Annotated in this window: 104 protein-coding genes and 1 riboswitch (2 of these 105 running past the window's edge); of the genes, 48 read left to right on the top strand and 56 right to left on the bottom strand. The window is 33.7% G+C overall.

Annotated elements, in window-relative coordinates; genetic code table 11:
• The 4 genes from AC3WRL_RS10485 to AC3WRL_RS10470 form a co-directional block, all read right to left on the bottom strand.
• Positions 1-661 carry the 5' portion of a metallophosphoesterase gene (locus AC3WRL_RS10485; protein WP_492330237.1) on the bottom strand. Its footprint begins 179 nt before the window's first position, so only the first 661 of its 840 coding nucleotides appear in the window; its start codon is at positions 659-661; the stop codon falls past the left edge of the window.
• 71 nt (positions 662-732) lie between these two features.
• Entirely contained in the window at positions 733-1,023 is a 291-nt protein-coding gene (locus tag AC3WRL_RS10480) for a winged helix-turn-helix domain-containing protein (protein ID WP_492330236.1), read from the bottom strand.
• A gap of 56 nt (positions 1,024-1,079) precedes the next feature.
• A complete protein-coding gene (locus tag AC3WRL_RS10475) occupies positions 1,080-1,697 on the bottom strand; it encodes a hypothetical protein (protein WP_214831270.1) in 618 nt (205 codons plus the stop codon).
• A 121-nt stretch (positions 1,698-1,818) separates the two neighbouring features.
• Positions 1,819-2,583, bottom strand: a complete 765-nt coding sequence (locus AC3WRL_RS10470) for an enoyl-CoA hydratase/isomerase family protein (protein WP_492330235.1) — start codon at positions 2,581-2,583, stop codon at positions 1,819-1,821.
• Positions 2,584-2,897: 314 nt separating this feature from the next.
• Between AC3WRL_RS10470 and AC3WRL_RS10465 the strand changes: the two genes are divergently transcribed.
• Positions 2,898-3,440 (top strand): phage tail protein, encoded by a 543-nt coding sequence (locus tag AC3WRL_RS10465; protein ID WP_214831268.1) that lies wholly within the window; start codon positions 2,898-2,900, stop codon positions 3,438-3,440.
• 35 nt (positions 3,441-3,475) lie between these two features.
• A complete protein-coding gene (locus tag AC3WRL_RS10460; RefSeq protein ID WP_214831267.1) occupies positions 3,476-4,297 on the top strand; it encodes a T9SS type A sorting domain-containing protein in 822 nt (273 codons plus the stop codon).
• 96 nt (positions 4,298-4,393) lie between these two features.
• Here AC3WRL_RS10460 and AC3WRL_RS10455 read toward each other — a convergent pair whose 3' ends face one another.
• From AC3WRL_RS10455 to AC3WRL_RS10365, 19 genes are all read right to left on the bottom strand, one after another.
• Positions 4,394-5,095, bottom strand: a complete 702-nt coding sequence (locus AC3WRL_RS10455; protein WP_261511005.1) for an SMUG2 DNA glycosylase family protein — start codon at positions 5,093-5,095, stop codon at positions 4,394-4,396.
• Positions 5,095-5,832: a DUF4241 domain-containing protein gene (locus tag AC3WRL_RS10450; protein ID WP_492330234.1), complete on the bottom strand. Its 738-nt coding sequence runs from the start codon at positions 5,830-5,832 to the stop codon at positions 5,095-5,097. The genes AC3WRL_RS10455 and AC3WRL_RS10450 overlap by 1 nt, the downstream gene beginning before the upstream one ends.
• Positions 5,833-5,874: 42 nt before the next feature.
• The gene (locus AC3WRL_RS10445; RefSeq protein WP_492330233.1) at positions 5,875-6,411 is read right to left on the bottom strand and encodes an SMI1/KNR4 family protein; all 537 of its coding nucleotides are present in this window, start codon (positions 6,409-6,411) and stop codon (positions 5,875-5,877) included.
• A gap of 64 nt (positions 6,412-6,475) precedes the next feature.
• Positions 6,476-8,971, bottom strand: coding sequence for a phenylacetic acid degradation bifunctional protein PaaZ (paaZ, locus tag AC3WRL_RS10440; protein ID WP_492330232.1), 2,496 nt, complete (start codon positions 8,969-8,971; stop codon positions 6,476-6,478).
• Positions 8,972-9,013: 42 nt separating this feature from the next.
• Positions 9,014-9,859 carry an aspartyl protease family protein gene (locus AC3WRL_RS10435; protein ID WP_492330231.1) on the bottom strand — a complete coding sequence of 282 codons (846 nt, stop codon included), beginning with the start codon at positions 9,857-9,859 and terminating at the stop codon, positions 9,014-9,016.
• Positions 9,860-9,923: 64 nt separating this feature from the next.
• Positions 9,924-10,751: an alpha/beta hydrolase gene (locus tag AC3WRL_RS10430; RefSeq protein WP_492330230.1), complete on the bottom strand. Its 828-nt coding sequence runs from the start codon at positions 10,749-10,751 to the stop codon at positions 9,924-9,926.
• Positions 10,752-10,753: 2 nt separating this feature from the next.
• Positions 10,754-11,347, bottom strand: a complete 594-nt coding sequence (locus tag AC3WRL_RS10425) for an acyltransferase (protein ID WP_492330229.1) — start codon at positions 11,345-11,347, stop codon at positions 10,754-10,756.
• Between the two features lie 118 nt (positions 11,348-11,465).
• Positions 11,466-12,671 carry a 3-oxoadipyl-CoA thiolase gene (gene pcaF, locus AC3WRL_RS10420; RefSeq protein WP_492330228.1) on the bottom strand — a complete coding sequence of 402 codons (1,206 nt, stop codon included), beginning with the start codon at positions 12,669-12,671 and terminating at the stop codon, positions 11,466-11,468.
• 68 nt (positions 12,672-12,739) lie between these two features.
• Positions 12,740-13,153, bottom strand: a complete 414-nt coding sequence (locus tag AC3WRL_RS10415; RefSeq protein ID WP_214831258.1) for a PaaI family thioesterase — start codon at positions 13,151-13,153, stop codon at positions 12,740-12,742.
• Positions 13,154-13,155: 2 nt separating this feature from the next.
• Positions 13,156-13,473 carry a hypothetical protein gene (locus tag AC3WRL_RS10410; protein WP_214831257.1) on the bottom strand — a complete coding sequence of 106 codons (318 nt, stop codon included), beginning with the start codon at positions 13,471-13,473 and terminating at the stop codon, positions 13,156-13,158.
• Position 13,474: 1 nt separating this feature from the next.
• Positions 13,475-14,608, bottom strand: coding sequence for a 3-hydroxyacyl-CoA dehydrogenase NAD-binding domain-containing protein (locus tag AC3WRL_RS10405; protein WP_492330251.1), 1,134 nt, complete (start codon positions 14,606-14,608; stop codon positions 13,475-13,477).
• Between the two features lie 126 nt (positions 14,609-14,734).
• The gene (locus AC3WRL_RS10400) at positions 14,735-15,535 is read right to left on the bottom strand and encodes an enoyl-CoA hydratase/isomerase family protein (RefSeq protein ID WP_214831256.1); all 801 of its coding nucleotides are present in this window, start codon (positions 15,533-15,535) and stop codon (positions 14,735-14,737) included.
• Between the two features lie 113 nt (positions 15,536-15,648).
• Positions 15,649-16,113, bottom strand: a complete 465-nt coding sequence (gene paaD / locus AC3WRL_RS10395; RefSeq protein WP_261510998.1) for a 1,2-phenylacetyl-CoA epoxidase subunit PaaD — start codon at positions 16,111-16,113, stop codon at positions 15,649-15,651.
• Positions 16,114-16,132: 19 nt separating this feature from the next.
• Complete coding sequence (gene paaC, locus AC3WRL_RS10390; protein WP_492330227.1) at positions 16,133-16,882, bottom strand: 1,2-phenylacetyl-CoA epoxidase subunit PaaC; 750 nt, start codon at positions 16,880-16,882, stop codon at positions 16,133-16,135.
• A gap of 1 nt (position 16,883) precedes the next feature.
• Positions 16,884-17,165: a 1,2-phenylacetyl-CoA epoxidase subunit PaaB gene (gene paaB, locus AC3WRL_RS10385; RefSeq protein WP_214831253.1), complete on the bottom strand. Its 282-nt coding sequence runs from the start codon at positions 17,163-17,165 to the stop codon at positions 16,884-16,886.
• Between the two features lie 118 nt (positions 17,166-17,283).
• Entirely contained in the window at positions 17,284-18,222 is a 939-nt protein-coding gene (gene paaA, locus AC3WRL_RS10380) for a 1,2-phenylacetyl-CoA epoxidase subunit PaaA (protein ID WP_214831252.1), read from the bottom strand.
• 76 nt (positions 18,223-18,298) lie between these two features.
• A complete protein-coding gene (locus tag AC3WRL_RS10375; RefSeq protein ID WP_492330226.1) occupies positions 18,299-19,384 on the bottom strand; it encodes a 2Fe-2S iron-sulfur cluster-binding protein in 1,086 nt (361 codons plus the stop codon).
• A complete protein-coding gene (locus AC3WRL_RS10370) occupies positions 19,381-20,700 on the bottom strand; it encodes a phenylacetate--CoA ligase family protein (protein WP_492330225.1) in 1,320 nt (439 codons plus the stop codon). The genes AC3WRL_RS10375 and AC3WRL_RS10370 overlap by 4 nt, the downstream gene beginning before the upstream one ends.
• A 278-nt stretch (positions 20,701-20,978) precedes the next feature.
• Positions 20,979-21,557, bottom strand: a complete 579-nt coding sequence (locus tag AC3WRL_RS10365) for a TetR/AcrR family transcriptional regulator (RefSeq protein ID WP_492330224.1) — start codon at positions 21,555-21,557, stop codon at positions 20,979-20,981.
• Positions 21,558-21,931: 374 nt separating this feature from the next.
• Here AC3WRL_RS10365 and clpB point away from each other — a divergent pair, with 374 nt between their 5' ends.
• On the top strand, positions 21,932-24,526 hold the full coding sequence (gene clpB / locus AC3WRL_RS10360) for an ATP-dependent chaperone ClpB (RefSeq protein ID WP_492330223.1): 2,595 nt from the start codon (positions 21,932-21,934) through the stop codon (positions 24,524-24,526).
• A 152-nt stretch (positions 24,527-24,678) separates the two neighbouring features.
• On the top strand, positions 24,679-24,828 hold the full coding sequence (locus tag AC3WRL_RS10355; RefSeq protein WP_214831247.1) for a hypothetical protein: 150 nt from the start codon (positions 24,679-24,681) through the stop codon (positions 24,826-24,828).
• 67 nt (positions 24,829-24,895) lie between these two features.
• Here the strand turns inward: AC3WRL_RS10355 and AC3WRL_RS10350 are convergent, their stop codons facing one another.
• A complete protein-coding gene (locus AC3WRL_RS10350; RefSeq protein ID WP_214831246.1) occupies positions 24,896-25,777 on the bottom strand; it encodes a hypothetical protein in 882 nt (293 codons plus the stop codon).
• A gap of 271 nt (positions 25,778-26,048) precedes the next feature.
• Between AC3WRL_RS10350 and AC3WRL_RS10345 the strand changes: the two genes are divergently transcribed.
• From AC3WRL_RS10345 to AC3WRL_RS10320, 6 genes are all read left to right on the top strand, one after another.
• Positions 26,049-26,594: a hypothetical protein gene (locus AC3WRL_RS10345; RefSeq protein WP_492330222.1), complete on the top strand. Its 546-nt coding sequence runs from the start codon at positions 26,049-26,051 to the stop codon at positions 26,592-26,594.
• Between the two features lie 39 nt (positions 26,595-26,633).
• The gene (locus tag AC3WRL_RS10340; RefSeq protein ID WP_251040590.1) at positions 26,634-27,281 is read left to right on the top strand and encodes a hypothetical protein; all 648 of its coding nucleotides are present in this window, start codon (positions 26,634-26,636) and stop codon (positions 27,279-27,281) included.
• The gene (locus AC3WRL_RS10335; protein ID WP_214831244.1) at positions 27,260-28,045 is read left to right on the top strand and encodes a sensor histidine kinase; all 786 of its coding nucleotides are present in this window, start codon (positions 27,260-27,262) and stop codon (positions 28,043-28,045) included. The genes AC3WRL_RS10340 and AC3WRL_RS10335 overlap by 22 nt, the downstream gene beginning before the upstream one ends.
• Positions 28,042-28,680 carry a response regulator transcription factor gene (locus AC3WRL_RS10330; RefSeq protein WP_214831243.1) on the top strand — a complete coding sequence of 213 codons (639 nt, stop codon included), beginning with the start codon at positions 28,042-28,044 and terminating at the stop codon, positions 28,678-28,680. Before AC3WRL_RS10335 ends, AC3WRL_RS10330 begins: the two co-directional genes overlap by 4 nt.
• Positions 28,681-29,287: 607 nt before the next feature.
• Positions 29,288-30,292 (top strand): zinc metalloprotease, encoded by a 1,005-nt coding sequence (locus tag AC3WRL_RS10325; protein WP_214831242.1) that lies wholly within the window; start codon positions 29,288-29,290, stop codon positions 30,290-30,292.
• A gap of 107 nt (positions 30,293-30,399) precedes the next feature.
• Positions 30,400-31,779: a phosphatase PAP2 family protein gene (locus AC3WRL_RS10320; protein WP_492330221.1), complete on the top strand. Its 1,380-nt coding sequence runs from the start codon at positions 30,400-30,402 to the stop codon at positions 31,777-31,779.
• A gap of 37 nt (positions 31,780-31,816) precedes the next feature.
• Here the strand turns inward: AC3WRL_RS10320 and AC3WRL_RS10315 are convergent, their stop codons facing one another.
• Together AC3WRL_RS10315 and AC3WRL_RS10310 are read right to left on the bottom strand one after the other, a co-directional pair.
• A complete protein-coding gene (locus tag AC3WRL_RS10315) occupies positions 31,817-33,682 on the bottom strand; it encodes a M1 family metallopeptidase (RefSeq protein WP_492330220.1) in 1,866 nt (621 codons plus the stop codon).
• A gap of 104 nt (positions 33,683-33,786) precedes the next feature.
• On the bottom strand, positions 33,787-36,159 hold the full coding sequence (locus tag AC3WRL_RS10310; protein WP_492330219.1) for an outer membrane beta-barrel protein: 2,373 nt from the start codon (positions 36,157-36,159) through the stop codon (positions 33,787-33,789).
• A gap of 131 nt (positions 36,160-36,290) precedes the next feature.
• Here AC3WRL_RS10310 and AC3WRL_RS10305 point away from each other — a divergent pair, with 131 nt between their 5' ends.
• Together AC3WRL_RS10305 and AC3WRL_RS10300 are read left to right on the top strand one after the other, a co-directional pair.
• Positions 36,291-37,610: a sensor histidine kinase gene (locus AC3WRL_RS10305; protein ID WP_261510995.1), complete on the top strand. Its 1,320-nt coding sequence runs from the start codon at positions 36,291-36,293 to the stop codon at positions 37,608-37,610.
• Complete coding sequence (locus tag AC3WRL_RS10300; protein WP_214831238.1) at positions 37,600-38,286, top strand: response regulator transcription factor; 687 nt, start codon at positions 37,600-37,602, stop codon at positions 38,284-38,286. The genes AC3WRL_RS10305 and AC3WRL_RS10300 overlap by 11 nt, the downstream gene beginning before the upstream one ends.
• A gap of 4 nt (positions 38,287-38,290) precedes the next feature.
• Here AC3WRL_RS10300 and AC3WRL_RS10295 read toward each other — a convergent pair whose 3' ends face one another.
• From AC3WRL_RS10295 to AC3WRL_RS10280, 4 genes are all read right to left on the bottom strand, one after another.
• Positions 38,291-39,118 carry an endonuclease/exonuclease/phosphatase family protein gene (locus AC3WRL_RS10295; protein ID WP_492330218.1) on the bottom strand — a complete coding sequence of 276 codons (828 nt, stop codon included), beginning with the start codon at positions 39,116-39,118 and terminating at the stop codon, positions 38,291-38,293.
• Between the two features lie 116 nt (positions 39,119-39,234).
• The gene (locus AC3WRL_RS10290; RefSeq protein WP_492330217.1) at positions 39,235-41,433 is read right to left on the bottom strand and encodes a M1 family metallopeptidase; all 2,199 of its coding nucleotides are present in this window, start codon (positions 41,431-41,433) and stop codon (positions 39,235-39,237) included.
• 73 nt (positions 41,434-41,506) lie between these two features.
• Positions 41,507-42,388, bottom strand: coding sequence for an SDR family oxidoreductase (locus AC3WRL_RS10285; RefSeq protein ID WP_214831235.1), 882 nt, complete (start codon positions 42,386-42,388; stop codon positions 41,507-41,509).
• Between the two features lie 206 nt (positions 42,389-42,594).
• Positions 42,595-43,005 (bottom strand): DUF1573 domain-containing protein, encoded by a 411-nt coding sequence (locus AC3WRL_RS10280; protein WP_492330216.1) that lies wholly within the window; start codon positions 43,003-43,005, stop codon positions 42,595-42,597.
• A gap of 170 nt (positions 43,006-43,175) precedes the next feature.
• Between AC3WRL_RS10280 and AC3WRL_RS10275 the strand changes: the two genes are divergently transcribed.
• From AC3WRL_RS10275 to AC3WRL_RS10265, 3 genes are all read left to right on the top strand, one after another.
• On the top strand, positions 43,176-44,423 hold the full coding sequence (locus AC3WRL_RS10275) for a sensor histidine kinase (protein ID WP_492330215.1): 1,248 nt from the start codon (positions 43,176-43,178) through the stop codon (positions 44,421-44,423).
• Positions 44,424-44,441: 18 nt separating this feature from the next.
• A complete protein-coding gene (locus AC3WRL_RS10270) occupies positions 44,442-45,125 on the top strand; it encodes a response regulator transcription factor (protein WP_492330214.1) in 684 nt (227 codons plus the stop codon).
• A gap of 89 nt (positions 45,126-45,214) precedes the next feature.
• A complete protein-coding gene (locus AC3WRL_RS10265; protein ID WP_492330213.1) occupies positions 45,215-47,512 on the top strand; it encodes a GH92 family glycosyl hydrolase in 2,298 nt (765 codons plus the stop codon).
• 61 nt (positions 47,513-47,573) lie between these two features.
• Here AC3WRL_RS10265 and AC3WRL_RS10260 read toward each other — a convergent pair whose 3' ends face one another.
• Positions 47,574-48,911 carry a dihydroorotase gene (locus tag AC3WRL_RS10260; RefSeq protein WP_492330212.1) on the bottom strand — a complete coding sequence of 446 codons (1,338 nt, stop codon included), beginning with the start codon at positions 48,909-48,911 and terminating at the stop codon, positions 47,574-47,576.
• 114 nt (positions 48,912-49,025) lie between these two features.
• Here AC3WRL_RS10260 and AC3WRL_RS10255 point away from each other — a divergent pair, with 114 nt between their 5' ends.
• The 8 genes from AC3WRL_RS10255 to ribA all read left to right on the top strand — a co-directional run bounded on the left by AC3WRL_RS10255 (position 49,026) and on the right by ribA (position 56,055).
• Positions 49,026-50,447, top strand: coding sequence for a lipopolysaccharide biosynthesis protein (locus tag AC3WRL_RS10255; protein ID WP_492330211.1), 1,422 nt, complete (start codon positions 49,026-49,028; stop codon positions 50,445-50,447).
• Between the two features lie 145 nt (positions 50,448-50,592).
• Positions 50,593-51,609 carry a sugar phosphate nucleotidyltransferase gene (locus AC3WRL_RS10250; RefSeq protein WP_214831228.1) on the top strand — a complete coding sequence of 339 codons (1,017 nt, stop codon included), beginning with the start codon at positions 50,593-50,595 and terminating at the stop codon, positions 51,607-51,609.
• A gap of 107 nt (positions 51,610-51,716) precedes the next feature.
• The gene (gene lolB1 / locus AC3WRL_RS10245; protein ID WP_214831227.1) at positions 51,717-52,559 is read left to right on the top strand and encodes a lipoprotein insertase outer membrane protein LolB1; all 843 of its coding nucleotides are present in this window, start codon (positions 51,717-51,719) and stop codon (positions 52,557-52,559) included.
• Positions 52,556-54,115, top strand: a complete 1,560-nt coding sequence (locus tag AC3WRL_RS10240; protein WP_214831226.1) for a peptidoglycan DD-metalloendopeptidase family protein — start codon at positions 52,556-52,558, stop codon at positions 54,113-54,115. The genes lolB1 and AC3WRL_RS10240 overlap by 4 nt, the downstream gene beginning before the upstream one ends.
• A gap of 30 nt (positions 54,116-54,145) precedes the next feature.
• The gene (locus tag AC3WRL_RS10235) at positions 54,146-54,355 is read left to right on the top strand and encodes a twin-arginine translocase TatA/TatE family subunit (protein ID WP_172284324.1); all 210 of its coding nucleotides are present in this window, start codon (positions 54,146-54,148) and stop codon (positions 54,353-54,355) included.
• 15 nt (positions 54,356-54,370) lie between these two features.
• The gene (locus AC3WRL_RS10230; RefSeq protein ID WP_214831225.1) at positions 54,371-54,985 is read left to right on the top strand and encodes a DUF4254 domain-containing protein; all 615 of its coding nucleotides are present in this window, start codon (positions 54,371-54,373) and stop codon (positions 54,983-54,985) included.
• The gene (locus AC3WRL_RS10225; protein WP_214831224.1) at positions 54,982-55,440 is read left to right on the top strand and encodes a hypothetical protein; all 459 of its coding nucleotides are present in this window, start codon (positions 54,982-54,984) and stop codon (positions 55,438-55,440) included. Before AC3WRL_RS10230 ends, AC3WRL_RS10225 begins: the two co-directional genes overlap by 4 nt.
• An 18-nt stretch (positions 55,441-55,458) precedes the next feature.
• Positions 55,459-56,055, top strand: coding sequence for a GTP cyclohydrolase II (gene ribA / locus AC3WRL_RS10220; RefSeq protein WP_214831223.1), 597 nt, complete (start codon positions 55,459-55,461; stop codon positions 56,053-56,055).
• 70 nt (positions 56,056-56,125) lie between these two features.
• On the opposite strand, the gene AC3WRL_RS10215 is transcribed toward ribA, so the two are convergent.
• Positions 56,126-56,668: a hypothetical protein gene (locus AC3WRL_RS10215; RefSeq protein ID WP_261510987.1), complete on the bottom strand. Its 543-nt coding sequence runs from the start codon at positions 56,666-56,668 to the stop codon at positions 56,126-56,128.
• A 116-nt stretch (positions 56,669-56,784) separates the two neighbouring features.
• Between AC3WRL_RS10215 and AC3WRL_RS10210 the strand changes: the two genes are divergently transcribed.
• The 5 genes from AC3WRL_RS10210 to AC3WRL_RS10190 all read left to right on the top strand — a co-directional run bounded on the left by AC3WRL_RS10210 (position 56,785) and on the right by AC3WRL_RS10190 (position 62,030).
• Positions 56,785-58,521: a glycoside hydrolase family 3 protein gene (locus AC3WRL_RS10210; protein WP_261510986.1), complete on the top strand. Its 1,737-nt coding sequence runs from the start codon at positions 56,785-56,787 to the stop codon at positions 58,519-58,521.
• 7 nt (positions 58,522-58,528) lie between these two features.
• Positions 58,529-59,677, top strand: a complete 1,149-nt coding sequence (bshA, locus tag AC3WRL_RS10205) for an N-acetyl-alpha-D-glucosaminyl L-malate synthase BshA (RefSeq protein ID WP_214831220.1) — start codon at positions 58,529-58,531, stop codon at positions 59,675-59,677.
• A gap of 349 nt (positions 59,678-60,026) precedes the next feature.
• Positions 60,027-61,301: a DUF2851 family protein gene (locus AC3WRL_RS10200; RefSeq protein WP_492330210.1), complete on the top strand. Its 1,275-nt coding sequence runs from the start codon at positions 60,027-60,029 to the stop codon at positions 61,299-61,301.
• Positions 61,294-61,515, top strand: coding sequence for a PspC family transcriptional regulator (locus tag AC3WRL_RS10195; RefSeq protein ID WP_007839346.1), 222 nt, complete (start codon positions 61,294-61,296; stop codon positions 61,513-61,515). Before AC3WRL_RS10200 ends, AC3WRL_RS10195 begins: the two co-directional genes overlap by 8 nt.
• Before the next feature lie 2 nt (positions 61,516-61,517).
• Positions 61,518-62,030: a GNAT family protein gene (locus AC3WRL_RS10190; RefSeq protein ID WP_214831218.1), complete on the top strand. Its 513-nt coding sequence runs from the start codon at positions 61,518-61,520 to the stop codon at positions 62,028-62,030.
• A gap of 72 nt (positions 62,031-62,102) precedes the next feature.
• Here AC3WRL_RS10190 and AC3WRL_RS10185 read toward each other — a convergent pair whose 3' ends face one another.
• From AC3WRL_RS10185 to AC3WRL_RS10175, 3 genes are all read right to left on the bottom strand, one after another.
• Complete coding sequence (locus AC3WRL_RS10185; protein WP_214831217.1) at positions 62,103-62,837, bottom strand: SIMPL domain-containing protein; 735 nt, start codon at positions 62,835-62,837, stop codon at positions 62,103-62,105.
• Between the two features lie 101 nt (positions 62,838-62,938).
• The gene (locus AC3WRL_RS10180; protein ID WP_214831216.1) at positions 62,939-63,712 is read right to left on the bottom strand and encodes a carboxypeptidase regulatory-like domain-containing protein; all 774 of its coding nucleotides are present in this window, start codon (positions 63,710-63,712) and stop codon (positions 62,939-62,941) included.
• A gap of 64 nt (positions 63,713-63,776) precedes the next feature.
• Entirely contained in the window at positions 63,777-64,523 is a 747-nt protein-coding gene (locus AC3WRL_RS10175) for a peptidase associated/transthyretin-like domain-containing protein (RefSeq protein ID WP_261510983.1), read from the bottom strand.
• 183 nt (positions 64,524-64,706) lie between these two features.
• Here AC3WRL_RS10175 and AC3WRL_RS10170 point away from each other — a divergent pair, with 183 nt between their 5' ends.
• From AC3WRL_RS10170 to AC3WRL_RS10100, 15 genes are all read left to right on the top strand, one after another.
• Positions 64,707-67,847 (top strand): UvrD-helicase domain-containing protein, encoded by a 3,141-nt coding sequence (locus tag AC3WRL_RS10170; protein ID WP_492330209.1) that lies wholly within the window; start codon positions 64,707-64,709, stop codon positions 67,845-67,847.
• Positions 67,848-68,064: 217 nt separating this feature from the next.
• Positions 68,065-68,469 (top strand): type VI secretion system tube protein TssD, encoded by a 405-nt coding sequence (tssD, locus tag AC3WRL_RS10165; protein ID WP_089028847.1) that lies wholly within the window; start codon positions 68,065-68,067, stop codon positions 68,467-68,469.
• Between the two features lie 243 nt (positions 68,470-68,712).
• On the top strand, positions 68,713-70,638 hold the full coding sequence (locus AC3WRL_RS10160) for a type VI secretion system Vgr family protein (protein WP_214831213.1): 1,926 nt from the start codon (positions 68,713-68,715) through the stop codon (positions 70,636-70,638).
• Positions 70,639-70,648: 10 nt separating this feature from the next.
• Positions 70,649-71,854: a hypothetical protein gene (locus tag AC3WRL_RS10155; protein ID WP_492330208.1), complete on the top strand. Its 1,206-nt coding sequence runs from the start codon at positions 70,649-70,651 to the stop codon at positions 71,852-71,854.
• Complete coding sequence (locus AC3WRL_RS10150; protein WP_214831211.1) at positions 71,851-72,216, top strand: peptidase associated/transthyretin-like domain-containing protein; 366 nt, start codon at positions 71,851-71,853, stop codon at positions 72,214-72,216. Before AC3WRL_RS10155 ends, AC3WRL_RS10150 begins: the two co-directional genes overlap by 4 nt.
• A 45-nt stretch (positions 72,217-72,261) precedes the next feature.
• A complete protein-coding gene (locus tag AC3WRL_RS10145; protein ID WP_214831210.1) occupies positions 72,262-73,542 on the top strand; it encodes a PGAP1-like alpha/beta domain-containing protein in 1,281 nt (426 codons plus the stop codon).
• Positions 73,539-73,940, top strand: coding sequence for a hypothetical protein (locus AC3WRL_RS10140; RefSeq protein ID WP_214831209.1), 402 nt, complete (start codon positions 73,539-73,541; stop codon positions 73,938-73,940). The genes AC3WRL_RS10145 and AC3WRL_RS10140 overlap by 4 nt, the downstream gene beginning before the upstream one ends.
• Positions 73,941-74,022: 82 nt before the next feature.
• The gene (locus AC3WRL_RS10135; RefSeq protein WP_492330207.1) at positions 74,023-74,826 is read left to right on the top strand and encodes a hypothetical protein; all 804 of its coding nucleotides are present in this window, start codon (positions 74,023-74,025) and stop codon (positions 74,824-74,826) included.
• Positions 74,827-74,830: 4 nt separating this feature from the next.
• Positions 74,831-78,934: a PAAR-like protein gene (locus AC3WRL_RS10130; protein ID WP_492330206.1), complete on the top strand. Its 4,104-nt coding sequence runs from the start codon at positions 74,831-74,833 to the stop codon at positions 78,932-78,934.
• 1 nt (position 78,935) lies between these two features.
• Positions 78,936-79,346 carry a hypothetical protein gene (locus AC3WRL_RS10125; RefSeq protein WP_214831207.1) on the top strand — a complete coding sequence of 137 codons (411 nt, stop codon included), beginning with the start codon at positions 78,936-78,938 and terminating at the stop codon, positions 79,344-79,346.
• A gap of 42 nt (positions 79,347-79,388) precedes the next feature.
• Positions 79,389-80,273, top strand: coding sequence for a tetratricopeptide repeat protein (locus AC3WRL_RS10120; RefSeq protein WP_214831206.1), 885 nt, complete (start codon positions 79,389-79,391; stop codon positions 80,271-80,273).
• A 298-nt stretch (positions 80,274-80,571) separates the two neighbouring features.
• On the top strand, positions 80,572-81,108 hold the full coding sequence (locus AC3WRL_RS10115) for a hypothetical protein (protein WP_492330205.1): 537 nt from the start codon (positions 80,572-80,574) through the stop codon (positions 81,106-81,108).
• Positions 81,109-81,193: 85 nt separating this feature from the next.
• Entirely contained in the window at positions 81,194-81,709 is a 516-nt protein-coding gene (locus tag AC3WRL_RS10110) for a hypothetical protein (RefSeq protein WP_492330204.1), read from the top strand.
• A 145-nt stretch (positions 81,710-81,854) separates the two neighbouring features.
• Entirely contained in the window at positions 81,855-82,481 is a 627-nt protein-coding gene (locus AC3WRL_RS10105; RefSeq protein WP_492330203.1) for an XAC2610-related protein, read from the top strand.
• 111 nt (positions 82,482-82,592) lie between these two features.
• Positions 82,593-83,063, top strand: coding sequence for a hypothetical protein (locus AC3WRL_RS10100; RefSeq protein ID WP_261510973.1), 471 nt, complete (start codon positions 82,593-82,595; stop codon positions 83,061-83,063).
• A gap of 67 nt (positions 83,064-83,130) precedes the next feature.
• Here the strand turns inward: AC3WRL_RS10100 and AC3WRL_RS10095 are convergent, their stop codons facing one another.
• From AC3WRL_RS10095 to folE, 7 genes are all read right to left on the bottom strand, one after another.
• The gene (locus AC3WRL_RS10095; protein ID WP_214831201.1) at positions 83,131-83,640 is read right to left on the bottom strand and encodes a ferritin; all 510 of its coding nucleotides are present in this window, start codon (positions 83,638-83,640) and stop codon (positions 83,131-83,133) included.
• 126 nt (positions 83,641-83,766) lie between these two features.
• A complete protein-coding gene (locus tag AC3WRL_RS10090) occupies positions 83,767-84,210 on the bottom strand; it encodes a DUF4890 domain-containing protein (RefSeq protein WP_214831200.1) in 444 nt (147 codons plus the stop codon).
• Positions 84,211-84,395: 185 nt separating this feature from the next.
• Positions 84,396-85,349: a hypothetical protein gene (locus tag AC3WRL_RS10085; protein ID WP_214831199.1), complete on the bottom strand. Its 954-nt coding sequence runs from the start codon at positions 85,347-85,349 to the stop codon at positions 84,396-84,398.
• A 140-nt stretch (positions 85,350-85,489) separates the two neighbouring features.
• Complete coding sequence (locus AC3WRL_RS10080; protein WP_492330202.1) at positions 85,490-88,141, bottom strand: 4-alpha-glucanotransferase; 2,652 nt, start codon at positions 88,139-88,141, stop codon at positions 85,490-85,492.
• A 125-nt stretch (positions 88,142-88,266) separates the two neighbouring features.
• Positions 88,267-89,433 (bottom strand): T9SS type A sorting domain-containing protein, encoded by a 1,167-nt coding sequence (locus AC3WRL_RS10075; RefSeq protein ID WP_214831197.1) that lies wholly within the window; start codon positions 89,431-89,433, stop codon positions 88,267-88,269.
• A gap of 274 nt (positions 89,434-89,707) precedes the next feature.
• Positions 89,708-91,174 (bottom strand): cysteine--tRNA ligase, encoded by a 1,467-nt coding sequence (gene cysS / locus AC3WRL_RS10070; protein ID WP_492330201.1) that lies wholly within the window; start codon positions 91,172-91,174, stop codon positions 89,708-89,710.
• A gap of 211 nt (positions 91,175-91,385) precedes the next feature.
• On the bottom strand, positions 91,386-92,051 hold the full coding sequence (gene folE, locus AC3WRL_RS10065; RefSeq protein ID WP_214831195.1) for a GTP cyclohydrolase I FolE: 666 nt from the start codon (positions 92,049-92,051) through the stop codon (positions 91,386-91,388).
• 99 nt (positions 92,052-92,150) lie between these two features.
• On the opposite strand from folE, the gene AC3WRL_RS10060 reads away from it, so the two are divergent.
• The gene (locus AC3WRL_RS10060; protein WP_214831194.1) at positions 92,151-93,305 is read left to right on the top strand and encodes a hypothetical protein; all 1,155 of its coding nucleotides are present in this window, start codon (positions 92,151-92,153) and stop codon (positions 93,303-93,305) included.
• Positions 93,306-93,361: 56 nt separating this feature from the next.
• Here AC3WRL_RS10060 and metF read toward each other — a convergent pair whose 3' ends face one another.
• The 6 genes from metF to AC3WRL_RS10030 form a co-directional block, all read right to left on the bottom strand.
• The gene (metF, locus tag AC3WRL_RS10055; protein ID WP_214831193.1) at positions 93,362-94,321 is read right to left on the bottom strand and encodes a methylenetetrahydrofolate reductase [NAD(P)H]; all 960 of its coding nucleotides are present in this window, start codon (positions 94,319-94,321) and stop codon (positions 93,362-93,364) included.
• A 6-nt stretch (positions 94,322-94,327) separates the two neighbouring features.
• Positions 94,328-96,988, bottom strand: coding sequence for a methionine synthase (gene metH / locus AC3WRL_RS10050; protein WP_214831192.1), 2,661 nt, complete (start codon positions 96,986-96,988; stop codon positions 94,328-94,330).
• 61 nt (positions 96,989-97,049) lie between these two features.
• Complete coding sequence (locus AC3WRL_RS10045) at positions 97,050-98,072, bottom strand: homocysteine S-methyltransferase family protein (RefSeq protein WP_261510967.1); 1,023 nt, start codon at positions 98,070-98,072, stop codon at positions 97,050-97,052.
• Positions 98,073-98,108: 36 nt separating this feature from the next.
• Entirely contained in the window at positions 98,109-99,269 is a 1,161-nt protein-coding gene (locus tag AC3WRL_RS10040) for an O-succinylhomoserine sulfhydrylase (RefSeq protein ID WP_261510966.1), read from the bottom strand.
• 117 nt (positions 99,270-99,386) lie between these two features.
• Complete coding sequence (locus AC3WRL_RS10035; RefSeq protein ID WP_214831189.1) at positions 99,387-100,925, bottom strand: ACT domain-containing protein; 1,539 nt, start codon at positions 100,923-100,925, stop codon at positions 99,387-99,389.
• 27 nt (positions 100,926-100,952) lie between these two features.
• Entirely contained in the window at positions 100,953-101,927 is a 975-nt protein-coding gene (locus AC3WRL_RS10030) for an alpha/beta fold hydrolase (protein ID WP_492330200.1), read from the bottom strand.
• A gap of 64 nt (positions 101,928-101,991) precedes the next feature.
• Positions 101,992-102,101: riboswitch (SAM riboswitch) on the bottom strand.
• Positions 102,102-102,286: 185 nt separating this feature from the next.
• On the opposite strand from AC3WRL_RS10030, the gene AC3WRL_RS10025 reads away from it, so the two are divergent.
• Both AC3WRL_RS10025 and AC3WRL_RS10020 read left to right on the top strand, forming a co-directional pair.
• Positions 102,287-104,893 carry an MGH1-like glycoside hydrolase domain-containing protein gene (locus AC3WRL_RS10025; RefSeq protein ID WP_214831187.1) on the top strand — a complete coding sequence of 869 codons (2,607 nt, stop codon included), beginning with the start codon at positions 102,287-102,289 and terminating at the stop codon, positions 104,891-104,893.
• 236 nt (positions 104,894-105,129) lie between these two features.
• Positions 105,130-106,806 carry a T9SS type A sorting domain-containing protein gene (locus AC3WRL_RS10020; protein ID WP_492330199.1) on the top strand — a complete coding sequence of 559 codons (1,677 nt, stop codon included), beginning with the start codon at positions 105,130-105,132 and terminating at the stop codon, positions 106,804-106,806.
• A gap of 71 nt (positions 106,807-106,877) precedes the next feature.
• Here AC3WRL_RS10020 and AC3WRL_RS10015 read toward each other — a convergent pair whose 3' ends face one another.
• The 7 genes from AC3WRL_RS10015 to AC3WRL_RS09985 form a co-directional block, all read right to left on the bottom strand.
• A complete protein-coding gene (locus AC3WRL_RS10015) occupies positions 106,878-107,297 on the bottom strand; it encodes an OsmC family protein (protein ID WP_261510963.1) in 420 nt (139 codons plus the stop codon).
• An 82-nt stretch (positions 107,298-107,379) separates the two neighbouring features.
• Entirely contained in the window at positions 107,380-108,702 is a 1,323-nt protein-coding gene (locus AC3WRL_RS10010; RefSeq protein WP_214831184.1) for a DUF58 domain-containing protein, read from the bottom strand.
• A 74-nt stretch (positions 108,703-108,776) separates the two neighbouring features.
• The gene (locus AC3WRL_RS10005) at positions 108,777-109,808 is read right to left on the bottom strand and encodes an AAA family ATPase (protein WP_214831183.1); all 1,032 of its coding nucleotides are present in this window, start codon (positions 109,806-109,808) and stop codon (positions 108,777-108,779) included.
• 71 nt (positions 109,809-109,879) lie between these two features.
• A complete protein-coding gene (locus AC3WRL_RS10000; protein WP_492330198.1) occupies positions 109,880-111,043 on the bottom strand; it encodes a DUF4350 family protein in 1,164 nt (387 codons plus the stop codon).
• 14 nt (positions 111,044-111,057) lie between these two features.
• Positions 111,058-111,852, bottom strand: coding sequence for a DUF4129 domain-containing protein (locus AC3WRL_RS09995; protein ID WP_492330197.1), 795 nt, complete (start codon positions 111,850-111,852; stop codon positions 111,058-111,060).
• Entirely contained in the window at positions 111,845-112,804 is a 960-nt protein-coding gene (locus AC3WRL_RS09990) for a DUF4013 domain-containing protein (protein ID WP_251040586.1), read from the bottom strand. Before AC3WRL_RS09990 ends, AC3WRL_RS09995 begins: the two co-directional genes overlap by 8 nt.
• The gene (locus AC3WRL_RS09985; protein WP_492330196.1) at positions 112,791-113,774 is read right to left on the bottom strand and encodes a stage II sporulation protein M; all 984 of its coding nucleotides are present in this window, start codon (positions 113,772-113,774) and stop codon (positions 112,791-112,793) included. The genes AC3WRL_RS09990 and AC3WRL_RS09985 overlap by 14 nt, the downstream gene beginning before the upstream one ends.
• Positions 113,775-113,799: 25 nt before the next feature.
• On the opposite strand from AC3WRL_RS09985, the gene AC3WRL_RS09980 reads away from it, so the two are divergent.
• Positions 113,800-114,549, top strand: a complete 750-nt coding sequence (locus tag AC3WRL_RS09980) for an RDD family protein (protein WP_214831178.1) — start codon at positions 113,800-113,802, stop codon at positions 114,547-114,549.
• 107 nt (positions 114,550-114,656) lie between these two features.
• Positions 114,657-114,947, top strand: coding sequence for a GNAT family N-acetyltransferase (locus tag AC3WRL_RS09975; protein ID WP_214831177.1), 291 nt, complete (start codon positions 114,657-114,659; stop codon positions 114,945-114,947).
• On the opposite strand, the gene AC3WRL_RS09970 is transcribed toward AC3WRL_RS09975, so the two are convergent.
• On the bottom strand, positions 114,936-115,343 hold the final stretch of the coding sequence (locus tag AC3WRL_RS09970) for a glycosyltransferase family protein (protein ID WP_214831176.1). It continues 564 nt past the right edge of the window; 408 of the gene's 972 nt are visible here — the last part of the coding sequence; the start codon falls outside the window, past its right edge; it ends in the stop codon at positions 114,936-114,938. The genes AC3WRL_RS09975 and AC3WRL_RS09970 overlap by 12 nt on opposite strands.

Below are 115,343 nucleotides of genomic sequence, written 5' to 3'. Positions count from 1 at the left end.
ATTGACCTCCATGGGTATGTCCACTTAAAATCCAGCCTTTGTAATTATTCCAGATATCTTTGTCGCATACATCAGGATTATGGCAGAGAACAAGGTTAGCTTTTAAAGGGTCATGATCTTTCATTACCTGCATTGGATCGAAATTGGGAGAAGTAAGATCTTCAAATCCGATAAAATTAAGACCGTTCTTTTCTCGTTGTTCATTATTAAGCATCTCAATTCCAAAATCATTTAAAACCCCACAGATACTTCGTGAAAGCCCTATATCATTCCAGGTCGGTCCATAATCATGGTTTCCTAAAATCCCAAAAGTTCCTAAACTGCCATAAACAGCGTTCTCCATTACCACTCTTAAATCATTTTGTTCCTGTAAAGTTCCGTGGTTCACAAAATCCCCGGTATAGACTACAAAGTCAGGTTTGAACGGTCGTGCTTTTTCAAAAGATTCAATAAGAAATTTCCAGTCAAAGCGATTTCCCACATGTAAATCTGAAATCTGCATTAATATTTTGCCTTCCAGTGCTTCGGGTAAGTTTTTAATCGGAAGTTTTCTTTCAACAAATTCTACCCAAAAAGGTTCTACCTGCCACGAATACAATGCTGGGAATGCCCCGATTACTGAAGCCTGCATAAGTCTTTTTAAAAATGTTTTTCTTGTCATTGATATTTTTTAAATTTATTTTAACAAAGAACTTTGAAATACAAAGTAAATTTGTAAAAAAATATATGTGTCTAACGTCCTATTAATTTTTCCAGTGCATTCAAATGTTCTGTGAAAGCCAGTCTTCCATTTTGGGTCACCCTGTATGATGTTTTTGGTTTTTTTCCTACAAATTCTTTCTTCACCTCTATATATCCAGCTTTTTCTAACGCATTACTATGACTCGCTAAATTACCATCTGTAATTTCCAATAAACTTTTCATTTCTGAGAAATCAACCCAGTCGTTGACCATAAGGACAGACATAATGCCTAGTCTTACGCGACTTTCGAATTCTTTATTGAGCTGATTTATTTTAATCATAATTTCAGTTATCAGGTTGCAGGGTTTAGTTTTTTTCGAACCGCAAATTTATATTTTTATTTATATTTCTTATGCATAATTAATCCATATACTATATGCAGAATACCAAAACCCACGGTCCAGAAAAGCAGTCCCCATCCCAGAAAAAATAATGAGATCAATCCTAAAATGATTTGACAATATCCCAAGTATTTTACATCAGTCAAAGTATATCTTTCAGCGCTCACCAAAGCCAGCCCATAAAAAATCAAAGTAGCTGGTGCAATCCATACAAAAAGATGATGAAAGAGAAGAGCAAGACAGAAGACACCACCCGTTATTAAAGGGACGCAAAAAGTTATTAATAGACGTTTGGTAGTGCCATCCCATATTTTAAGACCCTTCTTTTTACTTTTATTAGCAGTAAAAATATATCCGCTTAATATGGCAGCAAATAAAATCAAAGTTCCGATAATCACCAATTCTTTAACCAAAGCCATACTGTATATGTTTCGATCCCCTTCGAAATAGTCAATTCCATTTCTTTTAAGAACAAAATAAACATAGCCTGCACCAATTAGTGCCGCTAAACCAGCAACAACTCCAGACAATCCACTCAATGAAATAAATCTTGAAGATCTCTCCATCATGGAACGGATATGAGATAGATCTTCGTGATAGTTTTTTGAATCCATATAAAGAACTTTGAAATACAAAGTTATGATTTATTTTTAATCTCCAAAATATTATTTAATAAATTTCAAATAAAAAACCGTCGACCACAATCAACGGTTTTTTATTTATGATAACAAATACTTATTTTGCTCTTAATCTTTCTTTGATAGATTCAATATTTTTCTTTGCAGAATCTTCTAAAATCAAACTTGCACTCATATGAATTCTCGCAGGCATAAGTTCATTAAAATGATCTGTTCCCTCCCAAGATACTTTTTTAATTAAAGCTAAAGCATCACTACTTCTTGATGCGAGAGTTTGTAGAAATTTATTCAGTTTTAAATCCATCTCATCAATATTGTCTGAAACTGAATGGTATACATTATGCTGTTCAGCCCATTCTGCAGTTCTGAAATCAGCATCAATAGCCATTGCAGAGAATTGGGATTTTCCGATTTTCCTTTCTACATATGGACCAATAACAAAGGGGCCAATTCCTAAATTAATCTCAGTTAAAGCCAGTGCGGAATCTTTCGTTGCGAAACAATAATCAGCTCCACAAGCGATACCTACTCCACCACCTGTTGTTTTCCCCTGTACCCTTACCACAACTATTTTACCACAATTTCTCATCGCATTTAAAACTTTAGCAAAACCTCCAAAGAATTTTGTAGAAGCGTCAAGTTCTTCAATTGCCAAAAGTTCATCAAAGCTTGCCCCTGCACAGAAAGCTTTTTCACCTTCACTTTTTACAAGAATAGCTTTCACCTCACCCTTTGCTCCTTCATCTAAAATGGTCTGGGCCAACTTTTCCAAAATAGCTCCGGGAAGTGCATTACTTTTAGGTGTTCCGAAAGTGATTTCGGCGATATTATTTTTAAGCTCTGATATTACGAATTCGTTCATTTTTAAATTTATATTGGATAAATACAAAAATAGTAATTACAGGCTTTTAACGAAAATTAAACCTATACAAATTAAGTATTTCGTCTTTTTTATTTGTTGTAAATTTACTATAAATACAATGTCAGTTTTTATCATTTATTTTTTATAGAAATAGTAATACGTAAAAATACGGAGTCCTTAATTTGGTACTTTCTACTCTACCCGCAAACTCATATATATTGTTCCTTTGGGATATTAAAATACAAACTATTCAGAACTGCTTTTAAAAGCCAAAAAAGAATAGAAAAAATTAAAAACCTAAAAAACTTATTATTATGGAAGAATACATGGGCATAGTAAAACTATTTGCAGGAAATTTTGCACCAAGAAATTGGATGCTCTGCGATGGAAGACTGCTAAGCATCTCAAATAACAGCGCTTTATTTTCTTTGTTAGGAACAACATATGGCGGAGATGGAGTAACTACCTTTGCTTTACCAAACTTAATTGGACGTATGGCATTAGGAGCAGGTAGCGCAAGTGGTAAATCTTATCCAATAGGTATTATAGCGGGGAGTGATACCACAACCCTGCAACAACAAAACATGCCAAGCATGATAGGGTTCCAGTTGAAAGTGGCCAACAAAAACGCCAATTCATCAACTCCAACATCATCATCGGCTATTGCAATAACAGGAACACAGGTCGGAAGAGATTTCAACGCAGTACCTAGTTATGTAAATGACAGTCCAGACACTGTAATCAATCCTCAATCAATCTCTTATATGGGACAAAACCTTCCTGTTAATAATATGCCGCCTTTTCTTGGGCTGAATTATATTATCTGTGTTGCAGGAATATACCCTCCAAGAGATTAAAATTCAACAATTACACTAATCTAAATACTAAAATTATGAAAAGCACTACTTTTTTATTGATCTGTAGCCTGCTCATTTCTATTTTTTCTTTTGGGCAGACAAGTACAGAAGCATTCGAAACCGAATCTAACGGCAGCAGTAGCTTTACTGACAACGGAGTTATATTTAATATCATATCCCATGTCTCAACATTTGATATACAAGCCAATTATCCGGGAACCGGTTGGAACGGAACAACTGTTGATAACAGATACATTGACAATTCCGGTTCTGTAGCTCCAGGAGCTTCTTTCAGCATCAAAACAACTTCAAATTTGTTTAAGGTAAACAGATTCTGGGTTTTCCTTTCAAACAACGCTTTAAATCAAACCGTTATTGGAGATCTTACTGTAACTGGTAAATTGAGTGGAGTAACAAAGTTTACTCAAACCAAAACTTCCGGTTTTGCAACGTCTCTAGGGGCTACTAATGGACATACTTTAATAGATTTAACAAATCTGAACGGACAGAATTATTCAAACATTATTATTGATGAACTTCAGATCACCTTGGGTGGTTTATATACCTATGCCGATCTTGACGCCTTTACCTGGGTAAAAGACACAGGAATTGTATTAGCTACTAATGAAGTAAAAACCACAGCGGAGAAAGTAAGTATTTATCCGAACCCAACAACTGGAGCTTTTTCTATAAAAACTGACGAAAATTCCACAGCTGAAATATACAGTCAGGAAGGTAAGTTGGTAAAAAACATAGATATTAAAAAAGGAGTAACCGATGCAGATATTTCTGAGCTCCCATCAGGAGCATATCTAATCAAAACTTCTTTTGGATCATATAAGATCATAAAAAAATAGCTTACAGAAATAGAAACTAATAACCATGAAAACTTTTCATAAGCTATCATTGTACCGTAAAGAAGATTCTAATTCACAAATGATAAATCCCTTGAACTATTCAAGGGATTTATTTTTTAATGCTAAGATATATTTATCAATATATATTTGTTTTTCTTTCAGTCTATACTGCTGTATATATCTGGGATGTTCCAGAACCGTCATTTTATCAAAGAGTTGAGCTTCTTTATTAAGTTTTGAAATAAAATCTGCATTCTTTTTCCCAAGGATAAAAACTTCTGAAGTATCAATATTTAAACTGATATGTTTTTTCAAAGTATTGATCATAAAGTCTTTTACATCTTCAAAAAGTTCTTTATCATCATAGTAATTGGCATTTAGCCATCCACTTTTTGATCTTCTTACGATTGCCAAAGGAAAAGGAGAATTGATATAATAATCTTTATAAAACTTCCCGGCACCACCATACTGCTCAATCATATCATACATAAATACTGAAGATACTTCATGAGTATGAGCTGATTTCATTGATATTCCACAAATACTTTCCAATCGTTTTGTATCTGTAAATGGAACTCCGGTTACTCCCGCTCCATGACGGCTAGGATTAATTCCTATCATAAATTTCCTTTGAATGGAATCATCATAATATTTATGATAAAACTGCTGCATAACATCCATTGTTTCAGGATTATCAAAATATGGGTTCAATACCTGAAAACGATCAGGTAGCGCTCCATTATAATGAAGATTCTTGTTGAACTCAACTACTTTATCTGCAAAAGTATGATCTTCCATTATAATTCTTCATCTTCTTCCTCACCATCATCAGAAAGAGCTAATTCAATATCAATAAACTGAATATACAATCCACAGATCTGATCATTAGCATCATAGGCAAAATAAACAGGATAAGCTCCATCACCAAATCCACTTGCAAACATTGGTATTTGATAGCTGGTATTAGGAATCGTCCAGTTTATCCAATCTCCCAGATCTCTTTGATTTTTGGGATTATCCTTGAAACTTTGTGCAAAAATTCCTGCAAAGTAATCGTCGTAGATATTCTCCACATTAATTTCTGTAAGGAACTTATCAAAGTATGGAATCACTTCTGCATCCGTAATACAGGCAAGTCCCGCATCTACAGAAAACCCGAAATACTCTCCTTCCCCTACTCCTTCTAATTCTTCATGTCCAATTAAAGCTTCCCGGTAAATTACCGGATTATTATCTGTAAAACCTACTTTCGCAACTGCATATCGATCGCCCCATTCTTCAGATTTCACTACCGCTATCTGCACTGGAAAATTTCCTTTCGGAACTTCAATAAAATAAGGTTTTTCCCCAGCGTTAAGATAAACTAAAGGATCTCTTACAATAACTTTTCCAGAAGGAAGAGAAACATCCCCAATATTCATCACTTCCATTTCCTGGCCTAAAATATCACCAGAAGTAAAATAGGTTTCCAAATCTGTGGGACAAACAAGACTGTCTTTTACCTCATCCCACTTTTGCATCCAGCTTTCATTCATTATTTTTATATTTTGAATTAAGTCTTAAAATTACAGCCTTATTTAATTGTAATCAAATTCTTCTTCATCTTTTAGGCCTTTAATGAAAGTTTCAAAATCTTTTGCAAGAAATGTTTTTTTGTAATCATTTTCCTGATCTACATGCACCACTTCCGGCTCGCCCTTTTTACCACATTTTGAATAATCCAGTAGAATCATATCATGTCCAGCGGAAGGACAATCACAAATATAAACCCCATCATCAGGATACTCCCATTCGGCAATCATAAATTGGCTTCCCAACGCTCCACAAATAGAATACTGTTTATTTCTTCCGATTCCCATAATTCCAGTAATTGCAACGTGATCCTCAGCCCAGGAAGTGCTTTCGGAAGTCGGAAAGCAGTTCTTTTTTGGCATTCCTCCATTTTGAAATTTCATGAGCTCGATGTAAGAGTCTGGTAATCTATATCCTAAGTCTAGCTCAATAGATGTAATTAATTCATCATTAGGAAAAATTTCTATATATTCTTTTATGGAATAGTCATCATTATCCCAAAAATCGGTAAAATCGAAATCCTTAAAAAATTTTAATTCCATAGTATTTTGTTGATTAAAAAAGGGAGCCAATAAAGCTCCCTCAAATATCATTATTTATTTTGAATTAAATTAATCCAAACTGTTCAAAGTGATGTGTAAAATGTTTTTTATGCATCAGTTCCCACATTTCTTTATTAAGCTTCCCAAACACAAAATTAGCATGTTCTGCCTGTGGATTTTCTTTGTAGTAAATTGAGAATCTTTTCAAGTTATCCATGAAAGACTGCTTAGCAATTTCAAGATTTTTATGACGTAAATCTAACAAAGTCTCATCTTCAGCCAGGAAAGGTGCTGGAAAATCTTTCGGCATTTTTCTGTGATTGTATAAAGAATCCTGCCATTTTTCCAATTGCTCCTCTGGTGTGAAACATTTTTCAGCTTCTGGTTCGCCTAAACTTACCAAAACTGCATGTTCAAGATGTTCAATCATCTGTTGTGGAGACATTTTCCCCCAATTTGATTGGGTATTTTCAGTTAAACCATTTAAGATTTTTTGAATATTCTTCAGGTTTAAATCGATAAAAGGAGATTTTTTTGCAACCAATGTTAAAATTGTAGCCACACAAACCACCTCATCCCTTTGATTGATTACCTCGACCAACCATTTTACAACCCCTGAAGGGATGTTTCTTCCTTTTACCCCTCTATTGATTTTTTCTTTCGCTGTTAAATAAACCGTAATAGTATCTCCAGCATAAACAGGCTTAAAGAAAGAACAGTTTTCCAATCCATAATTTGCGATTACCGGTCCTTTCTTACCTGAAACAAATAATCCTGCTGCTGCAGAAAGAATGAAATATCCATGGGCTACGGTTTTATCAAAGATCGTTCCTGTAAGACTTGTTGCATCGGTATGTGCATAGAAGTGATCCCATGAAACATTAGAGAAATTAACGATATCTGCATCGGTAACTGTCCGACCTGCTGTTTCCAGTGAATCTCCAACCTCAACATCTTCAAAATATTTCTGAAACGGATGCTTATCCGCCATTTTCTTCTCTGCTCCCTGCTGATATACTTTAGTAATAGCTGTCAGGATATCAGGTGATCCCTGAATAGCTGTTTTTTGAAGGAAGAAATGAAGACCACTTAAGCCACCCATTTCCTCTCCACCTCCAGCTCTACCAGGACCTCCGTGCATCAAAGTTGGAAGTGGTGAACCGTGACCTGTACTTTCTTTAGCATTATCTCTGTTCAGCACATAAATTCTTCCATGCTGAGAAGCCATTTTCCAAGAAGTTTCAGCAACAAACTGATCATCATTAGAAATAATAGACCCCACCAAACTTCCTTTTCCTCTTTTTGCCAATGCCGCAGCTTCTTCTGCATCTTTGTAAGGCATTAATGTAGAAACAGGTCCGAAGGCTTCTACATCATGAGAGATATTCTTTTCGAAAGGTTTATCATTTAAGAATAACTTAGGACTCATAAATGAACCTTTTTCATAATCAGCATCTACAAGCTCATGCTTCCCATCGTATACCAGTTCGGTTTCAGTTTTTAAAATATTTATTTTTCTTAAAACCTCATCATATTGTTGTTTTCCAACTAAAGATCCCATTTTTGTTTCCCTGCTTAAAGGGTTTCCTATTTTTGTCTGATCCAAAGCTTTAGACAATGCATTCTGAACATCACCTATTAAATTCTCAGGAACAATAATTCTTCTGATTGCGGTACATTTCTGTCCGGCTTTGGTTGTCATCTCATTTCGAACTTCTTTGATAAATAAATCAAATTCCGGAGTTCCAGGTTTTGCATCCAATCCAAGAATCGAGCAATTCAGGGAATCAGCCTCCATATTGAAACGCACTGCATTTCCAGCAACAGATGATAAGGATTTTAATTTTCTCCCCGTATTGGCAGATCCTGTAAATAATACGGAATCCCCATCCTGAACATAATCCAGAATATTTCCAGGTTCCCCACAAACCAATTGTACAGCACCTTCAGGAAGTACACCACTTTCGATCATATCCTGAAATACAGCATTCGTCAAATAAGAACCAAAAGGTGAAGGCTTCACAATAGATGGAACTCCCGCCAATAAAGAAGTTGATAATTTCTCCAGCATTCCCCAAACCGGAAAGTTGTAAGCATTGATCTGCACAGAGACTCCTTCACTAGGTGTTAAAATATGGGTTCCTAAATGAGTTCCGTTAGCAGAGATTTTCTGTGTATCTCCATCTACCCAAAATGGGGTATTAGGAAGCATTCTTTTCGCTAATCCCGAATAGGTAAAGAAAGTACCAAAACCTCCCTCTATATCTACCCATGAATCGATATGTGTTGCTCCTGTTTTGTAAGATAATTCGTAATATTTCTTCTTCCTTTCTAATAGGTATAATGCTACTTTTTTTAGCATTTCCCCTCTATCATAGAAAGTCATGGAGGATAAGTTTTTGTAGCCTACCGTTCTTCCGAAATCAAGAGCTTGTTCAAAATTAAGTCCTTCTGTATCTGAAACAGCAACTTGTTCACCAGTAACAGCATTATACAAAGGAATACCGCCTCCGGTACCTTCTACCCATTCTCCATAGATATAATTCTTTAATTTTTCCATAATTTAAAACAGAGTTTACTGTAAATATAGATTTTGTCTTATTTATTTTATAATGTATATTTTCTTATCAGGAATACTGATTGTAATCTTTTTTCCAATCCAGTCAATACCTGTTATACCTTCGTATATGAGCCCATCCACAAAACGAGCTTTAGGATTCTCAACTTTAGCCAGCCCATTTACGGTCGCAATTTCTGCAACACTTCCATTATATACTTTATTAGATTTTTCATTATTAAAATCACTCTTTGCCTCTATGGTTTTAAAATCAGCTTTATTTAATCCCAAGACATCTAAAAAGCGTGAACTAAAACTATAAGCTCCCTTTCCTGATCCAGAATCCAGAGAGACCTGAATAGTGATTTTATTATTTACTTTTACATTCGTAAAAATATCAATTGCTTTACCTGCCTCATCGGCTATCTGTATATCAATAAATTTTTTCTTGTCTGAATTTTTTATATCTCCAAAGACCAATTCGCTTTTTTCATAATCAATGGTCACTGGTAAATTCTGAAATGTATGAAGAGAGATCAAGCCATCTATATTGGGAAAATCTACATCAAAAGTACTATAAGTCTGATCTTTGAAATTATTTTTCCCTATTACAAGATTTTCAGACCGATAAAGCGGACAATCTATAGCTTCTCCGGTCGCTCTGTGTCCTACAAAAAAATTGTAAGATTCTTTTTTTGAAAGCTTCTTCGCAAATTTCTCAAAATAAACATTGAGGCCAGCTCCCGTATCAAAAATAAAATTACCTTCTACATTATCTACCTTCACTTTAATCATAATATGTCCATACTCATTCAGTGTAAACGGTATAGAATTTTGAGCATTTAAAATAAAACTCAAAAACAAGCTTAGGATTAATAGGAGTTTTTTCATGATAAAAACAAGAGTTAATGTTAGTTGTCATTTACCTCAATATTTCTTATTGAGCTGAAAATATTTATTTAGTTTCTTTATATGGAAATAATTTTACTAATCCCTCATACAAGCTTCGATGCAAAATCGTCGCATGATTATCTCCTTCCATCATTTTATATTCTACGGTCCAGTTTTTCTTACCAGAGCTTTTAAGAATATCATAAATAGACTCCGCATCTTTTACCATAACCGGATGTTCACCTTTTCCCACAGAAATATAAACGAACTTTCTTGTATCTGACGATTTGCCAAGTAATTCTTTTGCCTGGTTTAAAAGGCTTTCATCATCCCACCATAAACTTGGACTGATGATAAAATAATTATTGAACATTTCAGGTTTTTTCAATAAAATTTCAGTTGCCAAAAGCCCCCCAAGAGATTGTCCAAACAAATATGTATCACTTGTTTTAAATTGACTTTCTACGTATGGTTTTAATTCTTTTTCAAAAAAACTAATGAATTTATCGGAATGCCCAGTTGTAGGATAATCTTTTTGTAGGTCTTTTAAATCGGTATGAAATGTAAAATCTCTCTTTCGGTCTACATTTGCAATTCCCACAACAACAGTTTCGGGCATAGCATACATCTGATTAAAAAACTGTACTAATCCTGAAACGTGAATAAAATCTTCATTCATACTACCATCCAGCAAATAAATAACCGGATACGATTTTGTTTTATCAAAACCCTGAGGAAGGTAAATATTTAAAATCCTTTCTTCGTTTAATATTTTAGATTTTACCGTCCTAATTTCTCCGATAGTAAGTGGTTTTACAGTTTCATTCTGTGCTAAAACCACAAAATGAAATGCAAACAAAATACTACACAGGGTAAAAATTTTTTTAATCATAATTATTTAATATCTGCCCAGATGCTGTAATCAACAATTTTGGTTGGGGTCTGTTCTACAAATTCAGAGAGAGGTTCACAAGGGAGAATAGCTTCCCTGCCTTCTCTGGCTAGTTCCTGATATAATTTTGTCCCCTCAGTTTTCCAACGGATCATATCATCAGAGACATCACGTATTATCTTTGCAGGGCTTCCTACAATCAACTTTCTTGATCCACATATAAAGTTCGCAGGAACAAAGGCTAAAGCACCAATAATGCACTCATCACCAATCACTGCTTTATCCATTACAACGGCATTCATTCCAACAAGGCAATTTTTACCAATATGCCCGGAATGAATAATCGCGCCATGCCCAATATGAGCAGATTCCTCTAAAATAGTTTCAATATTCGGGAATACATGTAACGTACAGTTTTCCTGAACATTAGCTCCATCTTTTATAATAATCTTACCCCAATCTCCACGAATGACAGCATTGGGTCCTATATAAACTTCTTCGCCAATTTCCACATTACCAATAATCACAGCTTGTGGATGAATATACGCCGATGGTTTGATTACCGGACGGATCCCATGATATGAATAGATGTTCATCGTATTTTTAATTAATTTATTTTAACAATGTATCAGTTTACCAGTGAACAATATTAACATTTCAACATTACATCAATATTGTTACACTGATACATTGTTAGATCATTACATTAGTAAGCTAAATTTTTTCAATAACCATTGCATATCCCTGACCGACACCGATACAAAGGGTACATAATGCATATTTTTTATCTTGCTTTTGAAGTTCCATAGCAGCTGAACCAATAATTCTAGCTCCTGAAACACCAAGTGGATGTCCAATGGCAATTGCTCCTCCATTTGGATTCACTCTTGTATCATCATCTTTTAATCCTAAGCTTCTTGTTACTGCTAAAGCTTGTGCAGCAAAAGCTTCGTTCAATTCAATGATGTCTATGTCTTCTAATGAAAGATTTAATCTCTTCAATAGTTTTTGTGTAGCTTCTACAGGACCAATTCCCATGATTCTTGGCTCAACACCGGCTACAGCTGATCCTAAGATCTTTGCTTTTGGTTTTAAACCATATTTCTGAACCGCTTCTTCACTTGCTAAAATAAGTGCTGCAGCACCATCATTCATTCCGGAAGCATTTCCAGCTGTTACAGTTCCTTCTTTTCTAAAAGCGGGACGAAGTTTCCCCAAACCTTCCATAGATGAAGTTGGTTTAATAAATTCATCCTTATCAAAAATCTTAGCCTCTCCTTTTCTTTGTGGAATCTCCACTTTTACAATTTCTTCTGTCAATCTTCCACTTTCCTGGGCTTTTGTAGCTTTTTGTTGAGACCAAAGCGCAAATTTATCCTGATCCTCTCTACTGATATTATGCATATCTGCAAGATTCTCAGCAGTATCTCCCATTCCATCAACACCATATAGTTCTTTCATTTTAGGGTTGATAAAACGCCATCCGAAAGTGGTATCAAACATCTGGCTATCTCTTCCAAAAGCTGCACTTGGTTTTGACATTACATACGGTGAACGGGTCATATGTTCTACTCCGCCAGCGATATAAATTTCTCCCTCACCAGAAGCAATAGATCTGAACGCATTGGCAACAGCCGACATACCTGAAGCACAAAGTCTATTTACGGTTTCACCACCTATTTTATAAGGTAGCCCGGCTAATAAAAGAGCCATTCTTGCTACGTTACGATTATCTTCTCCTGCCTGATTGGCACATCCAAAAATAACATCTTCAATTTCTTCTACCGGAACTTCAGGGTTTCTGGCAATAATTTCTTTGATAACCACTGCTGCCAAATCATCGGCTCTAACTTCTGATAAACCTCCCTGTAGTTTTGAAATAGGAGTTCTGATATAATCTATGATGTAAACGTTATTCATTTTTATTTAGATTTTTAGATACTAACTTCAGATTTTAGACAAACGCTCATCTGATGTCTCATATCTTTTTATAATTCTGTTACTTTTTTTCCAATTTTATAAACGGTCCCTACAAATTTTGCAATCAACTCCTCGTTTTGATTGGTGATCAAAATATCGTAGATCGCTGTTCTTCTCGTATTGTTAACCAATTTACTTTCTGCTCTGAATATATCACCTTCTTTTCCAGCTTTAGTAAAATTGATCGTACAGTTCAGCGCAACAGCTGCATCTCCGGTATTATTGGACGAAAAGGCCAATGCGGAATCTGCAAAAGCAAATGTAACCCCTCCATGAACCGTTTTAAGCCCATTAATCATATCTTTTTTGATGGGCATCTCTATTAAACAATAATTTTCTTTTACCTCAATCATTTTGATATTCATCCATTGGGAGAAATAATCCTGATCGAGCATATAATCTGCAACTTGTCTCGGATTCATTTTTAATTTACGCTTGTTATTTCTTCATATAATTCTTCCACTAATTTGTCATAAATGCCCATCGTTTTACCAAGAATTATCTGCTCATACGAAAGAGTTCCAGATTGATAAAGAGATTTTAAATCAATCCCATTTTCATTGGCCATTCTTTTTATAAGCTCTTTATATTTATCATTAAATTTTCCTAATAATTCAAGTCTTTCCTGAAAATCTTCGATCAAAGAAAGTTCCTGAATCAAATATTGTTTTTCATTTAGGAGCCTTAGTTCCAATTCAACTCTGAATACCTCTAAATCTATTATCTGATTCTTATTATCCAAACTAAAAAAGTTTTTTTAACAGTGGGCTTTGTCTGTATCTTTCTTCCTGATATTCTTCATAAAGACTTTGTAAGGTTTCGGAAATTTTTGAATATCCTATTTCTTTTCCCCAGGTTAGTAATCCTTTCGGATAGTTTACCCCTTTCTGCATTGCCAATTCGATATCTTCATCATTAGCAACACCTAATCTTTTTGCCTCAACTGCTTCATTGATCAACATAGAAATAATTCGTAAAAATATTTGTTGATATAATGCATCGTCCTTTTGAGCAACAGGTTTCTCTGCTCCTTCAGCATAATCATAGAAGCCCTTTCCTGTTTTTCTGCCATGAAGCTTAGCTTCAGACATACGCTGTTGCAATAAAGAAGGTTTGTATTTAGGATCATTAAAATAATCTTTGTAAACAGTAGTTGTTACCGAAAAATTAACATCAACACCAATCAGATCCATTAGTTCAAACGGTCCCATTTTAAAGTTCCCTAAAGTTCTCATGACATCATCCACCTGTTCCGGTGTTGCCATATTTTCTTCAACAATTCTTAAACCTTCTCCATAATAAGGTCTGGCAATTCTGTTAACAATAAACCCGGGAATATCTTTTGCAATCACTGGTGTTTTTCCCCATTCTTTCATGAGGTTATAGATTTTCTCTGCTAAAGATTTTTCTGTTAATAAAGAGGGAATAATTTCAACCAAAGGCATTAATGGTGCTGGATTGAAAAAATGAATTCCTATGAAACGCTCAGGTTTCTTTAATTCTGCACCAAGAGAGGTGATAGAAATGGATGATGTATTGGAACCAATGACACAATTTTCAGAAACATGACTTTCTAATTCTGTAAAAACCTTGGTTTTGATTTCTTTATTTTCTATAATGGCCTCAATGACTAATTCACAGTCTTTGAAATCTTTTAATTCTGTAGCGATAGAAATATTTGTTAAAATTTCAGTCATCTTTTCTGCTGAAATTTTCTGCTTATCTACCAGTTTGGTTAATGTTTTTTCCAAACCTACAGTTGCCGTTTCTACCTGTTTTGGATTGGCGTCATATACCCAAACTTTGCACCCGTTCGTTGCGGCTACTTGTGCGATGCCTATCCCCATAGTTCCGGCACCGATAATTCCTACATTCATTTCTTTTTTGTACAATGTATTTATGTAAAAAGTATTCATGTAAAAATTCAGACTTTAAATCTTGATATTTAAAATTCAAGCTAGAATCATAAATACATTTCACATGAATACTTTAATACGAAATTTTTACCTTCCTTTATAATTAGGTTTTCTTTTTTGTAAAAAGGCATTTACACCTTCTATGAAATCTTCAGTTTCTGCTGCTTCCTGCTGTAAATCCCCTTCTAATTCAAGCTGTTCTTTCAATGTGTTATTGTATGATTGAGCAAAAGCCTTTTTAGTTAATTTAATAGCTGCTGTTGGCATATTCGCCATTTTTTCTAAAATTTCCATTGATTTCGAAGCAAATTCCTCTTCATTAAAAACTTCAGCAACCAGTCCGTAAGATTTTGCTTCTTCTGCAGATAATTTTTTACCTGTGAAAGCTAAATAATTTGCTAACTGTCTTCCCAGTAGCTTAGGTAAAAAGTAAGTTCCACCTGTATCAGGAATCAGTCCGATATTTGAAAATGCCTGAGCAAAATAAGATTTATCAACTGCTAAAACAAAGTCACAGATTAATGCCAACATTGCACCAGCTCCCACAGCAGGTCCATTTACCAATGCAATAACAGGTTTTTTGCAATGCGTTACTTCTGTAACCAGAGGATTGTAATAATCCACCACTATTTTTCTAATGATATCGTTATCATGGTGTTCATTACCCTGTACGAAAGCATCATCTAAATTTTGGCCTGAACAAAATGCTCTTCCTCTTCCGGAAATCGCCACACATCTTACGGTATCATCTTCATTACAAGATTTAATAAAATCTTTTAAATCTGATAAAGATGGCTTTGTAAGCGCATTCATAGTATCAGGTTGATTCAGGTAAGCAATTTTTAGCTTTCCGTCAAAATGCGTTTCAATATCAAGTTGTGTATACATAGTTTTTAAGTTATTATTTAACAATGCACTAATTTAACAATATAAAATAATGTAGCAAGCTATGATTTATATGTATATCATTACTTAAATTGATAATACTAAAAATACATTAATCAGTGGCATTTAAAATAGTCAAAAGGTTCTAAACAGTCTAAGCATTGATAGGAAGCCTTACATAGTGTGGATCCAAATCTGCTGATCTGTTTTGAATTCATAGAACCACAACGGGGACATTTTTTTGGTTTCCCAATATGATGTTCATCGGCTCCTTTTTCAGGAGGTGTAATTCCATAAACACGAAGCTTTTCTCTTGCTTCATCTGTTAACCAGTCCGTTGTCCAAATCGGAAACATTTTGGTTACTACTTTAGCATCCCAACCATTCTCTTTCATCATTTTCATGATATCTTCTTCAATCGTAAACATAGCGGGGCAAGCCGAATAAGTAGGAGTAATAATTACTTCACAAGTATTTTCACTCGTTACTTTCGCCTCACGCACGATCCCTAATTCCACGATATTAATAACCGGAATTTCAGGATCTGGGATTGTTTTTAATAAATCTAAAAGCTGGTTCAATTTCTGAGTTTAATATAGTTTACCAAGTACATCCTGGATAAGCTCTCTGCATATATTGTAATTCACAAAGAATGAATCCAAAATATTCTGTATGATATCCAGTTCTTGATTTTGGCTGCATGAAATGATCCTTTGGATACTCTAGGCCAAAATCCTGAAAATCTTTTTCCGTGATCGCAATAAACTGGTTGTATAGTTCATCAACATTCGGAGCGATATTTAAAGCTATTAAATCATCTTCTCCTTCTACTTTTGCGAATAGCCCTTTTGTGTATTCCCAGATATTTTCAATCGCTTTCACCAAACGGGCTTTACTTTCTTCTGTACCCTGAGCGAAAATTTTCATCCAAGATGCAGTATGTGTATAATGATATCTAACTTCTTTAAAAGATTTCTGAGCAATTGCAGAAAGTTCTTCATCTGCAGAACTTGACAACGCTTCATACATTAGTTTCTGATATACAGAAAAAACATATACTTTAAGAATCGTTTGTGCGTAATCTTCATTGGGAAGTTCTGTAAGATGTGCATTTAGATACTCATGTTCATATCTTAAAAACGCCAAATCATCTTCACTTTTTCCATTATCAGCAACTCTTGATGCATAAACGTAAAAGTTATTGGCCTGACCTAATTCATCTAAAGCAATGTTTGTCAATGCAATATCCTCTTCCAAATACGGACCCTCACCACACCATGCAGACAATCTCTGTCCCATAATGAAGCTGTCGTCTGCTAATTTTAATAAATAATTGAATAGTGCACTCATCTTACATGTTTTTTACGTCATTAGGAATATCATAAAAAGTTGGGTGACGGTATAATTTGTCATCTGCAGGATCAAAAAAAGATTCCTTATCAACTCCTTCTGAAGTTACTATATATTTACTTGGAACTACCCACACAGAGGTTCCTTCTTTTCTTCTTGTATAAACGTCTCTTGCGTTTTGCAAAGCCATTTCTGCTGTTGGTGCCTGTACAATTCCAACATGTTTGTGAGATAAACCCGGTTTAGTCTGAATAAACACTTCCCACATATCTAAATTTGCCATAGTCAAATTATAAATTTAACAATGCATCCATATAACTGTTACCAATTGAAGATTCTGCGCTTTGCTCTGAATGACAATAGATTTGTTATATTTTTACATTGGTATATTGTTATATTATTTATATTACTTCTTTTTGTTGTTTTTCCGCAAAAGCTGCTGCCGCTTCTCTTACCCAAAGATTTTCCTGCTGAGCCTTTACCTTCGTCTGTAATCTTTTCTTGTTACATGGTCCATTCCCTTTTAGGATCGTCATGAACTCATCCCATGGAAGCTCTCCGAAATCGTAATGACCTCTTTCTTCATTCCATTTCAAATCTTTATCCGGAACTGTTAATCCAAGGAATTCAGCCTGAGAAACGGTAACATCGATAAACCTTTGACGAAGACTGTCATTACTCTCACGCTTTACCCTATAGTTCATTGAAATTTTAGAGTTTGGCGAGCTGTCATCATTAGGTCCGAACATCATTAACGCCGGCCACCAAAAACGATCTAAAGAAGCCTGCGCCATTTCTTTCTGTTGTTTTGTTCCACGACAAAGCGCCATTAAAATCTCATAACCCTGTCTTTGGTGGAAAGATTCTTCTTTACAGATTTTCACCATTGCTCTTGAATAGGGACCATAAGAATTTCCCATCAACATGACCTGGTTCATAATAGCTGCGCCATCTACCAACCAACCGATCGCACCAATATCTGCCCAACTTAAGGTAGGATAATTGAAAATACTTGAATATTTCGCTTTCCCTTCAAGCATATCATCATAAGTAGCATCTCTGTCAGCTCTGATAGTTCCGTTTCCTAAAGTTTCAGTTGCAGAATAAAGGTATAAACCATGTCCTGCTTCATCCTGAACTTTAGCCAACAAAGCCATTTTTCTTCTTAATGAAGGAGCCCTGGAGATCCAGTTCGCTTCAGGTAGCATCCCAACAATTTCAGAATGTGCATGCTGTGAAATCTGACGAACCAATAATTTTCTGTAATCATCAGGCATTACATCTTTTGGTTCTACTTTATTCTCTTCGTGAACGTATTGAACAAATTTTTCTAAGTCCATATCTTTTGTTTTTTGTAAAATGTAAAAAGTACCTAGGTATTCATGAATACTTTTTACAATGAATCGTTAATACAATTTAAACGTCATAATTAAGCATCACCACATTCGTTGTAGGGTGACATTGGCAAGTAAGAACAAATCCTCTTGCTACTTCGTCTTCGGTAAGCGCGAAATTTTTCTCCATGAAAACTTCTCCTTCTAAAACTTCCGCTTTACACGTACAACAAACTCCTCCCTTACAAGCAAAAGGTACAGGAAGATTGTCTTTCAATGCTTTATCTAAGATACTCTCTTTTTTAGAATTAAGGTGGAATGAATATTCATCGTCATCAATAATGACCGTTACCATACTTTCTATATTGGCAATCGCCTTGAACTCATCACTCATTTCTTCAGAATTTTCATCGTCCGGAGCTGTGAAGTATTCAAATAAAACCTGAATAGCGGGTACTTTTTTATCTTTCTTTAAATAATCAGAAATTCCTTTGATCATTTCCGCAGGTCCACAGATGAAATAAGTAGCCTCTTTAACATCAATATCCGTATATCTTTCAAATAAGTGATCTAATTTTTCCGGAGAAATTCTTCCTTCAAAAATTGGATCTTCATGTTTTTCACGACTTACAAGATAAACTACACTTAGTCTTCCTTTGAAATGTTCAACCAATTTATCTATTTCACCCTTTTTCATAACATGATTCATGCTTCTGTTACTATAGAACAGATAAGCCTTACTGTCAGGTTCCTGGTAAAGACTTTCTTTGATATTGGAAAGAACCGGACTTATTCCACTTCCCGCCGCTAGACCAACATAGGTCTTTGTATTCGTCGGATGATAGCTGGTGTTAAAACCTCCCATTGGTGGCATCACTTCCAGCAGTTCATCCATATGAAGATGTTCATTAAAATATCCTGAAACTTTTCCACCTTCTAAAAGTTTTACCAATACTTCCAACGTGTTGCTTTTTTCACTTGGAGCATTGCAGATAGAATAAGAACGTCTCTCTTCATTTCCATCAATTATCATCCGGAAGTTAAGATACTGCCCTTGCTTGAATCTGAATTTGTCCTTCAACTCTTCAGGAATTTCTACCGCAACGTTTACAGCTTCATCGGTATCTTTCTGAACTTTTACAGTTTTTAGTTTATAAAATGAATTCATTTTTTCTTAAGTATTCTATTAATTTTTCCACCCTCGCATTTTGGCAAGCTGTCTTGAGCATGAATTCTAACTTTCGTTGTAATTCCTACTCTTTTCTTTATTTCGTTTTCTATATTTTTTCCAAAGTTTCCGACAAAAATAACATAATCATCGGTATTTATTTCAAGTTGCTCAGATTTCACAAAATCATCATCAATTTCCAGGTCGATATCCAGAGCTACACACATCTGTTCTTTTTCAATCGGTGTAAGATAATAATTCGGAACCACTCCCTGTACATGTGAAAAAGCTTCTTCTATCTGACTTGGATATACATTCACACCTCTTACAATCAGCATATCATCGGCTCTTCCCAGAAGAGGTCTCATTTTAACCATACTTCTTTTAGCGTTCTCATCGTAATAAAGACTTGTAATATCATTTGTCCAATATCTTAAAAGAGGCATTGCTTTTTTCGTTAAGGTAGTGATCACTAAAACCCCTTCTTCTCCAAAAGGAACCGGCTGCTTTGTAACCGGATCTAAAATTTCCGGATAAAAATGATCTTCCCAGATATAAGAACCTCCTTTTTCTTCAAAATCTTCCATGGAGACTCCAGGTCCAATAATTTCACTCAATCCATAAATATTGGTTGCATGAACACCTAGTTTCTCTTCAATATGATGTCGTATAATTTCCGTCCAGGGTTCTGATCCTAAAACAGCATATTTTAAACTAATCTCCGCTGCAGAAATTCCTCTTTTAGCAAACTCATCAGCAATTGTCAGCGCATAGGATGGTGAACAACAAATTACTTCCGGTTTAAAGTCCATGATTAGATCTACCTGCCTTGTGGTCATTCCTCCAGAAATAGGAAGAACACTCATTCCTAATTTTTCAGCTCCATAATGAAGCCCAAGTCCGCCGGTAAAAATTCCATAACCATATGCATTATGCAATTGCATCCCTGGTTTTGCACCTGCAGCATTTAATGATCTTGCAACCACCTCGCTGAAAAGATCAACATCTTCTTTGGTATATCCTACTACTGTTGGCTTTCCTGTTGTTCCACTCGAGCAATGAATTCTTTGTAACTCATTTTTTGGAACCGTAAATAATCCGAAAGGATAGTTATCTCTTAAATCCTGTTTATAAGTAATTGGTAGTTTTGAAATATCTTCAATTGACCTTATTCCCTGAGGTGATATTCCCAATTCATTAAATTTCTTTCTATAAAAATCCGATCTGTCCTCAAGATAACTGACCAAATTCACCAATCTTTCAGATTGGAGCTGTCTCAATTGGTCGAGTTTTAAATATTCAACTGAAAAATCCATAAAAACTAACTAACATTTGTTAGGTGTAAATTTAAAAAGATTTTGGGAGCTGACAAAATTTTTATGATTTTCGTCATATTTTGAATGGTTCTAAATAATTTATCCGAAAACAGTGTGGAATTTCAATAATAAACGATATTTGAATCTCCTATAAAATCTCTCATTTAACTTGTCATTTAGAATGGAATACAGTGGAGGATCTTTAGTTATACAATTTAGTATTTAGATTTTCTCAGTCAGAATGAAAAAGATTAAATTGAAGATTTCAATCCTTAAGCCTATTGTTTTTCATTTCCAAGAAGCCCAAAAAGTATCTTATTCCTGATCTCATCGGTAATTTCAGTAGTCGATTCTGTATTTCTTTTAAACCAGAAATAGGAATTGTTTAAAGTATGAAGGATAAATCTAGTCGTAAAAACAGGTGATTTTAATTCCCAATTCTCAGCTTTATAGATCATAGAAATTAATTGTTCAACTTCTTGCTGATATTTCTTCCTTAATTCTACAAATTCAGGAAGCCTTTCTTCAAGATGTTTCCATTCATTGGAATAAATGTGGGTAACATCAGGGTTTTTAAGCACAATAGATAAATGTTTATCAATAAATAAATTCAATTTATCTTTTGGATTGAGATCCGTGTTTTGTACTTCCTCCAGCTCTACGAAGAAATCTTGTGCAATTCCAAAACAGATCCATTCAAGAATCTCTTCTTTAGATTGGATATGTGCATACAAGGAAGCAGCCTTTATATTCAGCTTGGTAGCCAAGTCTCTTACAGAGCTACCCATATAACCTTTCTCTTTGAAAAGCTGAACGGCTTCGTCTAATATTTTTCTTTGTTTTTCTTTAAGCTCCATCAGTAAAATACAAAAGTAACTTTTTTGATTTAAACTGTAGATTTTTGGTCTATAAAAGTTTTTAGATACTCTTTTTAATCATAATAAGACTATAAGAGATGTCAAAATTTACAACTGATTTTTAAAAAATGGAAATTTTGTCTAGTGAAAGCGCAGCTCAAAATGCAATATTCGGAAATTTTGTCCTAAATATTTGAAAATTCAATAATTGAACAGTTTTTGCGATATGGTACTCGAATTAAATGATTAAAATTAGATCTAGGACATCAGACTTTAGATAAAAGATTTTAAAATTTATTTTAATTCAAGATCTTATGGTCTGAAATCTGATGTCTGAAATCTAAATTGCTTAAATCAACTCAAAAATATAAAATATGAACTTAAATCAATATACTGTAAAATCACAAGAAGCCATCCAGGCAGCCCAGCAAGTTGCTATGGAATTTGGCAATCAAAGCATAGAACCTCAACATCTACTGGAAGGAATTTTTCAGGTAGATGAAAATATTTCACCTTTCTTATTAAAAAAATCTGAAGTAGATGCAAATCTGGTAAGGGAGCGTAACCGAGAAAATTTAGAAAAACTTCCTAAAGTTCAGGGCGGAAACATTTACCTTTCACAATCTGCCAATAAAGTTTTACTGGACGCACCGAACATTGCAAAAAAAATGGGTGATGAATATGTAACGATTGAACATTTATGGTTATCACTTTTGGAAACAAACTCTGAAGTTTCTAAAATGCTCAAGGATATGGGTGTGACCAAAAATCTATTAGAAGGTGCTATTAAAGAATTAAGAAAAGGAAGTAAGGCGAGCTCAGCAAGTTCAGAAGAGACTTACCAATCCTTAAATAAATATGCTAAAAACTTCAATGAATTAGCAGCCGAAGGAAAACTGGATCCAGTAATCGGGCGTGATGAAGAAATCCGTCGCGTATTACAGATTCTTTCCCGAAGAACTAAAAATAATCCGATCTTAATCGGTGAACCTGGTGTTGGTAAAACAGCTATTGCTGAAGGAATTGCTCACCGCATCATATCTGGGGATATTCCCGAAAACCTAATGGATAAAACATTATATTCATTGGATATGGGTGCCTTAATTGCGGGTGCTAAATATAAAGGAGAGTTTGAAGAGCGTTTAAAATCTGTTGTTAATGAAGTTATAAAATCAGACGGACAGATCATTCTTTTCATCGATGAGATTCATACACTGGTAGGTGCTGGCGGTGGAGAAGGTGCTATGGATGCGGCTAATATTTTGAAACCGGCTTTGGCAAGAGGAGAATTGAGAGCCATTGGAGCAACAACTTTAAATGAGTATCAAAAATATTTTGAAAAAGATAAGGCTCTTGAAAGACGTTTCCAAAAAGTAATGGTTGATGAACCGGATACAGAGTCTGCAATTTCTATTCTTAGGGGTATTAAAGATAAATATGAAGCTCACCATAAAGTAAGAATCAAAGACGAAGCAATTATTGCCGCCGTTGAGATGTCTCAAAGATATATCACAGATCGATTCTTACCAGATAAGGCCATTGACCTTATTGATGAAGCTTCTGCAAAATTAAGAATGGAAATCAATTCAAAACCCGAAGAACTGGATGTTTTAGATAGAAAACTGATGCAGATGGAGATTGAATTGGCAGCCATTTCGAGAGAAGGTAACCAAACCAAGATAGAGCATTTAAAAGAAGATATCTCAAAAATTTCTGAGCAGAGGAATGAGATCAATGCTAAATGGTTAAAAGAAAAACAAAAAAGTGAGGATCTTACTCAAATCAAGAAAGATATAGAATCTCTTAAGTTAGAAGCTGAAAGAGCTTCCAGAGCAGGAGACTATGCTAAAGTAGCAGAAATTCAATACGGAAAAATCAAGGAGAAAGAAGATGCTTTGCAGAAACTGGAATTAGAAATGCAAAACCATCAGAATGAACTGATCAAAGAAGAGGTAACCTCTGAAAATATTTCGGAAGTAATTGGAAAGTGGACAGGAATCCCTGTAACAAAACTTTTACAGTCCGAGAGAGAAAAATTATTACATCTTGAAACTGAACTTCACCACAGAGTAGTAGGACAAGATGAAGCTATTCAGGCAGTAGCTGATGCGATCAGAAGAAACAGAGCGGGCTTAAGTGATGAAAAAAAACCAATTGGTTCATTCCTTTTCTTAGGAACAACAGGAGTTGGTAAAACTGAATTAGCTAAAGCTTTAGCAGAATTCTTATTTGATGATGAAAACAATATGACCAGAATCGATATGAGTGAATATCAGGAGCGTCATTCTGTTTCAAGATTAGTAGGAGCGCCTCCTGGATATGTTGGATATGATGAAGGCGGACAGTTAACGGAAGCAGTAAGACGAAGACCTTATTCTGTGGTACTTTTAGATGAAATTGAGAAAGCGCACCCTGATGTCTTCAACACTCTGTTGCAGGTTTTAGATGATGGACGTCTGACAGATAATAAGGGCCGTGTCGTGAATTTCAAAAATTCTATTATTATTATGACCTCGAATTTAGGTTCACACTTAATTCAGGAGAATTTTGAAAATATCACTGAAGAAAACCAGGATGAGATTGTAGATAAAACGAAAGACGAAGTTTTTGATTTATTAAAACAAACATTACGTCCTGAATTCTTAAACAGAATTGATGAAGTGGTACTATTCCAGCCTTTAAGAAAAAAAGAAATTGGAAAAATCGTTCAGTATCAATTAAGGGGCTTCAATGATATGTTAGCAAAACGAAACATTATTATGACCGCAACTCAGGATGCTGTGGATTACCTGATGAATAAAGGATATGACCCTGCATTTGGAGCTAGACCTTTAAAAAGAGTAATCCAACAGGAAGTTTTAAATAAATTATCAAGAGAGATTCTTGCAGGAACGGTAAATGACGGTGATAGAATCACTTTAGATTATTTCGAGGAAACAGGACTGGTTTTCAGACCAGCAGAAAAATAAAGTAGTTTTTTTCATATATATTATTTTTGTAGTAAGTGCTGTAAATTTTGTTTACAGCACTTATTTTTTATCAATAAATAACTCACATGATAGATACTTATTCATACATTTACAATGACCAAAAAATTAATGTAATTAAAACAAGAACTATTATGAAAAAATTAAAAAGACATCATTTAAAGAAAATCACTGGAGCTGGACCGGCTCCTATCTATTGTGACATTGGCGGCGGCTGTCCACCCAATCTTTGTTGTACTTCTGACAATACATGCAAAGACTTCAGAAAATATCCATGTGTTTAAAAAATTATCTTATAAAAAAAGCGGCGAAAATAAAATTTTCGCCACTTTTAATTTTATACAACTTATTTTATTTAAGTGCAGAAAGACTGTTAAGAGGATTACTTACCATATCTTTCATATCACTTCCTTTTGGGAATGCTGTAAAATAGATACACTGACTACCTCCTTTTTGTTTTCCTTTACTTGTCATATCTGAACTGAAGCTATTCTGACCTATATTGATAGAAATGTTTACCTCAGTAATTCCTTTTGCCACCGCTTCTTCTTTCACATATTGAAGATATCCTTTTAGCACATTAACACTATAAAAGTATTGTCTTTTTACCTCTACACCCTGTGCATCTAATGTTTTTTCATTATTAAAAGTATACGTATCATACAAAAGCGCAGCTGCGTCGTCAGCAATTAAATAATTTTCAAAATTCTTATCTACAATATCATTTTTATTTGTTGTTGCATCTGGTGGAATAAGATTACCATGATTCATTGCTTCAACACAATTACTTGGAGAAATAGTATCATTAGCTGTCTTATAAGACATTAGATACATGGTCTGATATCCTTTGTAACCTTGTCTCTGATGGTTATCTATCACATTATTTGCAGGATATTGTCCAATATTAACTCCAATTAAGGCATCATCTCCTACTTTTAACTTCACATGATCGACATATGCTTCTAAAACTTCTATTGGATAAACCACCTGTCTGGCATCCTCACCAGATAGTCCTTTAGCCGTCCTTCTTCCTAATAATAAAGTATAGTTATTAGCTAAATAATTATCTCCAAGTGTTTGCGCAGTTTTACTATTAATCAACTGATTCTTGTAATCTTGCGAAACCACTGTACCTTTGGACAAGTCATTTTCAGAATCACCATTACATGACTGAAATAGCATCCAAACCGATAAAAGGCTTATAAAACCTATGCTAAAAATTTTTGTTTTCAAAATGATTTTTTTTTCGATAGTAAATATATCCAATTTCGTAGAAATAATATATAATAAATTGGTTATTTTCGCAAAAAAATAAGACTAACTTAATATTAAAAAGCAATATAGCAATTTTTAGGACACTTCATTTTTGATAAGGATAGCAGTATGCAAAAAAAAAAGAAATCCGTAAAATCACGGATAATAAATAGGAAAAACACCTGTTATTTAACATAAAATTTTTCCGAGATTTGCAGAACTAACTAACAATGTGTTAAAAACTAACATTATGGAAACAAAACCTATCTTCGAAGGTGATATTGAAACGCTTAGCGCTCCAAACACCATGACCACATCTTTTATTCAAGAACTGATCAATAATTATCGTAACAATCAGTTACAAGCTATTAATTCAAATCTTGAAATGAACGACGCCCACTCTATTTGGTTTGATCTACCAAAACTGAAAAAATTCATTGCTGACCTGGAAACTGAAGCTAAAAAAATTGACCCGACAACTACTGATAATGATCTTGGTATCAGATTTTATTATGCCGCTTATCCTAAATCTGAACATTGGGCAATTATGGAAAACCATACTGTTCCAAAAGAATATGCAGAAAGACATACTTTAGTAATGGTTCCCACTTTGAAAAAAGAAGATGAAAATGGGGATCTTTTGGATTATGATTTTAATCCTTTAGCATCTAATGGCCACGCAATGGCGATGGCATTGAAATCCCGTAATGCAGAAACTCCTATTGAAGAAGAAGGACTTGCACAAAATCACGGAAATCTAATTCCACCTGACGGAACCAAGTCAGAATTATTTTAAAGCCCTCAATAAACAATTATTTAAATAGTAGTACACATAATGACTGATTTCCAAAAAGTAATACAAGAATCTATGTTCTGGGTAGAAGGTCTAGCAGCTTTTACATCCATTTTGTCTTACAATAAGATCAAAAATCAATATTGGAAATACTTTATGTTCTATTTAATCTTTATTTTCTTGTGTGAAGCAGTGGGAAAATGGGGTGATTTAGTTATGGAATATAATAAAGCTGCGTTTTATAATTATTTTGTAATTCCTATTCAATTTATATTTTTTTATTGGTTATATGCCGCAAAATCATTTGAAAACAGAAAACTATATATTGTCTTATCTTTATTATATTTAGTATCATTTATCCCAAGTGAGATCCTTTTTTCTACCGATAAAATAATGTTTTCTCTAAATTACACTTTAGGTTGTCTTATTCTAATGATCTTGGTGGTAATGGAATATTATAAACAGATTAACTCTTCAAACATTCTTAGTTTTGGAAAAAACAGAATGTTTTATATCAACCTCGGTGTAACTTTATTTTATATTGGAACTTTACCTTTCTGGACATTTTTGACTTTAATCAGAGAGTATAGAGGAATTTTCAATATATATTTTGACTATTTTTTGATATCTGGAATTATTATGTATTTATTATTCTCAATTTCATTCATATGGGGAAAACAGAACTCTTAATAACCATTATCTTATTCAATATATTCTTTGTATTGTTTGTAGCCGCTGTTATGGTATACATCAGAAAATACAAGCAAAGAAAAAAAGAATATTTAAATGAAATTGAAATAAAAAACGAGATTCACCAAAAGGAACTTCTGGCTACCCAACTAGAAATTCAACAAGCTACAATGCAACAAATAGGACGTGAGCTTCATGACAATATAGGACAGAAGTTAACGCTTGTAAGTCTTTATACTCAACAGCTTTTGTATGAAAATAAGGTTCCGGAAGTAAGTGAACGAATTGAACAGGTTTCACAAATTATCAATCAATCGTTACAGGATCTAAGAAGCCTCTCAAAAACATTGACTGATGACAACATCAACCAAAAGGAAATTGTAACTTTAATTCAGGAAGAGGTTGATAATACCAATGCTTTTAAAAGATGCAATGTAAGTTTCAATCATAACTTCAAACAGCTCGACTTAGGATTCGTGCATAAAAATGTTCTTTTGAGAATCACGCAGGAATTTATTCAAAACAGTATTAAGCATGCCAATTGCAAAAATATTTTCATTAACCTCAATACTTCCGAAGAAATACTTTGGGAACTTAATATTCAGGATGATGGAATTGGATTTGACAGATCCAGAATAACCTCAAATGGTATAGGGCTAACAAACATGAAAAACAGAGCTGAGATCATTGGAGCTCATTTTAGTTTGGAAAGTTTGAAAAACAAAGGAACCAGTATCAATATTATTTTAAAAAAACAGCCATGAAAAAAACAATTGTTATCGTAGATGACCACGTCCTTATTGCAAAGGCACTAGAAGGTATTATTGATAATTTTAAAGACTTTGAAGTTATTTATGTCTGTGAAAATGGAAAGGATCTGATCCAGAAATTTGAAAACAACAGTAAGATTCCTGATATAATTCTACTTGATATCAGCATGCCAATTATGGATGGTTTTGAAACTGTTCTCTGGCTTAAGGAAAATCATCCTGACGTTAAGGTAATGGCCTTAAGCATGCAGGGCGATGACAAAAGTGTCATTAAAATGATCAAAAACGGTGCAAAAGGCTACCTCCTAAAAAACACTCATCCAAAAGAGCTTGAAACGGCTCTTATTAAACTTAATACAGAGGGATTTTTTTATCCCGAGTGGGCGTCAAGAATTATTTTTTCCAATTTAAACAATGAGAAAGAATCTAAGGATACGGTGAGGATTTCAGATCGTGAAAAAGAGTTCTTGAAATATACTGTAACCGAACTTAGCTATAAAGAAATCGCTGACAAGATGTGCTGCAGCCCCAGAACTGTAGAAAGCTACAGAGATCAACTCTGTGAAAAATTAGATCTAAAAACCCGAGTAGGACTGGCTGTCTTTGCTATTAAAAATGGTTTCGATTAATTTCTAATCAATAAACCAATTGTAAAATAGGAATACATATGATTTACTATTTAGCTAAGATCTTGTTTAATCCCAATAAAAAATACTTTAAAAACTTTCTCGTTCTGAGGAAGTTTTTTTATTAAACGATGCTGTTTGGATCTAAAAAATTGCAGAAAAACGCATTTAGAATTTTAATCATTGAAAAATTCTACAATCTCAACCTCATCTAATCACGAAAATCATCTCGTTAAAAATATTCATTTAAATTTCAAATAAACCTATGTTTTCCAATATTAAAATAATCTAAAGTTATTTTTTTAAACTAAAACTAAATTGAACATTAATAAATTCAATCCAAATTATATTTTGCGAATTATGCAATTAATAATAGATTTTGTTATATAATTACAATTAAATTGAAGAAAAATACATGGAAATTATGAAAATAACAAAAATCAACTAAATCAGCTTCACCAAAGAGTAAATCAATAAAAATCGCAGTAAAAAACTATATTATTCACTTATAAAACAGAGTAAATATTATAAATTGATAAAATAGAACCTTGCGAACTAATTCAAAATAATATAATTTCGTTTTTCCACAAAATATATAAATATTGAATTAATGAAAAAACTACTATTCGGAATCCTTGCGCTAGGATTCATGTCCGCTTGTAACAGCGACAATGTAACAAATCAAAGTGAAAACCCTTCAAACAAATCTGAGCCTTCCGGCTTAGCTGGCAAAAGATTCTGTCCTTCAGAGGAAATCAGAAAACAAGCTCTACAAAACAATCCTGAGCTTAGACAAAGATATGCCGCACTGGAAGCTAATACAGAAAAATTCATGAACGATATCAAACTGGGAAAAGTTCTACCGGATGGTACTGTTGAAATTCCCGTAGTAGTGAATGTATTATATAAAACGACCGCTCAAAATGTTTCAGATGCAAGAATCGCAGAACAAATTGCTGTATTAAATGCAGATTATGGAGGAACAAATAGTGATGTTACTAAAATTCCTACAGAATTCCAATCAGTAAAATCAGGTGATGTAAAAGTAAGATTCAAATTAGCAAATACGGTAAGAAAAGCGACTACAAAAACAAGCTGGAGCGATAATGATGCTATGAAGAAAGCGTCTACTGGCGGTATAGATGCAACTAACCCTACCAATTATTTTAACATTTGGGTGGTAAGTAGTATGCCAACCAGCCAAGGAGAAATTCTTGGATATGCCACTTTCCCAGAATCTGCTGGATTATGGAATGACGGTGTAGTTATTGCAGCTCCTTATTTTGGAAAAACTGGAGCCTCATCTCCATTCAACCTAGGTAGAACAGCGACTCACGAAGTAGGTCATTACTTAAATCTTAGACATATTTGGGGAGATGCAAATTGCGGAAATGACCTTGTAGCTGATACACCTACACAAACTTCTGATAATGCAGGTAAACCAACTTATCCTGTATACAATACATGTAGTGGTGTTTCAAGATCTATCATGTTCATGAACTATATGGATTATGTAGATGATGCTGCTATGTTTATGTTTTCAGCAGGTCAAAAAACTAGAATGCAGGCTGTAGTTGCCTCGTCTGGCTCAAGAGCAGGTTTAAGAGTTAACTAAAAAAACTTTTTATATGTTAAAAGTCTCTTCTCAGCTTTGAGAAGGGACTTTTTTTTATACTTTTGATATCGGTTTAAATTCAAAATTAAACTACACAAAAACACACAATGATGAATAAAATAGCATTAGCATCCTGCATGTTGCTAACATTATGCTTTTATAAAGCTCAGGATACTCTCCAACTTAAAAAGGATCAGCAATATATCATTTCAGATATTGCTATTTCAGAGAAAAAGACTTTCCTACAAAAAGAATGGGTAAAAAAATCAATTGCCCCTACTTTACTTTTTGCAGCAACAGCAGCAACTTGGGGAGAACGGGAAAACATCCGGGAAATCCGAAATCGTTATATTCCAGCTTTTAAAGCAACCTTTGATGATTACCTTCAGTATGCGCCCGCAGCAACAGTATATGGACTAAAAATAGCAGGGGTTAAAGGACGGAATAACATTGGAAGAGCCACCTTATCATATGCAACCAGTATTGCAATTATGGGCATTATCGTGAATTCTATAAAATACACCTCAAAAGTCGAACGCCCGGATGGCTCGGCAAAAAATTCCTTTCCATCAGGACACGCAGCAATGGCTTTCACTAATGCGAGCTTTTTACATAAGGAATATGGAATTGTAAATCCTGCCTATAGTATCGGTGGATATAGCGCTGCAACACTTACTGGTCTGGGCAGAAACCTCAATAACAGACATTGGATGCCGGATATTCTGGCTGGTGCCGGAATAGGGATTATCTCAACAGAATTAGGATATTTTTTTATTGATAAGATTTATAAAAATAAAGGTGATAACTTAAGTTTACTTTCCCGAATAGAAAGCAACGGAAATCCTTCCTTTCTTTCCATAAAATTAGGATCCGCTTTGGCTACTACCAATTTCCTTAAAGAATCTGAATTGGATGATCGAAAACAAATTGGTTTTGAGGCGGGATTGGAAGGTGCCTATTTTTTTTCAAAAAAGTGGGGCATCGGTGGAGATATGAGTTTTAGCAGTTTTCCCATAAAACCTATCCGATTAACATTAGATGACGAAGAGCATTATGAAAATTTTGATGTAACAACTCAGTCTTTAGGGTTCCTGAATTTCGGAATCGGCCCCTATTTCTCACATGAATTTTCAGAAAACTGGCAAATAACATTAAAAGCTACCGCAGGATACTCAACACCGGCTAGCGGAAAAATATTTGTAAAAAGTGAACACATTGATAATCCAAATAACGAACTTGAAGTCGCCTCTTATAAGCCTTCAAATGCTTTCCGATGGAATTTTGGAAGTGCACTTACCTATAAGCTTAATCCTGAATTAGGAATTACCGTATATGCAGATTATAATCAATTAAAATCTACGATGTCCTATAACTTCAGTGATATTGTAAAGGATGACGACGAGATGAATGAAGTATTTAACAGGGTTTATGCCAAAGAAAAAATTAAATATTTTACAGTAGGATTAAGATTGACAGCCTACTTTTAGTAAAAAATAAGCCTTCAAAAATTTGAAGGCTTATTAATTATAAATTTTTAGAATTATTTTCCGGAGTATAGTCCATAAAGAGACCTCCGTCCAGGCTTACTTCCTTCACTTTCTTTTTGATTGGAATCGTTAAAGCAGTTTGTTTCTGATTTTTCTCCCATAGAGAAGGGGTAAAATGTAGATTTTCAACACCACCATCATCATACTTTATTACCGCATCAAATGGAATAGCAAACCCACCAATATTATCTATATTTACAGTAAGTAGATCGTTCTCCTGAGCTGCCTTTGTAATTTTCAGATCTATATAATTGTTGCTGTAGAACCAGTTATTCCAAAACCAGTTCAGATCTTTTCCAGATCCTGTGTTCATAGAATTAAAATAATCCCATGGGATCGGATGTTTTCCATTCCAATTATCCATATAGTGATGTAGAGCTTTCTTAAACAAATCATCTCCTAAATAATCTTTCAGGGCCAAATATGATAAAGAAGCTTTAACATACGAATTGTTTCCATATCCTGAACCACTTACCTGGGTACTCATGGTTATAACAGGCTGATCCTGTTCTGTAGATGGATCGTTGATCCATTTTTTTACTCTGAAATTTTTATAAAATTCTTTTGCTTTTGCTTCTCCATTTTCATCAATCCCTATTAAATATTCTAATGTTGTCGCCCAACCTTCATCCATAAAAGCATAACGGGTTTCATTAATTCCCATATAAAAAGGAAAATAAGTGTGAGCAATTTCGTGATCGGCCGTTAATCTTGCATCCTGAAAATCATCAGGAATACTGCTATCATTGATCATCATTGGATATTCCATATCAGCATACCCTTGGATGGCAGTCATTACAGGGTATGGATATTCTACACCAGGCCAATTTTTTGAAAACCAATCCAGATTATAGCGCATCCAATCTACATAATGCTCAAAATCTTTTGCTTCAGCTCTATAAGCAGCCTGCACACTGACTCTTTTTGTTTTTAGCTGAACACTTGCTCCATCCCAAACGTAATGATTGCTTAAAGCAAAACAAAAATCAGTAATGTTGCTGGCTTTGAATTTCCAGATATTCCATTTATTTTGCTTGGTTACCTTTCCTGATTTCATTTCTTCCTGATTGGCAATATGAACTACCTGGTCACTTTTTAATGAAGATCTGTATCTCTTCAAATAATTTGGCTGCAGCACTGAATCAGGATTCAGAAAATCTCCGGTTGCCCAAACTACATAATTTTTAGGAGCAGTAATCGCAAAGTTATAATCATTAAAATCATTATAAAACTCTTGCCTGTCTGAATGTGGAAGCACATCCCAACCATTATAATCATCATATACAGAAATCCTAGGGAAAGAATAAGCTACATAAAAAGTCTCAGGATCAATTTGCCCTTCTCTTCCACTTTGTACAGATAAAGGATATTCCCATTCTATTTTGATTTCAGATTTTGATTTCGATTTTAAAACAGTTTGTAGCTTGACACTTTCGACAGTCCCCCAATCGTCACTATTTACATTGTATTTTTCTCCATTTACCATGAAAGATTTAATATGTAAACCTGAAGATAAGAAGTCCTTTGATACAAAGCCAGATCTTGGAGCTTGCGGTTTATGAAGATTATTTACAAATCTTATCGCCAGTGACTGTAAATCATTTGGGCTATTATTAGTATAAGTAATGGTTTCTTTTCCAGAAACTACTTTTGTATTAGCATCTACTTTTACCTCAACATTATATATTCCTTTATTCTGCCAGTAGTTTTTTCCTGGAGCCCCTGAAATGTCGCGTGTTCCATTTTCATATGCTTTTTTTATATTTCTTGGCATGTATAATTCCTGACCTGAAAAATGGTGCACCGAAGCAACCATTAACCATCCAAAAAGCAGTCTCTTCATATCTTATTTTTAAAAATAAGTGTCAAAATTAGGTAAAATGTAACACAGAATTATAATTTATCATCTTTTTAAGTCTGATAAAAGCAAGTTTTAACATATTTTATTTACATCCGACCTTGTTCATCTGCCTTTTTTATGTTCTTTGTATTCTTAACAGACTGATTTCCAAAGTTAAATTTTAGGGTAACCGAAAAACTCTGAACATCACGATAATCCAAATAATAATTATCCTGATTAGCGTATTTTGTACTTACCTTCTCTCCGGAAGTCCTAAAAATATCGTTAAATAAAAGACTTGCTTCCAGCTTTTTGCTGAAGAATTTCTTATTCATCACCAAATAGGTGGTTGAAGAACTTGAAATCCTAAACGTTCCCTGTATAGAAGGAGAATTATACTGATGTCCAACTTCTATTTTCCAGTCGCTGTTTTTATCTAATGTGAAGCTTGTGGAAACATCCGAAACCCAGTTCCAGACTTTATTTTTATATAAAATATTATCAACACCAATAAAATAATTTTGATTATTTTCAAGATTTTCAGATACACTTAAACTCCACCACGGCTTAAGCTGGAAACTTTTGTATAAACTCAACCCGTATGCTTCTCCTTTTTCAATATTTGTGTAATGATAGATCAGATTATTATTGCTGGGTTCCTGATATGAAATCTCCATTGATGGAGAAACCTCTTTTCGGTAATAAAAATCAAAATTCCATTCCTTCCAGGTATAAGTTAAATTAAGATTATGAATAATTGTTGCTTTCAATTTTGGATCACCCTGGAAATATGAAAACAAGTTATAATAGGACTTTGCAGGATTTAGCCATGAGTAGGAAGGCCTGCTGATCCTCTTTCCATAAGATAATCCAAATTGGTGATTATTCTCTGTTGTGTATTGGGCATACAAAGTAGGAAATACTCTCCAATAATTATTTGTATTCACTTCGTAAGGCTCCGAGACAATACCCTCAAGATCTGTTTTTTCAGCACGTAAACCGGCTTTAAAGTTCCACTTCCCGGGATTGTAAGCCAATGAACCATAAAGTGCAAAATTATGTTCCTTATAATCAAAAACATTACTTTTTTCAGGTCTGTATTCCACCTGCCCATTTTCGTTATCAGAAAAATCCAATTGACTATCTGTTTTTACAAAGCTATATTTTGCACCTGATTCCCACTCCCACTTCTCATTTTTCCATTGATAATCTGCCTGGGTAGAATACAACTGAACATTATTTCTATTATTCGTTAAAAAATTATTTTCTCCCGGAGGCTGATTAATAAAATCAAGATGAGTAAGAACATTTTGATATTTACGGGTATTATTTCCTGCAAAATAATTGATCCACGCCAAGCTGCTTTTTTTGTTTAATTTTCTTTCCACCTGAAAGCTTAAGGAATTATTGATGGAACGAGAATTATGATCATTGATTGTGATATAACTAGATTCAACCACATTTTGATTATTATAAATTAAAGTAGGTACATGATAAGTTCCGAAAGATCTTGGATTAAAATTCCCAGAGTAGTTGAGACTTAAATTAGTGAGACTATCCAATTCGTATTCAACATTAAAATTCAATGTATTCTGACTCTTATTTTTGTCTTTTCTGTTCATTATACTGATCCATCTGGTAGCACTTTCTACGTAGTTTACATAATCTGTTCCTTCACGATAATAAGTTCCTGAACCAAAATAATAACTCCCCATCATTGAAAGCTTATCTTTCTTATAATATTGAGAAATTCCTACCAAGCCTTTTGCGTATTGAGTTTGTACATACTTGGAAGAAAGTGTACCACGATAGCCCTCTATTTTATTCTTTTTCATAACAATATTGAGAACAGCACTTCCCGATGCTTCATATTTCGCAGGTGGGTTGGTAATTACTTCTACAGTTTTCAACTCATCTCCTTGTGTACTTTCTAAAAGATTCTTGAGCTCATCCCCTGTAAGCATAACTTTTTTATCATTGATGGTCACCAGAATACTTTGACTTCCCTTAATAGCCAAAACATCATTATTAGCTGTAACACCAGGGGTTTTCTTTAAAATTTCCCATGCATTAAGAGAGGAAATATTGCTATTTTCCACATTAAATTCAAGACGGTCAATCTTTCTTTTAACCAATGGTTTTTGTTTCGTCATCACCACCTCCTGAATATCTTGAATCTCTTTTTTTAAAACAATATTTATCGGTTGATTTTGAATTTCCAAATCCAGGTTTTTCTCAAACTGGACATACTCCAGATCCTTAACGATTAATTTTACAGATTTTTCAGAAATATCCTGTATTACAAATTCTCCATTTTCATTAGTAATTAGTTTTTTGAGCAATTCATTTTTTGAATTTACAATTTCAATGGACACCAATGGAAGCTTTTCTCCTTCAGCATTTAATACCGTTCCTTCAATTTTTTGTTTCTGAGAAAACAGAAATATTGGGAGACATAAAAAAAATAGAAACTTATACATGACTTTTATTTTAACAGAAGAAAGATCTTCCGTTACAAAAGTGTATATTATCAGAGGAAATTTCGGTTAATAGAAGGTTAATGATGAGTTAATGTCTATTAGGAAAAAAGGAAATTTTTATATTTGTTCAAATGATTTCCAAAAGTAAAAATCTTATCGCTCTTTTTACAGTACTATTCTTGTTTCTCTTAGGAATTCAAGCTTATTTTACCTATAAAACATATCAATTAAGAGAGCGTGAAATCTATAGAACTATACATAAAAGACTTACTCCATATACGGACAGACTAGAGGACAAGGGTGGGGTAAAAAAGATACCTAATCAATCACTGCAACAGATCTTTATAAAATACAACAATAAAGAAATCAGTAAAAAAGAATTCTTAGACTTTTTCACTACTAACAGAAAGAATGTTGAGAAACAATTCAGCCAGTATGTAGATAACGAATTCAAAAAAGAAGGATATATAATCGCCGTGAAAATCGAGTATAAATCCATCACTTTTGTCCCTACAAAAACCAATCTCATAGATCAACCTATCATTGTTTACGAAACTGAAAATAAGGTTACAGAACCTGGATCCACCAATACCGGGACATGGGAAACCTCTTCAAAGTCAGTTTCTGATGATCTTCCAAAAATTGAAAGAAATAACACCTTCTTTTTAAAAAGCCAAACCAGTTATCAAATTCTAAATATTAAAAATATCGTTTTTAAAGACCTGGCTTTACTTATTTTATGTTGTATTGCAATACTATCCAGTGTTCTAATACTGTATATTTTCACCGTTAAGAATCTCATCCGACAACAAAGACAGGTTGAAATTTTACATACAGTTGTTGACAACATCTCGCATGAGTTTAAAACCCCCATTGCTACACTTAAAATAGCTTCAAAAGCTTTAAAAAAGAATTTAAATCCAGAGACACTACCACTTATAGACAGACAGATCACCCGTCTTGAAAACCTGATGTCTCAGCTTCATGAAGATGAAACAGAAGAAGAAATATCTACAACAAAACCCGAAGACTGGGACTTCTTTATTGAAGATCTAATCTTTACGTATTCAGAAATCCAGTTTGATTTAAAAAATGAAATATCACAAGAACTTCCATTTGATAAAAACCTGATGGAAACTATGGTGAAAAATCTTTGCGAAAATTCCGTGAAATATGGTGCATCTATTGTAAAAGTTAAGATTACCCAACCATTGCATCATTTAGAAATTGAAGTTTCGGATAATGGACAGGGAATGGAAAAAAAAGAATTGAAAAGCATTTTTGAAAAATTCTATAGAATACAATCCAATAACATACACAATACAAAAGGTTTGGGTTTAGGCTTATATTTTATTCAAAAAATCATCAAAAAATATAATGGAAAGATAGAAGTTGCAAGTAAGCTAAAAGAAGGAACAACGTTTAAAATACAAATGCCTTATGAAAACTAAAATTCTTTTGGTAGAAGATGATCCTGACTTTGGAATGATTTTGAAACAATATCTGGAGCTGGATGAATTTGATGTAACCTGGTTTCAAAATCCTGAAGATATAATACCTTTATTAGATTCGGACTTCTCTTTCCAAATTGGAATTTTAGATATTATGATGCCAAATATCGATGGATTTTCTTTAGCTAAAATAATCCTAAAAGAGAAACCTCGTTTTCCATTACTTTTTCTAACCGCAAAAAATCAAAAAATAGACAGGCTTACCGGTTTAAAAATGGGTGCTGATGATTATATCGCTAAGCCTTGTGATCCTGAGGAACTGATCCTTAGAATAAGGAATATTTTAAAAAGAAGTACCCTTCCATCTGTAGAAACACAATTAAAAATCGGTGATTACATTCTCGATTCTGAAAAACTTCTGTTATCACATCCTAAGGGAAATGTTCGACTAACGATCCGTGAAAAAGATCTCATACTTTATCTTTTGAAATACAACCATCAAACCATAAAGCGTGATGACATTCTTGACAACCTTTGGGAAGCTAATGATTATTTTTCGGGAAGAAGTCTGGATGTTTTTATAAGCAGACTTAGAAAATATTTCAGTGATGACCCACAAATAAAAATCCAATCCCTGAGAGGAATTGGATTCGAAATTGATTTCCCGAAGAAATAATATTTTATAATGATAGATCTACAATAACAGGAAAATGATCTGAAGGGTATAATAAGTTCGTCCTTCTATCATTAATATGCCTATGGGATCTTACTTTCATTCCTTTTACAAAAATATAATCAATCCTGTCTTTAGGGATTTCATTGACATTGAATGCCGTGAAAGTTCCTACCGGACCATAATGTTTAGTTTCGGAATTATAAAAACTATCTTTAAGATTTTGAGAAATGATTTTAATTGGTTCACTGGTATCCGTTAAATTAAAGTCTCCACTTAACGTTAATGGTAAATTTTTAGGATTTAACCCTTTTATCTTTTTTAAAATTAATTCTGCGGATTTCGTTCTTGCTACATTTCCGATATGATCAAAATGAAGATTCATTGCTAAAAATTCTTTTTTAGATTTCTTATCCTTGAAAACAGCATAAGTACAAACCCTGTTGCAGGCAGCATCCCAACCTTTGGAAGGTTTTTCAGGAGTTTCCGAAAGCCAGAAAGTGCCTGACTGTAATACCTGCAATCTTTCTTTATCATAAAAAATAGCCGAAAACTCACCATCTTCTTTACCATCATCTCTTCCTACTCCTACATAATCATAGTTCTTCAATCCACTTTTAAGATCTTTCATCTGCTCCGGAAGTGCCTCCTGAACCCCAAAATAATCCGGGTGATAATACATTAGTAAGTCCAGTACCTCCGGTTTTCTTTCTGTCCATGCATTTTCTTTATCAGAATCTACCTGAAGCCTGATATTAAAACTCATTACTTTAAGATCCTGTGAAAATCCAGTGGCAAAAAACATTAAAAAAAGGATTGAAAACTTAAAATTCATAATCATAATTATTTTAAATAATAAGATAACAAAAATAAAGCTTCTCTATGATAGAGAAGCTTTAAAAACATGATTATATTGTTAAATATTTGTTCTTTTAGATGTTTTAAAGAAAACTATTCTCTTGTGAATTTGAATTCTTTTGAGCCCTGCGTAAAAGTAATCGACTTTTTATCTTTACTAAAAATGATAGCGAGTCCAGCCTGATCAAAAGTAAATTTACTGTTACCAGCATATTCAAGCGGAAACTCAGGTTGTCCTGTTCCTTGCCCAAAAAGCTGTCCGTTTTTTTCAGTAAATGTTATTTTTATTGGAACTTCTTTACTACTAAATATTCCCGTAAATTCTTTCAGGTTAATTTTTTCAGCAGGTTTTACTTCTTCTGTAGGCCAGCTATTATTTTTCGGATTAATATCTGGGATCTGAGAGTTCGGATCCAATTTCACTTCATTGATCTCTTTAGCAGTATCTACTTTAAAAGTCCATTCGTTATTACGTTTCCAAAGTTCAATAGGAAGTTTTACAATCTGTGTGGTTCCATCTTTAAACTTGATCTGTACTGTAGTTGGCATCGGTAATTGACCAAGATTCTCAACCGTAATCTGAGCTCCATTTTTAAAATCGCCATTGATGTATTTCACGTTCTTAACGGATTGATCAATTTTCCATTTATTAAAGAACCAACCCCTCCAGAACCAGTTCAGTTCTTCACCGGAAACATTTTCCATTGTATGAAAGAAATCCCATGGTGTTGGGTGTTTAAAAGCCCATCGTGCAATATATGTTCTAAAGGCCTTATCAAATTTTTCAGGACCAAGAACTGATTCTCTTAAAATCCCTAATCCCATACCTGGTTTAAAATAAGCAAGAACGCCAATGTTTCTTTCTTTCATATTATCGGCACCAACCATTATCGGCTCAAAATTATCACTCATCAGAAAACTTCCGGTTTGAGCGATATTCTGTTTTTTATAATATTCACCTTTATTGAAAGCTTCTGTAGATAATTCATTGATAAATGTATTAAAACCTTCATCCATCCATGCAAATAACCTCTCATTAGAACCTACAATCATTGGAAACCAGTTGTGTCCGAATTCATGATCGGTAACTCCCCAAAGGTCATCACCTTTAGAATCCATATGACAGAATACAATACCCGGATATTCCATTCCACCTTCATTTCCAGCAACGTTTGTGGCTGCCGGATAAGTATATTCATACCATTTCTGAGAATAATGTTCTATTGCTGCCTTGGTATATTCTGTAGATCTCCCCCAGGCCTTCTCACCACCACTTTCTGCGGGATAAGCAGAAATAGCTAAAGATTTTTTACCACTTGGCAGGTTAATTTTTGCTGCATCCAATACAAATGCCGATGAAGATGCCCAGGCAAAATCCCTTGCCTGATCTATTTTAAATTTCCAGGTTTTAGTTCCTGAGGATTGATTTTTACCAATTTCTGATTCTGGACGGATCATTATAGTTTTATCACTGTTTCTTGCCTGCTCCCATCGGTTATTTTCTTCCTTGCTATATACTTCTTTATAATTGAGAAGTTCTCCAGAAGCTACTACATACTGATTAGCTGGAACCGTAATGTTTGCTGTGATATTTCCATATTCTAAATAGAATTCTGATGCACCAAGATAAGGCATTGTATTCCAACCCAGCACATCATCGTAAACACACATTCTTGGATACCACTGTGCCATGGTGAAAACTTTACCATTTTTAGTTTCCTGTACTCCCATTCTATCAGACCCATATTCTGGAGATACAAAAGAATACTCTATTGTAATTTTTGCGACTCCACCTTTTGATTTAAGATCCTTAGGCAGATCAATCTGCATTCTCGTATCGGTAATCGTATATTTTACATCCTTACCGTCAAGTTTCACAGATTTAATTTTATAACCACCTTCCAGTTTTTCTCCATGAGCACCATTTCGGCTTCCTGTCATAGGTACTACACCATTACCACGTGAGTCTTTCTCAAATAAATTCTGATCCAGCTGTAACCAAAGAAAGCTCAGTTGATCCGGGCTGTTATTGGTATATTTAATTTCAGCGGTACCTGTAATTTCATTTTTAGTATCGTTCAGGCTAACATTTAGATTGTAGTCAGCTGAATTCTGCCAATAAGCATGACCTGGCTGCCCGCTTGCAGAACGGGTTTCCGTCCCCGTCTGAGGATAGAAGAAAGGTTTGAATGCTTCTACATAATCATATTTCGGAGTTTCCTGAGCAAAAGCAGATCCTGAAAACAGAAAGACTGCAATAGCGGAAACAAGGGTTGGGAGTTTACAATTCATTTAAAAAAAATTTAAGATCTTGTTAGATAAGTAAAAAAAATCCCGAACTTGTTACAGATTCGGGAATATTTAACTAATTTGATTTTTTGGATTTGATCATAGCTTCTAAAGCATCCCACATTTCTTGCGGAACATCTTCCAACATATTGAATTCTCCAGCACCTTGAAGCCATTCACCACCATCGATGGTTACTACTTCTCCATTCATATAAGCAGAATAATCTGAAACCAGATAAGCAGCTAAATTAGCCAACTCCTGATGTTCCCCAACTCTCCTTAACGGCACTTTCTTTTTCATATCAAATTTCTCCTGTAGATCTCCGGGAAGTAATCTATCCCAAGCTCCTTTTGTAGGAAATGGTCCTGGAGCAATAGCATTAAATCTGATTCCATATTTTGCCCATTCTACCGCTAAAGATCTGGTCATAGCCAAAACTCCTGCTTTGGCACAGGCTGAAGGAACAACATAAGCTGAACCTGTCCAGGAATACGTCGTTACAATATTTAAAACTGTTCCTGGAGTTTTAGAATCTATCCAATGCTTCCCTATAGAAAGTGTGCAATTTTTTGTTCCCTTCAAAACAATATCTAAAATAGAATCAAAAGCAGAATGCGTTAATCTCTCTGTTGGTGAAATAAAATTCCCTGCAGCATTGTTCAATAAAATATCAATTCTTCCAAATTCCTTCAGAGTCGCTTCTTTCATCGCTTCCACTTCATCCCAGTTTCTTACATCGCACGCAACACAAAGAACTTTACCTCCTGTTTCATCTTCCAGTTCTTTTGCTGTCCCCTGTAGCTTTTCAAGATTTCTTGAAGTAATAACAACTTTAGCTCCAAGCTCTAGAAAATATTTGGTCATAGCTTTTCCAAGACCACTTCCGCCTCCTGTTACAATAGCTACTTTATCTTTTAATGCGCCTTCACGCAACATTGGTTGTGTATATAAATTCATATAAATTTTATTTTTTCCTAAAAATACTAAATATTGAATTCATGCCATTTAAAATAATGGGATAAATAATAATGTTATAAATAGTTATTCTCTGCTATGTTTAAAAGTCATAGAAGAAAAATGACAATAGCTTACAAGACAAGGCAAAAAAACAACCTTGTCATAAATGGCAAGGTTGTTCTATGATTATCTTATCGTAAAATGTATTATGAAATCACTACTCCTTTAAATGAAAGTGTTTTAGGAGTTTTGCTTTCGCTTGTTGTAACATTCACCGTTTTCATGAAAGGGCCTGCAGCAGCTGCATTAAAACTGGCTTCTACAAATCCTTTTTTTCCTGGAAGAATTGGAGTTTTAGTATAATCTGCTGTTGTACAACCACATGACGGCGCTACATTTTCAATAACTATTGGCTTTGAAGATGTATTGGTAAATTCAAATCTGATAATCTTTGGTTTTCCTTGCGGAATATTTCCTACATCTATAGATTCTGATTTCCATTTAATTGCATCTGCAATCATTCTTACTATTGAAGTACTTTCAGCAGTAAATACATTTGCATAAAACGGTGAGAATGCCAAAACAGCCAAAAGTGCTGAGATTTTTAATTTTTTCATGAGTATAAATTTTATTTGTTATAAAGATTTAAGGAACCGGTTATTATCTTTTTGTATAGCAAATGTAAAGCGGATTAGCACTACAACTTGTTAACCGCTGTCAAACATTTGTTAACGAGTTGTTAATGATAAAAGATTAATAGATATTTTTGGATAATATTGTTTCAGAAATGAAAATAAAAAAACTTAATATCATTATAACGTTAGGATTCATTGCTATTATCGGAATTTTAATAGCTCAGCTGCTATGGACCCGACAGGCATATAATCTTGAAGATAAAAAATTTAACCAAAAAGTAAATATCGCTTTATTAGAGGTAGCGGAAAAATTGTCTGGTGGAAAGGCTTCTTTCACAGAAAACCCTGTACAGAATATTGCCAATGACTATTACGTGGTCAATACCAATAATGAGTTTCACCCTGTCGTTCTGGAACATTACCTTAGAACAGAATTCACCCGTTTTCAAATTAATACCGATTATGTATATGCCCTATACAATTGCCATAGCGATAAAATGATTTATGGGAAATATATGTCGAAAAATCAGGAGAGCCCCAGTGATAAGGTTATTAATTTTCCAAAGCATAAAAATCTGATCTATTATTTTTCCATACGCTTTCCTGATAAAACAACTTATTTAATAAGTTCATTAAGGTTTTGGTATGTACTTACATTTGCTCTTATTATCATTCTCCTGGTATATGTATATTCCATATATACTATTATTGAACAAAAAAAGTTCTCAGAACTGCAACGTGACTTTATCAATAATATGACCCACGAATTTAAAACGCCATTATCTTCTATACTTTTAGCTTCAGAATCTCTCAGTAAGCAAAATATAGTACAGGAAAACCCCAAACTGCAAACTTATACTTCCATCATTATTAATCAAAGCTATAAGCTTAATAGCCATATTGAAAAAATACTGAATATTGCTAAAAATGATTCTTCAGGACTGTCATTAAAGCCCATAAAAATAATACTGCTTCCATTTGTTCAGGAAATTACCAGTACCATACAGCAAAAGAATGAAAATGTTACCATTCATGTAGAAATCGAAAGCAGCTTCTCCATAATAGCAGATGAATTTCATTTTACAAATATCATTTACAACATTTTAGATAACTCCATAAAGTATTGTGAAGGAAAACCCCAAATTGTAATTTCAGCATCTAAAGACTCAAAAGGCTTATATTTAAAGTTTAAAGACAATGGAATGGGGATTCCTGCTAAAAATATTTCTGATATTTTTGAAAAGTTTTACAGGGTGAATACAAAAAAGACAGAGGAGATCAATGGTTTTGGATTAGGGTTATTTTATGTAAAAAAAGTAGTCCGGCAACATAACTGGAAAATTTCAGTTGAGAATAATACAGATAAAGGAATTACAGTAATGATCTTTTTCCCATTTTAAATTTAATAATGTGTAGATATGGAGAAATCTAAAATTTTATATGCAGAAGATGACAAAACTATAGCTTTCCTCATCGAGGATAGCCTGGAAAGTTATTATGAAATCTACTGTTATCCTGATGGAAGATCTGCACTTGATGCATTCAATAGCCAGAGTTTTGACATTTGTCTTTTGGATATTATGATGCCAGAACTGAATGGATTTGAAGTAGCCCAGGAAATCCGCAGTAAAAATTCTGAAATCCCCATAATTTTCATTTCTGCAAAAGCTTTAAAAGAAGACCGGATCAAAGGGCTGAAAATTGGTGCTGATGATTATTTGGTAAAACCATTCAGCATAGAGGAATTAATCCTAAAAATTGAAGTTTTCCTGAAACGCACAAAGAAAACAGATACCTCTCAGCTAAAATATAAAGTCGGAAAATATAATTTTGACCCCACGAACTATACCCTGCAGGATATGGAAAGCAGCATCACGCTTACACAAAGAGAATCTGAACTGCTATTATATTTTATCCGCCACAAGAATGTTGTTCTAAAAAGGCAGGATATCCTTAAAGCGATCTGGGGTGACGATGATTATTTTATGGGACGGAGTCTCGATGTATTTATTTCCAGACTGCGTAAAGTACTTATTGATGAGAAGAATATTTTGATTGAAAATCTACATGGAATAGGTTTCCGTTTTTCTGAAAAAAAATAAATACTTAACGAATTTCATATAAAGTAAGGCAGTAGATAATTACTCTTTGTTTTTTATTTAATTTTATCTTTTTAAAAATTTACCTACCCATGATAAAATCAGGAACTTATCTTTTTGTATTCCTGCTATTTTTTAGCATCAGTTTTAAAGCTCAAAAATTTGAAAAATTAATTCAATATGTCAATCCACTTATCGGAACTGAAAAAATGGGGCACACCTATCCTGGAGCGACAGTTCCATTTGGCTCTGTTCAGTTAAGCCCTGAAACAGATACCATCTCCTATGAACTCAACGGAAAATATAATGGGGAAGTTTACAAATATTGTGCAGGTTATCGCTATGAAGACAAAACAATTGTGGGTTTCAGCTCTACTCATTTTAGCGGAACAGGTCATTCAGATTTAGGAGACTTATTGATGATGCCTACAGTAGGAAAATTACAATTCAATCCTGGAACGGCCTCCAATCCTGAAAGCGGTTACAGAAGTAGATTCTCTCATCAGAACGAAAAAGCGGAAGCTGGTTATTACAAAGTAAAACTTGAAGATCACAATATTTTAACTGAGCTTACAGCAACAACAAGGGTAGGTCTTCAGCGCTATACATTTCCAAAATCAGATCAGGCACACATTATTTTAGACCTGATGGCCGGCATTTATAATTATGATGGTAAAAACGTCTGGACTTATGTCCGAGTAGAAAATGACCACACCATTACCGGATATAGACAGACCAGTGGTTGGGCGAGGACAAGAACCATTTATTTTGCCATCCAATTTTCCAAACCTTTTAAATCATATGGTCAAAAAAACTATGATGGCAAACAGGTTTATGGAGGTTTCTGGAGGAAATTTGACCAGACTAAAAATTTCCCTGAGATCGCCGGAAAAAATCTGAAAATGAATTTTGATTTCGACACGAATGAAAATGAATCTATTGAAGTAAAATTAGCATTATCCCCTGTCAGTCAAAACAATGCCATGGACAATCTGGAAAAAGAGGCCGGCAACTTATCTTTCGATCAGGTAAAAGTAAAAGCTCAGGAAAATTGGAACAATGAGTTAAACAAAATTATCGTTAAAGGTTCCGAGACCGAAAAAACAAATTTCTACACGGCAATGTATCATACATTCATTAATCCTACAACTTATATGGATGCCAATGGTGAATACAAAGGTTTGGATCAAAATGTTCATAAAGCGAATGGATTTACCAACTATACTACATTTTCACTTTGGGATACCTACCGAGCCTTACATCCTTTATTTAATATTATTCAGCCCAAACGAAATGATGATATCGTAAAATCTATGATGGCTCATTATGAGCAATTCTCTATGAAAACGCTGCCGATCTGGTCTCATTATGCTAATGAAAACTGGTGTATGAGTGGTTATCACAGTGTGAGTGTAGTGGCAGACGCTATTATCAAAGGAGTTTATACCGGCGATCCTAAAGCTGCATTAAAAGCCTGCGTTGAAACAGCCAACAAAAGAGATTATGAAGGTATAGGACAATATATAGATTTAGGCTATATTCCTGCTGAAAAAAGTGGAACTTCAGTTTCAAACACTTTAGAATATGCTTATGACGATTGGGCAATTGCTCAATTGGCAAAACATTTAGGTGAAACAGAAATTTACGATCAATTTATCAAGCGTTCCGGAAACTGGAAAAATAATTTAGATAAAAACATCGGGTTTATGCGACCTCGTTTAGCAGATGGAAGTTTCAAAAAAGATTTTGACTTACTGAGTACTCACGGGCAAGGATTTATTGAAGGTAACTCATGGAACTACAGCTTCTTCGTTCCCCAAAATCCTGATGAGCTTATTACTCTAATGGGTGGCAAGAAAAAGTTTTCAACAAAACTTGATGAATTATTTAGCATGCATTTACCTGATGAATTTTTTGCAGATACGGAGGATATTACACGTGAAGGAATTATTGGTGGCTATGTTCATGGAAATGAGCCGGCTCATCATGTCGCTTATCTTTATAACTGGGCAGGACAACCTTGGAAAACACAGGCACAGATCCGTCATATTTTAGAAATGCAATATAAAGCTACTCCAGATGGATTAGGAGGAAATGATGATGCCGGGCAGATGAGTGCATGGTATATATTAAGCTCTCTTGGATTCTACCCTGTTGCTCCAGGATCTGAAGATTATGCAATTGGAAGCCCGGCTATAGAACATGCAACACTAAATTTAGAAAACGGAAAAACCTTTGAAATTGAAGCGGTTAATCAAAGTCCAAAGAATGTATATGTAGAAAAGATTGTTTTAAATGGTAAAGAAATAAAGAATTTCATATTGAAACATTCTGATATTACGAGTGGAGGGAAATTGACTTTTTACATGAGCGCGAAAGCGAAGAAATAATTAATATTTATCATTCTCAAAAAACATAAAAGAGGCTGTCTAATAAGACAGCCTCTTCAATTTATTCCTGAACCTCAAAAAGCAAACGCTCCCCGAATTTTTCTTCTGCAATTTTTCCGTTATCATATACCAAATGACCATTTACAAAAGTATGAGTCACTTTAGAATGGAAATTCATGCCTTCCAATGGACTCCATCCACATTTGTACAAGATATTTTCTTTAGCTACCGTCCAGTTTTCATTTAAATCAACCAGCACTAAATCTGCTTTATATCCTTCTCTAACAAAACCTCTTTTATCAACTCTGAATAAGATAGCCGGATTATGACACATCTTCTCAACAATCTTTTCTAAAGAAATTTTACCATTCTTAAAATTCTCCAACATTACCGTCAATGAATGTTGAGCCAATGGGGCACCTGAAGGACACTTTGTATATACATTCTGTTTTTCTTCCCAGGTATGTGGAGCATGATCTGTCGCAATCACATCAATTCTGTCATCCAAAAGAGCTTCCCAAAGTCCATCTTTATCTTTCTGCGTTTTTACAGCAGGATTCCACTTTATTAATCCGCCTCTGGTTTCATAATCCTCATTGGTAAAAGTTAAGTGATGTACACAAACTTCGGCTGTTATTTTTTTATCTTTTAAAGGGATATCATTTCTGAAAAGTGCTGTTTCCTTGGCTGTTGAAAGATGAAAAACATGAAGCCTTGCTCCCGTTTTTTGTGCCAGTTCGATCGCTTTGGAAGAAGACTTATAGCAAGCTTCTTCGCTTCTTATTAAATGATGGAATTTTACCGGAATATCTTCACCATATTCATCAAGATACTTTTGAGTATTTGCTCTGATGGTTGCTTCATCTTCACAATGAACGGCTATCAGCATTTTGGTATTGCTGAATATATTCTCTAAAGTTTCAGGGTTATCTACTAACATATTTCCTGTAGAAGAACCTAAAAACAATTTAATCCCCGGAACATTTCTAGGATTGGTTTTTAGAACTTCCTCAAGATTATCATTAGTTCCCCCCATCATAAAGCCATAATTCGCATATGCTTTTTTAGAACCTATCTCATACTTATCAGCTAACAATTCCTGAGTTACAGCGTTTGGAACGGTATTAGGCTGATCGATAAAACTTGTAATACCTCCTGCAATAGCAGATCTGGATTCACTTTCAATATCTCCTTTATGTGTTAATCCTGGTTCACGAAAATGCACCTGATCATCAATCACTCCTGGTAAAAGAAACTTTCCGGAAGCATCAATAACCTGATCAGCATCTTCAGAAAGATTAGGCTGTATTTTAGAAATTAAATCATTTTCAATTAAAATATCGCTTTCAAAGATCTTTCCTTCATTAACGATTGTTACATTTTTGATAAGGGTTCTCATTTACTTTTCTTTAGACTTTAGATTCCTTACAAAATTAAGGTTTATGAATGAATTTTAATATCCTTGATAAAAAATCAATTTCTAAATATTTACATTTGCAAGAAATTTCGCATTTTGAAAAAACTTCTTAACGAAACTATTATATATGGAATTGGGGCAATTATGCCGAGAGTGATTGTAGTATTGCTTAATTATTTATTCATAAAACACATCGATGTCAGCGATTTTGCGATCTTCACCAATCTCTATGCATTAATTTCTTTTGTTAATATTGTTCTCTCTTTTGGTTTTGAAACAGCTTATTTTAGATTTTCATCCAATAAAAATGATGAACAAAAAGTTTTTAATACTTCATTTTGGTTTCTAACCGTTTTATCCAGTGTTTTTTTAATATTGGTATTACTTTTTAATCAACCGATTGCGAATGTCTTTGGATACTCTAAAACACCGGAATTTATCCGATGGTTTGCCTGGATCGCATTTTTTGACAACCTACTTGTTATACCTTTAGCTTGGCTGAGATTTAATAATAAACCTATTAAGTATGCAGCAGTAAGAGTAATACAAGCTATTTTCCAGAGCATTTTTGTAATTGCTTTGTTCCTTTATATTCCCGAAGAACTTAGTTTTAAATTTGGTTTAAAAGAAAAAGTAACCTATCCTTTTTACAGTAATCTAGCAGCCAGTTTTTTAGGGTTTATTCTTGTTTTTCCAATTATACTGAAACTTAAATTTCAGTTTTCTAAGGACCTTTTCATTCAAATGATTAAGTACTCGTGGCCAATTATGATCGCGGGATTGGCATTTATGGTGAATGAAAACTTTGACAAGTTTATTCAAAAATTTATTATAGATGATGGAGCGGCCGGAGCTTATGGTGGCTGTTATAAAATGGCAGTATTGATGACTCTCTTTGTAACTGCATATAGAATGGGTATTGAACCTTTTTTCTTTAAACAAATGCAAAATGAAAATGCTAAGCTCACCTACGCAAAGGTAACTGAATATTTTTCTTTCTTTGCTTCTGTTGTTGCTTTAGGAATCATTGCTAATGTATCATGGATAAAGCTTTTGCTGGTACCAAACAGTTCTTACTGGATTGCTATAAATATTATTCCGATTATTGTAATTGCCAATTTATTTTTTGGAATTTATTATAATCTTTCAACATGGTATAAAGTGACCGACAGAACAAGAGTAGGTACCTATATCTCCTGGACAGGTGCTATAATTACCATTGTTTTAAATCTTTTACTTTTACCTAAATATGGTTTTATGGTTTCTGCCTGGGTAACCTTAGCAGCTTACTTTACCATGATGGTTCTATCTTATTTTTTAGGTCAAAAATATTATCCAATTCCATATAGGATGAAGAAAATCTCTTTCTTTATTCTACTTTTGTCCGTATTCAGTTACATGATAGTCAATCTTTTCGATTATAACTTCTGGGTAGGTAACCTTTTATTTTTATCTTATACGGGAATCTTATTGTATACCGAAAAAGATATGTTATTATCAAGAATCAGAAAAGACTAAACTTTGGTCTCTATTTTGATGCTAGTGAATTTGAAAAATTAAACGAATATTTAAAAATAATACGATTACGCATCTAACTGGGTTTTATTATTACCTATAAACCATAAATCAAATAAAAAACAACTAAAATATCCAAATATAATTTATGAAAATTATCGTTCCAATGGCTGGACGTGGTTCCAGATTACGTCCACATACACTTACCGTTCCAAAACCATTAATTCCTATTGCAGGAAAACCTATCGTACAGAGATTGGTAGAAGATATTGCTAAAGTTGCCGGTGAAGACATCGAGGAGGTAGCTTTTATTATCGGAGATTTTGGTGCTGAAATTGAAAAATCCCTGATCCAGATTGCTGAAAAATTAGGCGCAAAAGGAAGTATATATTATCAAAACGACCCTCTTGGGACAGCCCATGCTATTAAGTGTGCAGAAGATTCAATGCAGGGAGATATCGTTATTGCATTTGCAGATACTCTTTTCCGTGCAGATTTTCAATTGGACAAAAATTCAGATGGTGTTATCTGGGTGAAAAGTGTAGAAGATCCTTCAGCATTTGGTGTTGTTAAATTAGATAACTATGGTTTTATCACAGATTTTGTTGAAAAACCTACAACTTTTGTTTCAGATTTAGCAATTATTGGTATTTATTATTTTAACAGTGCTGAAAAATTGATGAGTGAAATCAATTATATCATGGATAATGATATTAAAAATGGTGGAGAATATCAATTGACAACGGCTCTAGAAAATTTAAGAGCAAAAGGAGGTAAATTCAGTCTTGGTAAAGTAAATGACTGGATGGACTGTGGAAATAAAAATGCAACTGTAGAAACCAACAGTAAAATTCTTGAATACGAGAGAGAAGAAATGTCTCACTACCCTGCTTCCGCAGTAATTGAAAATTCTTTAATTATTCAACCTTGTTTTATCGGTGAAAATGTAAAAATTTCCAATTCTAAAGTAGGACCTGGAGTCTCACTTGGAAATAATACAGTCATTGTAAATTCAAATATTGAAAATTCATTGATCCAGGAAAATACAAAGATCAATCACGGAAATCTATCAAATTCTATGATTGGTAATTCGGCACAGTATTTCGGAGTAGCAAGGGAAATTTCGTTAGGTGATTATTCTGTTTTAGATTTTTTATCTAAATAGTTAAAAACTGACATTAATAAATAAAAATATATTCAAACCACACAAAATGTTTTGTGTGGTTTGGCGTTAATATTGCAAAGTAATATTTTAATCGAAAAGATAAATACATGAAAAATTGGGTTCCATTACTTTTATTACTTCTCGTTTTGTCATCTTGTAAAACTCGGAACGTTGCTAAAAATAATAATAGCAATGCAAAAGACAGTATTGTCATAGAAAACAACAACAATCCAAAAGATGTAAATGAACCTGTAAGAGATAAATTTACATTCTATGAACATGTAGTGATCCCACCAAAATTTGATCAGATTAAGATCAACAGTAAGGTAAATGTAGAGACAGGAAGTTTTGTACCGACACTTGACGCGACCATCTATATCGAAAATAATAAAAAAGTGTGGATGAATTTATCTGCATTGTTTATTAATGTTGCCAGAGGAACAGCAACACCTGAAGGCGTAAAAGGATTTGACAGAACCAGCAAATCATATATCGATTCTGATTTTGAATATCTCAATCATTTATTGAACGTTAATTTCATCGATTATAAATCTTTGGAGAAAATATTAATGGGTAGAACTTTTATAAAAATTAATGATTCTCAATTCAATCTTACAAAAAATGCTCAGGGCTATCAACTGGTATCGACTGTAAATCAGAAAATCGTAACAGAAGAAAAGACCAGAGAATATAAAATTTCATTGCAGTATGATGAAAATTACGATCTTTTGAGTGTTCATCTTAAGGATGTCTTATCACCGGATGAGCTAGAAATCTCTTATAGCAATTGGGGGGAATATAATGAAATTCGTCTACCAAAAAATGTTAAAATAATTATAAAAGGTTCAAAAACAAGTCAGATTTTACTAGAAAATACGAAATTTGATTTTTCGAAGATGGAGGCGGCCTATTCAGTCCCAGCCAATTATAAGAAAATTGAAATTAAATGATTAAAAAATTTAGCTTTTTAATAGGTATTTTATTGTTCGGATTGCACAATGGGCAACAAAACAAGGAACAATTGCAGAAGCAAAATGCTGAACTTAAAAAACAAATCACCCAAATAAATTCAGATCTAGCTAAAACAAGAAACGAATCCAAGCTTTCTATAGCATATCTTACCAATATTAATAAAAAACTGGCTTTAAGAGAAAAAGTTTATTCTAATACTCAAAAGGAAAAAAGATTTATAGAAGACGACATTTATCTGCGTCAGTTGGAAATCAACCGTCAGAACAAAGAACTAGCCGTTTTAAGAAAGAATTACGCTGAAGTTTTGGTAAACGCCTATAAAAATAAAGGGGTACAAAATAAAGTCACCTTTATTCTTTCTGCCAAAAATTTAGGCGAGGCAATTCGAAGAGTCCAATATCTTAAAGAATACTCCGATTATCAGGATAAAAAAGCAGCCGAAATTACAGATGCCGCCACTCAGATCAAAAAAACAATTGCTCAGAGACAAAAATCTGTGGTGGATAAAGAGCACCTCTTGGTTAACCAACAAAAAGATTTAACAACAATAAATGTTGAACGTGCACAGAAAGAACAGCTTGTTCAGGAATTTAAGAAAAATGAATCTAAATTAACCGGTGAGCTTAAGCAGAAACAAGTACAATCAAAAGCACTTGAAGGACAGATCAGAAGTATTATTCTTGAGGAGATCAGAATTGCCAAAGCTGAAGAAGAAGCAAGAAGAAAAGCTGAAGCAGAGAAAATACGTTTAGCCAAGATCGCTGCAGAAAGAGAGAAAGCAAGAATTGAAGCTGAAAACAGAGCTAGAGCTGAAGCGTTGGAAAGAGAAAGAAAATTGGCTGAAGCTGAAGCTAAAAAGGCTACAGAATTAGCTGCAAAAAGAGCGGAAGAAGAGAGAAAACGAACAGAAGAAGCTGCACGTGCAGAATCCAATGCAAAGGATGAAGCAAGAAAAATAGCGGCTGCGAAAGCTTCATCAGAAGCGAATGCAAGAGCAAGAGAAGCAACCAATAAATTAACAGCTGCAAAAGCTGCAGAGGCAGCATTGGAAAAGAGAAAAGATGATGAGAAAAAAGCTGCAGAATCTAAAGCTATGACAAGTTTTGGGGTTTCTACAGCCGCTGGAAATAATTTTGCTGAAAACAGAGGTAAGCTAGGCTTCCCGGTTGATAAAGGCCAAGTTACCCATCGCTTCGGTAGACATCCTCATCCTGTTTTTAAAAATATTGATGAAGAAAATAATGGAATTAAGATTTCCGTTCCGTCTGGCACTCGTGCTAAATCCGTATTCCCAGGCACCGTTTCTTCAGTTATCGCAAGTAGTGACGGTACAAAAACGGTCATGATAAAACATGGAAATTATTTTACAATATATTCTAATTTAGGAGGTGTAAATGTTTCTAAAGGACAGCAGGTCTCTGCAGGTACTATTGTAGGTACTGTAGGACAGGATTTTGATGGCTCTTATACTCTTGATTTCCAGGTATGGAACGGCAGTACACCAGTCGACCCATTAGGGTGGGTTTCTTATTAAAAAAAGACTAACTTTGTAAAAAATTTAGAAATGGAAACATTAACAATACTTGCCTTATCATGGCAACATATCCTTATCGTGGCAATCCTTCTTGTTTTACTTTTCGGAGGTAAAAAAATTCCGGAATTAATGAGAGGTGTGGGATCAGGTATCAAGGAATTTAAAGATGCAGTAAAAGAGGAGGATAAAAATCCGACTGAAAATAAAAACTCTTCGACAAATAACCCATCTAGCAACTAAAATTCTTCAGAATTAATGAATTTCACAGAGACTGCATGGAAAGTCTTCAATCAATCTATTGAAGACTACCACGTATTTGATGACGTTAACAATCTAATTAATAATCCTTTCGAAAAAGACAGTTTGGAACGAATTTTGTACGCAAAGAACTGGATTGATACCGTTCAATGGCATTTGGAAGATATTATTAGAGATGAAAATATTAATCCGGTTGAAGCTCTTCAATTAAAGAGAACAATAGACGCTTCTAATCAGCAAAGAACTGATTTAGTGGAATTTATTGACAGCTGGTTTCTTAATAAATTTAAAAATATAACTCCTAAACCGCATGCAAAGATAAATACAGAAACACCCGCTTGGGCTGTAGACAGATTATCAATACTTGCACTAAAGGTTTATCATATGTCACTAGAAGCGAATAGAGAATCTGCTTCTGAAGAGCATCGTTTAAATTGCCAGGCAAAATTAGATGTGCTTCTTATACAGAAAGAAGACCTATCAACTTCTATTAATCAGTTGCTTACTGATATTGAAAACGGTGATGTTAAGATGAAAGTATACAAACAAATGAAAATGTATAACGATGAAAGTCTTAACCCAATCCTTTATCAAAAGGGGCAACAAAAATGAAAAGATTATTTTTTTTTGGAATACTGTTTATACTAACTTCTTCTTGTGCATCGGAAAAATTAAATTTTTCTCCGTTGTCAAGTAATTTTTATAGTGAAGCAAAAGGTTCAGATTCTGATAGAGGACTCAAGAAAAGCATAGACATTAATATCAAAGAAAATGTAAATGCCTCTGAAATATCTAATTTAATTTCCACCTTTCCTAAATTTAAAAACATTAATGTAAACGAAGAAGTAGTTTCACTGAAGTACAGCTTGCAGAATTATTTATATGCAATAGATGCCAATAATGTCGCAGGAAAGAACAGAGCTGTTAAAAGCTTTGAAAAATCTTATAAAAAAATTCAGAAACTAAGACAGAACCTTCCAAAAGATGATGACGAAATACTCAACAGATATCTGGTAAGATTGAAAACCAATATTTCTGTGATCGAGGATGCTATAAAAGGAAATTAAAAAACGACTACCTTATTAATGATTAAAATTCAAGCGGAAGCAAACGTTCCTACGGAACATGGAACTTTCCGAATGATCGCTTTCTCTGAAAACGAAAATGACTGGATGCCTCATATGGCAATCATCGCTGAAAACACAGACTTTTCAAAACCAGTCAATGTACGTTTCCACTCAGAATGTATTACCGGTGAAGTGTTCCATTCAAAAAAATGTGAATGTGGGCAGCAATTGGATGCTGCTATGAAATATATCCATGAAAATGGGGGGATTATTATTTATCTTCGTCAGGAAGGAAGAAATATTGGGATTATTAATAAGTTAAAGGCTTATTCTCTACAGGAAAAAGGATTTGATACTGTAGAAGCCAATTTACAGCTTGGCCTTCCCGCAGATGACAGAAATTTCAATGTAGCCATTGAAATTTTAAATGTCCTGGAGGTAAAAGATATTAATCTCCTAACGAATAATCCTGAAAAGGTAAAATATGTTACAGAAAGTAATATCCACCTTAACTCAAGGATTCCTTTACAAATCCCTGCTAATGACATTAGCAGAGGCTACCTACAGACAAAAAAAGATTATTTTGGTCATCTACTGGATGACAATGATAATTAAGATACAAACAAAAGGCTTCGGAATTTATTCCGAAGCCTTTTTAATTATAAAAAACTGAAAAGATATTATTCTAATTCTTAGTCTTTATTTTAGACTCATCAATATTGTAATATTTAATTACGCTATAGTAATCATTGTAATCCACTGGAGCCGAAGCTTTACTACTTGTTTTAGCAGATCCTGTATTAGCAGGTAATATTACCACTCTAAATCTTTTATTCGTGTAATACGTTGAATTTCCACTTGCGCTTAAATTCAATGTAGAATTTACGTTAATACCAATATCAAACTTACTGAAGTCAAATGAATAATCTACCGCAACATTGTTATTAGTAAAGAAAGTATAAGGAAGCAATCTCCAGATTGGAGAGTTATTATTCGTAAGACCTGTTTGCAAATAAATAAGAACAACATCAGATTGTACTAATGGATTGGTAAATGCATCTGAATACTGATATAAATTATCATTTGTTCTCGTGAAAGTCGGCGTAATATCAAAAGCTGTACCTACCGTATCATGATCTTCAAAATTGTTATTATCATCATCTTTATCACAGCTAAAAATAAATAAGCTGACAAAAGCTAATAGGAGGATTGGAAGAAATTTTTTCATTTTTATAAAAGTTTTAATTATTATTTATAAAGCACATCCAAAACATATACCAAAAAACTTAAAAACATCCATTATGATGATTTTTTTAATTGTATTTTTGTTCTTATTCTAAAGTTATGAACAAAATAGTTTACACTTCTCTCTTCATATTCTTATTCATCAGTTCAAAAATCACTGCCCAGTATCAGCCAAAGGGCATTTCTCAGGCAGATATAAGTAAGGCGAACCAATGGGTTGATAAAACGTACAGCTCTCTTTCTCAAGATGAAAAATTAGGACAACTTTTCATTGTTGCCCTTTATACTAATAAAGATGAAAGCCATATTAACCAAGTTAGAAATATTGTAATCAACGATAAAATCGGCGGATTGATTTTAATGCAGGATGATGCAGCAAGAGAAATTACGCTCGTCAATGAATTTCAGCAGAAGTCTAAAGTTCCTTTAATGATAGGAATGGATGCTGAATGGGGTCTTTATCAAAGAATAGCCACAGCTCATAAATTTCCGTGGGCGATGACCCTGGGCGCTATTCAGGATAAGAATCTTATTTATCAAATGTCTGCTAAAATAGCTGCAGATTGTAAAAGAATGGGGATCAACTGGGATTTTGCTCCTGTAGTAGATGTTAACACGAATCCAAACAATCCTATTATCGGAAACAGAAGTTTCGGCTCTGAGGTTGACAATGTTATCAATTCGGCATTAGCGTATTCAAATGGACTACAGGACAACAATATACTTGCCGCAATAAAACATTTTCCTGGCCATGGTGATACAAGTACAGATTCTCATTTAGACCTGCCTGTTGTCTCACATCAATTGGACCGACTTAATGCAGTTGAACTTGCCCCTTTCAGGGCATTAATGAATAAAGGAATTGGAGGCGTAATGGTAGCCCACTTATATGTCCCAACATTAGAATCAGGAAAAGGAATTCCGGCTTCTGTATCTAAAAATATTATTACAGGATTATTAAAAGAAAAATTAGGATTTAAAGGCTTAATTATTACTGATGCTTTAAATATGGGAGCTGTAGCTAATAAGTACAAACCTGGAGAATTAGATGAATTGGCCTTCAAAGCAGGAAATGATATTATGCTTTTTTCTCAGGGTGTATCTGAAGGTAAAAAGTTAATTCAGAAAGCTATTGATAATGGAGAAATTTCACAATCCCGGGTAGAAGAAAGTGTAAAGAAAATATTACTTACAAAATATTATTTAGGTCTGGAAAAATACAGTCCAAAAAATCCTGAGAATATAAATAATGACCTTAACAATGATTCTCACAAAGTTTTAGTTCAGAATCTTTATTCTAATGCTTTAACTTTATTAAAAGATGAGCAAAAGCTGCTCCCACTTAGCGGAAAACAAATTTACTATGTCCCATTGGAAGAAGCTCCTTTTCAAACATTTGCCAACCAGTTAGGCTCTAATGTAATTATTAAAAAAGCCAATGAAATTAATACAATTCCTTCTAATTCTACGGTAATTGTGGGTCTCCATAAAGATAATTCTACTGCCTACAAACCTTATAAAATTTCAGCAGAATCAAAAAGAGTTCTGACTGATCTATCAAAAAATCAAAAAGTCATATTAAATGTATTTGGAAGTGCTTATGCACTAAAAGACATTGATATTTCTAAGATTTCAACTGTTCTTGTTTCTTATGAGAACAACGATGATTCAATGATTGCAACAGCAGATGCTTTACTCGGAAAAACAAAAATCTGGGGAAGGCTTCCAGTATTGATCAACGATCATCTAAAAGCAGGAATGGGTATCGACTTGAATTCAGGTTCAGCTCCTGATACGAAATCGAATTCAACTATATTTACAACATCAAAACAATAATAAATCAATGAAAATAGGCATACTTTGCTACCCAACATACGGCGGAAGCGGTATCGTAGCAACAGAACTTGGAATGTCCCTTGCCAACAAAGGCTATGAGGTTCATTTCATAAGCTCAGCTCTTCCGGCAAGATTAGACATTACCAATCCAAATATTTTTTTCCATAGAGTTAATGTTCAGACTTATCCCCTATTCCAATATCAACCTTATGATATTGCGTTAAGTTCTATGATATACCGTGTCGTAAATTTATATAAACTCGATTTACTTCATGCTCATTATGCAATTCCTTATGCTTATGCGGCATTTACAGCAAAGCAGATGCTACAGGAAGATAATAATGATATTCCTTTGGTAACCACTCTCCATGGGACAGATATTACTTTAGTTGGGCAGCACCCAAGTTATAAACATGCGGTAGAATTCTCAATTAACAAATCGGATGCGATCACTTCAGTATCTGAAAGTTTAAAAAAAGACACTCTCCAATTTTTTAATATTAAGAAGCCAATTCAGGTGATCACCAATTTTATTGATAATTCTGAATTTGATGAATGCAATGAGTGCCAAAGAACGCAGTTTGCTGATCCTGATGAGAAAATATTGATTCACGTTTCCAATCTACGTCCTGTAAAACGTGTGGAGGAAGTTCTACAGATTTTTAAGAATGTAAATAAAAAGGTAAAATCTAAACTCATTATTATCGGTGAGGGTCCTGATATGGAAAAGGTCAATCAGTTCTTAGAAGAAAACCCAGATTTAATTTCTAAAATCCGTCTTCTTGGAAAAGTAAATGATCTGTACAGAATATTACAGCTTTCGGATGTCTTCTTATTACCATCTGAGCAGGAAAGTTTTGGTCTGGCTGCATTAGAAGCAATGGCAGCGAATACACCTGTTATCAGCTCTAACGCGGGTGGAATTCCAGAAGTCAATATTCAGGGAGAAACAGGTTTCTTAGCAGAAATAGGAAATGTTGAAGCCATGAGTAATTATACCATTAAGCTATTAAGTAATGAGGAACTTTTAGCCAAAATGAAGATCAATGCGAAAGAACAGGCTATAAAATTCGATTTGAAAAACATTCTTCCTATATATGAAGAAATGTACATAACAACTATAGAAAACTTCAGGAAGGAATTAACGAAAGCATAGTGCTTTATAAAGACTTCTGTAATAATATAATTAAGGCTTGGATTTTTAATCCAGGCCTTTTCTAGTTTCATGAATTTTCAATCACATTTATTGCTTGATCTGGGTTTAGTTTTTACCCTGTTTCAAATCATTAACATCTAATAATTGAATATGACTTCTTCATTCATCTAAAAAGATCGATACTGATTATCTTTAATTAAAATGAAGGAAAAAAAATAAAAAAACAGCTATAATATCCCATTTGAATATATATATCCTATACATCCATAAATATGCAATACGGCGGTGAAAAATCTTAAGAACGAGTTGATAAAAGTGCAATATTTACGATATATTTATTATTACACTTATGACAGAAAAATTACTTCAATATCTTTGGAACTTTAAAATTTTCAAAAGTTTTGACTTCAAGGATATTGAAGGAAATCCTATTGAAATAATAAATTTCGGTAAATGGAATACCAATGCCGGCCCTGATTTTTTACTTGCTAAAATAAAAACTTCCGACTTAACTTTAAGTGGAAACATTGAGCTTCACGTAAAGTCATCTGACTGGATTTTTCATAACCATTCCCAAGATCCCAATTATCAGAATATTATCCTGCATGTTGTTTTTCAAAATGACGTAGAAATTGAAGAATTCAATGATAGAAAAATTCCCACTTTAGAGCTGAAAAATTTTATCGATGAAAATTTACTTTGGAAATATGAAAAACTGATTAATGAAAATCAGTTCATTCCTTGTGAGGGTATTTTTAATAAAAAAAGTATTCCCATTAATTTTCATGAAGAAAACATTCTAAAAAAGCTGGATCGGAAATCACTTGAACTAGAAGACAGTTTAGAACGATATAAAAATAACTTTGAAGCCATTCTCTTTCATAGTCTTGCTTATACCTTCGGATTAAAGGTAAATGCCTTTATATTTAAACAAATTGCCGAAAGCATAGATTTTCCTGTCATTAATAAAATCCGGCAGAATAAAACACAATTGGAAGCCTTGTTGTTCGGAATCTCTGGCTGGCTTGAACATCCACAAGATGAGCAAATGAAAATTTGGAAAAGAGAATTTGATTTTATAAAAGTTAAATACCAAATATCCGATATGCATTTCAGACCAAAGTTTTTGCGATTGAGGCCTCCAAATTTTCCAACCATTAGACTTTCGCAATTAGCAGACTTATATCATCAGCATCAAAATTTATTTTCAAAAACCATCCTTTCAAAAAATGCCGATGAATTAGTGAATGTTCTAAAGAACATAAGTGCATCTGATTATTGGAATAATCATTTTAATTTTGGAAAAATATCTCCCATTAATCAGCCTAAGACATTAAGTAAGGATTTTATTGAGCTTATTATTCTAAATACAATTCTTCCTTTAAAATATACTTATCACAAATATCATGATGAGGAAATAGCTGATGAGATCATTGAGTTTTATAGGAATTTACCTCCTGAAAAAAACGCTATTATAACCTCTTGGAAAAAACTGAATATAAAAATCAATAATTCATTAGAAACCCAAAGTTTCATTTATCACTTTAATAACAGCTGTGAAGAAAAAAATTGCTTAAATTGCAGTATTGGATTTAAACTTTTAAAAGATTCTTCAAATGCTTGATAATATCCGTCATAAAATGGAAAGAGAATGGTTTGGTGTTCTGACAAGAATGGGTGCTAAACTGGGAATCCCTGTTTCTAAATTGAGGGTATTCTTCATTTATTCAACATTTGCAACAGCTGGTTTTTTCTTTCTGATTTATCTGGGTTTAGCTTTTACGCTATGGATCAAAGATATTTTCATCACAAGAAGACCAAGCGTTTTTGATTTATAATTATGGAATTTCTACCTATTACTTCATCTGAAGATTACAGAATTAAAGATATTTACTATTCCTATTCAACTACTTTCCCTGAAGATGAGAGGAGAGATTGGGATCAGTTTGTAAAATTATTTACGAATCCTAATGTTAAGGTAATTTCTGTATTACATGAATCAAAGGCAATTGGATATCTTATCATTTGGGAATTGAGCACTTACACTTTTGTTGAGCATTTCGAGGTTTTTGCTGAATTTAGAAGCCAAAAGCTGGGATCTCACATTACAGGATATTTGTTTAAAAACTATCCGAGAATTGTTCTTGAAATAGAACCAGATCATTTAGGTGATGATGCCAAACGACGCTACTCCTTCTATCAAAAGAATGGTTTTTCGTTAATTGATGAAATGTATGTACAACCAAGCTATGGTGAGGGAAAGAATCCATTAGACCTGTGGTTATTAGCGAATTATTCTCCTGAGGATCTAAAAAAAATTAAAGAAGAAATTTACGATATTGTTTATCATTAATTATAAAAGCCGGATAATGTCCGGCTTATTTTTTATAAAATCTTTCAATATAATATAAGGAAGAAAGTAAATTTAATCTACTTCGTACTCCAGTTTTATAGTAATACTTGCTGCTTTCTCCTTAGAAGAGGTATTAAAAGCTCCACCATAAGAATAATCCTCGTTTGAGTTGGGTGCAGTAATCTGAATAACACCCATTGTTGCTTTTTTAAGATGACCAAGACTGCTTCCTGAATTTTCCGCTATTTTTTCTGCGCGTTCTTTAGCATCTTTAGTAGCAGTGGCAATCATTTCCTGTTTTACGGTAGTCAGTTTTGTATAAAAATAAGACGGTGAAGAAGAAGTAAATTCAATACCTCTATTGATAATTTCTGTTATGTTTCGGGATAAATTTTCAATTTTAGCCACTTCCTTGCTCTCTATTGATACAGTCTGAGTAAGATTGTATCCTGAAAATTCTCCTTGTACATTATTACCATTTGAATCCGTATAATTTCTAAACTGTTTCTGAATATCCACAGAAGAATATATAATCTCATTCTGCTTTATTCCTTTTGAAATAAGATAATCGTTGATCACTTTTTTATCAGCCAACAGTCCATCATAAGCCAATTTCAGATCAATATTATTTTTTGAAAAACTTCCAGACCATGTGATCAAATCCGATGTAAACTGTTTCGTTCCAAGTCCTGTTACTGAAATGGTATTTTCAGATTTATTTCTGTTTTTAATAGCATTTCCGAGAAGCCCAAGACCAATAATAAAGCCTAAAGCTGCAATTGCAATAACTATAATATTTTTATTCATAAAAATTTGTGAATTTAATTGATGTCTTATTTAAATTTTCTTTTTAAATGAAATTATTATATCAATTTCCGTTCCGAAATTTTAAGATTTCTTTAACAAATTCAAGATTTAATGGTTTTTAATCTTTCCAAAAAAGCTGGTATTGTATCTTCCAGTTTCAGTAACACACCCGATAAGTTTTTGGCTTTTACATAAGTTCTAGTCTGAGGCTTAACTGTAAATGAAAATTCTATAAATTCTGAAATTCTTTCTGCGGGAATTCCTGCACTCGTAAAATAGTCATCTTCCACTCGTTTTCTTACCCACAGAATATGATCTTGCAAGTCGTCAAATTTATATTGCCGTTTTTGCCTTCTTGCTTTTCCACTGATCAAATCATAGGCTCCCTGAACATCCAAATTCCCCAAAAGTATAGGAAGTAAAACTTTCTTAACTTCCGCCGGCCTTTCTCTCATTTTCGTGATAGGCTGAGGAAGCCCTACTGCCTGTTGTACAATTTCACCTTTATCTACTTTAGCGACCATTCTGGAATCTTTCGTCAGATCACCAGATAATTTTTTCACTTCAACTTCCTCTATTTCTTCAGGAATTCTAACCATAGTGATGAAGATTTGAGAATTAACGCCATCTGCAAAAACTCTTTTTGAAACCCTCTCATAGCCTGGTCTTACAAACCTTAACTCATCATTTCTTGAAGCTTCAATAGAAAATTCACCTAAAGAATTACTATATACTTTTTTATCTGTTGATACATTGACTACAGTAACGGAACCTAAATTAATATCATTATCATCTGTAATTTTGCCAGTAACGATCTGTTGGGAATAAACAACCCCAAACAAGAACAACATGATAAAAAATAATTTTCCTTTCATTCAATATTCCTGCATACACTATACATACGATACCAACATTCTATTACAGCTTGATTTTTATGACTTATCTTTGAGTCTGAGGGGCACGATAGGATGATATTCTGGCAAGTACAGCTCTCTGAAATCTCATAAGATCTGCATCACTACAGTATCCGTATTTCAATATTCTCCTCCTTTCAAAACCGACTCTCAAAACATAAGAAATAAAATGCTGTATCAATGATTTTTCTATCTTAAGATCCATAAAGTACTGATCACCTAAGCTTTCATGTAAATAGCTCATAAAATCCACATCATCCCATTTATCCTTTACCTTCCCCACTGAAAAACCTTGCCCCTTAGGCTGTACAAACTCCCCGGCCTTTGCTGCCAGAATTCTTGGATCAGACTTTTGAGCTATATACACATCAATGTCTTTGGCTAGCTTTTCAACTTTTTTTGGCCTGTTTAGATTTTTAGAATCTATTTTCAAGTCTCCTGTAATGCCCTTTTTGATCTCTACTTCAGCAATTAATGCCATCTGTCGGATAAGTACCACATTTAAAGGAGAACCTATATTCTCTTGTGTTATTTTTTTATTGATCCTTTCATATCCACTCTTCACAAAGCGAAGTTCATCTCCCTGTCTGCCGGAAATCATAAAGTGTCCATCTGTATTTGTAGAAACACGTTCATCGGTTCTTATATTGATAACAGTAACTTCAGGCATTTCAATATTCTCTTCGGTAGTTATTTTTCCAAAAAGGTAATCCTGAGCATAGGTTTGAATGAAGAAAAGAAATGGTAATAGAAAGAGTAATTTTAATTTCACGAATAGTTTTTTATAAAGCAAAGCTAAAATTATTTTTAATGTATACCATAAGTTTAACCACAGTTAACGCGTTTTAGGATTTTTTTTAGAACTTTCTATTTCTAATTTGTTAAATAGCGAATTGTAATTGTTAAAATTTCACTTAATTTTTAGCTAACTTGCAGTTTCAATTCATCCCAAAAAATGCAAAATTCTTATACAGTCATCAATGCTTCTGCAGGTTCCGGGAAAACCTATGCCCTTGTTCAGAGGCTTTTGATGATCTGTCTTCGTTATCCCAATCAACAGCATGCTATCAGAAATATTTTAGCATTAACCTTCACCAATAAGGCTGCTAATGAGATGAAGGAAAGAATCCTGTCATGGCTTGGAAATTTCTCAGCTAATAATTTTGCTGATAATAATGATTTAAAAAATATTCAGAAGGTTTTTGAAGAAGAGGGATTACGAATTACTATTGATGAATTACATATTCGTTCTAAAAAATTATTAGATTATATTCTTCATAACTATTCTACTCTAAATATTGGAACCATCGACCGTTTCAACTCACGTTTGGTAAGAAGCTTTTCCTATGAATTGGGACTGGCTAAAAACTTTAATCTTGAAATTGAAGCCGAACCATTCCTCATTGAAGCTGTAGATAAAATGCTGGATCAGATTGGAGAAAATGATGCGATCTCCAATTCTTTTATGGATTACGTAGATTATAGCCTCGAAAATAATGAACGGATCAACCTTAATAAAAATCTATACGATTCAGCAAAAGAGTTTGTAAAAGATATTCATTACGAACAGTTAAAAAGCAATAATAATTTTGATGATACGAATTATGAAAATATAAAAAATACGATTCGTAAAGAGATTGTATCCAATAAAAAACAGGCAATAGAAGTGGCCACAAAATCTATTGATCTGTTCAAATCAAGAAATATTGATATCGAAGATTTTGCTCAGGGAAAAAACGGGATTGGAGGCTTCTTTACCAAGGTCTTAGATTTTTATAATCAAAAAAGAGCAGGCTTTCCTTTTCCAACCACGCAGGAAGAATCGGTTGTTAATAATTACAGAAAAGGAGCTTCTTCCAAAGCGAAAGATAAAGAAACTGATATTTTTGAAATCCTTGATCAACTTTTGGACAACAGAATGCAGCTTATCCTTCTTTATATTGAAACTCAGAAAAAGGAGAAAATATTATCTGCATTACTTCCTTTAAAAGTAAATAAAGATATCCAGGATGAGTTAAAAAAGATTGAAGAAGAAAATGATCTTGTTCTTCTTTCAAAATTTAATATTCTCATCAATGAAAATTTAAGAAATGAACCTTCAGCCTTTATTTATGAAAAGGTAGGTTCTCAATTCCAGCATTATTTTTTTGATGAATTCCAGGATACTTCCGAATTACAGTGGCAGAATTTTGTTCCATTAAGAGATCACAGTGTTTCCATGGAAAATACCACCTTTACTTTGGTAGGGGATCCTAAACAGAGTATCTACAGATTCCGTGGTGGAGAAAGCAAGCTGATGCTGGATATTATCAATAAAAAAGAGGTTTCCCCAAAAGAAGCACAACTATTGGTATTAAAGGACAACTGGCGAAGTGCCAAAAATATTGTAAAGTTTAACAATGAGCTCTATCACTATCATTCCGTGGATCTTGAAGAGGAACATAAAAATATCTTTGGAACTGATGCTGAACAAAATCCGAAATCAGGAATTGATGGCAGAGTAAAGGTAAACCTCATCGAAAATCTCACGAATGAAGATTTTTACAATGATACATCCGAAAGAATGCAAAAAGATATTCAGGACTGTCTTGACAATGGATTCAAGTTTGCGGATATCACAATCCTCTGTCGTGGTAATTTCGATATTTTCAGCTATTCTCAAAAGCTTGGAAACCTGAAAGTAACGTACAAAGGTGAGGAAACAAATATTAAAACCATTTCAGATAAGGGTCTTACTCTGGAATTGTCGAATACCATACAAGCTGTCATAGAATTTTTAAGATGGGAAACGAATCCTAAGAACAAAACTAATTTAGTTATGATGATGTATTATCTTAATAAATTAGGAAGGGTACAGATGCCGGATTTCACTTTATGTATGAAAGAAATTCTCGACATTGAACCTCATGATGAAATACTACAATTCATACAAAAAACTTATTCTTTACAACTGACACAGGATCATTTTCCAAGATTTAATTTATACAACTTTGTAGAATATTATATCAATGAATTTTCATTTGAAAATAAAGAAACAGATTTTTTACTGAATTTCCTTGAAATGCTCTTTAATTTCACACAAAATGCAGGTGCCAGCACAAAGGAATTTTTAAAATATTGGGATGAAGAAGCATCCACGTACACTATTCAGGCATCAGAAAATATTGATGCTATCCAAATTATGACAATTCATAAAGCAAAAGGGCTTGAGTTCCCAATTGTTTTTATCCCAATGATGAATAAAAATCGTGACTCAGAATTTTCCAACTGGTTTGAAACAAATAGCAATGAAGCTTTGAAATCTGTAAATATTAACCAGTTCAGTAAAAACTTAGAAGCTTACGATGAAGAAATTGAAAAATTTAATAAAAAGAATTCTTACAAAAATTTAATCGACAGATTGTGTTTACAGTATGTTGCCACTACCCGACCTGTAGAACAGTTATTTTTCTATCTGCAAAAACAAAATAAAACCTCAAATAATCTGGAGATCTTAGAGTTTATCCAAAGTAAAAATACGGATCAATCTGATGAATTTGATCTTTATGATATACATCCTGAAATGTTGAGAAAAAATTCTAAAGACAAAACCTCATCATTTAAGACAAAGGATATCAGGAATCTAAAAAATATTAATGAAAAAAGCACATCCATTAAGATTGCTACACCTTCTAAAAACTATCAGGTTCGAAATGAAAAAGTAAGGATCGGTCTTTTTGTTCATGAATTATTATCAAAGATCAATACTGAAAAAGATATTCAAAAAGTCCTGGAAAGTTATGTTTTGGAAGGACAGATTACCTTGGGTGAAAAGAAGGAGATCCACGAAACATTATCAGGTATTGTTAGTTCTTATTCTGAATTCTTTGATGAGAAATGGATTGTAATCAATGAAAAAGATATTATGATCTCTGAAAGGGGAGAAAGCAGAATCTACAGACCTGACCGGATCCTAAAAAGTGATGACGGCTATATCATCGTAGATTTTAAAACTGGTGAGGTCTCTGAAAAGAATGACAAACAAATAGAAATGTATAAAAACGTATTGGAAGGTTTGGGTAGAAACGTAATAAAGACTCAACTTATTTATTTATAAAACCTGGAATTCCTTTATACATGGGTATTTTTGTCAATTTTAACATTAAAGATATCGTAGAATTACTACAAGATATCGTAGAACTACTACAAGAAATCGTAGAAACACTACAAAAAACAAAACTTATATTCAAAAGTTTTAAAGTATCATTAAAGAAGTATACATTTGCTACATAATCACTGAATCATATATTTATTAACGATTAAAATTTACAACTATGGCAGCAAATTCAAGAGGAATCTTAAAATTCAACGGAAGTGAAGGACAAAAATTATTAAAGCTTAATTATAGCGTATCAAGATCTACAGACGTTTCAGGACGCGTGGCATCAGATCCATCAAACGCTATTATTAAATTAACAATTGAAGCTACAGAGAAATCTGAGATCCTTGAAAGCTTACTAAACGGAAAATACAAGCCTACAACAGGTGAAATTACATTCAACAAATCTCACGAAGAAGGAACATTAATTACTTTAACTTGGGAGAATGGATATGTAATTCAACACGAAGTTGATTTTGATGCAGTTGACGAAAACAGCATGTTGATCAGCTTTATCGTAAGTGCAGAGAAAATCAACTATGGTAATTCTGCTTACGAAGGTATTTGGCCTGGTGCATAATTTATGCATATTGACATTAATAGAAAGATCATCCCTAAAGGGTGATCTTTTTATCTCTTATCTAAAGAATTAATTCTTTTTTCCATTATAAACAGCACAAAGCATGTAATTAATACTGCATAATTGGTTTTATTATGTATAAAAGTCGTAATTCTACTACAGTTTTTAAAATTTAACAATTTTCGTCATTTTGAAATGGAAAACATTTCTAATTTTAGTTAAATAACCACTAAAAACATAAGCATGAAAAATAAGACAACGAATGCAGATAAAATTGCTGAAAATCACATTGCAGGTGTTCAGCGTGTGGTTAAGCTGGACGTTGTAATTGAAGGCAAAATAATTAAGCACTTCAAACATTTCCGCTTACAGCAAAGTATAAGAAAACATCATAATTTCGAACTTACATTAGCTCACGACTCCTTAGGATCCTTACAAAATCATGAACTTGATCAGGCCCAACAATTTTTGGGAAAGCGTCTTACAGTTGTTTTTAAATATAAAGATGCTGAAAATGAGAGCCCGGAAAGGACTTTTGTTGGTCTTATTACCAAAGTAGCCTTTAGCCAGGAAAAAATGAGCTTGGGTAACGTGGTATTAAAAGGATACAGCCCAACTATTTTAATGGATTCAGCTCCGCATACCCAGAGTTTTGGGGGAGAAAAACCTGTGAATACCTCGATCATTGCAGATAGAGTTCTTAAGGAAACTTTAAACTCGGGTAAATTTGATTATAAAATTGACGCCCAAAATAAAAGCTATATTAACTACAGTGCTCAGTATAAAGAGACTCATTACAATTATCTGGCAAGAATAGCAGAAACTTACGGCGAACAATTTTACTACGATGGGGAAACTCTTTATTTTGGCAAACTTCCACCCAAAGAGCAGGCTATCCGTCTCACTTATGGAAGTAATGTAAGTGATATTTGTGTTGAGCTAAAAGCTGTTCATACCAAACCTGAGTTTTTCGGATATAACAGTAGCAATCATACAAAATTACTAAGTACTTCCGCAAGTATCAAACACCTGGGCCAGCTTGCTTCAAAAGCCTATGACCTAAACAACGATATCTTTAAAACCCGCTCTTTAAACCCATCTCCTATTAATGCAAATATGTCGTTAAACGTAGATGACTCACAAAAAAGTGCAGCGGGAAGTGCCGCTGTAGAAGTCTTTACTGTTTCAGGAACAACATCGGTTCCTTTTTTACACCCTGGTTGTATTGCGGATATAGAAATGAGAAAACCTGACACTAATCAGACTTCTTACTTCACAAAACTTATGGTTACTGAGGTTAATCATGAAGTTAATACCAGAGGTATTTATACCGGATCTTTTGAAGCTATTGCCGAGGGAACAGGATTTATCCCTAAACCCGAATTTATCACCCCAAGCGCTGAACCCCAAATTGCTACAGTGATTTCTAATACCGATCCATTGAATCAGGGCCGTATACAAGTACAATTTGACTGGCAATTAAACGACACTACCTATTTTATCAGGATGATGAGTCCTGATGCTGGAGGAACAGATGTTATAACCCAAAACAGAGGATTTGTAGCAATTCCTGAAGTTGGTGATCAGGTGATGGTAGGTTTTGAATACCATCATCCGGATTTCCCTTTTGCTATGGGTGGCATGTTTCATGGAGCCGTAGGTCTAGGTGGTGGTGTAAATAATCATATTAAATCAATACAAACCCGAAGTGGTAATAAAGTAATTCTTAATGATGCCGAAGGAAGTATTTATATAGAAGACCCGAGCGGAAACACCTATTTTATGGATGGAAAAGGCAGCATTATCGTTAATGCACCTAAGGATATGACTTTTACTGCTGGAAATAATATAAAGATGACTGCTGGGAATGATATTACTTCAATAGCGGGTAGCAATATTTTTTCAACTGCAAATGTAAACATCGTCTCCAATGCTGGAGTAAACATGGTAGACACCGCTGGTAGAGACCTTTTGCAGACTGCTACAGGAAACATCCACGAATCTTCTGATATGAGAACAGAAATCGCTGAAAACGAAAGAAATGTTCAGTCCAAAAAGAGCGATTCTTATGCTGACAAGGTTACTGTGGTAAGTACCAAAGAGAATATGATTTTGCAAAGCGAAAAGACGGTAAAGTCTCAAAGCGGAGAGCAAGGAAATTCACATTAAATATTTTGACATGGCTATTGTAAAAAAAGCTAATAATATCACTCTTCAGGTATTTAATAATTATACCTCACTCAGTAAAACCTCTAATGAGAGTTCTGAGGAAGTGATTATTGAAGCTCTCAAACAAAACTTAGAGCTGTCCAGCCAGAAAAGAACAATAATGCAGGGTTTTGGAAAAGATGCTGAAAAAAAAGATAAACCTGCAGAAAGTAAATTACTGGAAATAAAAATTAAGAAGGATACATTTGTTCCTCTTGGTATATCCAGCTTTAAAGGAGATCAAGAAAATGCCAAGATAAAATTTCAAGTCATCATTAAAGAAGGAACGTTTGAAAAACTAACATTCAAAGTAAAAAATGAGGGTACTGAAATATATTCAGAAGAAATAACCAAAAGCTTAAAGGCTGGTGATATTCATGATATAGAATGGGATGGTTTTTCTAAAGATAAAATATATGACAGTATACTTTTCACCGATAATAAACTGACTGCTGAAGTGACCGATGGAACCACTACTTCCGAAGTGAAAATTTCTGGTGATTGCAAAACAGAATGGATTGATGTGAAAATAGATGATACTAATAAAAAAGTAGATGTCACGGTCCGCGTTAACTTAAAAGACGGTGGGGTCATAGGAACAAATCCTCCAATCTATACATTCTCTAAACTGGAAAGCATGTCTTTAGATGGAATTCATTTATATTGGAGCAGAATGAAAAGCAGATCGAAGATCTCCACAGATACTGTAACAATTTCCGGAAAAGAGTATAAAGTAGAAGTGAAAGGAATCAATACCCAAGAGAAATCAATCGATGAGGTTGCCTTAGTATATAACGGTTCTGACAAATGGTTGCGCTCCAGTAATCCTGGGTCAGTAAGTGGCTTATTATCTTTTTTCGGACAGATAGCTCCTCAAAGAGTAGTATATAACGCCAAACAAAACAATGAAGAAAGAGATTTTATATTAACCTCGGCTCACGAAATCGGGCATGAAATTGTAAAAGAATTTGGTGGAGATAAATATTCGTACGGACATGAAGGAAGTTCTAACCCAATTTTACAGACTGCCCATACAAACCTGCTTCCTACTTCTGGAGAAGTAAATGTGATGGAATATTATAGTGATGCCTATTATGATTATGATCGTACGATCGCATCAGAAAAAGACGTATTGGGGTTACTCTGGTGTTCTAAACTTAAAATAAACAAGAAATGAGTAAAACAATTTTTTTTTCAGCAATTATATTAATACTAGCCTCGTGTACAGGCAGAATAAAAATTCCTGATATAACAGGTACTGTATATGAAGCAAAGACCCTTAAGCCAATTGCAAATGCAGACATTTATATTGACGAAGACAATAAGACAAAGACAGATATGCAAGGTCATTTTCATATAGAGAAAAAGACGTATTCTGAGAAAATTTCAGTTGGTGGAGAAGCACCTCCAGTCATTTATAAAATGACGGTATCAAAAAAAGAATATAAAGATACTATTATACATTATAAGAATTTATTTGGGGGCGGCAACAAAAACCTAACCGTAAAATACGATACTATCACACTGAAAAACAAGTAGATAATAGTTTATTTTATGTCAGTTTGAATTTTAAAAATTAAACTTATGTCAGCAAAAAACCCCGGCGTAGACTATAATACTAAAGATCCCATACAGAGAAGTCCTATCTCCAAGTACTTTGTGCGGGGCTGGTGGACAGATGAAAATGAAAAGCTAATTACCGAAGCTTTTTTAGGTGATATTGTGCATTTTCATATTGAGACACAGAATATTCCTGACAATAACAGTATTGCCACAATGCTATATGATGATGATGTAAAAAAAAGACCCGTAGAGGAATCAGACGGAAAACAAGGATCAGACGCAATAGAATTGGGATCCAATGGAGAAACAACAAAGCTCCTCAATCATAAAATCGTGATGGGCAACAAAGTTACTATCCGTTTGAAACTTGGAGGTATTCTAGCCAATATGATTGATGCAGAAGAAGATAAACAAATTGAGCTTTTCTTTGCGTGTAGCTACAAGGGCGAAAATATTGAGTTACCACATGCCTCCGGAGAATATCTAAAAGTAAAAAAAGCTGAGCCACTCATCATATATATATGCGGATACTGGAATAAAACTATGCCCTATGCAGGTACGGAATGGGGCGAAGATTATTGGGGTGACGGCTTAAAAAGTGCTGCAAAAAAATATTTCAAATCTAAAAAAGAATATTTTATCAATGGTGCCGGAACTAAATTCTCATCTGGAGGAAGCAGATATAGCGATGGTAAAAAATTAGTCAACGAAAGGCTTAACAATAAACAATCTAAATTTTATAAAGAAGTTTTTCTACATCAAAGAGATATCATGATAGTATCTCATAGTATGGGAGGCGCTTTTGCTGAGGGAATGATAAGTGTAATGAAACAAAAAAACATCAACATAGAAAAAGTTGTTCACTTATCACCTGCAGATGTTTCAGAGTTTAAAGTAACATTGCCTGAAAAAACATTTCAGATAGATATAGACTGGGATCCTGTTCTGATGTATAAAAATGCCAACGATGCTGTTATTATTAACGGGCTAAAAAGTTCCGGTTTAGCCAAAAACCCCAAAAATGATAAATTTGGCCATATGTATACTAAAGAAGAATCCTTTGTATGGAATTGGTTTGAGGATTTAGAATCAATTAATTTTCAATTTATTAATGAAGAAACTAAAACCTATTATCATGGCGGAGGTGGAATGGGATATGGAGGATCGTCATCAACCGTATTACAAAAAAATTACAATGCAATGAATTTAAAAAATAATACTAAATTCATAAGAGTCATTAAAAATTCGACCAACTATTTTTTTAATGAAAAAAACAACACCTATTATACAGAAGGAAAATGAAAAAAAAATGGATACTGATAATTTTGGGAGCTCTTGTGCTGATCTTTCTTATTATAAGATATGGATTTCTATTGGTCTTCTGGCTTACCACCCCAAATGGAGGTGAGTTAAGCCTAAAAGAACAGGTTCTGTTTGAAAGGATAAAAGCAGATATGCATGTTGATAAAATTTCCAGAGAACCCAAGTATGATATGGCTAAATCCGGAGACACAGTAACATATAAAATATTCGTAAATAATATTAAATGTGATCAATGGAACGACCAACAACTGCAGGGAGAATCAAATCGCATAAAAAAAGAAATTGACAATATGAATTTAAATAAGAAATTTTATAAGTATACGGTCATTTACAGATGTAAAGATGGGGAAGACATGAGGTTCAGCTATTTGAGGTAAGAAAATTTTCCCAATGCTTATAACAGCATTTTAGTCTTCACCAAAAATTATTGCTTAGAAATGGAATAAAAAAAATTACTTTATGCGCCGATCCGATTCACATATATGTCCAACGTCAACCTATTTTTTACAGGATAAGTCTACTGTAAAAGTTGGTGAAGAGGAATATGAAGCATTGCTCTCATACACGCTATATTTGGAAACCGGAGAAAATGATGATTATGATGTATCCATCAATAGAACCAATCTTAAAGTAAATAATAAGAAAATAGATACCAAGTTTCTTGAAATATCAAACAGTTACATGGATGCATTATTTCCTATCCATTGTAAAATAGATAAGTACAAACTCACCATAGAAAACACAAAAGAGATACAGAAACGAATAAAAAACGTGGATTCAACAATACATTCCATTTATAGTGGAGAAGGTATAGACCACATTCGCACAAATTTTTTTAATGTTACAGAAACTAAAGAGGACCTTATAAAATTTATTAAGGAGCTTCATTTTATAAAAATTATAGAAGCAAGCATGCAGAAGTTCAGTAATAAAAAACAGTATGAAACTTCATGGAAGGTACTGCCAGTTGGAAAATCAGAATGGAAGGGAGAAACAGAATATCAAAAAGAGAAAAACACCTTATTTTTTGAACCTAAAATAGAAAATGCTCAGGAAATGATGGATGATATTATCAGATACATCCACAAACATGAATATGCTGTAAACTTTGATGAAGAGAATCTCCCACTCTACGCAGACTTTAAACACAATATCAATTATACAGGTACTACAGGGCGGATAGAAAAATCTGAAACCGATGTATGTATAGAAGTAGAAGACAAGTTTTATTATCAACACATTATAACCATACAAACAAAATAATAATATGTCAGCACCCATCCCATACAAAGTCCAGAGCGGTGAGACGTTACAGGATATAGCCAAAAAATTGGGTATAAAAGACTGGACTGAACTCAAGAAATATCATAATCAAAATGCAGGTTCTGATCAGCAGACCTCTGATATTCCCTATGCCGGATTCAATCTTATGACTCCAACGCAAGAGGAAATTTATGAGATAAATGGCGAGACACCTCCTGCCGATCCTGTGAAAGAGCAAAAAGAAGCTGAGCAAAAACAGGGTGAAGAAAAGAAAAAAGAAGAAGAGGAAAAGAAAGAAGAAGAAGCTTCCAAAAGTGATCACGACGGAAAATATTTTGTCGTACATAATGCCAAATGTGTTTGTGACAAGGCCGAAAACCCAAAGCAGACAGCTGATCTTCAGGTTACCACACATAAAATCATTGTTCTGAATGATGACAGCAGTAAACTGGCGGCTACAGAAGAAGATAAAACATTCATTCCTCCTGTTGCAACTTTTGGAAAATGTACTCTTAAACCATCTTCTGCAGGAAACCTTCCTTGTGCTTTAGCAGCTGCTCCTAAATGGAGCAAAACTTACGAAAGCACTCAGGTAATGGGTAAAAATACCCTTACTGAAATTTCCGAATTACAATGTATGGTGGGCGGAAAAATAACGATAGATAAACATGGACAGACTGATTCGGTAAGTAATGCACATGCAGATAATACCAATCCTTTGGAGTTAGCTGCTGTAAATCCAGCCATAGAACAACCGAAGAAAAAAGAAGAGTATCCCGTTGTTACTTCTATTTCTCTTACTAAAATTGAAGACAGAAAAGATTTTAAAGAAGTCGATTCTAAGAAAAAAGATATTATCTATCTCCGTAAAAATGAAGAAGCAGATTTTAAAGCTAATTTAAAAAGCGGAAATAAACAACTCACTTCATGGATGGTTTACAGTGATCATCAAGGTAAAAAAGAAAACAGACTTCTCTTAAAAGAGCAGATCGGCACAGAATTCTCGCAAAGCTTTGCTGATTTAGGAAAATTTAGAATAGAAGGATACGGTAAACCTAAAAGCCCTGATTTTGAAAAAGGCAAATATGACAAATGTGACCCTTCGTGTTCGATTGATGTTGAGGTAGTGGAAAATACCCTCCTCGATATTGAGTGTACATCAGGAGATTTTTCAACGCGTATTGATCCTTCTAAAAATAGAAAATTCAGACGCGGTGTGCCTTCAGTCTTTAAAGCAAAGTTTTTTATTCCTAACCTTACTGAAGAAGAAAAATCCAGATTGACCTTATCATTACTCGATGGTAGTGGGAATGTGGTTACAGATGCTGTTCAGAATGGGGAGACATTGACATTTACCCCTCAAAATACTCAGGCAAAATACACCATTGTAGCCAAATATATTGATGACACTGGAAATGCAATAGAGAAACAAATGTCCGGAGAAACTGAAGGCAATTCCGTAATTGCAATCAGCCATGGAGCTGAAGTTGTAAGACCAGGAACTGCAATGTCTTTCAGTGTTTCTAAAATGAAATATAATTTTGGAAACAATCCGGTTTATGATCTGACGTCCGATGAATCTTCTGAAGTTAAATGGAATCTTAATGGAGTATTGCAGGGAACAGGAAAAAGTATTACTATACCGGGTAACCAACTTATAGCACCAGGAAAATATGTGGTGGAAGCATATAGCAAAGTTGCCAATGCTACAGGAAAAGGTGGTAAGGATGAGGAGGATGATTGGCGTTTTGAAGTAAAGAATAACGTTGTCACCGAAATAAAATATGATAAAAAGCCAAAAGTAGGTGTCAATATCCTATTTGAAATCAGTAAAATGCTTATTAAAGATTATGATGCAACTAAAGATGGCTCCATCATATGGAAGATAACAGGCCCTACCACAGCAACAGGAGCTGGCGAAAAATTTTCTTATAAATTTTCTGCTCCCGGAAAATATACCATCAACTGTAGTATGGGTGGTAGAAACTGTGAAAAACCATTATCAATTGATGTTGTGCAACCTAAAATAAATGCAGATACAGCCAAATGGATGGACAACGATGGAAGCAGCGGAAACATCATAAAAGAAGCTGGCTACGGACAAGATATAGCGGCATATGTAAGATATGAAGGACTACAGGGTGAAGAAGTAAAATTAGAAGTATACGATAATGATAGTACTGGCAGTAATATTATCTTCGAAAAATCCGGAATTTTAAGCGATACCGCTACCGCAGTTTATTGGCCGTTTACATTGGATGATTCTATAAAGCAAAAAATAGAAAGTAAAGGAGCTACTAAAAAAGGGGAATTATTTTTCAAAATGAAATCTACAAACCCTTCTTTAGTTATTCAGAATTCAGATAAGGCTCTTGCCTCTTCTCTTATTGTGTCTGATATCCCAAAAATTGTTGATGCTTATTTTTGTGATGCGTCAGATACTGAAAAACGATATAATTCGCCAATAAGTACTCCTCTTTATTTTAAAATTTATGCCATTAACATGGTAGATAAAAATGTTGAGGTCCATTTTATTACAAAATCAGATATATACTTTAGTATTGCCTGGAATCCAAAACAATGGAAAGACTGGAAAGATGTAAAAGATAAATTCTCAAAAGAAGTATTTTTTAATACACAACAAGGCAAAATCAATAAAAAAGGCGAGCTCATATTAAAAGTGGATCCCGCGAAATTAGGTAAGCCTAAAAATTACTTTAAAATTTCGGCTATCATTAAAGTCACTGAAGGAGAAGGAAAAGACGCTAAAGAAAAGGCGGTTTACCTTGATCATTCCGATATGGCCATTTTGTATGCAACAGCGACACTTCCTAATATGGTGGAGAATAAGGGCGCTGTGAAAGTAGGAAGAGAAACATTGAGTACAGGAAATAGTAAGGAAACTGATTGCTGTCTTATTGATGAGGAGTTCTTTCTTACAAACTATGAGAAAGAGTTCCCAAATGTCGATAAAAAAGGTAAACCTATACCATTGGGAGAATCAGTAAAAGGTAGTCTTAGGAGAATGTTTAAAAGTATCTCAGAATATTATTCTAATGAAAAAAGATGTTGTAACAAGTATCATATTGCATACATGCTTGCTACTGCAAAACTTGAAACAGGCCATACATTTGATCCTGTAGAAGAAGCTAACTGGTTGAGTTGGAGTGTAAGAAAAAATTACTTTGAAGAGATGTATGATCCTATTTTGGGGAAAAATGAAAATCGAAGAAAGATGGCAAGGGATAATGAAAATACTACACAGGGTGATGGAGAGAAATATTTTGGAAGAGGATATGTTCAATTGACGTGGAAGAAAAATTACCGGAAAATGCAAGAAAAATTCAAAGTAGATTTAATAAACAAGCGTGAAAATGCCTTAAATCATGAGCTGGCAATAAAGATTATGATATATGGCAGTGAACAGGGAATCTTTACAGGAGCCAAACTATCAACCTTTATTAATGATTCCAAAAAAGATTACTATAATGCAAGAAGAGTAATAAATGGAACCGACGAGGCTGCAAAAATAGAAGGTTATGCAGAAAAAATCGAGAAATGTTTAAAAATTAAAGAATGTAATTGCGGAGGCAAAGCAGACAATGGCACTCCTTGTCCAACATGTAAAAAAACACATTATAATGTTGCTAAGCCAGAACATTGGATTACTCAAGAACCTAGTGAATGTTGGGCTGCAAGTGTTAAAGTACTCAAAAACTATGGTATTACTGGTGGAGCAAGAGCCAATTGCATAATTGTTGCTAACCAAGATGAAGATACTTTAACTCCAGTAAATGCTCAAACCGGAATTGATTATATTGATTCTCAATTAAAAGCAGGAAATCCTGTTGTTGTAGGTCTGGATGATAATTTACGTCAAACAACTTATAATGCGCATAAGGCTACAGATCATTTCTTTGTAATCGTAGGATCAGGATGTGACAACGGAAAGAAATTTTACAACTTTTTCGATGTTGGCTCAAAGACAAAAGAGGCGGGAACAAGTTCGAGTAATAAGATGTATATAAAGGACAATCTTTTAATTGAAGGAAAAAGTAATGGTGGATCCCATAATTACACAGTAACAGAAATAAGAAGAAATCAATAAAATGAAAATATTTGCCCTATTGCATATTATAGCACTAATTTCTTGTCAAAAGAATGATTTTAATCGCCAAGATATTATTAACCATACCTTTTATCAATTAACACCAAGCAAATCAGGTATAGTTTTATATAAGCCTTGTGGGGCTAATTATGATTCTTATAAAATAAAAAAAAATTATATTCTTCACAATTTGGGACAGGAATATGATACAATCAAAAAAATTAAAATTACACAGAACTCTCCTAATGAAATTTTAATTCAAGGCTACAATACAAATACACAACAAATTGAAAAAATAATCATTAGACAAACCAAGGAAAAGGAGAAATATCTAGTTGAAATAAATAAAAATAAATATATAGACAGTATTTACTCCAATAAAGTTAAAAAAGTTAATCAGGCATGTAATTGATATTACATGCACTTAAGATGATAATCATTATTATAAGTTCCTATGAAATATATCTTATTATTAATTCCTATTTTCAGTTTTTTTTCGTGTTCTGGTAATGATACGAAGGCCAATAGAACATCAGAAATAAATAAAAAAAAAGAAGTTTTATCCTCTCAAAATAACAACACTGACTCAAGCGATTCCATTAGTTGTAAAGTACTAACTAAGGATCAAAATGTCATATTAGACTGCAAAGGCAAAAAAACAATCTATAATGGTCTAATTATAAACGAGATGTCTGTTTCAACAAATTTTATACAGGAAAAAGAAAACCACTTTTCCATTATTTATGAACTAAATGCTTCTGTCACTAAAGTTAAAGAAAAATACACTTTTAGTTTTTCCAGTAGCGGAATTCATTTAATATATAAAGAAGTTATAAAATATGGAAAAGACGGAATCATGGGCAATCGCATATACATGGACTCTTACAATATGAAAAATAAAACTTTTGAAGATCTTCAAAGTTTAGGAAATCAAGTTAAAGAGGTTTTTGTTAGGAGCAATCCTACTATTAACTATATAGATTTTAGAAATGTAAAGTTTGCAGAAGAAAATTTTAAATCTTCAGGCGAAGACATCTTTGTTGGCTATCCTTCTTTACCAAAATCAAACATTAAAATAATCAATGTAGAGATCGCTAACAATCAGGCATTTTCTTTAGCTCAAAAAGGAGAGCATAATGATTCTAAGGTTTTATTAGTCAATATTTTATCACAATATCCTGATAGGGTAGTTGCATATTTAAACTTAGCAGACACCGATTGGGCACTAGGAAACAAAGAACAAGCGAGGAAAAACTATAATCTCTATATATCATTAATGCAAAAGCAACAGAAAAATTTGGATAAAATCCCTCAAAGGGCTTACAAAAGAAGTAAATGAAAACATCTGTGATATTCCTTGTATCATTGTTTTTTCTCAATTGTAGCAAGAAATCTCCAGCTAAAGGAGTAAAGAAGAAAGCAAATATTTCATTAAGCTTCTAAGGTGGAGGAGGAAAAATTACAATCAACGAATTGGCAAGCTAGTAAAATCCATATAGAAAAGGTATAAAACACACAGAACAAGTCTATAAAATAAAATTGAAAGAAAAAAAACTTTGATTGCTGTGGTAAAAAACATTTTGAATTAAATCAGAAAATATTCTTATCCCACAACAATTTTAAGCCTTAATTTAATAATGAAAATAAGAATAGTAGTTTCTCTTTTTTTAATAGGTACTTCAAGTTTGTCTTGCAGCCAAACTACCAAAAATAAAAATCAGGGAACAAAGCAAAATACGTTAAATACTTCAAGCGCAAAGGTTACTGAAAATGCTCCTACTATTACCCAAAACTCTTTAAACATTAAAGGTGTATGGAAATCTCAATGTGATAATAAAAACTCAAGTATTGAGTTTTTTGACGAGAGTTCCGCAAGTATTGATTTTCATACAAAAAGTGGTTTACTGGCTCGAGTAAATTTAAATATTCAGAAAAATAATGATAATTTTCAGATCAAATTTGATGGGCTAACGGGTGTTACTAAAGGGAACGCAGATTTAGCTTGGGTGAATTTTTCAAGAAAAGAAATTATTGCAAAAGTAAAAGAGATAGATGAAAATAGTATTGAAATTGAATGGTTGGGATTCTATAATGAAAAAAATAAACAGAGAAGCTTTGTAGAAAATCCATTTGCTCAAACGAAAAAAACAGTTAAATTATTAAGGTGTAATTAACTATATTTTGCTATCTCCCTTTATTAAAAGTGAATTCTTCTTTAGGAATAAGATCTTGAAAAGTATATTAAATAAATACATTTATATGAAAAGAAACTTATTAATAATTACTATTTTATACCTTATTGTTTCATTTCAAGCATGTAGTCAGACAAAGTCAAGTACAACAACAGAAAAGAAAGTTTCAGTTAATAAAAATAATTATGAGATAATTGGAGAATTAAAAAATGATACTATAAAAAATACCACTTCTGAAAATATAAAATTACTTGATTCCAAATTTCAAGGAGAGTTTTCAGCAACAGTAGAAACTGAAGAAACAACTTCTGGTACTGCCAGCATTACCTATCATTTCAATATAAAAAAGGATGTTGCAGTTTTAACCACCACCACTTACCATGAACCTATTAGATGCAATGGTAATTATAAGACGATTGAGAGTAATGATATTTTAGAATTATATTATGCAGGCGGTGAAGAAAATTGCAAGTCAAAAACGGCTGCCTTCGAAATAAAAAAAGAAAATAATAAATATTTTATTAAAGGTCTAGGAGGAGAAGGAACAATTAACGAATGGATAGAGTTAGTGAAATCTGCATAAAAAAGGTATAAAATAAAATTGAAATAGAAGATTTAAAGAAAATTCTGCGAGTGTTTTAATAAAAAAATTGAATAAAAATGGAAAATATTATTATTCTACAACAATTTCAAATATTAAACATCATAAAAATTATAATTTCCTTTTGATGAGTATCTCTAAAAATACATTTTACAGCAAAAGAAATCCATTAATAATTATTTCATCAGCAATATTTCTTCTAAATTGTCGAAAAGCAACTTCCACAAATGAGTTGAAAAACGAAGATCTCAGCTTTTCTATAAGTATAGTTAATAAAGACATTGATAATCGACCTTCAAAAATCAAAATAAAAGTAATTAAAAACAATATAGATTTTCAGGATATAATGTATTCCCCAGGAACTTGGTTAAGCGTTAAGGATTCACCGAATATAAACCAAATTAATTATTTTTCTTCAGGAAAGAAAATAACAGAGGGTGTTGAGAACTTTCATAATTTTATTATTACTGATCTTAATTTTGATGGGTTTGAAGATTTTGCTATCCTTTATGATTTTGGAGGTAGTGGTGGTCCGGTTTATTCTTATTATTTTCAGGATAAAAATGATGGAACTTTTAAAACAGAAAAACACTTTCCTTTGAATGAAGGTCCATTTCCAAAAAATATTGACAAAAATAATAATACCCTTACCATAAGCGATCCTAAGGGATGCTGTAAAGTGAGTACCACAATTTTTCAATTAAAAGCCAATAAGTGGGATGTTCTTTCTTCAAAAGAAGAGGATATGAAATAATATTTTTCAAAATAATAGTATGCATTTAAAACGATTGACTTAGAACTTAATGTTCGTTTATATCCCTACTTAGTATATTTTTCATAAATTTAGTTTCTAAAACAAATTAAGATGAAACAATTTATAACCCTTATGGCTCTTGGAGCTTTATTCTTAACAGGCTGCAACGCTCCAAAAAAAGAAGCAGTAGTCGCAGATAAGGCATCTAATGAAAAAAACGTTAAGATCGAGTTTACTGGAGCTGATAATGTCATTCCTAAAAATGCAAAGCTTAAAGTAAATCTATATGGTGTTCCTGCTAACCTGGCAGATGTACCTGCTAGTTTAATTACTGAAAAAGAATATACTCAAGAAAAGATTCCTTTTACCATTGAACTTCCGGTACCCAATAATCCTGAAGGTCTTATTAAACCTGAAGTAAAAAAGGGAGATGCTGTGAAATACTATATTACTATTAATTGGGACTCTAATGGAAATGGAGTTGAGGATAAGGGCGATATTGTTATTGATTATGATAAAAAATTTCCAACGATCGATATCAATGAAGAAACACAGCAGATCTTTCTGAAAGCATCAAAATAGGAATTTAATAAAAACAAAAGAGTGAACTTTAAAAGTTCACTCTTTTTTATTAGTCCTTATTTTAGTCTTATGCCTGAGCAGCTGGAACAAAAACCCGCTGAGCCAATTCCTGATCAAAAAGATATAATGCTGAAGGGTTATCACAAACCATTCTGATCTTAGTAACCAATTGAGATGCACTTGCCTCCTCTTCTACCTGTTCATTAATGAACCATTGTAAAAAAGAAGTTGTTGCAAAATCTCCCTCATCATTAGCATTCTTTACTATATTAAAAATACTTTTAGTTACTATTTTTTCATGTGCTAGTGCCTTTTCAAAGATATCTGTAGCATTATCAAATTCATGAGGTGGTTTCGGAATCTCTCCGATGATAATTTCTCCTCCTACATCATTTAAATAATCAAACATTTTATCAGCATGCATTAGTTCCTCTTTGCTTTGAACCCTGAAATAATTAGCAATACCATCAAGGTCTTTACTTGAAAACCAAGCAGACATTGAAAGATAATATTGAGCGGCATATTGTTCGTGGGCTATTTGTTCGTTGACTAATTTTGCAATTTTTTCGCTTACCATAATAAAAAGATTATATTCAAAATTACGGAATTAAAGCCCGATTTCAAAAAAATTAAGGAAAATTAATACAAAAAGGACGGAATTACTTCCGTCCCCAACACATTAAAAAATAAAAATTACAAGTTCTTAGTTTGCAGCTGGCGTCACTGTATTCATTGGCTTATCCATCATTTTTTTATCTTTCATCATTGATCTTCTCTGCTCCATTTTAGCTTGTCTGTCAGCCTGCCATTTAGTATACTGTTCTGGAGTTAAGATCTTTTTCATATCTGCATCCATTTGCTCTCTTTTAGCTTTCATCTCCTCCATCTTGGCCTGTCTATCTCCTTTGTTTTTGTCAAACTCAGATTTCATCTCTGCTTTTCTCTTAGCATGAAGATCTTTAATTTGAGCAACTTGGCCCTGACTTAAATTCAGGTCTTTCTGCATTTTATCCAAATGCTCCTGCTCTTTTTGTTGTCTTTTTTGCTGCATTTCTGCTTTCGACGGTTTATCCTGAGGAGTAGTTTGTTGAGCCATTGCAAAACTTCCCATTCCTATAAATGCTAGGGTTAAAATTAATTTTTTCATTTTTTATATCTTTAATTAATTGTTATACATCTTTTTGATTATTAATTAAAACTTAAGTTAAATCCAAATATTCATAAAAAATGTTAATTTTTAATATTAAAAATATAAATCAAGAAATAGAAAATAAAAAAAGGGCAGATCATAACAACCTACCCTTCACACCACTTAAATATAATATATGAAAATTAATTATTCGCTAACTTTTGTCTGAATCCGGAACCTCTATTATTGTTTCCATTATTCTGTTGTCTAGGCGCTGAGTTCTCAGTTCTTTGCTGTCTAAAACCATCACCACCACCATTTCGGAAACCATTATTTTCTCTACGTGGAGTATTTTCTCTTACTGCATCCTGGTTTCTGTTATTCCTAAATCCACTATTACTTGGTCTTTCAACATTTCCACTGTTCCCATTTCTAAATCCACTGTTATTTCTCACCCCATTATTATCTGAGTTCCTGAAGCCGCCATCATTTCTAAATCCATTATTTCCCTGGTTTCTGTTGTCATTATTTCTGAATCCCGAATAATTTCTGGTAGAAACAACTCTTAGAGTAGGATTATCCTGGCGACGGAATCTACTTCTGTCCACTCTGTAAATATTGATATTTATACTTCTATAGCGAGGCATTACTCTATATCTCGGAACATAGTACGTTCTTCTGTAATTTTGAAAATAAACGATAGGACTTGAACCATGATAATAATTGTTTTGGAAAGTAATAAATACCCTTGGTCCTAAAATTCTTTGCATCGCATAAAACCTGTCATAATACCATCTGTCAGGATTATATCTGTAGAAATTATTCCAGCTTGAAAAACTTGAATATAGATTATTCAGATACAGAATCTGATCGATCTGCCAACGGTTTAATCTGTTTTGAGCAAAGAATACATTCCAGTTGATACTGGTCACACTATTTCGATAGTCATTGTAATAGCTTTGATAATAATCACTTGGATAATAATCCTGAGGATAATCATAATAATAGTCATCGGGAAAATAGTTCTGATCGTCCTGGTCATTATAGTACTCACTATTATTTCCATATCCTTCATCACCCCAACCGTTATTTGGATACTGCTGAGCGTACGACAAAGTCGCCAAACCCAGAGCAAATCCTAAAAGTATATTTTTCATCGTTAATATCGTTAATTGGTTAGTATATAGTAGAATATCTCTATTCTATCTCTTTGATATAAATAAAAAAAAGAAGTTAAATCTTTAGACCAAACTTCTTTTAAATTATTGTTAATTAATTGATAATCAGATGTTAAATATTAGTTTCTGCCACTATCTTTTATCCAACTGCTGATTTTTTCATTAAAATGGGTGTTTTCAATTAAACCTTCCAGGTTCAGATGCATTCGATAACGCCAGTAATGAGGAAAAACAGAAGGATCATTAATTCGCTCATTATCCATTTTTGGATTTGTGAGCTCTTTATCTGTGGCTAAAAATTCCTGCAAAGGAAAGACAGCCAACATAGCATCATTATAAAGATGTTGCTTCATAATGATTTCAGCTAGATTCGCATCCAGTTCTTCCGGAGCCTTCCCATATTGTACTAATTGTTTATTGAAATAGGTCTGCGTTAATTCCCTGTTTTCAGTCCACCACTGCCTTAGCGTTGAGCTATCATGGGATGAAGCGGTCACCACATTCATATAGCTTGCATATTTAGGATTGTAAAACGGAATGGCATCCGATGGCATCCGCTGAACTTTTAATGCCACGATACCCAGCTCATCCATTACTACAGGAACACAAGTTGGAACCATTCCTAAATCCTCACCACAGATCAGCATTTTAGTGGAATTCAGAATAACAGGAAGCTTTTCCATAGCCTTTTCATACCATAGATAATCTTGTCTTCTAAAGAAATAATCATGGTATAAATCATATATTGAATTTTTCTCCCAATCAGATAAATAATTATATGAATCGGTATCGTACACCTTAAATCTAGGATGATAAACCGTCTTTCCGTCCCTTTCTTCCGTTAAAAATAAAACATTGGCATAAAGTAAAATCAATTTTTCTTCAAGAGATTTCTGAGGATATTTTTTAAAATACTCTGACAGCTTTCTTTGGGTATCAAATTCTTCTCTAAATGAATAGGTCCCATCAAAATTATTAATGAGAAATTCTAATGCTTTATTACTGTCTTCTCCTAAATAATTCCATAGGATCTGGTCATTGATAAAGGGCTTACAATATCTGCCAAAATTGAAAGGAATATTTAATGCTTTAAATTCTTCCAAGACAATAGGAACAGCAGGATAAAAATATCCCAAAATGCCTTGAGTTGCTGAAATAGGCATTCTCCATATTCTGAAAAATCCTAAAATATGATCAATTCGCATAGCATCAAAGTATTGTTCCAATGCTTTAAATCTATTTTTCCACCACTTGTAGTTATCATCTTTCATAGCTTCCCAATTGTAAGTTGGAAATTCCCAGTTCTGACCCAATTCTGTAAACTGATCAGGTGGAGCTCCAGCCTGAAAGTCCATTCCGAAAAGTTCCGGCTCCGCCCAGGCTTCTACAGAATATCTGTAAATACCAATCGGCAAGTCACCTTTCACAGAAACCCCTAGATTATGGATATGATCAACAGCATCTTTTAATTGTTTATGAAGCTGAAATTGCACCCAGGCATGAAGCATGGAATTATCATATTCTTTGTTCTTTGCAGAAAAGAATGGTGAAATCTTTCCAGCAATATATTTTTTATGTGTTTTCCAATTGTTGAAGTTTGGGGTTTTGTATTTATCCCTCAATACACAAAATGCCGAATAAGGTATCAACCAGTCTTCATTATCTTTTATAAATTTTTTAAAGTTTCGATCTTTATATATTTTCTCTTTCTCAATATTGAAAATGGTTTTTAAATATTTCCATTTACCTGCAATAACCTTTTCATAATCGATTAAATCTAATGTATTCAATTCTGTTTTTTCCTCCTGATATTCTTGTACTAAATCCTTCGGTATAGAAAAATCAAGATTTTCCAGTGAAATATATTGCGGATGTAGCGCGTAAACCGAAACAGCAGCATAAGGATAAGAATCTGTCCATGAATAGTTTGCTGTAGTATCATTAATAGGAAGAATCTGAATAATGCCAAGATCAGTTTCTTTAGCCCATTCTGCCAGTTTTTTCATATCAGTAAATTCCCCTACACCAAATCCATCTTCACTACGCAATGAGAACACAGGAATTGCTACCCCTGCGTCATGATACATCTGATAAGATTTAAATTTAAAATAGTGGTTAGAAAGAATTTGCAGAACATCTTTTTGCATATTTGGAATGGCAAATCTATTTTCACCTGTTTCAACGTCTACTACCTTACCTAAGTTTAGGTCATAAATACAATATTTATATTGGATAAATTCATTTTCAGGAATTTCTATTGATGCTTCCCAAACACCGAAATCTGTCTGAGATAAATGAATTGCTTTTTCGTAATCCCATCTCCCTAAAGACTCTGTACTTCCAAAAACAACAATTTTCCAGCTTGGGTTATAAATTGGAGCTTCAATCCGAAATAAGTGTGTATGTTTTTTCAGAACGGTCACTTTCTCAGGAACAAACTGATTAAGCTTATTATAAAGAATTTTATTAGTTAGATAATTCTCCGGGAAATTTCTGTTATTCCATTCATCAAAAATTAAGAATTCCTTGTAGTTATGAGGAAAGCTAAGGTGATGAGATACAAATTCTTCTCTCAAAACATTTCCTTTTTCATCAACAAGCTGATACTGATAAGAAATAGATTTTGAAAAATAATCAACTTCACATTTCCATAAACCGTTTTCAGTATAAAACATTTTATGGGTCTTAGCTGCAGCTCCTTCTTCAATGATCAACAAGTGTAAACCCTCTCCAATTTTCGCGCTGTAACCAATATTAAAGTATAATTTCATCTCTATTTTTTTATAAAAATACATTTTAATCTTGAAAAACAAAACTTATAGAATGTCAAATATTCATTAAAAAAACCTTTTCAAAATACTTGAAAAGGTTTTTTAGAAGATAAAAATATAGAAGATTATTTTGTCACTAGAATCTTCTTATTCAATAATATTTTACTAGAGTCTTCTGTAATGTTTACTATATATGCACCACTCACTAAATTGCCCAGATCTATTTTCTGATTTACGGTTCCTCCTTTTGCAGATAAATTGTGTTTCAATACACTCTTCCCGGACATATCATAAATATCAATCTTTAGATTTCCTTTTATATTTTTATCATTAGCATCAACGGTAATAAAACGTTCATCTACTTTAGTTGGATAGATATCCAAGTGATTAGAGGTAATGGCTATAGCAGACCTATCATTTGCAAAATATTTACTTGCCAGGTCATAGATATGTAAGTTTAAATTTCCGGAAAGCTGACGGGCTTCTAAAGTTTGCAAATCCACTTCATATAAAGGAGCTCCTTTTGCACTTGCGACAACCACTTTACCTTTTGAATTCACGGCAGAACCATTCACTGAATAATTTTCCGGAAGACCGATAATTTTACCTATAAATTTTGCCTTCAGCTCGTTTTTTAAAACTTTAAAAACATTTCCTGAAGTTGAAAAAACATAGAAGTTATTTTCTGCATCTGCAATCATATCGCCACCAAAACCAGTTTCGATTGTTGTAAATGAATTCTTTCCATTGGAAATATCATCTTTAACAATACCCAGATCGGTAACTGAATATTGATTGTTCTTTTTACTGATTTGTAAAAATTGGGTTCCCGCGTTATTCATTGCATAGATATTTCCATCATACCCTGTTGCCATTCTTGTTATATGAGAATTGATATCACAAGCTGTTACCTTAGTCATGTTATTCTCTATCAAAGTAATTTCTTTCGTTTTAGCATTTAAAACATAAACGTTTGATGAAAACATGGGCATATAAATCAAATTATTTCCAGATGAATCATATGCAAGTGCTGCCATAGTCATTGACTGAGCATTGTCATAGGAATTTCTATTTTCCGTAACAGAACTATTTCTCGATTGCGAAAAGACTTTTGCGGAAGAATCAGATGTAAAGACTGTTTCACCAGAAACACCGTTAGCAATATCAATCGCTCGGAAATCATTAAAAATGATACTCGGAGTATCTTTTCCGGTAAGCGCAAAAAAATCTTGCTGCGCAGAAGCCTGAGTTCCTAATAACAGCAAGATTAGAGGGAATAAATGTTTTTTCATAGTTGTAGAATTTAGATCGTAATAAGTTTGTTACTACTAAGTTACACAATTTTAGAATTGAATAACAAAAAATACTATTATTTAAACATTTAATAATAGTATAAGCATATTCTTTAATTTCCTCTAAAACACCTGCTTTACTTACATGATTAAGATTCCTCCTTCAGCGGAAGAAAAAAATCCCGCATATTTTGCGGATCTAACCTATGATTTTGTTTAAAAATCTGTGCTATCTGCAAAACCTGCGGGAGGATATTATAAAATATTTTAAGCCTTAATTCAGAACGTAAGTTGTACCGTCTCTTCCGTCTTTTAGTTCAATACCTTCTGCAAGCAACTTATCTCTGATCTGATCGGAAAGATCAAAATTCTTAGACTTTCTGGCTTGATTTCTTAGCTCGATGAGAACCTGTAAAGTCTGATCCAGCTTTTCATTATTATTTTCTTCAATAGCCTGTAAACCTAAGACATCAAAAATAAAAGCATTTAAAGTAGATTTTAAATCTTCAAGGTCATTTGTTGAAATCGTTTCTTTGTCATCATTTAAAGCAAAAATAAACTTCACAGCTTCAAATAAATGCGCTATCAGTATTGGTGAATTAAAATCATCCGTTAATGCATCGTAGGATTTCGTCTTCCATTCTTTAAGATTAAAGCCTGATTCTTTTTCATCGTTTGGAGTAATGGAATTCAATACTTTTACAGCCTCCATTAATCTAATGAATCCCTTTTCACTCGCAATCATTGCATCATTAGAAATATCCAGAACACTTCTGTAATGAGCCTGTAAGAAGCAAAAACGCACAATTGACGGATGGAAAGGTTTTTCAAAGAAATCATTTTCTCCAGTTACCAATTGCATTGGTAAAATATAATTTCCAGTAGATTTGCTCATACGTTGACCGTTCATTGTCAGCATATTAGCATGCATCCAGTAATTTACCGGAGCAATATCATTGCAAGCTTTCCCTTGAGCGATCTCACATTCGTGGTGCGGAAATTTCAGATCCATTCCACCACCATGAATATCAAACTTTTCACCTAAATATTTAGTACTCATTGCTGTACATTCCAGGTGCCATCCAGGGAAACCTTCACCCCAAGGCGAATTCCATCTCATGATGTGGGCTGGAGAGGCTTTTTTCCATAAGGCAAAATCCTGTGAGTTTTTCTTTTCCCCCTGTCCGTCAAGATCACGGGTATTAGCAAAAAGTTCCTCAATATTACGTTTTGAAAGTTCCCCGTAATTCAACCCTCTCCTATTGTACTCAAGAACATCAAAATATACAGAACCATTGCTTTCGTAAGCAAAACCTCTTTCAATTAATTTTTGAGTCAATTCAATTTGCTCAACAATATGTCCTGTTGCCGTAGGCTCAATATTAGGAGGCAGTAAATTGAACATGTCTAAAACTTTATGAAAATCAACTGTATATTTCTGTACGATTTCCATAGGTTCTAATTTTTCAAGTCGGGTCTGTTTTACGAATCTATCATTATCTACATTTCCATCATCTGTAAGGTGCCCTGCATCTGTAATATTTCTTACATATCGTACTTTATATCCAAGATGGGTTAAAGTACGATAAATAAAGTCGAAGGAAAGGAAAGTTCTTACATTCCCCAAATGTACATTACTGTAAACCGTAGGTCCACAAACATACATTCCAATATTTCCTTCTAAAATGGGTTTAAATATCTCTTTTTCTGCGGTTAGCGAATTGTATATTTTTAATTGCATTGTGTCTGTTTTAATTTAATGATTCAATCTAAGTTTTTTACGCGATATATTCAGCAACAACAAATAATTGTTACCAAAAATATTTTATGCGAAACCTTTTTAAATTTTACCATATTAAATTGTTTTTAAATGATGTCATAAATGATCCTGATAACTCTGAGTCAAATACTCCAACGTATATTTCTTTGCTCTATTTTAGAATCTAATACAATTAATCCAAAGTTGTATGACTTCCTACATAATGCAGGAATTCCTGTCTTGTAATAGGATTTGTTCTGAAGATTCCACTCAATTCTGCAGTAATAGTAGAACTCGCTGTATCTTTAATTCCGCGGCAGTTTACACAAAGATGTTTTGCATCTATGATACACGCTACATCTTTTGTTCCAAGAGCTTCCTTAAGAGCATTTACGATCTGCATGGTAAGCCTTTCCTGAACCTGAGGCCTCTTTGCATAATAATCCACAATTCTGTTAATTTTCGAAAGACCAATTACATCACCATTTGAAATGTAGGCAACATGCGCTTTCCCAATAATTGGCAAAAAGTGATGCTCACAAAATGAATATACTGTAATATCTTTTTCCACCAACATTTGTCGGTATTTATACTTATTGGAAAATTTAGAAATGCCTGGCTTATTTTCTGGAAGCAGTCCTCCAAAAATTTCATTTACATACATTTTCGCAACACGCCTTGGAGAGTCTTTTAAGGAGTCATCTGTCATATCCATTCCCAATGTCTCCATGATTTCCCCAAAAAGCTGAGTAATCTTTTCTATTTTTTCCTGTGGCGATTTATCAAAAGCATCTTCCCTTATAGGCGTATGTTCTTTTCCTGTGAAAATATCATCGTCGTTATCAGTAAAATCAACCATTTTTATTTAATTTGCAACAAAAATACGGATAATATCTTTTTGTTTATTTCAATTGAAACTAAAAACATTATCTTTCATCCCCTATTTTTTATAAATTTTATGATTATTGTTGAAGAAGTACAGAATGAAAAGCAAAAAAAGGAATTTTTAGAGTTTCCGGCTCGACTTTATCAACATGACGAAAATTACATCAGACCTTTAGATAAAGACATCAAAGAGATTTTTGACCCTATTAAAAATAAGACTTTTAAAACTGGTGAATGTAAAAGGTTTTTATTTAAGAGCAAAGACAACCATACCATTGGTAAAGTGGCTGTATTTGTCAATAGAACCTATAAACAAGACCAACCGACTGGTGGCATTGGTTTTTTTGATTGTATTAATGATCAGGAAACTGCTAATTTTATTTTTGACTATTGTAAGGAGTGGCTTCAGGAGAGAGGAATTGAAGCCATGGATGGGCCTATAAACTTCGGTGAACGGGATAAATTCTGGGGACTCCTTATCGAAGGTTTTTCATCGCCACTCTACGGAATGAACTATAATTTCCCCTACTACGAAGAACTTTTCGAGAATTACGGATTTCAATTGTATTTCGAACAGCTATGTTTTTCAAGACCAATTTTCGCCGAAGTTTCACGTGTTTTTACAGTGATGCACGCAAAACATAAACGGAATCCAGCGATCTCTTCTCAACCTATGAAAAAGAATAATCTGTCAAAATTTGCAAAGGATTTTACTGAAATTTATAATAGTGCCTGGGCTGCACATGGTGAAGGTAAAAGATTAGAAGAAGGTAAGGTTCTGAAAATGTTCAAGACAATGAAGCCCATTATCAATGAACATATTTCCTGGTTTGTGTATGAAAATGAAAAACCTATTGCAATGTGGATGAATATTCCGGATTTGAATCAATGGATAAAATACCTCAACGGAAAATTCGGTTATCTCGAAAAATTAAAATTTTTATGGTATAAAAAATTCAAAAAGAATGAGAAAATGGTGGGATTGGTTTTTGGAGTTATTCCAGAATGGCAGAGAAAGGGCATAGATGGCTATATGATCTGGGAAGGAACTCAGCATCTAAGAAAGTACACTGATTTTACAGTAACTGAGCTTCAATGGATCGGTGACTTCAATCCAAAAATGGTAAAAATTGCTGAAACCCTGGATACAACCATAACCCGAAAATTAATAACCTACCGTTATTTATTTGATCAAAATAAAATTTTTAAAAGACATCCTTTCCTATAAAATAAAAACCCCTGTTGAATGAACAACAGGGACTTCCTTTCATTTATACTCCTTCATTAAAATAATTCCCCCGCAATTTTCTTTATATTATCACTTTTACCCATAGAATAGAAGTGTAAAACCGGCACTCCAAAATCCAGAAGCTCTCTGCACTGGTTGATAGCCCACTCTATACCAATTTGCTTTACAGCTTCATTGTTCTTAGCACTTTCAACTTCGTTAATAAGTTCTTCGGGTAAATCGATTTTAAAAACCTGTGGCAGTAATTTTAAATGTCTTTTTGTGGCAATAGGTTTAATCCCTGGAATAATAGGAATGGTAATTCCCATCTCCCTGGCTTTTTGAACAAACTCGATGAATTTTTTATTATCAAAAAACATCTGAGTTACGATATAGTCAGCTCCTGCGTCTACTTTTTGCTTTAACCATTTCAAATCGTAATTCATTGAAGGGGCTTCAATATGTTTTTCGGGATAACCGGCCACTCCAATACAAAATTTATTAAGTTCATCACATATCTGGTCTTCATTATGAAGATACTTTCCCCGACCAAGATCATTGATCTGATGTACAAGATCCATAGCACTCTCATGTCCACCAGGTGTTGCTTCAAAATACTGATGCCCCTTCATTGCATCCCCACGAAGTGCCATAATATTATCAATCCCCAAATACATACAGTCTACCAAAAGATATTCTGTTTCTTCTTTGGTAAATCCTCCACAAAGTAAGTGCGGTACGGTATCTACATTATATTTATGCTGGATTGCAGAACATATACCCAAAGTTCCAGGACGCATTCTTGTTATTTTCCGTTCAACCAGTCCATTTCCCTTATCAAGGTAAATATATTCTTCCCGCGAAGTCGTTACGTCAATAAAAGGCGGTTTAAATTCCATCAATGGATCTATATTGGTATAGAGGTCTTCAATACCAATCCCTTTTTGCGGCGGAACAACTTCTAAAGAAAATAAAGCCTTTCCATTTGCATTTTTTATGTGTTCTGTAATCTTCATGTTTAATTAATCTGCTAAATTAGGTGACAGCCATTTTTTGGCTTCCTGAATGCTACAACCTCTTCTTGCAGCATAATCTTTTACTTGATCTTCTGTGATTTTTCCTAACCCAAAATATTTTGCATGTGGGCTTCCAAAATAATATCCTGAAACGGAGGCCGTTGGAAACATTGCCAAACTTTCGGTAAGGTATACGCCTATATTTTCCTCTACTTTTAGAAGATCCCAAATTGTTTTCTTTTCTAAATGATCCGGGCATGCAGGATATCCCGGAGCAGGACGAACTCCCTTATATTTTTCTGCAATTAAATCTTCATTACTTAATTCTTCCTGATTAGCATATCCCCAATATTCGGTTCTTACCTTTTTGTGTAAGAATTCGGCATAAGCCTCAGCAAATCTGTCTGCAAGAGCTTTTACCATAATTGCATTATAATCGTCATTAGCTTTTTCATATTCCGATGATAATTCATCTGTTCCAAAACCTGTAGTAACACAGAAAGCTCCCATATAATCAGTTTTTCCAGAACTTTTAGGAGCAATAAAATCGCTTAATGCCAGATATTCTTTTCCTTTTGATTTTTGAAGTTGTTGTCTTAAGGTTAAAAACTTAACCTGTTCCTGATCGTTTTCATCAAAAATTATAATATCATCCGTTTCGTTAGCATTAGCTTTAAAAACGCCGAATATGGCCTTTGCCGTCAGGAGTTTTTCATCAAGAATTTTTTTCAAAATAACCTGAGCATCTTTGAATAATTCTTTAGCTTGAGCCCCAACAACCTCATCCTCAAAAATATTAGGATACTTACCATGCAGATCCCAGCTTCTGAAGAAAGGCGACCAATCGATAAATGGGACCAATTCATTGAGATCCTGATCCTGGAAAATTTGTATTCCCACATTATTGGGTATAAAAATATCCTCGTTTTCCCAATCTATTTTAAAATGATTTTTTCGGGCATCCTGTATCGATACATAGTCTTTATCAACCTGTCTGTTTAGGAATTTTTCACGGAAGTCTGAGTATTCATCTTTTAGATCATGAACGTATTCTTTATTTCGATCTCCTAATAAAGAACTTACAACATTCACTGCTCTGGAAGCATCATTAACATGGACTACAGCATTTTTATATTTTAAATCAATTTTTACAGCCGTATGTGCCTTGGAAGTCGTTGCTCCTCCGATCAACAAAGGAAAGTTAAGATTCTGTCTTTCCAATTCTGAAGCGATATATACCATTTCATCCAAGCTCGGCGTAATCAATCCACTTAATCCAATTACATCCACTTTTTGTTCGATGGCAGTCTGAATAATCTTTTCGGCAGGAACCATCACTCCCAGATCTACAATTTCATAATTATTACAGCCTAAAACAACACTTACAATATTTTTTCCGATATCATGAACATCGCCTTTAACGGTAGCCATTAATATTTTACCATTCGCAGGTCTCGACCCGTCTTTTTCTGCTTCAATATAAGGCTGTAAATAAGCAACTGCTTTTTTCATTACCCGCGCAGATTTCACCACCTGAGGCAAGAACATTTTTCCACTTCCAAACAGATCTCCTACCACTCCCATTCCTGTCATCAGATTGATTTCAATAACATGTAATGGCTTTGCTGCCGCTTTCCTGGCTTCCTCTACATCTTCCTCAATAAAACGGTCAATTCCTTTTACTAAAGAATGGGTAATCCTATCTTGTAACGGCCTTGTTCTCCACTCTAACTCCTCAACTTTTTCTTTTTTGACCGATTTATTTCTTTCTGAATAATCAAGAAGCCTTTCTGTTGCATCTTCTCTTTTATCAAGAATAACATCTTCTACTAATCCCAACAGCTCTTTGTTGATCTCATCATAGACCTCAAGCATTGCAGGGTTTACAATTCCCATATTCATTCCTGCTTGAATAGCGTGGTATAAGAAAACAGAATGCATAGCTTCTCTCACCGTATCATTTCCACGGAAAGAGAATGAAACATTACTTACCCCACCGCTTACAGAAGCATAAGGAAGATTCTGTCTTACCCATCTTGTGGCATCAATAAAGTCCAGCGCATTTCTTCTGTGCTCATCCATTCCTGTTGCCACAGGGAAAATATTTAAATCAAAAATAATATCTTCAGCGGGAAAGCCGATCCGATTAACCAGAATATCATAAGACCGTTTTGAAATCTCTATCCTACGATCTAAAGTATCCGCCTGTCCATCTTCATCAAAGGCCATGACAATAACAGCAGCTCCATATCTTTTAATTGCTTTAGCCTGTTTAACAAACTCTTCTTCTCCCCCTTTTAAGCTAATAGAATTAACTACACATTTCCCCTGCACAACCTGTAGCCCTGCTTCTAAGATCTCCCATTTGGAAGAATCCACCATAATTGGGATTCTTGCAATATCAGGCTCTGAGCCTATAAGGTTAAGAAATTTGATCATGGAAGCTTTTCCATCAATTAATCCATCATCAAAATTAACATCAAGAATCTGTGCACCCCCTTCCACCTGGTGGCGGGCAATATCTAATGCTTCAGAGAATTTCTCTTCTTTAATTAATCTTAAGAATTTTTTAGAACCCGCAACATTAGTTCTTTCACCAACGTTGATGAAATTACTTTCCGGTGTTATGATAAGAGGCTCGAGGCCCGACAATCTTAAATATTTCATATTTTAATTTACCAATTTATAAATCTGACAATTCAGCAATGGATTAATTACTGATAAATTGTTAGATAGATACATTGTTATATTTATTAACCTTTCGTGGTTCATATTTATTAACCAAATCTGCAATAGCCTTGATATGTTCAGGTGTTGTCCCACAACATCCACCAATAATATTGATCAATCCTTTTTCTACATATTCTCTTATCTGTTCTGCCATAAATTCAGGAGTCTCATCATATTTACCGAAAGCATTAGGCAAACCTGCATTAGGGTAGGCTGAAACATAAAAATCTGAATTATGAGCCAGGGTTTCCAAATAAGGTGTCAATTGGTTAGCTCCCAGTGCACAGTTGAAACCGACACTTAGTAGATTTAAGTGCGACACAGAAATTAAAAAGGCTTCTGCGGTCTGTCCGCTCAACGTTCTTCCTGAGGCATCTGTAATAGTTCCAGACACCATAATTGGAATTTTTATCCCTCGTTCGTCCTGGATTTCATCAATCGCAAATAAAGCCGCCTTTGCATTGAGTGTATCGAAAATAGTTTCCACCAATAAAATATCAGATCCACCATCTAATAGAGCCTCAGATTGTTGCTTATAGGCAATTCTCAACTCATCAAATGTAATGGCGCGGTATCCGGGATCATTAACATCCGGGCTTAAGCTAGCCGTTCTGTTGGTTGGTCCAATTGATCCTGCAACAAATCTGGGTTTATCAGGATTAATTGCTGTGAATTCATCACACGCTCTTCTTGCAATCTTTGCGGACTCATAATTTAGTTCATATACCAAATCTTCCATATGATAATCTGCCATTGCAATCGTCGTTCCTGAAAATGTATTGGTTTCGATGATATCTGCTCCGGCCTCCAGGTATTTTTTATGAACCTCTTCTATAGCATATGGCTGTGTAAGAGAAAGTAGATCATTATTTCCTTTTACTAAATGCGGATAATCTTTGAATCGTTCGCCACGATAATCCTCTTCTTCAAACTTATATCGTTGAAGCATTGTCCCCATAGCTCCATCAAGAATTAAAATTCTTTGTGAAAGCGCTTTATATAATTGTTCTGAGTTTCTCATTTGTAAATTTTGGTTAAAACCTATTATTCTATTGAATTAATCTAAGGCCTGTTGTAGATCCGCAATCACATCTTCTACATTTTCCAACCCTACTGAACAACGAACGAGACCTGCTGTAATTCCGACTTCATTTCTCTCTTCATCCGTTAACTTCGAATGAGTCGTAGAGGCCGGATGCGTAACAATTGTTCTTGTATCTCCAAGGTTTGCGGAAAGTGAACACATTTTTATTTTATCTAAAAACTTTCTTCCACCCTCTATTCCTCCTTTTATTTCAAAAGCAACAATATTACCTCCTAACTTCATTTGTTTTTTTGCCACTTCATAACTCGGATGAGAAGGTAAAAATGGGTATTTCACCAATTCCACATTTGGATGGTTTTCTAAAAACTCAGCAACTTTCAGAGCATTTTCACAATGCTTTTCTACTCGGATCGCCAATGTTTCCAAACTTTTAGATAAAACCCACGCATTAAAAGGAGACATTGCAGGTCCTGTATTTCTTGCAAAAAGATAGATCTCTCTTATCAGGTCTTCTCTTCCTACTGCTACTCCTCCTAAAACACGTCCCTGTCCATCAATTAATTTTGTTGCCGAATGAACGACAACATCAGCACCATACTTGATAGGTTGCTGAAGGTAAGGTGTTGCAAAACAATTATCTACAATAAAGATAAGATTATGTTTTTTAGCAATCTTTCCAAAAAAATCTAAATCTAAAATTTCAATGGCTGGATTTGTTGGAGTCTCCAGATATAAAATCTTTGTATTAGGCTTAATTAATTTTTCAACATCTTCTGCATCTTCTGCTTTGAAATAGGTTGTTTCAATATTCCATTTCGGAAAATACTTGGTAAATAAAGTATGTGTAGATCCGAAAACAGATTGACAACTTACGATATGATCTCCCGCATCCAACAATGTTGCAAAAGTCGAATAAATGGCCGCCATACCTGTTGCAAAAGCATATCCCGCTTCTGCACCTTCCATTTTTACTATCTTATCTGTGAATTCCGTAACGTTCGGATTGGAGAATCTGCTGTATAAGTTTTTTGGTTTTTCTTCTGCAAAACTCGCTCTCATATCTTCAGCATCCTGAAAAATAAAACTTGATGTAAGATATAAAGGCGTCGAATGTTCATCAAACTGAGTTCTTTCTGTCTGAGTTCTTATTGCAAATGTTTCAAAATTTTCCATATAGTTTTAATTCTAATAATGTAACAATTTATCAATGTAACAGTTTACCAATAAAGCAATTCTTCTTTTCCGGGTAGTTATTGATACATTGTTATACTGCTACATTCGTACATTAATTTATTTAGTTTCGCTTACTCTTAAAATATCTCCGAAAACCCCTCTTGCAGTTACTTGCGCTCCTGCTCCTGCACCCATAATCACAATCGGATTCTCACCATAACTTTCCGTGTAGATCTCAAAAATGGAATCTGAACCTTTTAGCTGGCCTAAAGCCGAGGTAGCAGGAACAGAAATCAATTTCACATCAAGCTGCCCCTTTTCCTTTTGTAAATCACCATGTAAATCACCTACGTAACGTAATACATGATCCGAAGCCTGACCATCTTTGATATTCTGATATTCAGTATCCAATTCTTCCAGTCTGGAGATGAATTCGTTTTTCCCGATCGAAAGAAGGTCTTCAGGGATTAGGTTCTGAATATTTATATCACTGAATTCATTAATAAGATCAAGTTCTCTGGCTAAAATCAAAAGTTTTCTTGCTACATCATTTCCAGAAAGATCTTCACGAGGATCTGGTTCAGTAAAACCTTTTTCCATTGCCTCCCCTATAACTGTTGAAAACTTATCATTTCTAATAGAGAAATTATTGAAAATATAACTTAAAGAACCGGAGAATACCCCTTTTATTCTTGTAATATTTTCTCCTGAAAGGTGTAATAATTTTATCGTATCAATCAAAGGTAAACCAGCTCCTACATTAGTTTCATAAAGATAACGTCTGTTGTTTTTATTCAACGTATATCTTAGTTTACGATATTCTTCAATAGGTAGTGTATTGAATATTTTATTCGAAGAAACTAGATCAAATCCATTTTCTGCCAAGGCATGATAGTTTTTAACAAAGTCCTTACTTGCCGTATTATCAACTACTATTAAATTTTCCAATTGATTTTCTCTTGAAAAATTAATTAGCTCATCAACATTTGAAGGGCTTTCCGCTATTAAAACCTCATCATTCCAGTTACTGTCGAAACCTTTTTTATTGAATGCTATTTTCCTTGAGTTCGCAACTGCTACTACTTTAAGGTCAATTTTTTTTCGTCTTTTGATTTCTTCTGAAGATTGTAAAACCTGATCAATTAGAGTTTTTCCAACATTTCCATGTCCTATTATTGCCAGATGAACTGTTTTAGGTTTTTTTGATATTTCAGATTCGATGATATTTTTAGTTTTTTCGTCTTGTGAAGAGGTTACTACGATATTTACTCTTTTTTCGCTTGCTATTTGATTGAGAAGTAATGGGAATACATTATTTCTAGCCAACTCTGCAAGTACTTTATTAAGGTCCTCAGCTACAAAACCTAAGACAGAAACATTGTTAATACTGTAGATCTGAGAAACTTTCCCGGATTTTCTTTCTGATTCAAATTCATCAATCAGACAATTTACAGCCTTTTCAGAATCATCTTCGTGAACCAGAATTGATAATCCGTTTTCAATAGCCTGTTGTGAAATTACTCCAACACTAATCCGTGCTAAAGTAAGTGCTTTAAAAATTCTTCCATCAATACCGATTTCTCCCAGGAAATCTTCACCCTCAAATTTGATAATTGATCTATTTTTTAAAAATTTTATTTCGTTAGCATTTTTCATCTGTTCATTCTTTATTGTTTAGTGTTGCTACAGGAAATTTTGTGTTCGCTTAATTTCAGTCTGTAACAAGATGTTTTTAATGATATTATTTAATTGTTTATATTCCATTAGGAAGGCATCGTGCCCATGTATTGAGGTGATCTCGTGATAAGAAACATTCTCTTTTTTGCCTGTCAGTTTTTCAAAACACATCCGGATTTCTGAAGCAGGAAAGAATAGATCTGTATCAACGGAGATCAAGTGCATTCGTGCCTGAATTTTCTCCAACCTATTTTCTTCAGCGTTGATGTTCATAAGTAAATGATTCATTAGCTTGTAAGATTTCAAACTAAATCTTTCATTAAGAGCCTTTCCATGATAAACAAGCCAATCTTCTGATTCAAGCTTTTGTTTTTCTGTATTGTATTTATTTTGAAATCTGTCGTTTAAAGATTGTGGAGTCCTGTAACACAACATCGCATGAATTCTGGCTTTTTGTAATGGTTCATCATTTCCGTTCAATAAAAACTTCTGAACCAAACACTGAGCATGAAGCCAATCGTGTGTTTTAAAATCACAGGCAATAGGAATGAATATTTCAGCCAGTTGTGGATTTTTCACCAACATTTCCCAGCCTATTCCCCCTCCAAGAGAGCCTCCAATGATGGCGTACAAATTTTTAATATTTAAAAACTCAAGACCCTTTAAAAATATATTTGCAATATCTGAAGGTGTAAAGTCCTCATACTCATCAATTAAAAAATGATCATAACCGTTTCCTGGAATATTAAAACACAGAACGGTATAAGAATTAATATCAATAACTTCTCCTTCTCCCACTAACTGCTTCCACCAACCATTTTTCCCTGAAACATTTGAGTTTCCTGTTAAAGCGTGGTTAATTAAAATAATGGGTGCAGTAAACAATTCTTTCCCGAAGAGCTGATAACTCAACGGGATATGGTATTCCTTTCCGGAATAGGTTTGATACGAAAGATTAATATGTTTTAGTTCTGTTTTCAATTCTATTATATATTACTTATAACACAATTGAAAATGCCACGAGAAATGGCTGAAGAACTTCAGTAAGTTATCTGTCCAAAATAAATATTTGGTAGAACGTAGCACCTTCTTCGCTTGCACAAAGGGTTGCTAAGGTTTCATAGGGTCTAATCCCTCAACCTTTCTTGATAACATTTTCAATATTTGAATGATCGAGCTGCAAAGATAGTTCATTTTATTTTAAATTTTTACAAAAAAAATTTTTTTTCTCAAAAACCCTCTAATTATAAGAGTTACAAGGATATGTTAAGAATTATTCAGATAGAAAAAATTGGAATTATTTTTCAAAAAAATTAACTTCGTAGTGAAAATGATGATTTATGACCGCAGAAAAACAAAGATTACAAGATATCAACTGGAAAAGTTGGGGCCCTTATGTAAGCAATAGACAATGGGGTAATGTTCGTGAAGATTATAGCCCTAATGGCAATGCCTGGAACTTTACAAACCACGACAAAGCTGAAAGTTATTCTTATCGATGGGGGGAAGAAGGAATTGCAGGAATATCCGACACCAAACAGCTTTTTTGCTTTGCTCTTTCGTTCTGGAACAAGAAAGATAAAATGGTAAAAGAACGTTTTTTTGGATTGAGCAACCCTCAGGGAAATCATGGGGAAGATATCAAAGAAATCTTTTACTACCTGGACAACACTCCTACACATAGCTATATGAAGATGGTATACAAGTATCCCATCAATGAATTTCCTTATGACCATCTGGTTTCTGAAAATGGAAGACGCAGCAAAAAAGAGGCTGAATATGAAATTATTGATACAGGAATTTTTGATAATAATGAATATTTTGACATTTTTATTGAATATTGCAAGGCAGAAACCAATGACATTCTGGTACGGGTTTCTATCCATAACAGAAGCCAACAGGATGCACCTATAGTCGTAGCTCCAACCGCATGGTTCAGAAATAACTGGAAATGGGGTTACAATACTTATAAAGGCATGTTGAATGCTTCAAATGAAGGCTGTATTGATATCAATCACGACAGTGTTTCTATTAAAAAGTTTTATTCAAGAAATACAAATGCAAGAAGTGCCTTTTGTGATAATGAAACAAATACACGGAAATTATATGGAGTCCCATTTATTGAAAACACCTATTTCAAAGATGGAATAAATGATTATATCATTCATAAAAGTAATAGTATCAATCCTGAAAAAAGAGGATCAAAAGCTTCTTTTATCATCGATGAAATAATTGGCGGTGGCCAGTCAAAAACTTTTGATTTCAGATTATCACCCGAAGATACGGATGAGCCTTTTTACCAGTTTGAAGAAATCTTCAATACCCGAATTGCCGAAGCAAATGAATTCTATAATGAAGTTCAGCACGATGTAACCAATGAGGATGAAAGAAATGTTCAAAGGCAGGCTTTCGCAGGATTACTTTGGAACAAACAGTTTTACCACTACAACGTTGGAAAATGGCTAAAAGGAGACCCCAATTTTGATGCACCACGGGATTTCTATAACTACGTAAGAAATACAGAGTGGAATCATATGCATAATAAGGATATAATTTCCATGCCTGATAAATGGGAATACCCTTGGTATGCAACCTGGGATCTGGCCTTCCATTGCGTTCCTTATGCATTGATCGACGCACAATTTGCAAAAAACCAACTTCTTCTATTAACAAAGGAATGGTATATGCACCCCAACGGGCAGCTTCCTGCTTATGAATGGAACCTCAGTGATGTAAATCCACCTGTTCACGCATGGTCTTGTTTCAGGGTTTTTAAAATTGATGAAAAAACAAATGGCAAACCAGACTTGTTGTTCCTTGAAAAAGTTTTCCAGAAATTACTTCTGAATTTTACATGGTGGGTGAACCGTAAGGATAAAAATGGTAAGAATATTTTTGGTGGCGGTTTCTTGGGACTCGATAATATTGGTGCATTCGACCGAAATATGGAACTCAAAGATGGCGAACATCTGGAACAGGCAGACGGTACGAGCTGGATGGCAATGTATGCCTTGAATATGATGAGAATAGCTATGGAGCTGGCTCAATATTACCAGGTATATGAGGATATGGCCATTAAATTCTTTGAACATTATCTTTATATTGCAGAAGCTATGGAAAATATGGGTGATGGCAAGGAAGGATTATGGAATGAAGAGGATGGATTTTTCTATGATGTACTCCAATTAGGTGATGGTGAAAGTGTAACCCTTCGCTTGAGAAGTATTGTTGGGCTTATTCCACTATTCGCTGTAGAGATCATCGATCACGGGTTACTGGAAAAAATGCCTAACTTTAAAATAAGAATGGAATGGGTTCTTAAAAACAAACCAGAACTTACAAAATTAGTTTCTCATTGGGATGAAGAAGGCCACGGAAGAAAGCACTTAATGAGCATTTTACGCAAAAACAGATTATCAAAAGTTCTTACCAGAATGCTCGATGAAAAAGAGTTTTTAAGTTCCTATGGAATCAGGGCGATGTCAAAAGTATATGAAGAAAATCCTTTTATATTCTCCGTTCATGGTACTGAAAACGTTGTTTATTATACACCGGCAGAAAGTGACAGCAGGATGTTCGGAGGAAATAGTAACTGGAGAGGACCCATTTGGTTTCCGATTAATTTTCTAATCGTAGAAAGTCTTCAGCGATTTCATTTCTATTATGGCAATAGCTTAAAAGTGGAACTACCAACGGGAAGTGGAGACAAAAGAAACCTTGAAGAAGTGGCCCAGAATATCAGCAATAGACTTTGCTCGATATTTTTAAAAGATGAACAGGGGCAAAGGGCTTTTAATGGTGGAAATAATAAGTTTAATTATGATGAGCATTTTAAGGACTATATCACTTTTTATGAATATTTCCATGGTGACAATGGTCGTGGAGTTGGTGCATCACATCAAACAGGCTGGACCGCTACTGTAGCCAAACTTATGAAACCAAGATAAGATAAAACACCTAAAATACTTCTTTTCAAAAAGGAGTATTTTTTTTAGTTAGACACCAATCCCTGCCGTTCCTCTTTATTAAAAAGTTCTCTTATTCATGAGAACACATATGCTTACATTACATAAAAATACTTAGTCTTATATTTTAATGAAAATTTAATAATCAATTTGAAATTATGATGAATTATTAATAAAACAATCTTTATCTTAGCATAACAAACTTAAAAGTATTTTTTATGAAAGGAAAACTACTACCTGCTGCATGCCTGGTATTATCAAGCATGTTCATTCATCAGATTAATGCTCAGGAATATCAACCTATTCCCATCCAAAGTGGATATAATGCTGATGTTATCGCGAATGGAATTGGAAGTTCAACGACTTCTACTAACAATGATGTAGATGGTGTCAATTATGCCTTTGTTTCGAGAGACTTTCAATTAACTTCTACCAGCACACCATTGACGTATGGTTTACCTATTAGTGGAATGTTCAATTCTGCCGTCAGCTCTACCCCTGGATTAGGTTATCAATTAGCTTCTTACAGTGGCAATAATGTTTTAAGACTTGAAAATACAGCTGATTCAGGAACTCTTACCTTTTCGACACCTATCCCGGCAATAAACTTATATATGCTGGCAACAGGAGGCAGCGGAGCCTGTACCGTGGATGTAAGCGTTAACTTCGCCGACTCCTCAACACAGTCATTTACCGGAATCAATATTTCCGATTGGTATTACGCAGCAAATTTTGCCATTCAGGGGATAGGAAGAATTAACCTCAATAATGACAATTTGGAATCTGGTGGTGGAACAGAACCCCGATTGTATCAAATCCCTCTTGCTATTGATGCTGCTAATCAGTCTAAAAACATCCAAAGTGTAACTATCACAAAAACCGGTACTGGCGGAATTCCAAATATTTTTGCATTCTCCGCCGATGTATATAGTTCCTGCCCTTCACCTTCAAATATTACGTATACTTCTACAATGAATAGTGCAACTTTAAGCTGGACAGCGCCAGCAACAGCGCCATCTTCAGGTTACGATTACTATTACAGCAGCACACCAACGGCACCAACTGCAACTACAACTCCTACAGGAAGTGTTGCCGCTGGTACCACTACCGCAACCCTGAACTCATTAACCACAGGGGAGACTTACTATTTTTGGGTGAGATCAAATTGTGGTGGAACTAAAGGATTCTGGAAAATGAAAGAATTTACGGTAGGACAGATATCTTCTACTTATACAATCGGAGATATTAATACGATGTACGATATAAACCCAACAATAACAGCAACCACCAATTGCGCTGGAGCTGTAACCGTTAGTGTACCTACTGGTTATAAAATAAAATCTACCGCTGTTTCTTATACAATGTCTACTGTCGCAAACGGGTGGATGTCTGAGCAAAGAAGTTTACTAGTTTGTTTAAATAATAACACCTCCGAAACAGCAATAACAAGTGGTTCAGGTGGTAATTCAGGAACCTATTCTTATAACAGAACGGCACTGTCTTTAGCAAATGACCTTACCGGAGATGTCAATTTTGAACTTAGAGCCTGGAGAACTTATGGCAGTTCGGATTGTAATGCAGATTATAACAAGGTTGACAATAACACATTTACAGTTACAGTAACACTGGAACCTCTTATCCTGGCTGTAAATGAAGTAAATGCTAAAGCTAAAGAAAGATTAGCTTACCCTAACCCTTTCACTGATGTTCTCTTTCTTGAAAATTTTGCAGATATAAAACGTATTACCCTTACTGATCTTTCAGGAATTACCGTAACAACAATTGACAACCCTTCCTCAACGATACATTTAGGCGGAGTTAAATCAGGAGTTTATATCTTAACTGCAACCATGAAAGACGGTTCTTTTAAAAGTTCTAAAATGATTAAAAAATAAAACTAACAACCATCAATAATAAAAAAACCGGATTGACTATCCGGTTTTTTTATTTTGTTTTGTATCTAGAATTAAATCTTTTCACCATTTACAAAAACTTCATAACCAATTTCTACATTAGGTTCTAAAGTTTTAGAAACTGAGCAGTATTTTTCAAATGATAATTGTGCTGCTTTTAATGCTTTACCAGGATCAACAGTACCCTCTAAAAAAAATTTAACTTTAATTGCCTTAAAAGGTTTTGCTTCTTCTATCTGAACTCTTTCACCTTCAACTTCAGCTTTAAAGCCAGTAATTTCCTGTCTTTGTTTTTTTAATATAGAAACGACATCTATTCCGCTACATCCCGCAACTGCCATTAAAACACTTTCCATTGGAGAAACTCCTTTTGCTCCTGGCTGAGAAGTATTGTCCAAAAGAATAGAATTCCCCTGAGAGTTGGTGCATTCAAATAAAAAATCGTCGTTTATTCTGTTTAATGTTATTTTCATTGTCGTATTTATATTTAAGATCATTAGAATTCGTCTGCAATTTAAAAAGCAGACAAATCGTAGAATATTTAGATGTACAAAATTATAAAATTCCCCTCGCTTTTATCTCCAAATATTTATTGATAACGTCGATATTTAAATTTTCAGGAAGGGTATATACCGTGTAGATCCCATATTTGCGAAGTTCCTGGATAATCAGTTTCTTTTCAAATTCAAATTTCTCTGCAATAATCTCGTCATAGATGTCCTGCATACTTTCAGGATTCCTATGAATTAAAGTCTGAAGTTCTGAATTTTTAAAGAATACAACAACCAGCAAATGGTTCTTCGCAATACCACGAAGATATTTCAACTGCCTGTTTAATCCATCTAATGTTTCAAAATTAGTAAATAGCAAGATCAGACTTCTTTGATTGATCGAATATTTTACATCCTGATAAAGTCTGTTAAAATCACTTTCAAAAAAATTGGTTTTGATGTTATAAAGAGATTCAGAAATTTTCTTTAACTGACCTGATTTATTTTCAGCAGCTATTTTATTTTCAGTTTTTTTTGAGAAAGTCATCATTCCCGCCCGATCTCCTTTTTTCAAAATGATATGAGACAAAGCCATTGTTGCATTAATTGAATAATCTAAAAGACTCAATTCTTTAAAAGGCATTTTCATGGTTCTCCCAGTATCGATCAACATAAAAATACGCTGTGACTTTTCATCCTGAAATTGATTAACCATAAGACGATTGGTCTTTGAGGTTGCTTTCCAGTTAATCGTTCGAATATCATCACCCGGAACATAATCTTTAATCTGCTCAAATTCCATGGTATGCCCCAGCTTTCTGATCCTTTTAATACCACCCAACAAAAACTCACTCTGAAGCGCCATCAGCTCATATTTTCGGAGATGAATAAATGATGGGTAAGCAGCAAGGTTTGCATCCTTTTGAAATCTATATCTTTTTGAAACGAAGCCTATTGGTGAAGCCGCATAAACATTTAAGCTTCCAAAATTATACTCCCCTCTTTCTTTAGGTTCTAAAGTATACTGAAAATAGGTATTTCTTCCTGAAGCAATTTCTTTACGGATCAAAAAATCCCTTTTTTGAAACTGAAACGGAATTTCATCAATGATCTTGGTACTGATCTTAAAACTGTAGTTATTTTTAATATCTACCTTTATTGGATTCTCATCTCCATTAGATAATTTCTCCGGCAATATTCTTTGTGCTAAAATTCCGTCCTTCTGATTAAAAAGAAGAAGAAAATCAACCATTGATGCTAGAAAACAAAGTAATAACAGGATATGAGCAATGTAGATGATGAATGGAAAGAAAAATGCAAAAACATAGAGTATCCCCACTCCTATGAGTGCGAAGAAAAAACGGTTATTAATGTATAAGTTTTTCATTTTCTCTGGGTTGCAGCTGTTATGATTAAGGAATTAGATCTAAAGCTTTTATCAGCTAATCCCTAATTCTTAGCCTACCTTGGTATCTCTATTCCTTCTAAAATTTGTCTAATAATTTCATCAGCACTTAGACCTTCCATTTCTCTTTCCGGCGAAACAATTACCCGGTGTCTTAGCACTGCATAGCTTGCCTCTTTAATATCTTCAGGAGTTACAAAATCTCTTCCTCTTAATGCCGCAAAAGCTTTTGAAGCTGTTAGCAATGCTAAGCTAGCTCTTGGAGATGCTCCCAAGTATAAAAACTGATTTTCTCTGGTATTCACTATAATTTTAGCAATGTATTCCATTAACTGAGCCTCAACAATAATTTCCTTTACCAACTGCTGATAATTTTTTAATTGCTGGGCTGTTATTACTTTTCCTACAACTTCCGTTTTATCTTCCGTTCTACTTTCGTGTTGATTTTTAATAATTAAAATCTCTTGTTGAAGATTTGGATACCCAACATTTATTTTAAATAAAAACCTATCTAATTGCGCTTCCGGAAGCCTATATGTTCCTTCATGCTCAATAGGATTCTGTGTAGCTACCACTAAGAAAGGCTCTTCCATTGTGTATCGGATTCCATCCATTGTAATCTGCCTCTCTTCCATTACTTCAAACAAAGCAGCCTGAGTCTTTGCCGGAGACCTGTTAATCTCATCAATTAAAATAAAGTGTGAGAAGATAGGTCCTTTTTTAAATTCAAATTCGGAATTTTTAACATTAAAAATAGAGGTTCCTAGTATATCTGAAGGCATTAAATCAGGGGTAAACTGAATTCTGCTGAAATCAACATCAATTGTTTTAGCCAATAATTTTGCCGTAATCGTCTTAGCAACTCCAGGAACTCCTTCAATCAGAACATGACCGTTTGATAGAAGAGCAGCAAGAAGGTGTTCTACCATACTTTCCTGTCCTACAATTACTTTAGCAATTTCAGACTTTACTTTTTCTAAACTTACCCGAAGTTCAATCATATCGATTCTCGACTGAAAATCGTTTTCTTTTTTATCAAGATTTATAGAACTTTGATTTTCTAAATTTTGATTTTCAAGGTCTTCCATAAAATTTTAATTTATCATTTGACAATATATCAATTTACCAATGATTGATAAACCATTACATTGTTATATTATTATCGTAATATTTCATCCAAGACTTTATTGAGTCTTGTAAGATCCTCCTTCATCACACTGGCGTACGGATCCTGAGCTTTTCGGATCAGATCCAGTGCTTCATTGATCATTTCCATTGTTCTTCCTGTTTTCAACTGCAGCTTTTTGGCAAATTCATTATCTAGGTTTTGTGTGTCAATAAGAAGATCCATTCTTACTTTATTCAGGAAATACTGAGCTTTCTTGGCCATCATATCATGAAAGTCTCCTTCCTGAAGATAAAGATTTCCAATACTTTTCACAAAATCTACAGAGGTATTTTTTAAAGGTTCCATAATTGGAACAATCCGTTGTTTTCTTTTTGCATTGAAGAAAATAAATAGGATCAATCCCCCAAGGAATACCCACCATGCATATTTAAGAGCTGGTTTTGAGAGTATAAATCTCATAAAAAAACGGGAAGAAGCTTTGGCGCTTGCCGCCTCTACAAACCAAAGTGTTTCTTTGTCATTAAGATACGAAAAAACATCTTGTGCGTATCTAATATTTCCGGGCTTAAGAAGATAATAGTTAGTGAGGAAAAGTGGCTCGCTGTGGACATAAATATTTCCTTTCCCAAATTTCACCTTGATAAAATTAGCCTGATCTGAATTATTTTTTTCAACCGTTTTTCCTAAAACTTCCACACCAGGTTTAATGTAAGAGAAACCACGTCCCGATGGGAATTTATCCAGGATCATAAAATCATTCAGATATTTTTTATCTGTAAGCTTTAAAACATTTTGCTCATCAAAAGAGATCTGAGAAATATAATAACCAATACTATCCGAAATCTCTTTTGGAATTTTATTTACGATCAGCATCGCATCAGAACCCTTGGAAACTTCACCTAATATACTACGCCACGATTGTTTATCTATTTCTTTTTCAACAACTAAAATATTGTGAAGATCTTTTTTGTTCTCATTGTAATAATCATAAGGCGTCTCATCAATCTTTTTAAGATGTGTTTTAAAAAGATCTTTTACTTCTTTATTAAATACGAACAATCCAAAAGGAGATTTTTCATTAGGATCAAAGTTTTTACGCCAATCTGTAACCTCCTTTTTATTAACTTCAAGCAATGCCAAGATCACCATGATAATGATGAAAATTATAGCATATATTTTGAAAGTTTTATTCATTCTTAAAAATTTAACTATGGTTTAAACCTCTGATATTGGTTTTTAAATTTTAAATAATCCTCCTCATTGATAATGAACTCTCCATACCATACATAATCAAATATATACGAAAGGTTTGAAAATTCATTTTTTAGATGTGGAACTTTAAGTTCTGCAACATAATCTTTATTCGTTTTTTCAGGATTCCAGATGATCGACTTCCTATCGCTCAATTTTTTAAGAACAAATAAAAACTGATAGCGAACCGCTGAACGATAATCTCCCGTTCTTTCAAACTTTGCGATGCTTTCAGGGAAATTAATCTCATGAATATTTTCGTGCAGTTCTTCTTCTTTAATATTTACTTTTTTATTCTTTCGTCCAAAGAAAAAATTCCCGTCTTTACCTAATAAGTATTTAATAATAAAATACAATAAGAATCCAACTAGAAGTATAGCAAACAAACGAATCACAACTGTAGTGATCTTAGCTGAAGTTCCAAAGCTGTTCTCACCAAAAATACTTTCGATAATTTTGGCAAGTTTTCTTTGCAGTTTTTGCCAGAATGATTCTCGGGGTTTTATAGTTGTATAATCGAACTCTTTCCCTTTATATCTGGCTTTAAGATTCTCTTTGAATTTTTTTGGATAAACTGTATTCTCAGAAATCGGATGTTCAATCAATACAGAATCTGCACGGTACATATTATTATAATGTCCGGTACTCAAAGAATCTTCTATATATTCCTCAGCAATGGGAGAATCGTCATTCTGAGCATATGTAAATCCAATTGAGAAAAAGATCAGTAAGAAAAAAACAATCTTATTCATTAATACCAATGGTTTCTATTTCTGCAAGTTCTACCTTCTGATGAAGGTCTGACCTGCTGTCGTAATACATCAATCCTGAATTGACATACAATAAATTTGAAAGAACAAATGACAATAACATTGAAATTCCATAGATCACAAAAAATAATATTCCCATTGTTCCCTGAAAAGGATTTTGTTCAAAATTACCATCAGGAGCTGAAGTGAGAATTGAACTATAGAAAAATATCATTGGAATAAATGTGAAAATCGTAGTAATCGTATACATGATAAGAAAGACAATTGTCGTAGCCCCCCAATACTTCCAATACGGAGACTTTTCTCTTCCGTTCTTATAAGAAAACTGTGACCGTATTGCATAGCTCAAGCTTTCAAAAAATCCTCTCTCACTATTAAAATAGTCATACATCAAGAATGTAACAACATTAAATAATGTTGGATAAACCAACAGCATGATGAATAATCCGATAATGATCAATATCAAAGCATAAGATATTCCCGCAATAATAAAAGCTAAAGGAGTAACAATGAATACCATTCCCAAACATAGTATACCTATTCTTCCCGCATTGTTTTTGAAATCACTCAAAATATCATCCGTCCTGATCTTTTCCTCTCCACGGGCGAGCCTTTTCATATAAAAAACAGGATAGAGATAATTAACAATCATCAAAATTAGGAAAAGTAAAAATGTTAATAATCCCACTACAATCAGCATACCCACATTATCTTCAAAATATTGCTGAAAATAGTAACTATTACCACTCATATTGGATCCAAAAAGCTGTGAAAAAAGTTCTTTATATCCAAATATAAAAATGGTAACCATTAAAATCAACAGTAATCCATTGAGTAGAATATAGTTTTTAAAATAGTTCTTCCCGTATAATTTGAAAAAATTGAAACTATCACTTATAAAAGTTCCAAAGTCTCTTTTTTTATAAAACTGCATCATGTATGTGTTTATTAGTTTTTTTATTGACTACAGCAGGATAGATAAAATAATAATATCCTATGATTGAAAATGATCCTAAAATAATAATCAAATTCAAAAAAAGCGGCATCTTTAAAGCATGCCTTGTGATGTAGCCTTCAATAATCCCGGCACAAATAGTAAAAGGGATTGTACTTAAAAATATTTTGAATGAATCTTTAAATCCATTTTTAAAAGAATTGAATCTGGACAGTGTTTTTGGAAATAAGATTGATGCTCCCAGAATTAATCCACACATCGCTTCAACAACCATAGCGAAAATCTCAAATACACCATGCAGCCAAATACCTCTTGCGCTTTCTTTTAGTGCTCCATAGTCATAAAAAAAATATTGAAAAGCTCCCAACATTATACTATTTGACAACAAAGCATATAACGTCCCTACACCTCCGAAAATACCATAAATAAAAAGCTTAGCTCCTACTCCAATATTATTGAAGATTATACCTATTGTACTTCCCCATGTCGATCCACTCTGATAAACTCCTACTGCATTTCCTTTTTTAATATTTTCTATGGTCTCGTTCACATAACTTTCACCTAAAATAATGTTCACAAAATCTTTATCGTAGATTGCTGAAAGAACTCCTATCGAAGTAAACAGAACAAAAAATAAAAAAGCATATATGAGATATCTTCTGTATTGAAACATGAGTAGTGGAACCTCTGTTTTAAAAAAGTACAAAATCCTGTTTTCTTCTACTCTTTTTGTTTTATAAATTTTTTGAAATATCTGTGAAGACAGATGATTTAAATAGACTGTCGTATTACTTTTAGGATAATAAGTCTGTGCAAAAGAAAGATCATTGACAAGATTAACATATAGCGAAGACAGGTCATCCGGATTTTTTTTTATTTTCCCTTGAATAACCTGTTCAATTCCCAACCATTTTTCTTTATTTTGTTTTATGAAATAAACTTCTCTCATAATCTAAGGCTAAAATAATAAAATTATGTCTCAAATTGCGATTAATACCTCACAAAATGTAAATATTAACTTCAACATTGCCAGTGTCGGAGAAAGAATGCTTGCATTTATCATTGATCTCCTAATAAAAGTCGCTTATATCGTCATTACTTTCTATATATTTTTCAACTTTTTTGATTTGGGATATTTATTAAACGGTTTGGATCAATGGTCTCAGATGGCTATTTATATTGCTATTACTTTTCCTGTTTATATTTATCCTGTTGTTCTGGAAAGCCTTATGGAAGGGCAGACGCCAGGAAAAAAAGTAATGAAGATACGGGTGGTGAAAATTGATGGATATCAGGCAAGTTTTGGAGATTATTTGATTCGCTGGGTATTCAGAATAATAGACACTTCTTTTGTTGGTGTTATTGGTTTGATTTCTATGATTGTTTCTAAGAACAACCAACGTTTGGGAGATATCGCATCAGGTACAGCTGTGATTTCACTAAAGAACAGCATCAATATTTCTCATACTATCCTGGAAAATATTCAGGAAGATTATGTTCCTTCATTTCCTCAGGTTATTGCCCTAAGTGACAATGATATGAGAATTATTAAAGACAATTATACAAAAGCCTTAAGAATAGATGACAGGCAGATCATAAGTAAGCTTTCCGATAAGATCAAGAATATTCTAAAATTAGAAATTGACCCTGTAAAAATGACGGAAAGACAATTTATCAATATCGTTATTAAGGATTATAATTATTACACGGGGAAAGATAATTAATTATTTTTTCTTTTAAATTAACTCAAGTGGTTTTTGTTGATTCCATTTTGAGCCAATTTACAAGTCGGTGCAGTTTTTGTACTTTTATTTATATTAAGCTTTTAATTATGAAATTTGAAAATAACAAATCCGGAAATGGCGGAGTTCTTACACTAAATAATGAAATTAAGGAAATTGGCAGGCTTACCTATACTATTTTTCCTGAAGAAAATAAACTTATTATTTCGTTCGTATTGGTTCATCCTGAATTCGAAGGACGAGGAATGGGAAAATATTTAGTAGAAGAAGCTATAAAATTTTCCAGAGAAAATAACTGGAAGGTTTACCCACACTGTTCTTATGCACGATCTGTCATGATGAGAATGAACGATGTAGATGATGTATTTTTAAAGAATTAAAACTTCGTTCACTAATATTTTTTCAATATCATCAGGGTAATCTACTTTGAAATGTTCATCGGAAGCTACCCAAGCCATTATCTCTTCAAGCTTTAAAATTTTAGAGTTTAGTATTCCCATTTTATCTAAGGCACAGGCATTACATTCCTGCTCATATTGATTATGAATAGGAATTACAAACAATTTTTTTTCCAAAAAAAGAGCTTCTGCAGGAGCTTCAAAGCCGGCATTACACAAAATACCATCACAATTTTCAAAGCACTTCAAATACTCGACTTCATCAATTGGGAAAACTTCTACATTTTCTACTTTAGCTTTATTTTTGCTGTATTTAGAAAACACCTTCCATTGCACAGGAATCTGTTTTAAGATCTTGATAATATTTTCATCCGAAAA

The organism is Chryseobacterium sp. FW101-FHT12H09, from assembly GCF_058790395.1.
The sequence above is the reverse complement of the archived record's forward strand: the minus strand, read 5'-3'. Positions and strand labels throughout refer to the sequence as shown.

Bases quoted from the DNA above. Each gene is read 5' to 3' on its own strand.
- AC3WRL_RS10480 (WP_492330236.1), bottom strand. From the start codon at position 1,023: ATGATTAAAATAAATCAGCTCAATAAAGAATTCGAAAGTCGCGTAAGA.
- AC3WRL_RS10475 (WP_214831270.1), bottom strand. From the start codon at position 1,697: ATGGATTCAAAAAACTATCACGAAGATCTATCTCATATCCGTTCCATG.
- AC3WRL_RS10470 (WP_492330235.1), bottom strand. From the start codon at position 2,583: ATGAACGAATTCGTAATATCAGAGCTTAAAAATAATATCGCCGAAATC.
- AC3WRL_RS10465 (WP_214831268.1), top strand. From the start codon at position 2,898: ATGGAAGAATACATGGGCATAGTAAAACTATTTGCAGGAAATTTTGCA.
- AC3WRL_RS10460 (WP_214831267.1), top strand. From the start codon at position 3,476: ATGAAAAGCACTACTTTTTTATTGATCTGTAGCCTGCTCATTTCTATT.
- AC3WRL_RS10455 (WP_261511005.1), bottom strand. From the start codon at position 5,095: ATGGAAGATCATACTTTTGCAGATAAAGTAGTTGAGTTCAACAAGAAT.
- AC3WRL_RS10450 (WP_492330234.1), bottom strand. From the start codon at position 5,832: ATGAATGAAAGCTGGATGCAAAAGTGGGATGAGGTAAAAGACAGTCTT.
- AC3WRL_RS10445 (WP_492330233.1), bottom strand. From the start codon at position 6,411: ATGGAATTAAAATTTTTTAAGGATTTCGATTTTACCGATTTTTGGGAT.
- paaZ (WP_492330232.1), bottom strand. From the start codon at position 8,971: ATGGAAAAATTAAAGAATTATATCTATGGAGAATGGGTAGAAGGTACC.
- AC3WRL_RS10435 (WP_492330231.1), bottom strand. From the start codon at position 9,859: ATGAAAAAACTCCTATTAATCCTAAGCTTGTTTTTGAGTTTTATTTTA.
- AC3WRL_RS10430 (WP_492330230.1), bottom strand. From the start codon at position 10,751: ATGATTAAAAAAATTTTTACCCTGTGTAGTATTTTGTTTGCATTTCAT.
- AC3WRL_RS10425 (WP_492330229.1), bottom strand. From the start codon at position 11,347: ATGAACATCTATTCATATCATGGGATCCGTCCGGTAATCAAACCATCG.
- pcaF (WP_492330228.1), bottom strand. From the start codon at position 12,671: ATGAATAACGTTTACATCATAGATTATATCAGAACTCCTATTTCAAAA.
- AC3WRL_RS10415 (WP_214831258.1), bottom strand. From the start codon at position 13,153: ATGAATCCGAGACAAGTTGCAGATTATATGCTCGATCAGGATTATTTC.
- AC3WRL_RS10405 (WP_492330251.1), bottom strand. From the start codon at position 14,608: ATGAATGTAGGAATTATCGGTGCCGGAACTATGGGGATAGGCATCGCA.
- AC3WRL_RS10400 (WP_214831256.1), bottom strand. From the start codon at position 15,535: ATGTATACACAACTTGATATTGAAACGCATTTTGACGGAAAGCTAAAA.
- paaC (WP_492330227.1), bottom strand. From the start codon at position 16,882: ATGAGTGCACTATTCAATTATTTATTAAAATTAGCAGACGACAGCTTC.
- paaB (WP_214831253.1), bottom strand. From the start codon at position 17,165: ATGGCAAATTTAGATATGTGGGAAGTGTTTATTCAGACTAAACCGGGT.
- paaA (WP_214831252.1), bottom strand. From the start codon at position 18,222: ATGGACTTAGAAAAATTTGTTCAATACGTTCACGAAGAGAATAAAGTA.
- AC3WRL_RS10375 (WP_492330226.1), bottom strand. From the start codon at position 19,384: ATGAATTCATTTTATAAACTAAAAACTGTAAAAGTTCAGAAAGATACC.
- AC3WRL_RS10370 (WP_492330225.1), bottom strand. From the start codon at position 20,700: ATGGATTTTTCAGTTGAATATTTAAAACTCGACCAATTGAGACAGCTC.
- AC3WRL_RS10365 (WP_492330224.1), bottom strand. From the start codon at position 21,557: ATGGAGCTTAAAGAAAAACAAAGAAAAATATTAGACGAAGCCGTTCAG.
- clpB (WP_492330223.1), top strand. From the start codon at position 21,932: ATGAACTTAAATCAATATACTGTAAAATCACAAGAAGCCATCCAGGCA.
- AC3WRL_RS10355 (WP_214831247.1), top strand. From the start codon at position 24,679: ATGAAAAAATTAAAAAGACATCATTTAAAGAAAATCACTGGAGCTGGA.
- AC3WRL_RS10345 (WP_492330222.1), top strand. From the start codon at position 26,049: ATGGAAACAAAACCTATCTTCGAAGGTGATATTGAAACGCTTAGCGCT.
- AC3WRL_RS10340 (WP_251040590.1), top strand. From the start codon at position 26,634: ATGACTGATTTCCAAAAAGTAATACAAGAATCTATGTTCTGGGTAGAA.
- AC3WRL_RS10335 (WP_214831244.1), top strand. From the start codon at position 27,260: ATGGGGAAAACAGAACTCTTAATAACCATTATCTTATTCAATATATTC.
- AC3WRL_RS10330 (WP_214831243.1), top strand. From the start codon at position 28,042: ATGAAAAAAACAATTGTTATCGTAGATGACCACGTCCTTATTGCAAAG.
- AC3WRL_RS10325 (WP_214831242.1), top strand. From the start codon at position 29,288: ATGAAAAAACTACTATTCGGAATCCTTGCGCTAGGATTCATGTCCGCT.
- AC3WRL_RS10320 (WP_492330221.1), top strand. From the start codon at position 30,400: ATGATGAATAAAATAGCATTAGCATCCTGCATGTTGCTAACATTATGC.
- AC3WRL_RS10315 (WP_492330220.1), bottom strand. From the start codon at position 33,682: ATGAAGAGACTGCTTTTTGGATGGTTAATGGTTGCTTCGGTGCACCAT.
- AC3WRL_RS10310 (WP_492330219.1), bottom strand. From the start codon at position 36,159: ATGTATAAGTTTCTATTTTTTTTATGTCTCCCAATATTTCTGTTTTCT.
- AC3WRL_RS10305 (WP_261510995.1), top strand. From the start codon at position 36,291: ATGATTTCCAAAAGTAAAAATCTTATCGCTCTTTTTACAGTACTATTC.
- AC3WRL_RS10300 (WP_214831238.1), top strand. From the start codon at position 37,600: ATGAAAACTAAAATTCTTTTGGTAGAAGATGATCCTGACTTTGGAATG.
- AC3WRL_RS10295 (WP_492330218.1), bottom strand. From the start codon at position 39,118: ATGAATTTTAAGTTTTCAATCCTTTTTTTAATGTTTTTTGCCACTGGA.
- AC3WRL_RS10290 (WP_492330217.1), bottom strand. From the start codon at position 41,433: ATGAATTGTAAACTCCCAACCCTTGTTTCCGCTATTGCAGTCTTTCTG.
- AC3WRL_RS10285 (WP_214831235.1), bottom strand. From the start codon at position 42,388: ATGAATTTATATACACAACCAATGTTGCGTGAAGGCGCATTAAAAGAT.
- AC3WRL_RS10280 (WP_492330216.1), bottom strand. From the start codon at position 43,005: ATGAAAAAATTAAAAATCTCAGCACTTTTGGCTGTTTTGGCATTCTCA.
- AC3WRL_RS10275 (WP_492330215.1), top strand. From the start codon at position 43,176: ATGAAAATAAAAAAACTTAATATCATTATAACGTTAGGATTCATTGCT.
- AC3WRL_RS10270 (WP_492330214.1), top strand. From the start codon at position 44,442: ATGGAGAAATCTAAAATTTTATATGCAGAAGATGACAAAACTATAGCT.
- AC3WRL_RS10265 (WP_492330213.1), top strand. From the start codon at position 45,215: ATGATAAAATCAGGAACTTATCTTTTTGTATTCCTGCTATTTTTTAGC.
- AC3WRL_RS10260 (WP_492330212.1), bottom strand. From the start codon at position 48,911: ATGAGAACCCTTATCAAAAATGTAACAATCGTTAATGAAGGAAAGATC.
- AC3WRL_RS10250 (WP_214831228.1), top strand. From the start codon at position 50,593: ATGAAAATTATCGTTCCAATGGCTGGACGTGGTTCCAGATTACGTCCA.
- lolB1 (WP_214831227.1), top strand. From the start codon at position 51,717: ATGAAAAATTGGGTTCCATTACTTTTATTACTTCTCGTTTTGTCATCT.
- AC3WRL_RS10240 (WP_214831226.1), top strand. From the start codon at position 52,556: ATGATTAAAAAATTTAGCTTTTTAATAGGTATTTTATTGTTCGGATTG.
- AC3WRL_RS10235 (WP_172284324.1), top strand. From the start codon at position 54,146: ATGGAAACATTAACAATACTTGCCTTATCATGGCAACATATCCTTATC.
- AC3WRL_RS10230 (WP_214831225.1), top strand. From the start codon at position 54,371: ATGAATTTCACAGAGACTGCATGGAAAGTCTTCAATCAATCTATTGAA.
- AC3WRL_RS10225 (WP_214831224.1), top strand. From the start codon at position 54,982: ATGAAAAGATTATTTTTTTTTGGAATACTGTTTATACTAACTTCTTCT.
- ribA (WP_214831223.1), top strand. From the start codon at position 55,459: ATGATTAAAATTCAAGCGGAAGCAAACGTTCCTACGGAACATGGAACT.
- AC3WRL_RS10215 (WP_261510987.1), bottom strand. From the start codon at position 56,668: ATGAAAAAATTTCTTCCAATCCTCCTATTAGCTTTTGTCAGCTTATTT.
- AC3WRL_RS10210 (WP_261510986.1), top strand. From the start codon at position 56,785: ATGAACAAAATAGTTTACACTTCTCTCTTCATATTCTTATTCATCAGT.
- bshA (WP_214831220.1), top strand. From the start codon at position 58,529: ATGAAAATAGGCATACTTTGCTACCCAACATACGGCGGAAGCGGTATC.
- AC3WRL_RS10200 (WP_492330210.1), top strand. From the start codon at position 60,027: ATGACAGAAAAATTACTTCAATATCTTTGGAACTTTAAAATTTTCAAA.
- AC3WRL_RS10195 (WP_007839346.1), top strand. From the start codon at position 61,294: ATGCTTGATAATATCCGTCATAAAATGGAAAGAGAATGGTTTGGTGTT.
- AC3WRL_RS10190 (WP_214831218.1), top strand. From the start codon at position 61,518: ATGGAATTTCTACCTATTACTTCATCTGAAGATTACAGAATTAAAGAT.
- AC3WRL_RS10185 (WP_214831217.1), bottom strand. From the start codon at position 62,837: ATGAATAAAAATATTATAGTTATTGCAATTGCAGCTTTAGGCTTTATT.
- AC3WRL_RS10180 (WP_214831216.1), bottom strand. From the start codon at position 63,712: ATGAAAGGAAAATTATTTTTTATCATGTTGTTCTTGTTTGGGGTTGTT.
- AC3WRL_RS10170 (WP_492330209.1), top strand. From the start codon at position 64,707: ATGCAAAATTCTTATACAGTCATCAATGCTTCTGCAGGTTCCGGGAAA.
- tssD (WP_089028847.1), top strand. From the start codon at position 68,065: ATGGCAGCAAATTCAAGAGGAATCTTAAAATTCAACGGAAGTGAAGGA.
- AC3WRL_RS10160 (WP_214831213.1), top strand. From the start codon at position 68,713: ATGAAAAATAAGACAACGAATGCAGATAAAATTGCTGAAAATCACATT.
- AC3WRL_RS10155 (WP_492330208.1), top strand. From the start codon at position 70,649: ATGGCTATTGTAAAAAAAGCTAATAATATCACTCTTCAGGTATTTAAT.
- AC3WRL_RS10150 (WP_214831211.1), top strand. From the start codon at position 71,851: ATGAGTAAAACAATTTTTTTTTCAGCAATTATATTAATACTAGCCTCG.
- AC3WRL_RS10145 (WP_214831210.1), top strand. From the start codon at position 72,262: ATGTCAGCAAAAAACCCCGGCGTAGACTATAATACTAAAGATCCCATA.
- AC3WRL_RS10140 (WP_214831209.1), top strand. From the start codon at position 73,539: ATGAAAAAAAAATGGATACTGATAATTTTGGGAGCTCTTGTGCTGATC.
- AC3WRL_RS10135 (WP_492330207.1), top strand. From the start codon at position 74,023: ATGCGCCGATCCGATTCACATATATGTCCAACGTCAACCTATTTTTTA.
- AC3WRL_RS10130 (WP_492330206.1), top strand. From the start codon at position 74,831: ATGTCAGCACCCATCCCATACAAAGTCCAGAGCGGTGAGACGTTACAG.
- AC3WRL_RS10125 (WP_214831207.1), top strand. From the start codon at position 78,936: ATGAAAATATTTGCCCTATTGCATATTATAGCACTAATTTCTTGTCAA.
- AC3WRL_RS10120 (WP_214831206.1), top strand. From the start codon at position 79,389: ATGAAATATATCTTATTATTAATTCCTATTTTCAGTTTTTTTTCGTGT.
- AC3WRL_RS10115 (WP_492330205.1), top strand. From the start codon at position 80,572: ATGAAAATAAGAATAGTAGTTTCTCTTTTTTTAATAGGTACTTCAAGT.
- AC3WRL_RS10110 (WP_492330204.1), top strand. From the start codon at position 81,194: ATGAAAAGAAACTTATTAATAATTACTATTTTATACCTTATTGTTTCA.
- AC3WRL_RS10105 (WP_492330203.1), top strand. From the start codon at position 81,855: ATGAGTATCTCTAAAAATACATTTTACAGCAAAAGAAATCCATTAATA.
- AC3WRL_RS10100 (WP_261510973.1), top strand. From the start codon at position 82,593: ATGAAACAATTTATAACCCTTATGGCTCTTGGAGCTTTATTCTTAACA.
- AC3WRL_RS10095 (WP_214831201.1), bottom strand. From the start codon at position 83,640: ATGGTAAGCGAAAAAATTGCAAAATTAGTCAACGAACAAATAGCCCAC.
- AC3WRL_RS10090 (WP_214831200.1), bottom strand. From the start codon at position 84,210: ATGAAAAAATTAATTTTAACCCTAGCATTTATAGGAATGGGAAGTTTT.
- AC3WRL_RS10085 (WP_214831199.1), bottom strand. From the start codon at position 85,349: ATGAAAAATATACTTTTAGGATTTGCTCTGGGTTTGGCGACTTTGTCG.
- AC3WRL_RS10080 (WP_492330202.1), bottom strand. From the start codon at position 88,141: ATGAAATTATACTTTAATATTGGTTACAGCGCGAAAATTGGAGAGGGT.
- AC3WRL_RS10075 (WP_214831197.1), bottom strand. From the start codon at position 89,433: ATGAAAAAACATTTATTCCCTCTAATCTTGCTGTTATTAGGAACTCAG.
- cysS (WP_492330201.1), bottom strand. From the start codon at position 91,174: ATGCAATTAAAAATATACAATTCGCTAACCGCAGAAAAAGAGATATTT.
- folE (WP_214831195.1), bottom strand. From the start codon at position 92,051: ATGGTTGATTTTACTGATAACGACGATGATATTTTCACAGGAAAAGAA.
- AC3WRL_RS10060 (WP_214831194.1), top strand. From the start codon at position 92,151: ATGATTATTGTTGAAGAAGTACAGAATGAAAAGCAAAAAAAGGAATTT.
- metF (WP_214831193.1), bottom strand. From the start codon at position 94,321: ATGAAGATTACAGAACACATAAAAAATGCAAATGGAAAGGCTTTATTT.
- metH (WP_214831192.1), bottom strand. From the start codon at position 96,988: ATGAAATATTTAAGATTGTCGGGCCTCGAGCCTCTTATCATAACACCG.
- AC3WRL_RS10045 (WP_261510967.1), bottom strand. From the start codon at position 98,072: ATGAGAAACTCAGAACAATTATATAAAGCGCTTTCACAAAGAATTTTA.
- AC3WRL_RS10040 (WP_261510966.1), bottom strand. From the start codon at position 99,269: ATGGAAAATTTTGAAACATTTGCAATAAGAACTCAGACAGAAAGAACT.
- AC3WRL_RS10035 (WP_214831189.1), bottom strand. From the start codon at position 100,925: ATGAAAAATGCTAACGAAATAAAATTTTTAAAAAATAGATCAATTATC.
- AC3WRL_RS10025 (WP_214831187.1), top strand. From the start codon at position 102,287: ATGACCGCAGAAAAACAAAGATTACAAGATATCAACTGGAAAAGTTGG.
- AC3WRL_RS10020 (WP_492330199.1), top strand. From the start codon at position 105,130: ATGAAAGGAAAACTACTACCTGCTGCATGCCTGGTATTATCAAGCATG.
- AC3WRL_RS10015 (WP_261510963.1), bottom strand. From the start codon at position 107,297: ATGAAAATAACATTAAACAGAATAAACGACGATTTTTTATTTGAATGC.
- AC3WRL_RS10010 (WP_214831184.1), bottom strand. From the start codon at position 108,702: ATGAAAAACTTATACATTAATAACCGTTTTTTCTTCGCACTCATAGGA.
- AC3WRL_RS10005 (WP_214831183.1), bottom strand. From the start codon at position 109,808: ATGGAAGACCTTGAAAATCAAAATTTAGAAAATCAAAGTTCTATAAAT.
- AC3WRL_RS10000 (WP_492330198.1), bottom strand. From the start codon at position 111,043: ATGAATAAAACTTTCAAAATATATGCTATAATTTTCATCATTATCATG.
- AC3WRL_RS09995 (WP_492330197.1), bottom strand. From the start codon at position 111,852: ATGAATAAGATTGTTTTTTTCTTACTGATCTTTTTCTCAATTGGATTT.
- AC3WRL_RS09990 (WP_251040586.1), bottom strand. From the start codon at position 112,804: ATGCAGTTTTATAAAAAAAGAGACTTTGGAACTTTTATAAGTGATAGT.
- AC3WRL_RS09985 (WP_492330196.1), bottom strand. From the start codon at position 113,774: ATGAGAGAAGTTTATTTCATAAAACAAAATAAAGAAAAATGGTTGGGA.
- AC3WRL_RS09980 (WP_214831178.1), top strand. From the start codon at position 113,800: ATGTCTCAAATTGCGATTAATACCTCACAAAATGTAAATATTAACTTC.
- AC3WRL_RS09975 (WP_214831177.1), top strand. From the start codon at position 114,657: ATGAAATTTGAAAATAACAAATCCGGAAATGGCGGAGTTCTTACACTA.